The sequence below is a fragment of the Rhizobium sp. LEGMi-198b genome (assembly GCF_054114205.1).
Genome location: NZ_JBSYVH010000009.1, coordinates 1 through 113,378 on the forward strand (window position 1 = coordinate 1; position 113,378 = coordinate 113,378).

A 113,378-nucleotide genomic window follows, 5' to 3' on the forward strand; every position below is an offset into this window, starting at 1 on the left:
GATGGGCCGACCAACTTGGAATGCCCAGGCTCACCTAACCTCAATCTCTCGAACCGCCCGGTGCGGACCCGCATGCCGGGTGGTGTGGCAGGGGTGCGATCAGCTATGATCGCCCCCTATGCCGTTTGGCTTAAGGCGATGAAAATTGCGGAATTCAGGAGCAGATGCCGGCAGCCGTGGCGGTAGCGCTAATGGCGATATCGCGCCAGAAGCGGTCATAGCACTAAGCTCAATAGACATTCAGGATCTAGTTCTGTTGTGATCTTTGATTCATTTGGCGGTGCAGCAGCGAAAGACTGAGAAGCGCACAAAAGGCGAAGATCGAGATGACCAGGGCCAGCCACAGAGCGGCATGGGGACCGGCTGAGGTGAGAATGGCGGTAAATATCGGCGGTGCGGTGGCAAAGGCGAGATAGAGAGGTACGGCCAGTTGCGCCGATGCGCGGGCATAAGCGCTGGCGGGGAAAATTTGTAACGGCAGCGTGGCGCGGGTGACGGCGGTGACGCCGCTGGCAAGGCCATAGAGTGCGGCGAAAAACACAGCGCCGGTGGGATTGCTCGTCAGTAGAAGGACGATGAAGCTCGCCGGGAATAGGGCCGATGCGGCAAGACCGGTAACGAAGCCCGACCAGCGCTGACCGCCCAAAAAATCGACGACCCGCCCCGCCCATTGGGCTAGGCCGATAAAGGCCGCTGTCGCTAGTGCCTTGGCGTGATCGAGACCCGCAGCCTCGAATAGGATAATGATTGTGAGGGCAAAACCCCAGGTGACGAAGCCATTGGCAGCAAAGCTCATGGCTAGCAGCGCGAAGCGTCGCCGGTCGATGGCAATAGGCTCGGCCACCGCCTTCGCTGAGAACGTCTCCCTGGGTCGTCTGGCAAGCGCGGCCCAATGCAATGGCATGCAGACAAGCAGCATGAGAGCCGCATAGGTCAACGTCGTCGTGCGCCAGCCCCATCGAGCTTGTAAAAGTCCCGTCACTGGCCAAACGATGGTTGATGTCAGCCCGCCGGCCAGGATCAGCCCGCCGAGTGCTTGGCGCGCTTTCTCGCCGGCGATTTCGGTCACCGCGATCTGCGTCGGTGTCGTTAACATGCTGGCACCGGCGATGCCGAGAATGATCCACGAGAGGACATAGGACACCGGACCATCGGCCAAGCCCATAACCAGCAGGCCGGCCGCGCCCAAGGATGATCCCCAAACCATAATCGGGCGCGCGCCGTGGCGCTCGAAGAGGGTGCTCAGCGGCCAAGACACCATAGCCATGACGATGAGCATGACTGTCGGTCCCGCCATGATCATCGGCAGGGTCATTCCCAGTTCACCGGCCATGGCAGGGCCGGTCACCGCCGGCAAGTAGAAGGTTGCGCCCCAGCCAATGAGCTGAGTCAATGATAGCGCGACAACGGCACGAACTGTGGGCGAGCGGAGCGAAGTCCAGGCAAGCGGCGCGGAAAGCACGATCAAGTCGCGGTTGCGATGGGGAAGGCGAAGCATCAAAGACCTTTGGATATCAGTAGCTTTTGTTTCTGAGGAAATGAGGCGGCGGCGCCACCTGCGTCGGCGAGCGAACAATAAAGAAATTAATGCTGAGCCAGCAGCTACCATTGCTGCGGCTCTGGTTATGGTGTGATATTGGATGAGCACATTGCATGAACTGATGGGCTCTCGCGTTAGCTTGTGCTCGATTTTCGTATGATGCTCAAACGAGGAATTTGAGAGGAGCTTGAGCAAAATTCATGCAGGAAAAGCATCGTATCTCCCTCAACGCCATCAGGGTCTTCGCAATCGTGGACGCACCGAGAGCCTAACTGCCGCCGGTGCTGAACTTGGCGTTACCTCCAGCGCGGTGAGCCATCAGCTCAAAAAGCTCGAAGACGAGCTTGGGGTGAGTTTCTTCCGCCGAGGAAACAACACCGTTTCCCTGACCGAGGTGGGACGGCGGTTCTATCAGGAGGTTGCGCCGGCGATCGGGCTCATCGAGCGTTCGGCCGATGCCCTTTATCGCGACGAAAACGAAATCAGCGTCCATGCGACGACGTCGCTTGCGCTGCGTTGGCTCATACCGTCACTGGATCGTTTTCGGGCTCTCTGCCCACAGGTGCGCGTTCGGGTGGAAACAAGTTCCGCACGAGGTTTTCCAGCCTTCCCCGACTCCGATGTCAGTATCCGCTATTTCCGAGTAGGGAAAGCGGCCGAGGAATGGGAATACCTTGCTCACGACCTGCGCCGCCCGGTTGTTTCCCCAAATCTACTGGCAAGAGATACTGGCAGCCACGTAATTGCCGTTTCGGACGTGCCAGCTCTTCAATGCTGCGTGGACAACTGGGACTGGAAGCTCTGGTGCGATACGTTCAATATTTCGCTGACAGACCTTTCCTTCGGTCATGAATTCGACACGGACGATGCGGCTCTTCATGCTTGCGTTGCCGGTCTTGGAATGGTGCTGGCGCCGACGGTTCTCACGGGCAGGGAAACGAAGTCGGGTGCATTGGTGACCTTGCCCGGATATCAACCGGTCGAAACCGGTACATATCGTTACCAGCGCCGCTCGGAAGCGAGAGCGGTTCGGCAATTCTGTAGCTGGATGGATACCGAAATGCGCAACCTCGAATGAGGGCTTCCATCGCAGAAATCAGCGGCGCTGACTTCACGGGGATTTCCCGTCGCCTTCAAGCAGTCGTATCCGCTTCCGGCCAAAAGTGGCCATCAGCGGCATTGCTACGAGACACGGAAAACTGAGTCTCCTCCCACCGTTTCGACGGAGAGAGGGGGCCGTTCCGCAACCTACTCAAATCTCCGACTTGATATCGCCCATGCGGTTCCACGCATCCAGGCCGGCGATTTTGTAGGCTTCGGCGAGCGTCGGGTAGTTGAAGGTGTTTTCGACGAAATATTCCACCGTGCCTTTGAGGTTCAATACCGCCTGGCCGATATGGACGAGTTCGGTCGCGCCTTCGCCGACGATGTGGACGCCGAGAAGGCGGCGGGTCTTCAGCGAGAAGATCATCTTCAGGAGGCCGGTGTCGAGGCCCATGATATGGCCGCGCGACGTCTCGCGGAAACGGGCGATGCCGCACTCGTAGGGAATGTGGCGTTCCTTGACCTCTTCTTCGGAAAGACCGCAGGTGGAGATTTCCGGCACGGCATAGATGCCGTAGGGGAAGTATTTCGGTGGCTCCTTGGCGATGGCACCGACGGCGACGCGGGCGGCGATGCGGCCTTGTTCCATCGAGGTTGAAGCAAGGCTCGGAAAGCCGACGACGTCGCCAGCCGCAAAGATATGCGGGACGTTGGTGGCAAAGGTTTCGGGATTGACGCTGAGGCGGCCGCGATTGTCCGCCTCGAGGCCGGCAGCAGCCAGATTGAGCGTGTCGGTGGCACCCATGCGGCCGGCGGCAAACAGCACCATGTCGGTGATGATGCGGCGACCATTGTCCAGCAACAGTTCCACCTTGCCGTCCTGGCGGGTGACCTTTTCGGCCTTTTGCCCCAGCAGCAGCTTCATGTTGCGGTCGCGTAGCTGATAGATGAAATCCTCTACGATTTCCTTGTCGATGAAGTCGAGCATCGTCGATTTCGGATCGATCAGCGTCACCTGCGTGTCGAGCGCGCTGAAGATCGTCGCATATTCGATACCGATGACGCCGGCGCCGATGACGACCATCGAACGCGGCAAATCCTCGATCTCCAGCAATTCGTCGCTGTCGAGAACGGTCTTGCCATCGAAGGGCATATAGTCGGGACGGAAGGGCTTGGTGCCGACCGCGAGCAGAATGCTGGCGCCCGTGACATGGACGACTTCGCCGTCGTCCTTGACCACCTGCATGGTCTGCGGATCGACGAAGCTCGCCTTGCCGCGTATATGCTGTACCCGGTTGCGAGCGAATTGATGCTCCAGAACTTCGACTTCATGGTCGAGAGTGATCAACAGGCGGCGACGCAAATCCGCGGCGCTGATTTCCTGCTTCACACGATAGGCGCGGCCGTAGAAGCCGCGTTCGCGCCAGCCGGAGAGATTGAGCGCGGTCTCGCGCAGCGTCTTCGACGGAATGGTGCCGGTATGGACGGAGACACCCCCGACACGCTTGCCCTGTTCGATCACCAGCACCCTCTTGCCGAGCTTGGCGGCCTGAATGGCGCCTCTGCGGCCTGCGGGGCCGCTGCCCACGACTATGAGATCGAATTGGTCCATCGGAAGCCTCGGGTGATTGGATTTATGGAATCAATGTCGCAACGCAACATGCTGTCCGTCAACCGGTAGCGGCTCAATGTTACAGATTATCTAACAGGAAATGATCAGGAGCTGGAAAGGCCGAGCCAAGGCTCCAGCTTTTCGAAAGTCCGGTCCATGGCATAGGCATGGGTGAAGGAAAGCGGCAGATGTCCGTAGATGATCGACATCTGATCTTCCGCGGCCGCTTCGCCGGCTTTGGCGATAGCAGCGAGATAGAGGGCCGAGGCAAGCCCCGTGCGATCTGCGCCGGCCTGGCAATGGATCAACAACGGCTTCGGCGCATCGCGCATGATCTCAACAAGCCGCGCTGCCTGCTCCTGGGTCAGCTCGTGGCCGGAGGACATGCGAAAATCAATATGATTGATATTGAGTTCCTTCGCCTGGGCGACTTCGTTGTCGTACCAGGTGCGGCCGCTATTGTCGCCGCGCAAGTTGATGATGGTCTTGATACCATATTGCTTCTGCAGTTCCGCGATCGTCGCCGGCGATGGCTGAGAAGAGCGGTAGACCTCGCCTGCGATGACGGGATGGAAATTCGTCGTCCACAGCATATGGGCGTAGAAGCCGCCGGCAATCAGCGCAAAAGGAGAAAATGCAAGAAGGACACCACGACCGATGCGGCGCAGACGACCAGAAAGCAGCAATGACGTCTTCGGCATGTAGTCTCCGGGGTACGCCGCAGCTCGAGCGGATAAGGCGCAAACAAAACAATCGCTTCCGTGTGCAAGCGCACCGATCTGGAGGCGTTATCCTTGTGTCAGAACATCCTGACAAATACCTGAAAAGCGCAAGGGGAGGTGCTGAGGCAGGAAACTATCGATAGGTCAGAATTCAACGGTATTGCTTGTGTCGTAAAGTATAATAAAAACAAATTATTATGCGGGTATTCTGATGTTGCAATCTATCCAGAGGTATCGATTCAGATCAGCCGCAACGCCCTGAAGCTGACATGGCCGTTCTTGCCGATGATAATATGATCGTGAACGGTGATACCCAAAGGGCCGGCCGTGTCGATGATCGTCTTCGTCATGTCGATATCGGCGCGCGAGGGTGTAGGGTCGCCGGAAGGATGGTTATGGACGAGAATCACGGCGGTGGCCGAGAGTTCGAGCGCACGTCTGACCACCTCGCGCGGATAGACCGGCGTATGGTCGATCGTTCCCAAACCCTGCACCTCATCCGCGATCAGGGCATTGCGCTTGTCGAGAAACAGGATTCGAAACTGTTCGCGCGTCTCATGCGCCATGGCGGTGTGGCAATAGTCGATCAGAGCCTTCCAGGAGGAGAGCACCGGCTTGCCCGTCAGCTCGCTTTTCAGCATGCGCTGCGCCACGCTTGCCACCAGCTTCAGATCGAGAGCCACGGCTTCGCCGACGCCGCTGATTTCCTGCAGCAGATTGGCCGGCGCGCCGAAGACGCCGCCGAGCGTGCCGAAGCGAGCAAGCAGCGCCTTGGCGATCGGCTTGGTGTCGCGGCGCGGAATCAGCCGAAACAGCAGGAGTTCGAGGATTTCGTAATCGGCAAGCGCCGCATCGCCCCCATCGCGATAGCGATTGCGCAGGCGTTCCCGGTGACCGTGATAGTGAGCCTCGGCATTGGCCGGCACGCTCGGCGGCTTCGCCGGTTTGTCGCGCAGCGCGGTCTTGGTGGATTGATGGGCGAAAAACAGCCGCTCGTCGAAGAGAGGAGCTTCTTCAAGACTATCCGTCGCCCCGCTGCTATCGATGGGCATGTCGCCATGTCCGGAGGAAGAAGCGGGGCGCTTCGCCATGCATTACCCCTGCAGCGGTGGCAGGCCGGGACGGTCGAGGCCGCCGGGCGACAGGGTGAAGATCTCGCAGCCGGTGGCAGTGACACCGACGGTGTGTTCATACTGCGCCGACAGGGAGCGGTCGCGCGTGACCGCCGTCCAGCCGTCGCCAAGCACTTTCACATGCGGTCGTCCGAGATTGATCATCGGCTCGATGGTGAAGATCATGCCTTCACGCAGTTCCGGGCCCTCGCTGGCGCGGCCGTAATGCAGGATGTTCGGGGAATCATGGAAGAGGCTGCCGACGCCGTGGCCGCAGAAATCGCGCACGACGGAGCAGCGCTCCGCTTCGGCATAGGCCTGGATCGCTTCGCCGATTGCGCCGGTGCGGGCACCGGGACGCACGGCGGCGATGCCGCGCATTAGCGATTCGTAGGTCACTTCCAGCAGCCGCTCCGCCGAGCGCTTGATCTCGCCGACGGGATACATGCGGCTGGAATCGCCGTGCCAGCCGTCGAGCACATAGGTCACGTCGATATTGACGATATCGCCGTCGCGCAGCGGCTTGTCGTTGGGAATGCCGTGGCAGACAACGTGATTGATCGACGTGCAGGAGGATTTCATATAACCGCGATAGTTCAATGTCGCCGGGTAAGCGCCATGATCCATACCGAATTCGAAGACGAAGCGATCGATGACATCAGTCGGTACGCCAGGCCCGACGATGGCGGCCAGTTCGTCGAGGCAACGAGCGGTCAACTGGCATGCCTTGCGCATTCCTGCGAAAGCGTCGGGGCCGTAGAGGCGGATGGCGCCTGTGTTTTTCGACGGCGCCGTTGCCGCTTCGATGTAATTCACCATGATCAGCCTTCAGCAGAAATCTTTATACTGGTATTTAATGCAGCTATGCCGGGTTCGTCTATCGGGATCAACCCTGCAGGCGTTATTTCCGTCGGCGAGACCTTGCATTTGACAGCATAGACTTCGACGCCGCGCTTCAAAGCTCGCTCAAACGCCGCGGTGTAGACGGTATCGAGATCGCCACAAACACGAAAACGCCGGCAGTCGTGCCGCTGGATCACGAATAGCATGACGGCGCGGTATCCCGCTTGCGCCATATCGCCGAGTTCTTCGAGATGCTTGGCGCCGCGGGCTGTCACCGTATCGGGAAATTCGGCAAGGCCCGGCTGGCGCATGAAATGCACATTCTTGACTTCGACATAGGTGGTTGTCCTCAAGGGATCGGTCAAGAGCAGGTCGATGCGGGAATTGCGGCCGTAATTTTGCTCACGCCGAACGGTCGTGTAGTCGCCGAGATCGGAAATCTGCCTGAGCGCGATTGCCTCCGCCGCCAACCGGTTCGGCATGGCCGTGTTGACGCCGACCGTGGTGCCATCTGCTTCGATCAATTCGAAAACGTGCCGATATTTACGCTTCGGACTGTCGTGTTCTGAAAGCCAGATGCGCGAACCGGGTGTTGTCAGGCCCTGCATCGAGCCGGTGTTTGGGCAGGAGCCGGTGATGATCTCGCCGCTCTCCAGTTCGGCATCGAAAAGGAAGCGTTTATAGCGGGCGATCAGCCGTGCGGGGACGAGGGGCGGGTCGAACAGCATGAATGGTCGCCGCTTAGGCGCGTTCCATGACGAAGCTGCCGGGTGCTTCCTCAATGGCGTTCAGCGCCGCGCCACCTGGCTTGCGGGCGGGAACCATGCGGCTGTCGTTGCCTTTGATCCATTCAAGCCAATGCGGCCACCAGGAGCCTGGCGTCTCCCTGGCTTCGCCGAGCCATTGATCATAATCACCCTTGACCGCGCCGCCCGTCCAGAACTGGTATTTATGCTTGTCCGGCGGGTTGACGACACCGGCGATATGACCGGAGCCAGTCACCACGAATTCCACCGGCCCGCCGAAGAACTGGCTGCCAATGAAGACGGATTTGGCCGGTGCGATGTGATCCTCGCGTGTTGCCAGATTATAGACGGGTATCTTGACGTCCTTCAGCGACAGCTTTTTGCCGTCGAGCACCATCTTGCCCTGGCTCAAAGCATTGTCGAGATAGCAATTGCGCAGATAAAATGAATGGTTGGCGGCCGCCATTCGCGTGGAATCGGCGTTCCAGAACAGAAGATCGAAGGGTAGGGGTTCCTGGCCCTTCAGATAGCTGTTGACGAAATAGGGCCAGATCAGCTCCGAGGCGCGCAGCATGTTGAAGGCTGTCGCCATTTTCGAGCCCTCGAGATAGCCGACCGCCGTCATCTGCTCTTCCAGCGCCGAGATCTGCTCTTCATCGACGAAAACCTTGAGGTCGCCGGCAAAGGTGAAATCGACCTGAGTGGTCAGGAAGGTGACGGTGCGGATGCGTTTGTTCTTTTCCTTGGCGTGCAAAGCGAGTGTTGCCGCCAGCAGCGTACCGCCGACGCAATAGCCGACGGCGTTGACCTCTTTCTCGCCGGTTGCCTTCTCGATCATATCCAGCGCGAAATCGATGCCTTCGCGCGCATAGGACGTCCAGTCCTTGGCAGCGTGGCGCTTATCCGGGTTCACCCAGGAGATGACGAAGACGGTGTGCCCCTGTTCGACACACCATTTGATAAAGGATTTCTGCGGGTTGAGATCGAGAATGTAGAATTTGTTGATCCAGGGCGGGCAGATCAGCAGCGGCCGCTTCAACACTTTATCCGTTGCCGCTTCATATTGAATGACCTGGCAGACATCGCTCTGCGCGATCACCTTGCCAGGCGTCAGTGCCATGTCTCGGCCAACAGCGAATTTCGTCATGTCGGTCTGGCGCAACCGCAATTCGCCGCGGCCGGCGCTGATATCCTCGGCAAACATTTTCATGCCGCGCACGAGGTTTTCGGCGTTGGAAGCGACGGTCTCGCGATAGAGCTGCGGGTTGGTGGCGACGAAATTGGCCGGCGAAAGCGCCGCGGTGATCTGCTTGGTATAGAAGGAGGCCTTGTGGCGCGTGTGCTCGTCCAGTCCTTCGGCATCGGTGACCATCTTGTCCGCCCAACCGGCGGTCAACAGATAGGTTTGACGCAGGAAATCGAAGAAGGGATTTTTCTGCCAATCCTCGTCGGCGAAGCGCCTGTCTTTGACCGGCTCAGGCTCGGGTGCCGAATCACCGCTGAGGCGCTGCATGGTTTTCGTCCATAGGCCGAAATAACCGGATAGCAGATAGGTCTGTGCCTCCAATGTCCGGCGCGGATCGGAAAGCCAGTATTCGCTGACCTTGGAAAGCGTCTTGACGATATCGGTCATCGGATCGGCGACCGTGTCGACCTTCTCGCCGCGCTCGCGTGGCGCAAGCCATGCGGAAGCGGCCTTGCCGAGATTTTCCAACGCACGGGCAAAGTTGACGGCCATCGCCTCGGGATCCCTAACGATGTAAGGCTCGACTGACTTAGGGTCGAAGCCGGCAAAGGCGCCGTTGCCTTCACTATGGTCCCGCTTGCTGTCGGTCACGCATCATCCTCCCGGCGGCAGCTCTCTTTGTTTTCCATTTGTACATCTTGCGGGAAAAGGAATACAAGTCGAATGAAACGCAACCCTGCTCTTGCTTTGCTGCTGCGACAAATTTAACAGTCGCAACCCACGGCAAGGCAATAGAGCAGGACGGACAATATGGGCGGCGGCATGGTGGCAAGACTCAACCGGTATTCCGTACTCTGCGGTGCTTTGTGCGCCTGTCTCGCGCTGGCGCTTGCCGGCTGCTCGACGCCTGCGGAAAAGGCAGCCTTTGCCAAGAGCAAGCAGGCGCCGCAGGCTGTGGTCGTCAAGTCCGCTGAAGGCAAGCCGGTCGATGAAGGCAACACGCAGCAGCACTACAAGGACGGTTACCCCTCCTTCAACGCTCCTCCGACGGCGGCGAATGTGCAGATCAACGACCAGCAGGCGGCCGATATCGGCAAGCAATTGACGGCGCTCGGTGCGCAGCGCAAGGCCGGCACGATTTCGGAAGCGGAATATCAGAAACGTGTCGCCGAGATGCGCAAGCTCGCGGCCGAACACGGCCAGGATACGCTGTCGCAAATCCAGCAGCAGAGCGCCGAGCCCAGCCAGACGCCCGCGCCGACGCAGAATTAGCCTTGCGTTTCAGGCGATTTGGACGCAAAGCGTTCAGCTAGGCTGAATTTCGATGTTTCTTCCTGGGTTGATAGTGCATTGCGTCTATAACCGCCAAAGATTCACCGTATCCTTCGCGTCAGTATAGTTGCGGCGCCGCGATTCCGGAGTTCGTATCGCGGCTCACCGGGAGATTGACGAACTTCATTGCGGTTGTGAGGGCCGCTGTCCCATGGGGAAAGAAATGGAAGAGTTTCATAAAGTCCGGCGCTTGCCGCCCTACGTCTTCGAACAGGTCAACCGTTTGAAGGCCAGCGCGCGAGCGGGCGGGGCCGACATCATCGACCTCGGCATGGGCAATCCGGATCTTCCGACCCCCAAGGCGATCGTCGATAAGCTGTGCGAAGTGGTCCAGGACCCGCGCACGCACCGCTATTCCTCGTCCAAGGGCATTCCGGGACTGCGCCGTGCGCAGGCCGCCTATTATGCCCGCCGCTTCGGCGTCAAGCTCAATCCGGATACGCAGGTGGTCGCCACCCTCGGCTCCAAGGAAGGCTTCGCCAACATGGCGCAGGCGATTACGGCGCCGGGTGATGTAATCCTTTGCCCGAACCCGACCTATCCGATCCATGCCTTCGGCTTCCTGATGGCAGGCGGCGTCATCCGCTCGATGCAGGTCGAGCCGGACGACAGCTTCTTCCCGCCGCTGGAACGGGCCGTGCGCCACTCTATCCCGAAGCCGCTGGCCTTGATCCTCAACTATCCGTCGAACCCGACGGCCTATGTCGCGACGCTCGATTTCTACAAGGAAGTCATCGCTTTCGCCAAGAAGCACGACATCATCGTGCTCTCGGATCTGGCCTATTCGGAAATCTACTTCAACGACGATCCGCCGCCGTCCGTTCTGGAAATTCCGGGCGCGATGGATGTCACCGTCGAGTTCACCTCGATGTCTAAGACCTTCTCCATGCCCGGCTGGCGCATGGGCTTTGCCGTCGGCAATGAACGCCTGATCGCGGCGCTGACACGCGTGAAGTCCTACCTCGATTACGGTGCCTTCACGCCGATCCAGGTGGCGGCAACGCATGCGCTGAACGGTGACGGCTCTGATATTGCGGAAGTTCGCAACATCTACAAGCGCCGCCGCGACGTGCTGGTCGACAGCTTCGGCAAGGCCGGCTTCGACGTGCCGCCGCCGGCAGCGACGATGTTTGCCTGGGCGAAAATCCCGGAAAAATTCCGTCATCTCGGCTCGCTGGAGTTCTCGAAGCTTCTCGTCGAGAAGGCCGACATCGCGGTGGCGCCCGGCATCGGCTTCGGCGAGCAGGGCGACGACTACGTCCGCATCGCGCTGGTCGAGAACGAGCATCGCATCCGCCAGGCAGCGCGCAATCTGAAGCGCTTCCTCTCCACAGCGGATGAGACCATGCATAACGTGATTTCACTGAACGCTCACCGCTCTTAATTTCTCACGGCAGCCGTCTCCGCGGCTGCCGTGTCCCAAGACATTGATCAGGAATTGTTCATGGCAGATGCCCTCAAAATCGGCATTGCGGGCTTGGGCACCGTTGGTGCCTCGCTCGTCCGCATCATACAGAGCCGCGCCAACGAGCTTGCCGTTACCTGCGGCCGCCCCGTCAAGATCGTCGCCGTAACCGCCCGCGATCGCACCAAGGATCGTGGCATCGACCTCACCGGCATCGAATGGTTCGGCGGCCCGGTCGACCTGGCGCAGAAGGCCGACATCGACGTCTTTGTCGAGCTGATCGGCGGTGCCGAAGGCGCGGCCAACGCCGCCGTGCGTGCGGCTCTTGCCCGTGGTCTGCATGTCGTCACCGCCAATAAGGCGCTGCTCGCCTATCACGGCGTCGAACTTGCCGAGATTGCCGAGGAGAAAGGCGCACTGCTCAACTTCGAAGCGGCCGTCGCCGGTGGCATTCCCGTCATCAAGGCATTGCGTGAATCCCTGACCGGCAACACGATCTCGCGCGTCTACGGCATCATGAACGGCACCTGCAACTACATCCTGACCCGGATGGAGAAGGAGGGCCTGTCCTTTACCGATTGCCTGAAGGAAGCCCAGCGTCTCGGCTATGCCGAAGCTGATCCGGCCTTCGACATCGAGGGCAACGACACGGCACACAAGCTCGCCATCCTGACGACGCTTGCCTTCGGCAACCGCATCGCGGCCGATGATATCTATCTCGAGGGGATCACCAATATCTCCATCGAGGACATCCGCGCCGCAGCCGACCTTGGCTACCGCATCAAGCTGCTCGGCGTCGCCCAGCGCACCGAAACAGGCATCGAACAGCGCGTTCACCCGACCATGGTGCCGCTCGAATCGGTCATCGCCCAGGTCGATGGCGTCACCAATGCCGTCGCGATCGAATCGGACATTCTCGGCGAACTGCTGATGGTCGGCCCCGGCGCCGGCGGCAACGCGACGGCTTCCTCCGTACTCGGCGATATTGCCGACATCGCCAAGAGCCAGCCGGGTGCGCAGCGCGTGCCGGTGCTCGGTCACCCTGCCAAGGCGCTGGAACCCTATCGCAAGGCGCAGATGCAGAGCCACGAAGGCGGCTATTTCATCCGCCTGACCGTTCTCGACCGCACCGGCGTTTTCGCCAGCGTCGCGACCCGCATGGCGGAAAACCACATTTCGCTGGAATCGATCGTGCAGCGCGCGACGCAGCATCTGGCGCCGGCCCATCATCAGACGATCATCCTCGTCACCCATGCGACGACGGAGGATTCGGTGCGCAAGGCTGTCGCCGCGATCAAGACCGAGGGCTATCTTGTCGGCGAGCCGCAGGTCATCCGCATCGAGCGGCCGAAGGAATAATTCCGACGACTAAGGCCCGCTCCGGTAAATCGGAACGGGTCTTCCAATTCTGGGAGAGATGGTGGAACAGCCGGCAGATCCTGTACAGCGGGCATTTCTGGGCGTCGAACGCTCCGTCTCCGGCAATCGCTGGATTTCCCGGCTCGACCAGGCCGGCCAGAATCGGGCGCTGGCCATCGCGCAAACGCACGGGCTGCCGGATCTGATTGCCCGCGTTCTCGCCGGCCGCGGCGTCAGCCTCGAAGAGGCCATGGCCTTCCTCGACCCCACGATCCGCAGCCTGATGCCAGACCCCCATCTGCTGACCGACTGCGAGAAGGCAGCACAACGTCTCCTGCGCGCCGTCAAGGCGGGCGAGACGGTTGCGATCTTTGGTGACTACGACGTCGACGGCGCGGCATCCTCGGCGCTGCTCTACCGCTTTCTCGCCCATTTCGGCGTGCCGGCCAGCATCTATATCCCAGACCGCATCTTCGAAGGCTACGGCCCGAATCCCACTGCCATCAACCAGCTCATCGATAATGGCGCAACGCTGATCGTTACCGTCGATTGCGGTTCCACCAGCTTCGAATCGCTGGAAGCGGCGAAGGCCCGCAATATCGACGTCGTCGTCATCGATCATCACCAGGTTGCGCATGAGCTGCCGCCTTGCCATGCGCTGGTCAATCCGAATCGAGAGGACGATCTATCGGGGCAGGGACATCTCTGTGCTGCCGGCGTTGTCTTTATGGTTCTGGTCGCGGCCCTGCGGCAGTTGCGCGAGGCAGGCGACGCCCGTGTGCGCTCCATCGACCTGCTTGCCTGGCTCGATATCGTCGCGCTGGCAACTGTCTGCGATGTCGTGCCGCTGAAAGGGCTGAATCGTGCTTACGTCGTCAAGGGCCTGATCGCCGCGCGCCATCAGGGCAATCCCGGCCTGGCCGCCCTATTTCGAAAAGCTGGGCTCGGCGGCCCTGTGAGCCCGTATCACTTTGGTTTCATGATCGGCCCGCGCATCAACGCCGGCGGGCGTATCGGTGATGCCGCGCTTGGCGCCCGGCTGCTGACGCTCGACGTTGCCTCCGAGGCCGAGACGATCGCGGAGAGGCTGGACGAGCTCAACCGCGAACGCCAGGCGATGGAAGCCGCCATGTTGCAGGAGGCTGAAGCTGAAGCGCTGGCCGAATACGGCAACGGCGACGGAGCCTCCGTTATCGTCACGGCACGGGAAAGCTGGCATCCCGGCATCGTTGGCCTGATTGCCTCTCGGCTGAAGGATAAGTTCCGCCGCCCCGCCTTTGCCATTGCCTTTGATTCGATGGGGCGAGGCACTGGCTCCGGTCGCTCGATCAACGGTTTCGACATGGGCCGCATGGTGCGCGCTGCCGTCGATGCTGGCCTGCTCGTCAAGGGCGGCGGTCATGCCATGGCGGCGGGTCTGACGGTCGAACGCGCCAATCTCGGCAAACTCCGTGCCTTCTTCACGGAGAAGGCGGAGAGACAAGTCGCCGGCCTCGTCGCCAACGAAACGCTGAAGATAGACGGTGCGCTCGGCGCCGGCGGCGCGACGGTGGAGCTGGTCGACCAGCTTGAAACTGCCGGCCCCTACGGTTCCGGCCATCCGCAGCCGATCTTCGCTCTTCCGAGCCACCGCCTGCGCGATTCGCGCCTGGTCGGCCAATCCCATATCAAGATCACCCTGGAGGCCCAGGACGGTGGCCGCCTCGACGGCATCGCCTTCCGCGCCGTTGAAACGCCCCTTGGCGAGCTGCTGCTCTCCTCCCGCGGATCCCAGATCCACATCGCCGGCACCCTCGGCGCCGACCATTGGCAGGGCGCAAGACGTGTCCAGTTGCGTGTCATGGATGCCGCCAAGGCGCCGTGAGTAGTGTACGGGAAACGTCGCGTTAATGATGACGAATCAGAGCTTTAGGGAGGGGAAGCAGTGGCACGCCCTAGGGGAGTCGAACCCCTCTTTACAGAATGAAAATCTGTCGTCCTAACCGATAGACGAAGGGCGCGTGCTGTGGCGCCCTTATAGTCAGCACCTTTTGTTCCCGCAAGCGGAAAATCGAGAAAAATCTACGGGTAAGGGCGAATTTTTCGAGGTACTTGTGGAAAAGTTCGTGGTGGGTCCGATTGGTACGCCCTAGGGGAGTCGAACCCCTCTTTACAGAATGAGAATCTGTCGTCCTAACCGATAGACGAAGGGCGCAGGCTGCGCTTGCGACCATATAGGAATAGCGCAAAGCCACCGCAAGCGGAAGGTAGCTCATTGTTGTAGGAGAGGAGGAACAGTGGCACGCCCTAGGGGAGTCGAACCCCTCTTTACAGAATGAAAATCTGTCGTCCTAACCGATAGACGAAGGGCGCGTGCTGTTGTGTGGCGCGCTTATAGCGGGGTGATTTCATTCCCGCAAGCGTCTATTTCGCTTTTTCTTGGAAAAAATGACAGAAGCGTAACGGCGCATCGAAGCTTGAATAAGCTCGCCTTAACAGCATGTTGCGGGAGTTTGCAGATGGGACCGGTTTAGAACCCCGATCCGCTCTGCGGCTGGGTTATCAGCGGCTTGCCATCCTGGCCCTGGCCCTTCGACGCAACGATATGCGCCAGCATCAGTGCTTCCTTGCTGTCGATTCTGCGGGCACTGGAGCCGCGGGCGGGCAAAATTTTCGAGGGCGTGGCGTCCGCTGTCGGCCTCATCGGGCTTCCCGACGCGTTGGCGGCGTTGCGGATGACGGGCGGAGGGATGACCGCCTCGGATGTCTGGTCGACGGGCATGCCGCCATTGCCCTGTTGTGGCGTGACATTCTGCGTCGCACTGGGCGGCATACTGTAGACGCTGCGCATGATCGGACTAGGTCCCTGCGGCTGTCCGCCACCCGGCTGGGTGGCCAGCGTTCCATCCGGATTGACGGCAATCGGCGCGGGCGTCGAATAGATGCTGCTTCTATTGGCATTGACCGCGGTCGGCTGCGTCACCAGGCCGGCCATGCCGGCCGGCGCGTCTGTCGCCACAGGCGCTGCCCCGGCGGGTGCCGGCGGGAAAAAGGATTGATTGCCCGTGGCTTCAGCTACCATCTGCGGATGCGCGCCGTGAACGCTGTGTACCAGCGGATCGCGATAGGCGTCGCCCTTTTGCCGTTTCACGTCGGCTTTGGTGTTGAGAGCGTCGGCGAGCTCTTCGGCAGCATTGGGCTTCGGCTCGACCTCGGCTACCTGTTTCGGCTTGCTGCCTGTCGTCGCGCAGCCGGCGAGCATCAGAAATGACATGGCGATGGCAATAGTGCTTGCGAGCTTTTTATTGCCGGATAGAATCTGCCGATCGCACAAAGGACGTTCCCCGCTTAAAAGTTGGCACCGGAACGGCCTCTTGCGAGGGACGATGATGTCGAGCGGCTTCCTACTGGGAACGATGACCGCGCGAAATCCGATGCATGATGCTTCGAGTCGTCCAAGCATGCCGGAGAGCGGGTACGGCCGGCAAGCGCGAAACCGGTGGCTCCGCGCGCGCCGTAAGCCTCGCGAAAGCTAGCGCCTCACCAGGCGCCGGTATTGGGCATCGAAGCCCAGGGCTCGGCCGGAGCAAGGTCGGCACCCTTCTGCAGGATCTCGATGGAAATGCCGTCCGGAGACCGCACGAAAGCCATGTGACCATCGCGGGGCGGCCGGTTGATAGTAATGCCATTGTCCATAAGTTTCTGGCAGATTGCGTAGATGTCATCGACCTCATAGGCGAGGTGACCGAAGTTCCGTCCTCCGGTATACTCTTCAGGGTCCCAGTTGTAGGTGAGTTCCAGACTGGGCGCGCCGCTGCTTCGGGATGCGTCTACATCCTCGCTGGCAGCAAGGAAAACGAGAGTGAAACGGCCTTTCTCGTTTTCGTAGCGACGGGTTTCGGTGAGGCCGAAGAGAGTGCTATAAAAGTGCAGTGAGGCGTCGAGATCGGTAACGCGGACCATGGTGTGAAGATAACGCATTCTGTTTCCTCTCTAATGTTTGTGCTGAGACGATCTGAAACGAGACACCAGCTTCAGGCAAGACTCGGCGCGCTAATCTACGGATGGGAATAAACGAAAACTAGGACTTGCGCTTTTCCGTTACCAAGATGTTAATCTTGATTTCAAGGAATCAGTTAACTGTAACAGTGTGACGCGTAATCGAGGGTTGGCTAAGATGGGTGACAGAATTTCATCGAAGGGTATCGTCGACTTCGGAGAGATGTCGGGCGAAGCCGTCGAGCTCATCGAAATCTCCGGCGTCGTCAAATGGTTCGATGTCGCCAAGGGTTTTGGCTTCATCGTTCCGGATAACGGCATGCAGGACGTTTTGTTGCATGTGACATGCCTGCGCCGCGACGGTTATCAGACCATTCTCGAGGGCACGCGCATCGTCGCGCTGATTCAGCGCCGTGAACGTGGCTATCAGGCTTTCAAAATCCTCTCGATGGACCAGTCGACCGCCGTGCACCCGTCGCAGATGCCGCCGGTGCGCACCCATGTCCAGGTCACTGCGACAAGCGGCCTCGAGCGCGCCTTGGTCAAGTGGTTCAACCGCACCAAGGGCTTTGGTTTCCTGACGCGCGGTGAGGGCACAGAGGACATCTTCGTGCACATGGAAACGCTGCGTCGTTTCGGTCTGGCGGAGTTGCGGCCGGGACAGGTAGTCCTTGTCCGTTTCGGGCCGGGTGAGAAGGGCCTGATGGCGGCAGAGATCCATCCGGATGCGCCAAGCCCGGTGACGCGGCCGCATTGATATGACCACCAGAGTTATGTTTTCTGCTGTTTTGAAGAGCGCCATCGTGGCGCTTTTTCTTGTCGGGGCATCCGCTCCCGCCTTTGCCGCGCAAGCGGCCAGCGAAAAATCGATGGCGTTCGATTCGGAGCCGCTATCGATCAAAACGGCCAAGGGCGTAACGCACAAGTTCACCGTGGAATTGGCATTGACCGAGCCGCAGCTCGAGTTCGGCCTGATGTATCGCAAGAGCATGCCGGACGATCACGGCATGCTTTTCGATTTCGGTGCGCCGCGCCCGGTCATGATGTGGATGAAGAATACCGTGCTACCGCTCGATATGCTTTTCCTGGACAGGAGTGGCGTCGTCACGCACATTCAGGAAAACGCCGTACCCTATTCTGAAACGATCATCAGCTCCGGCGGGTCAGTGCTTTACGTCATCGAGCTGAACGGCGGCATCGCAAGAAAACTCGGCCTTGCCGTCGGCGACAAGGTGACGAGCGCTACGATTTCCGCAAAACTCGGCAAGTAGATTTTCCCCGGGGATCGGAGCTTCAACGCCATTTTAGCTGTTGCAGCACGAGGATGAACCGTGTATCTCCGCACTCGTTCTGCAAAGCGGGACGACGCGGTCTCCTCAAAGAGATTATGCGTGAGGGTACGGAGTGTAGCGCAGTCTGGTAGCGCATCTGGTTTGGGACCAGAGGGTCGGGAGTTCGAATCTCTCCACTCCGACCATCTAAATTCTCCCTGATATCGATGGATTGGGATGAGATTAGCCCGCCTTTTTGCTTGAAAACAAAGGGATTCGCGGCTAAGCAAATCCCACAATGCTCAGCCTTCATGGGGCCGGGCGAAGACGAGAGAAGCAAAGGCGGGACTGTCCCGCTTATCCGGAGGCGCTGCAGCGATGCCTGCCAAGATTTACCGTCCCGCAAAAACCGCCATGCAATCCGGCAAGGCCAAGACCCATTTGTGGGTTCTGGAATTCGACCAGGAAATCCCGCGCAAGATCGATCCGATTATGGGCTATACCTCGTCGGCCGATACGCGCCAGCAACTCAAGCTGACGTTCGAGACGCAGGAACAGGCCGAGGCCTATGCCCAGCGCAACGGCATCGAATATCGTGTTCTCGCTCCCAAGGACGCCAACCGCCAGGTGGTTTCCTATACCGATAACTTCCGTTTCAACCGCATCCAGCCCTGGACCCATTGATCCGGCACACGTCGAATTCGCTACCTATTGAGTTTGACGGAAGTTTCAGGCATGTGTTGCCAGCCGCGGGCAGTTCGCGGCGGCTTGGCTTTCAGGCCCCTTAGCTCAGCTGGATAGAGCACCTGCCTTCTAAGCAGGTGGTCGCAGGTTCGAATCCTGCAGGGGTCGCCAAAATCTATTTGATTACAATAGCTTACCAAGTTTTGCATCTGCGGCGTATCCATCCGCTGCAGCATCCTATCGCCGTAACTCAATGCTTCTCCATTGGCCAACCGCCAGCATCCGCCGGTCTGGTTGCATTCACTGCCATGTCGATGAGGTCATAACCGGCCACTGCACCGATCACTCTTACGACGATGATTGCCGCGCCGAGAAACGCCAGCGCAGCGATTATCCTGTCGCTTTTCTTCACGTCCCGTCTCGTCCCCCCCAATGCCTACAAACTGCATCCCCACGCAGCCGGCGGCAGTATATCGGGTTTATAGTGGGGCGCTACGGCTATATTCAGGTCGCCGACCTTTGCGTTAAGCGCGCTTGAGACAGGACGCCTTCGGGACGATGATTCGGTCAGGCGGCGTTCAGGTCGGCGATCTCGCCGTGCCGTGCCAGGAGGCGAGGGGACGTCATGTCGCCGGTCTCTTCGTCGACCATGACCGCATAGGCGGCAACGCCGACGAAACGCGCGGCCATGGAAAGGGCGATCTTTTCGGCACTGGCGGCGCTTGACGCCTGCCGCATTTCTCCCGGCACCAGATTTCCGCGGTTCTTCTTATAGGGAAGGATAATAAACTTTTCGCCGGATGCCATTGTGCTCGCCCTGATTTGTTCACACAATGTTCTGGTTTGCGTGGAGTGTCAATATGGTTAATCGTAACCGCCGTCGCAATTCCGACCTATATATTGAAAAACCCGCCGGCTGCGTCACAGCCGACGGGTTTTTGATCATCGCATGGTCCGCTTAGTGCAGGATCTGGCTCAGGAACAGCTTGGTACGTTCGTGCTGCGGGTTTTCGAAGAATTCTTTCGGTGAGTTCTGTTCGACGATCTGGCCCTGGTCCATGAAGATCACGCGGTTCGCAACCTGACGGGCGAAGCCCATTTCGTGGGTGACGCAGAGCATGGTCATGCCTTCTTCGGCCAGACCCACCATGGTATCCAGCACTTCCTTGATCATTTCCGGGTCGAGCGCCGAGGTCGGCTCGTCAAACAGCATGATCTTCGGGTTCATGCAGAGCGAACGGGCAATCGCGACACGCTGCTGCTGACCGCCGGAAAGCTGGCCAGGATATTTCTTTGCCTGTTCCGGGATCTTGACGCGGGTGAGGAAGTGCATCGCGATTTCTTCCGCCTGCTTCTTCGGCATCTTGCGCACCCAGATCGGCGCCAGCGTGCAGTTTTCCAGGATTGTCAGATGCGGGAAGAGGTTGAAGTGCTGGAACACCATGCCGACTTCGCGGCGCACTTCGTCGATCTTCTTCAGATCGTTGGTGAGTTCCACGCCATCGACGATGATCTGGCCCTTCTGATGCTCCTCAAGGCGGTTAATGCAACGTATCATCGTCGACTTGCCTGAACCGGAAGGCCCGGCGATAACGATGCGCTCGCCGCGCATGACCTTAAGGTTGATGTCGCGCAGTACGTGGAAATCGCCGTACCACTTATTCATGTTGATCATTTCAACCGCGACTTCCGTGTCGGAAATGGTCAGTTTTTTTGGTTGGGCGTCAGCCATATTTTTTCCCTCGGTTTTTATCGTTTGTGGCCAGTATCGAGATGGCGTTCCATGAAGCCTGAATAGCGCGACATGCTGAAGCAGAACAGCCAAAATATGAAACCGGCAAACACCAGTCCCGTAATCGGCGTCACGGCGCTTGCCCAGTTCGGGTCGGAAAAGTTCTGACGAACGATACCGAGCAGATCGAACATGCTGATGATCGACACCAGCGACGTGTCCTTGAACATGCCGATGTAGGTGTTGACGATCCCGGGTATCACCAGCTTGATCGCCTGCGGCAGAACAATCAAGCGCATCTTCTGCCAGTAGCCGAGACCAAGCGAATCGGCACCTTCGAATTGGCCCTTCGGCACAGCCTGAAGACCGCCGCGGATAACTTCGGCGATGTAGGCCGAGGTAAACATCGAGACACCGACCACGGCGCGCAGCAATTTATCCACCGTCCAGCCCTGCGGAAGGAAGAGCGGCAGCATGACGCTGGCCATGAACAATACCGTGATCAGCGGAATGCCACGGATGATTTCGATGTAGAGCACTGACAGCATGCGGATGACGGGCATTTTCGAACGCCGTCCGAGTGCAAGCATAATGCCGAGCGGAAAGGAGACCACGATCGCGACAAAGGAAAGGACCAGCGTCACCATGAGGCCGCCCCATTTCTGCGTTTCCACGACCTCCAGGCCAAAGCCACCGTAAAGCAGGAAAAATGCGACGATCGGCAGCACGATGAATGCCAGGATGGCATTCAATCCTTTTCTCGGCACCGACGGTATCAGCATCGGCACAAACAGGATGATGGTGATAATCGCAACGAGAGCCGGCCGCCAACGTTCTTCCGGCGGGTAAAGACCGACCATGAAGATGGTGAACTTCGCCCGGACGAACGCCCAGCAAGCGCCGCTCCAGCCATCCGGTTGTGTTCCGCCTTGCACGGTGGTCGCACAGAAGGTGCGATCGGCACCGCTCCAGGCGGCTTGGATGAACAGCCAGTTGACAATATGCGGAACGGCCCAAGCGAGGAAGGCTATCGCAAGGATGGTCAGAACCACGTCTTTCGGCGTCGCCAGCAGATTTTTTCTGAGCCAGTGAACGACGCCCTTTTCGCTCGATGGAGCCGGCAGTTGCGGAAGGATTGTTTTGCTTACAAAGCTTTGGCTTCCGTTGGACATCTTATCTCTCCACCAAAGCCATCTTGGCGTTGAACCAATTCATGAACAGGGAGGTCGCTATGCTCAGCGCAAGGTAGATGACCATCCAGATCACAAAGACTTCGATCGCGCGGCCGGACTGATTGAGAATGACGCCACCGACGGCGACCAGATCGGCATAGCCGATCGCGATCGCGAGCGAGGAGTTCTTCGTCAGGTTGAGATACTGGCTCGTCAACGGCGGAATGATGATGCGCATTGCCTGGGGAATGACGATGAGCCGGGTGATGGCTGGGGCGCGAAGCCCTAGCGCGCCGGCCGCTTCCGATTGCCCCTTGGCTACGGCGCGAATGCCGCCGCGAACGATTTCGGCGATGTAGGAGGCGGTGTAGAAGGAAAGCGCCAGGAACAGCGAGATGAATTCCGGCCCAATGACAGAGCCGCCGGTCAGATTGAACTTGCCGGCGACCGGATAGTCAAAGGAGAGCGGCATGCCGGCTGCGAAGAAGGTCAGGAGCGGCAAGGCGATGAATATGGCCACAGACACCCAGATGGTGTGAAACTGTTGACCGGTCGCCGCCTGGCGCTTGTGCGCCCAGCGGGCCATGAAGAATATGGCCACGATGGCGACCACAATCGCGATGCCGACAGCCCACATGCCGCTAGCGAAAATCGGGCTCGGAAAGGCAAGGCCGCGATTGCTGAGATAGCTGGAGAACGGCAGATGCACGGCCTCGCGCGCCTGTGGCAGCAGCACCAGAACGCCGCTATACCAGAAGAAGATGACGAGCAGCGGCGGGATATTGCGGAACAGCTCGACATAGGCCTGGCAAAGCTTCGCGATCAGCCAGTTGTGCGAAAGCCGGCCGATGCCGACGATGAAGCCGATGATCGTCGCCGCAATGATACCTGATACTGCGATGAGAACGGTATTGAGCAGGCCGACGATGAGCGCTTGGATGTTGGTGGAATCGCTCGAAAATGGAATCAGCGCTTGGCCGAGATTGAAACCGGCGCGTCCGCCGAGAAAAGCAAATCCAAAAGGCTGGTTCGACGCACGCAGATTTTCGACGGTGTTGTGAATAATGAATCCGACGAGCGCCAACAGAATGATGACGGTAAGAACCTGGTAAACCAGACCTCGGACTTTGGGATTATTGATCGCTGATCCGGACGAGCGTTCGCCTTCGGGCGAATTTATTGTAATTGCCATGCAGACTTTTTCCCCTCTATGCCCGTTTCGGGCTTGTTTTCTTAAGGGAGGAAAGGCGGCGAGCCGCCTTTCCCAATGTCATACGATCACGGTTCAGCGAATCGGCGGTGCGTACTGAATGCCACCCTTGTTCCAGAGGGCGTTCAGGCCACGCTGAATCTTCAGCGGGCTGCCGGCACCGATGTTGCGGTCGAAGACTTCGCCGTAGTTGCCGACGCCCTTGATGACGTTGTAGGCCCAGTCGTTGGTCAAGCCGAGGTCGGTGCCGATCGTCGAGCCCTGCTCGACGCCGAGGAAGCGCTTGATATCCGGATTGGCCGAGCTTTTCATCTCGTCGACGTTCTTCTGCGTAATGCCGAATTCTTCGGCATTGATCAGAGCATAAGCGGTCCAGCTTACGATATCGAACCACTGGTCGTCGCCCTGGCGAACGGCCGGTCCAAGCGGCTCCTTGGAAATGATTTCCGGCAGAACGACGTTATCGTCAGGGTTCTTCAGGGTCAGGCGCAGCGCGTAGAGGCCGGACTGGTCGGTGGTGTAAACGTCGCAACGGCCGGAGTCGTAAGCCGCGTTGACTTCTTCGAGCTTGTCGAAGACCACCGGATTGTACTGAAGATTGTTGGTCTTGAAGTAGTCGGCGAGGTTGAGCTCGGTCGTCGTACCGGACTGAACGCAAACGGCCGCGCCGGAGAGTTCCAGAGCCGACTTCACGTTAAGTTCCTTGCGAACCATGAAGCCCTGGCCGTCATAGTAGGTAACCGGACGGAAGTTGAGGCCGAGCGCGGTATCGCGGTTGATCGTCCAGGTCGTGTTGCGAGAAAGCAGGTCGATTTCACCGGACTGCAGTGCGGTGAAGCGGTCTTTCGCGCTAAGAGGGGTGTATTTTACCTTGGTTACGTCGCCAAAGACAGCCGCAGCGACGGCCTTGCAAAGATCGACGTCGAAACCGGCATAGTTGCCGGAGGCATCGGGCTGCGAGAAGCCAAGAAGGGCGCTATTTACGCCGCATTGAACAAAGCCCTTGGCCTTCACATCGCTGAGCGTCGAAGCCGACGCGCCAGAAGCGGTGTATGCCAAGGCTGCCGCTCCGAGGAATACGGACAGAGCAATCTTTTTCATCTTTCCCAACCTTTGTCTATTATAGTTAAAGCGTATCGCTCCCGAAGCAGGCTCTCGGAGAACCGTGTTCCTCACTCTCCCGGTGCGAGTGGTTCTATCACAGTCGCAAATGCATTTCCGGTCAAGACGCCGCCTAAATTATTGAGAAATAATTCGGAGTTTTCATCTGTTTCGGCTCGAAAGCGAGCGGTTGGCTTCTATTTGGGCAGCATTTTGCCAAAAAACTGCGCGGAAATGACGTATTTATTCCGCCATTCCGGTATTTTAGCTAATACCTAATATTAGGATTCGCTGGATCGCTCGGGGTTGACCCCGCCGGGCTTGGCAGCCACTAATCGAAGTCCCCACAGCGCCAAAGGCATACCCAGACATGAAAGACAAAGACACATTGCTGCAAAACGCCGGCATCAACACGCGTTTGTCCCACATCGGCAATTCGCCCTCCGATTTCCATGGTTTCGTCAATCCGCCGGTCGTGCATGCCTCGACGGTACTGTTTCCGAATGCGCGAACCATGGAGACGCGCGACCAGAAATATACCTATGGCACGCGCGGCACGCCGACGACCGATGCGCTTTGCGACGCTATCGATGCGCTGGAGGGATCGGCGGGAACGATCCTGGTGCCCTCCGGGCTTGCGGCGATCACCGTGCCTTTCCTTGGCTTTCTCTCCGCAGGCGACCACGCCCTGATCGTCGATTCGGTTTATGGGCCGACGCGTATCTTCTGCGATACCATGCTGAAGCGTCTCGGCGTCGAGGTCCAATATTACGACCCGTTGGTCGGCGCCGGCATCGAGCAACTGATTAAGCCGAACACCAGGCTGGTGCACACCGAAGCGCCGGGCTCCAATACCTTTGAAATGCAGGATATTCCCGCGATCTCGGCCGTCGCTCATCGCCATGGCTGCGTCGTCACCATGGACAATACCTGGGCAACGCCCCTTTATTTCAAGCCGCTGGATCATGGGGTCGATATCTCCATTCATGCGGCAACGAAATATCCGGCCGGTCACTCCGATATTCTGCTGGGAACGGTATCCGCCAATGCGGCCCATTGGGACCAGTTGAGGGAAGCCAATATCCAGCTCGGCATCTGCGGCGCGCCGGACGATGCCTATCAGGTGCTGCGGGGCCTGCGCACCATGGGCGTGCGCCTGGAACGGCATCAGGAAAGCGCGCTCGCCATCGCGCAGTGGCTCGAGAGCCGCGAGGACGTCGCGCGCGTGCTGCATCCGGCATTGCCAAGCTTCCCAAGTCACGAACTTTGGAAGCGCGACTTCAAGGGATCGAGCGGCATCTTCTCCTTTGTGTTGGCCGTCGACCGTCCGGAGAAATTCAGGACCAAGGCGCACGCCTTCCTCGACGCGCTGCGGATTTTCGGTCTGGGTTATTCCTGGGGCGGCTTCGAGAGCCTCGCACTGCACGTCAATCTCAACGACCGGCGCATCAGCAAGGCGCCGCCGGAAGGGCCGGTCCTGCGCCTGCAGATCGGTCTTGAGGACGTCGCCGATATCAAGGCCGATATCGAAAAGGGTCTCGCTGCAGCGAAAGAGGCCTGATCAGCCGATAGCGCGATAGCCGTAGATCCAATCCAGGTCCGCCGCGAGACTTTGCGGCGGACGCATGGAGAGAACAAAATCACGGGCCAGTCGCACTGGTCCGCGAGCATGATAGGCAAATTGGTTGAAGGCGGCGCGCTGGCGCAGGCGCGCAATGCGCGGCATACGGTGCTTTTCGAAAAGATCGAGCGCTTCGGCGAGGGGGCGTGAGGCCACCATGCCGGCAAGTTCGAAGGCATCCTCGATCGCCATGGCGGCACCTTGCGCCGCAAAGGGCATCATCGCATGCGCTGCATCGCCGATTAATATGACATCCTTGCCATTGTGCCAGCGACCGACGCTCGCTTCGTAGAGCGGCCAGAAGGTGGCTTGCTCCTGGCGTTCGAGCATTGCCGTGATGGCATCGTTCCAGCCTGAGAAGCGCTGCAGAAGATGCTCGCGTTGCGCCTTGGTGCCGGCGGCGCTCCAATCATGGCTCGAAGTGCTTCCGGAGATGTTCGCCACCATGTTGAAGGCGGCATGTTCCTTGATCGGATAGCAGACGAGGTGTGCCGAAGGACCGAGAAACGCCGTCACGCTCGATCTGTCGAGTACGCTTGGGGCGGATGCCTCGGGGATGATGAAACGCCAGGCGATATTACCGGAGAAATGCGGCGAGGGGCCATCGGGCACCAATGCGCGCACCTTCGACCAGACGCCATCGGCGCCGACGATCAGATCCGCATCCCCACCGGTGGCGGCGTCCACCGCTTGTCTGTCCGTTGCATCGATGGGGCGGCCGAGATGCAATGTGCAAAGCGGATTGGCTGTCACCGCGTCGAGAAGCGCCTTTTGCAGCGTGGCGCGGTGAACGGCGCCATAGGGAGAGCCCCAGCGTTTCCTGGCGAAGGTGCCGCAGGGTACGGATGCGATCAGCCGCAAGGATGAACCGGAGAGGAGCCGCACTTCCGTCGGTTCCAGCCAGACAGGCTGGAGAGCATCGAGCACGCCGAGCGTGTCGAGGATGAGGGATGCGTTGGGAGAAATTTGCAGGCCGGCGCCGACTTCGGCCAGCGCTTCGGCCTGTTCGAAAATCGCGGCGCGAATGCCGTGTCTCGCCAGCGCCAGCGCCGCGGTAAGGCCGGCTATTCCGGCACCGATGATCGCGGCGGTCTTGATCGGCATTCAGCTATGTCCGATCCGCTCTCGGGATATCAAGCGGCCTTGAAGTGGAAGACGCAGCCGGCCGGATTGGTTTCATCCGCTTTCAGCGACGGATTGTAGCGATAGAGCGTCGAGCAGTAGGAGCAGACCTTCTCGCTTTCATCGCCCATGTCGATGAAGATATGCGGATGGTCGTATGGGACCGAGGCGCCGGTGCACATGAATTCCTTCACGCCGATCTCGATAACGCGGTGTCCGCCGTCGTTCTGGAAATGGGGAATGTTGTGGCCGGCCATGATGATCTCCGAATGCGTCTTGCCTAGATGGCATGAATGTTGCGCCAGACTTGATTGCCCCTCTTTATAATCCTTCTCGCCGATTGTGTAGTGCGAAAGTCCGGCTCGGCGCACAGATTTTCGCAAGCGCGGGGTTCACCTGATATTGCCGATAAAATAAGGTCCGCAGCAAAGAGACGATGTTCACGAAGATCTTCCCATGAATTTGAATAGTCCTGCCTTTTCCTATTTCACTCATGACGGGCTCAAGCTGGCCTATTTCGACGAAGGCGATCCGAACGGCGCGCCGGTTCTGTTGATTCACGGTTTTGCCTCGACCGCGATTGCCAATTGGGTCAATCCGGGCTGGCTGAAATCGCTGGGCGAGGCCGGTTACCGCGTCATCGCCATCGATAACAGAGGTCACGGCTTGAGCGACAAAGCCTATGATGCCGAGGCCTATCGTCCTTGGGTCATGGCGGAAGACGCGGTTGCGCTGCTCGATCATCTCGGCATTCCGGCGGCCCATATCATGGGATATTCCATGGGCGCGCGCATCTCGGCTTTTCTGGCGATCGCCCATCCCGATCGTGTCCGCTCGCTCGTATTCGGCGGGTTGGGCATCGGCATGATCGATGGTGTCGGAGATTGGGATCCGATCGCCGATGCGCTATTGGCGCCATCGGTTGACGATGTCACGCATCTGCGCGGCCGCATGTTCCGCGCCTTCGCCGATCAGAACAAGAGCGATCGTGAGGCGCTCGCCGCCTGCATCAGAGGCTCGCGTGATCTGGTCGCCAAGGAAGATGCGGCAAAGATTAAGGCGCCGACCCTGATCGGCGTCGGCACCAAGGATGACATTGCCGGTTCGCCTCAGGAACTCGCGGCGCTGATGCCGCATGCCGAGGCGCTGGATATCCCGAACCGGGACCACATGCTCGCCGTCGGCGACAAGGTATTCAAACAGGCTGTCCTGGAATTCTACCAACGCCTCGCCAACTGATAGATTAAGTCACTTCCCGGTGAAATGCGGTTTTCGCCGCGCGGCAAAGGCTGCGCGGCCCTCGGCATAGTCGGCGCTGTCGAAGGTCTCGGCACCGATCACCTCCGCCTCGCGCAGCAGGTCGCTATCCTGTTCGAGCACGGCACGAACCGCGAGCTTCGAGGCATGCAGTGCGATCGGCGCATTGGCGGCAATCGCGCGGGCGAGAGCCGAAACTTCGCCGTCGAATGCGTCGACTGCGATCTCTTCCAACAGAAAGCCGGCCGCGACCATCTTGCCGGCCGACATCGGTGCGCCGGTGAAAAGCGTGACCTTGGCCATCTGCGGTCCGAGCGCGTTGACGATGTCTTGCACCGCGTCCGCAGGGTAGGCGATGCCGAGGCGCACGGCTGGCACCGAGAAACGCGCGCCTTCCTCGGCGACACGCAGATCGCAGGCGGCAGCAATGCCAAAGCCGCCGCCGTAACAGATGCCGCGGATCGCCGCGATCGTCGGTACTCGGCAATGGCGGATCGCGGTGAAGGCGGCGCTGTTCAGCGCCTCGTAGGCGACAGCAGTTTCGGCATCCTTGCGCAGGCTGTCGAATTCGCTGATATCGGCGCCGGTCGAAAAATCCTGCGCCGCGCCGCGGATGACGATCACATGCGCATGTGCCTTGTCGGTCAAAAGGCGAATGGCCTGGGGTATGGCGCGCCACATCGCCGCAGTGAGGGCGTTCTTGCGGTCGGGATTATCGATGGTGAGAGTGCCAATGGCGTCGCTGCACGTAGCGCGCAGGAAACCGCCAGCAAAATCATGCTCAAAACTCATGCGCGCCGAACCCATTTATGTTGCCGGAGTTTTACTCTATATAATGTTTCACCGACAGGAAATCAGGAGACCGTCAATGGTCGCAGCAACGGACATTCGCCAGGTTGAAGGCGTGGGGCCGGTAAAGGTCGTCGATCCCATCTGGGGCAGCGTGCGCGAGGAAGCACGCGCGGCCGCCGAGCGGGATCCGCTTCTGGCCGCCTTCCTCTATTCCACGATCATCAATCACCGGTCGCTTGAAGAATGCGTCATCTATCGCATCTGCGAACGTCTCGACCATCCGGACATGCAGGGCATCCTGCTGCGCCAGACCTTTGAGGAAATGCTGGCCGATTGGCCGGAATGGGGCTCGATCCTGCGCGTCGATATTCAGGCCGTCTACGACCGCGATCCGGCTTGCCTGCGCTTCATGGAGCCGGTCCTCTATTTCAAGGGCTTCCACGCCCTGCAGACGCATCGTCTGGCCCATTGGCTGCTCAATCGCGGTCGCCGGGATTTTGCGCTCTATCTGCAGAGCCGGTCCTCCAGCGTTTTCCAGACCGATATCAACCCGGCTGCGCGCATCGGCAAGGGCATCTTCCTTGATCATGCGACCGGCCTGGTGGTCGGCGAAACGGCCGTCATCGGCGACAACGTCTCGATCCTGCACGGCGTCACTCTCGGTGGCACCGGCAAGGAAGGCAGCGACCGTCATCCAAAGATCGCCCATGGCGTGCTGATCGGCGCCGGCGCCAAGATCCTCGGCAATATCCAGATCGGCCATTGCTCGCGCATCGCTGCCGGCTCGGTGGTGCTGAAGGAAGTGCCGCCGAAGACGACGGTGGCCGGTGTGCCGGCCAAGGTGGTCGGTGAAGCCGGCTGCTCGGAGCCATCCCGCTCTATGGATCAACTCCTAGCCGAGCAGGTCGACCAAATCATGGGTGCCGGAATCTAACGGAAATCCCGCCTGACTGTCAGGGTTTTGCGTCGGCGGCAAAGGCTGAAGGCGCGCTTCCGGTCTTTACACCGCCGCTTTTCCTATGCAAGAAGCGGCCAAGCTGAAAATCCTCACGGAGATGAATTGTGAAGCCTGACGAAATCAAGAAGCTCGACACCTACTTCAAACGCACGTTCAACCCGCAGATGGTGGTCAAAGCCCGCCCGCGCAAGAACGATTCCGCAGAAGTCTATCTTGGCGAAGAGTTCTTGGGCGTTGTCTACATCGACGACGAAGACGGCGACCGTTCCTACAATTTTTCCATGGCCATCCTGGACGTCGATCTCTAATCGACAGCGTGGCCGTTTGGCGCGCTCGACCTCTGGTCGATCCCGCGGTTTCCAACAAAGCTGGTATCAGAGAACCGCATTTCACTGAAATGCGGTTCTTTTTTTGAAAAATCACCCTGCAGTAGGCTAAACGCTATTCATTTGCGATCGAATTTAGTCGATTGCCTGCCGAAATTCTTTTTTTCATCGAAATCGAATATTTCTACCTAAGCCTTAAGTTGTAGCTCGTTTGATATATATTAGCAAAAACAGAAGGATGCCTTCCACGCGCTCCTACGGTCATTGCTTTGTCATTGGAAATGCAATCCTGGGTCGATATTGCGCCGCACAAGACTGCTTGACTATTTGTGCGTCGCATTTAGATTTTTTCCCGTAACCCGGCCGTCGGCCAAACCAACAAAGGGACGGAGAAGCATGTTCAATTTCGATGAAGCGAACAAGAAGGGCAAGGAAGCCATGGACACGGCGCTGAAGAGCTATTCCGATGTCACCAAGGGTTTCCAGGCGATTGCTGCTGAAGCCGCCGAATACTCCAAGAAGTCCTTCCAGGACGGCGTTGCGCATTTCGAAACGCTGGCCGGCGTCAAGAGCTTCGAGGCTGCTTTCGAACTGCAGACCGGCTTCGTAAAGTCTTCCTATGAAAACTTCGTTGCCGAAGCGACCAAGCTGGGCGAAATGTACGCCGATCTCGCCAAGACCGTGTACAAGCCGTACGAAGCTCCGGTTGCCGCCGCCACCAAGGCTGCCGGCAAAACCCCCGCTTCGGTTGCACCTGCTGCATAAGCACCTCGCTTAAGCACAGTGAATTTACGAAAGACCGGCTGCGCAACCCGCGGCCGGTCTTTTGCGTTGCCGATTTCCGATCTTGGCCCGATCGTCGCCGCGACTTTTTTGATCATGACCCACTTTGGCAACGAATTCTGATTGCAGTGTCCGGTAGGGGGCTTAAAATCGCACCAATATGAACTAAGTTAGGGGTTCGGATATCCGGCCCGACAGAGTCAGTTACCCAATCCAGTTTGCCAAGTCGGAATGCGATAGCTTCTGCCGGATGATTTGAGGAATGAATGAAATGATCGCTGAGCCGATCCGGATGCAAAACGACAGCGAAAGGAACGGGGACAACGGAAATCGCGGGACCTCGGTGATCACGCGCACCAAGCCCAAAACCAAGAAACCCAACCTGTACCGCGTGCTGCTTCTGAACGACGACTACACGCCCATGGAATTTGTGATCCATATCCTGGAGCGTTTCTTCCAAAAGGATCGAGAGAGTGCCACCCGCATCATGCTTCATGTCCACAATCACGGCGTCGGCGAATGCGGGATATATACATATGAAGTAGCTGAAACGAAGGTGAGCCAGGTGATGGATTTTGCCCGGCAGCACCAGCATCCGCTGCAATGTGTTATGGAAAAGAAGTGAGGATCTGAACGTGCCAACATTTTCGCCTAGTCTTGAGAAGGCGCTGCATCAGGCACTGACCTACGCGAACGAGCGGCATCACGAATATGCCACGCTGGAACATCTGCTTTTGGCTTTGGTGGACGACGCCGATGCCGCGGCTGTCATGGGCGCGTGCAATGTTGATCTCGACGCGCTCCGTAAGACGCTGACTGAATACGTCGATAATGAACTTTCAAATTTGATCACCGGTTATGACGAGGATTCGAAGCCGACGTCCGGTTTCCAGCGCGTCATCCAGCGCGCCGTCATCCATGTTCAATCCTCGGGCCGCGAGGAAGTAACGGGTGCCAACGTTCTCGTCGCGATCTTTGCGGAACGGGAAAGCCATGCGGCCTTCTTCCTGCAGGAGCAGGAAATGACCCGCTACGATGCGGTCAACTACATCTCCCACGGCATCGGCAAGCGGCCGGGGTCCTCCCAGACCCGGACACCGCGCGGCGCCGAGGATACCGAATCCGAAAGCAAGCCGACCTCCCGCGGCGAGCAGGAGGAAGGTAACAATAAGAAGCAGCAGGATGCTCTGAAGGCCTATTGCGTCAATCTCAATGAGAAGGCGAAAAGCGGCAAGATCGACCCGCTGATCGGCCGCAACTCCGAAGTCAGCCGCACCATCCAGGTGCTGTGCCGCCGTTCGAAGAACAACCCGCTCTACGTCGGCGACCCCGGCGTCGGCAAGACCGCGATCGCCGAAGGTCTTGCCAAGCGCATTGTCGAGGGCAAGGTGCCCGAAGCTTTGGCCGACGCGACCATCTTCTCGCTCGACATGGGCACGCTGCTTGCCGGGACCCGCTATCGCGGTGACTTCGAAGAGCGTCTGAAGCAGGTGGTCAAGGAGCTGGAAGAATATCCGGGCGCCGTGCTGTTCATCGATGAGATCCATACTGTCATCGGTGCTGGTGCCACCTCCGGCGGCGCGATGGATGCGTCGAACCTGCTGAAGCCGGCCCTGTCTTCCGGTGCGATCCGCTGCATCGGTTCGACCACCTATAAGGAATACCGTCAGTTCTTCGAAAAGGACCGGGCACTCGTCCGCCGCTTCCAGAAGATCGACGTCAACGAGCCGACCATTGAGGATGCTATCGAAATCATGAAGGGCCTGAAGCCCTATTTCGAAGAGTATCATCACCTTCGCTACTCGAACGACGCCATCAAGACGGCGGTCGAGCTGTCGGCTCGCTATATCTCCGACCGCAAGCTGCCGGATAAGGCGATCGACGTGATCGACGAAACAGGTGCTGCGCAAATGCTGCTGCCGCCGTCGAAGCGCCGCAAGCTGATCACCGAAAAGGAGATCGAAGCGACGATCGCGACCATGGCCCGCATTCCGCCGAAGACGGTTTCCAAGGATGACGAGATGGTTCTCGCCAACCTCGAGCAGGAACTGCGTTCGGTCGTCTACGGTCAGGATACTGCAATCGAAGCGCTTTCGACCTCGATCAAGCTCGCCCGTGCCGGCTTGCGCGAACCGAACAAGCCGATCGGCTGCTATGTCTTCTCTGGCCCGACCGGTGTCGGCAAGACGGAAGTCGCCAAGCAGCTTGCTTCCTCGCTCGGCGTCGAGCTGCTGCGCTTCGACATGTCGGAATATATGGAGCGTCACACGGTTTCCCGTCTGCTCGGCGCACCTCCCGGCTATGTCGGCTTCGATCAGGGTGGCTTGCTGACCGACGGCGTCGACCAGCATCCGCACAGCGTCGTCCTGCTCGACGAAATCGAGAAGGCGCATCCGGATATTTTCAATATCCTGCTGCAGGTCATGGACCATGGCGCACTGACCGACCACAATGGCAAGAAGATCGACTTCCGCAACGTCATCCTCATCATGACGACCAATGCTGGCGCCTCGGAAATGGCCAAGTCCGCCATCGGCTTCGGCTCGTCCAAGCGTACGGGCGAGGATGAAGAGGCTCTCAACCGGCTCTTCACCCCGGAGTTCCGCAACCGTCTGGATGCGACCATTCCGTTCGCAGCGCTGCCGACCACGGTCATCCACAAGGTCGTGCAGAAGTTCATCATGCAGCTCGAGGCTCAGCTTTCCGAACGGAACGTTACCTTCGATCTGCACGAGGACGCGATCGCCTGGCTTTCCGAGAAGGGTTACGACGACAAGATGGGTGCCCGCCCGCTGGCACGCGTCATCCAGGAACACATCAAGAAGCCGCTGGCGAACGAAATCCTCTTCGGCAAGCTGAAGAAGGGCGGCGTCGTCAAGGTCACCGTCGGTAAGAAGGAAGACGGTACGACCGGCATCCTGCTCGACTCCATCGCAGATACCGCGCCGATCCGGCCGAAGCCGGAAGCCGAAGTGGTCGACTCCGTGGTCGATGTGGAAGAGGATGACGGAGACACCGTCAAGACCAGAAGCCGCGTCGGCAAGGCTGGCAGCGCTTCCGACGCTCGCCGCTCGCCGAAGACGCCGTCCTCTGCCAGCGATGGCGAGTCGGATAACAAGTCGTTGCGCAAGGGCAGCACGGTGCCGAAGGTGCCGCGCAAGTAACCGGCGATTAATTGACTGAAAAAATAGAATGGCTGCATTGGCGACAATGCAGCCATTTTCATATGTTTATAAACTATATCTCATAAAAAGATTTAGGAGGATCGGCGCCTTTCGATCAGCGCAGGAGTTCGATGATCTTCTTGGCATTCTCCGCCAGAACCGCACTATCTTCCATCTTGCCGGAATGCGGCTTCAGGGCGATGCCCTCGTGGCGCGGGATGATGTGGAAATGCAGGTGGAACACCGTTTGACCGGCGGCCGGCTCGTTGAACTGGGCGATATAGACGCCATCCGCATCGAAAGCCTCCTGAATCGCGACCGCGACTTTCTGAACCGTGGTAATCAGATGCGGCAAAGTGCTGGGATCGGCGTCGAGAAGGTTCCGCGAAGGGGACTTCGGCAGCACCAGCGTATGGCCGGGCGCCTGTGGCATGACATCCATGAAGGCGACCGTGTGTTCATCTTCGTAGACACGATAGGACGGGATCTCGTCTTTCAGGATCTTCGCGAAAATATTGTTGGCGTCATAGGCGGGGCTGGTCATCCAGGGTCTCCTCGTCTTCCGATTACAATTGTCCAGAGCAGCTAGATATCTTGCCGCTCGCCTTTGCGGAAGGGGCTGTGCTCGGCCAGAATTTCACTCATCTCCTCCACTTGCTCGCGCTCATGTTTGAGATAGTCGGCAACCGCGCGGCGCAAGCCTTGATGGCCGATATAATGCGCCGAATGCGTGATCACCGGCAGATAGCCGCGGGCGAGCTTGTGTTCGCCCTGCGCGCCGGCTTCGACGCGCTTCAGCCCCTTGGCCAGCGCGAAATCGATGGCCTGATGATAGCAGACTTCAAAGTGCAGGAAGGGATGATCTTCGATGCAGCCCCAATGCCGCCCATAGAGCGTTTCGCCGCCGATGAAGTTGATCGCCCCTGCGATATAGCGGCCCTCGCGTTTGGCCATCACCAGCAGGATGTCGTCGGCCATCCGCTCGCCGATCAGCGAGTAGAACTTGCGGGTGAGATAGGGACGGCCCCATTTGCGGCTGCCGGTATCCATATAGAAGGTGAAGAACTGGTCCCAGATCCGCTCGGTGAGATCGCTGCCGGTCAGCCAGTCGATGCTGATGCCGCCTTCAAGGGCGGTGCGACGCTCCTTTTTCAGCGCCTTGCGCTTGCGCGACGCCAGCGTTTCCAGGAAGGCATCATGATTGGCATAACCATCGTTGATGAAGTGGAACTGCTGGTCGGTACGATGCAGATAGCCATCGCCTTCGAAGACGGAAATCTCTTCTTCCGGCAGGAAGGTAATGTGGGCTGAGGAGACGCCGAGCTGCCGGGTCACCTCCTTCAGGCTTTCGGCTAGCGCCGGCTGGATCACAGTGCGATCCTGCCCCTCGGCAACAAGCAGGCGCGGGCCGGTTGCCGGCGTGAAGGGAATGGAGCACTGCAGCTTCGGATAATAACGGCCGCCCGCGCGCTCGAAGGCATCGGCCCAGCCGTGATCGAAGACATATTCACCCTGGCTGTGATTCTTGAGATAGCCGGGCACGGCGCCGATCAACTGGCCGCTATCGGTTTCGAGCAGCAGGTGATTGCCGAGCCAGCCGGTTTTATCAGTGGCGGAGCCTGACTCCTCCAGCGAGGACAGAAAAGCATGCGAGACAAACGGATTATACGGCAACACCGTACCCGCTCTCGATGCCCCGGCGAGCTTGGACCAGCCCTCCGGAGCGATGTTTTTGAAGGAACGTTCGACTCGAATGGATAATTCGTCTGTCATCAAATTCGTCTGTTACGAAGAAAGGGCAGGGCTCTCCCTTGGGTCGAACCCTTCGAAGGTCATTTGGTCTGCGTTGGCGAATGTGTGTTTACGGGCCGCTTCGTCGCGCACGGTCCAGGTGATGACCGGGATGCCGCGCTGGCGCTGCGCCGTGATGAAGGGGTTGGGCAGGTGGCCATAGAAATACGAGATGAAGTCTAGCCCAAGCTGCATGGCTTCGTCATGCTTAAAAAATGTCTCGGGCTCGTTTCCATCCGCCGTTAGGCCGACAGGGTAGGGCGCGTTAAGCGCCTTCAGATCCTTGAGCAGCCAATGGTCGAAGCTCATCAGCGCGACAGGGCCTTTATAGCCTTCAAGCACTTCCAGCACGGATTCTGCAAAGCCCTCGTCGTCGCCTTCGCGGCCCTTGAGCTCCAGCACCAGCGGTACCTTGCCATCGCAGAGCTTGAGGAGCTGTTTCAGCGTCGGGATCTTGTCGTTGGTGCCGCCGACAGAAAGCAGGCCGAGTTCGGCCGAGGTACGGTCACGAAGCTGGCCGGGGAGATTGCAGACGCGCTGGAGGTCGTCGTCATGAAAGACGACCGGAACGCCGTCGGCTGCATAATGCAGATCGCATTCAATGGAAAAACCCGCCTCGATTGCCCGGCCAAAGGCCGACAGCGTGTTTTCCCAAACCTGCTTGTTCATGTCGTGATAGCCGCGATGGGCGACAGGACGTTCGGTAAGCCAGGCAATCTTGCTCATTATGCGATTTCCATGATGGCATCGATCTCGACGGCGGCGTTCAGCGGCAGCGCCGCCATGCCGACCGCGGCGCGCGCATGCTTGCCAGCGTCGCCAAGTACATTTGCCAGAAGATTGGAGGCGCCGTTGATCACAAGATGTTGTTCGACGAATTCGGGTACCGAAGCGACGAAACCGTTCAGCTTGATGATGCGCTTGATGCGGCCGAGATCGCCATCCAAGGCCGCCTTCGCCTGGGCGAGGATATTGATGGCGCAAAGCTCGGCAGCGCGTTGGCCGCCGGCAACGTCGACATCCTTGCCGAGAAGGCCGGTGACGCCGAGCTTGCCGTTTTCCATCGGCAACTGCCCGGACAAATAAAGAAGATTGCCGCTGATGACATAGGGTACATAGTTTGCGGCCGGCGCAGCGGCCTGAGGCAGGACGATGCCAAGCTCCTTCAGACGGCTCTCGATAGCGTCGGACATTTTCATCTCCCGTTTTGTTGTAAAATCTTCAAAAATCCGGCATCAAGCTTAGATTCCCTTTGCCGGGCGCGAGGCGATCTTGGACGAGATAACGCCAAATCAAAAGGCAGAGCGAGATGACGAATTGATGACGGGCCGCCTCACTCTAGCCGAAGCGTTCTTATAGCATCGCGTGCGAGTCCAACAGGAGATAATGAATGTTCCGCTCGAGTCTTGCCGCCGTTATCGTTTCGAGTTTAGGCGTCGCGTCTCTGGGCGCCTCCGCCGCCGCGGCGGGTCCGACTGGGTTGATCGCGCATCGCGCCGTCTACGATCTCGAACTGAAGGACGCCTCAGACCGATCGGGCATCGCCGGCATGTTTGGCCGTATGGTCTATGAGTTCGACGGCTCCGACTGCACCGGTTTCACCACCAATTTCCGTTTCGTCACACAGATCGACACGGGTGATTCAACGCGCGTCAGCGACCAGCAGACGACCACATTCGAGGATCTCGTCAAGCGCACTTTCCGCTTCGAGACCAAATCCTATACGGACGATCAACTCGACAAGGACGTGCGCGGCGCGGCGGCCGACGATCAGAAGGGCATTAAGGTCGATCTGACCCAGCCAAAAGCGAAGCAGATCGAACTCATCCAGAGCCGCTTTCCGACAGAGCATATGCTCGACATCATCCATAATGCCAAGCTGGGCAGGAATTTCTTCGAGGCCGAGGTTTTCGACGGCTCCGATGATGGGGATAAGTCGTTGATCGCAACAACCGTCGTCGGTAAGCAGTCGACGCCCGCAACCGATGACCCCGATGCCGAAAAGGCCGGCATCTTCGCCAAGACACCGTTCTGGCCGGTGACCGTCGCCTATTTCAACGACAAGTCCAAGGGTGACGCCATCCCGGTCTACCGTATGTCGTTCAAGCTCTACGAAAACGGCATCACCCGCGACCTCACCATGGACTATGGTGATTTCGTTCTGACCGGCAAGCTCTCCAAGCTTGAAGTACTCGACACCAAGGCCTGCCAATAGGCTTTGGGAGGGCCCAGCCACAACGCAAAATCTTCGTCATAAAACTGTGTCCGAAGCTTCACTATTCTGGGAAGCATTCGGCACGCCCGTGAGTGAGTCTCAGTTCCGCAGTGCCGATCTGAAATTGTAGCGGGCCATGCGGGCCGCGCCGGTTATTGAAGAATGATCGGCAGATGTTCCGCAGTCCAGGTCCGTGTTGATAGACGAGAAAGCACGAGCTATGGCCAATACTGATCTCGCCCCGACCGCAAGCACCACTTTGCCGGTCGTTGCCGCTGATCCGGCGGAAATCGCCCGCATCGGCGACACCATCGATCTGACCGACCGCGCCGGCATTTCCGTTTACGGCGACCGCGCCCAGCAGTCCGTCTCCGACTATTCCGACCGGATTCTCCGCGAGGTCCGCAATCGGGATCTCGGCGAAGTCGGCAAGTTGCTGACCGATATCATCATCAAGTCGAAGAAGCTCGACCCGGCATCGCTGAAGGATGAGGGCTTTCTTTCCAAGATTTTCTCGTCGTTCAAGGCCCGCCTGGAGCGCTTCAAGGAGGAATTCGAGGATGTGGCCGGCCAGATCGACCGCATTGGCCTCGAGCTCGACCGGCATAAGGATACGCTGCGCCGCGACATCGCACTTCTCGACGATCTTCACGAGGAGACGAAGCAGTCCATCCTGCAGCTCGACGCCTATGTGCAGGCTGGCAAGACTTTCGCAGAGCGTTTTCGCAGTGTCGAACTGCCGAAGTTGAAAAGTGCCGCCGAGGCCGCGGCTGCCAATCCCGGCGGCGGTATGCTGGAGGCTCAGACCTATCAGGACAGCTTGCAGGCCCTCGACCGATTGGAGAAGCGGGTGTTCTACCTGCAGCAGGCGCGCCAGCTCGGCATTCAGCAATTGCCGCAGATCCGCATCGTGCAGGCCGGTGACGAGACGCTGATCGAGAACCTGCAGGCGACGTCGGCGCTGACGGTGCCGGCCTGGAGGCAGAAGATGGTGATCCTGCTTGGGCTGTCGAGGCAGAAATCAGCGCTTGAGCTGCAGAAGACCGTGACCGACGCCACCAACGACATGATCCGACAGGCGTCCGAGATGATGAAGGACCAGGCGATTGCCATCGAACAGCAGTCGCAGCGCGGTATCGTCGATATCGATACGCTCGCTGCCGCCAACCGTGACCTGATCGATACGATCAACGGTGTCCTGAAGGTGCAGGAAGAAGGCCGCAGGAAGCGCGCTCAGGCTGAGCAGCAGATGGAGAAAATGACCATCGATCTCAAGAAAGCGATGATCGAGGCGCGATGAGCGGCATGATGATCCGCACACTCCTCACCGGCCTGGCGCTGACGGCAGCTCTAGCCCTGACGGGCTGCAATTCCGGCGCAGGACCGAAGTTCTCGATCGTCTCCGGCTCGGAAAACACCGTTATCCAGCCGATCGTCGAAGAATTCTGCAAGCAGAAGAGCGCGACCTGCAGCTTCACCTACGAAGGCACGCTGGATATCGGCCTTGCGCTGCAAAGCAATGAGGGTGTCGAGCAGGACGCGGTCTGGCCGGCATCGAGCGTCTGGGTTGACATGTTCGACACCAAACGCCGGGTGAAGTCCCTGACCTCGGTGGCACAGACACCGGTCATCCTCGGCGTGCGCAAATCCAAGGCGCAGGCGCTCGGCTGGATCGGCAAGCCGGTCTTTATGAAGGACATATTGGCGGCAGTGAAGAGCGGCTCGCTGAAGTTTCTCATGACCTCGGCAACCCAGTCCAATTCAGGCGCGAGCGCCTATTTGGCTATGCTCTCCAGCGCGCTTGGCAATAAACCCGTTATCGAGCCGGGCGATCTCGACAAGCCCGACCTCCAAGGCACCGTCAGGGCGTTGCTTGCTGGGGTCGAACGCTCGTCCGGGTCCTCCGGCTGGCTCGCGGACCTCTACACGGACTCCGCTGGCAAGGGCGTGCTCTACGATGCCATGTGGAATTACGAAGCGGTGCTGAAGGAGACCAACGACAAGCTTGTCGGCATGGGCAAGGAGCCGCTCTATGCGATCTATCCGGCCGACGGTGTGGCGATTGCGGATTCACCGATCGGCTTTATCGATCATGGACGCGGTCCTGAGGTCGAGACCTTCTTCAACGAACTCGTTGCCTATCTGCGTTCCGCGCCTGTGCAGAAGCGTATTGCCGATACCGGCCGCCGCATTCCGTTGGGAGACGTCGCCGCCAAAGCGGACCCGAATTGGAATTTCGATCCGACCCGGCTCGTAACGGCGATCCGCATGCCGGAGCCGGCTGTGATTCGCCAGGCGCTCGATCTCTATCAGGGCGCTTTGCGTAAGCCTTCGCTAACAGCTCTTTGTCTCGACTTCTCCGGTTCGATGGGAGGCAAGGGCGAACAGCAATTGCAGGCGGCCATGCAGTTTCTGTTCAATCCAAATGAAACTGGCAAGGTGCTGGCGCAATGGACGCCGGCGGATCGCATCATGGTCATTCCTTTCGACAGCCGCGTGCGGACGACCCTTTTGGCGACGGGCGACCCGGCGCAACAGAAGAGCCTTGTCGAGAAGGTGTCGCTGCAGCATGCCGATGGCGGTACCGATATGTACGCCTGCGCAAGCCGAGCGCTTGATCGCATGAAGGATACCCCAAATCTGTCGTCCTATCTGCCGGCGATCGTCATCATGACCGATGGAAAGTCCGAGGATGCAAGCCGCGATTTTCTGAGCGAGTGGACGGCAACCAACCCGCATGTGCCGGTCTTCGGCATCACCTTTGGCGACGCCGACAAGTCGCAGCTTGATGCCTTGACCAAGGCGACATCGGGGCGTGTATTCGATGGCCGCGGCGATCTCGTCAGCGCGTTCCGCGCTGTGCGTGGTTACAACTAGGACAGCAATGCGTAACTGGTTCGGCAATGACTGGAATTGGATCGTGGCGGGGCTTGCCGCTGCGATCGTCGTTCCCGTCTTGAGCTTCTTTGCGAAGATGCCATTGTGGATCGCGGCCGTCATCGGTCTGCTCGTCTTTGCAGGTCTTGTCTTCACCCTGTCGCCGCGCCGGCTTTTCGAAGGTCTGGATGCCAAAGCCATCGGCAGGGGACGTCTCGATTTCGCGCGTGATCTCTTGAATGCGGCTGCACCGGCGGCGCAAAGGCTGGAAGCCTCGGCGGACCACATTACCAACAAGGTGACGGCAAAGCGCGTGCGGCATCTGGCCGAAATCGCCGCAGATGTCTTTGCCAAGGTGGAGGCGAGCCCGGAAAGCGCCGGCACCGTACGGCGGTTCCTCAGTTACTATCTGCCGCGCGCGGCTGAAGTCGCCGAGGGTTTCGCCACCCTCGAGGCCAAACGCGTGCCCGACCAGAAGCGATTGCAGGATGTGGAGCTGGTGCTCACCAAGCTTGAGGACGCCTTCGTGCATTATTCGGATAGCCTCGTCGACGACAGGCTCGACACGTTGGACACGGAACTGCGCCTCATACAGGCTTCGCTCAAAGAGGATATCGGACGCTGATGGTCATTTCTCGCCGCGCCTTTGGAGTGGGACTTCTTGCTGCCAGCGTCGCCGGCACCGGCGGCTATTTCGCCGCGAAGGACAGGCCGGAGTTCCAGGGGCTACTCGGCAACCGCACGAAACTCTTCGGTTTCATCGGCGGGGAGAAAGAATCCTTTCTGGCTGACGAGGATGTCGTCGGCGCCCTGCGGGGCTACGGACTGGATATAGATACGCGTGTGGCCGGCTCCGTCGAGATGGTGCGCGAGCAGGCGCTTCTGCAGCAGAACCCCGCTTTCCTCTGGCCATCCTCCTCGATCATGGTCGATATCGCCCGGCAGAACGGCATCAAGATCCGCAACGACCGTGTCGTGCTGAATACGCCGGTGGTTGTCTACACCTGGCAGCCGGTGGTCGACGGATTGATAAAATCCGGGCTGGTTACTGTGACACCCACGGGACAGCATCAGCTTGATCTGAAGGCATTGCTCGATGCCGTCCTTGCAGGAACGAACTGGTCCAAGCTCGGGGTCGCCTCGCTCTACGGGCAGGCGCGCATCGTATCGACCGATCCGAATCGCTCCAATTCCGGCTTCATGTTTGCCGGATTGGTGCTGAGCCTATTTGCCGGCAACGTCGCGACTGCCGCCGATCTCACACAGTCCGGCGACAAGGCGCAGACGATCTTCCGCAACATGGGTTTCAAGTCGCCGTCATCCGGCAAGCTTTTCGATCAATATCTGGCCGGCGGTCTTGGTGGCGAACCGATGATCGTCGGCTACGAGAATCAGTTGGTCGAATGGATCATCGCCGATCCCGAACGCTGGAAGCGCGTTCAAGCGAGCTCGACGGCAAAGCCCGTCGTCCTCTACCCGCATCCGACCGTCTATTCCTCGCATCCTCTGATCGTCGTCGACGAGACCGCCAACCGACTGATGGATGCGCTGACAAGCCCGAAGCTGCAGGAACTTGCCTGGACCAAGCACGGTTTCCGTGGACCATTGGGCACGGCGACCGGAAATGCACATGAGGCCATTGCGGGCCTGCTGCCGGATGAAATCGACGCGGTCTTGCCCATGCCGGACGCCAACGTCATGCTGGCGCTGCTCAATAAGGTCGCGAGCTGAGGGCAGGGGTCTGTCGCATTTTTTCTGCGTAAGCCTTGCATTCTCGGTAAATCGAATGTATGGGCAGCCGCATTCCACACGTAAGGCATGGGATTGTCCGGGAGAAATCCGGATCGTTCCGCCCGGTGGCTTCCTCGAAGAGGAGGCTGTTCGCCTTGCGGAGGTTCAACCGGAAAAGGAGTCAAAGGCATGGCATTGCCTGATTTTTCTATGCGTCAGCTTCTGGAAGCTGGTGTTCACTTCGGCCACCAGACGCATCGCTGGAACCCGAAGATGAAGCCGTACATCTTCGGCGATCGTAACAACATCCACATCATCGACCTCGCCCAGACGGTTCCGTTGCTGAGCCGCGCTCTGCAGGTTGTCAGCGACACCGTTGCCCGTGGCGGCCGCGTCCTGTTCGTCGGCACCAAGCGCCAGGCGTCCGAACTGATCGCCGACAGCGCCAAGCGCTCGGCTCAGTACTACGTCAACGCCCGCTGGCTCGGCGGCATGATGACCAACTGGAAGACGATTTCGAATTCCATTCAGCGTCTGCGCAAGCTCGACGAAATCCTCAACGGCGAAGCCCAGGGCTTCACCAAGAAGGAACGTCTGAACCTTGAGCGCGAGCGCGAAAAGCTGGACAAGGCTCTCGGCGGTATCCGCGATATGGGCGGCACTCCGGACCTGATGTTCATCATCGACACCAACAAAGAAAAGATCGCGATCGACGAAGCCAAGCGCCTCGGCATTCCGGTCGTCGCCATCATCGACTCGAACTGCGATCCGGACCTGATCGACTATCCGATCCCGGGCAACGACGACGCCTCGCGCGCCATCGCTCTCTACTGCGACCTGATCTCGCGCGCTGCCATCGACGGCATCGCCCGCCAGCAGAGCGCATCCGGCCGCGACCTCGGCGCTTCCGTCGAAGCTCCTGTCGAGCCGACCCTGGCGGACGGCACCGAAGCCTGATCGCGTCTTGTGGCGGACAAAAGCTTGTCCGCCCGAGCGTATTGATATCCGGGATAAGGCCGTTTGCGACTTCAAGGAGTTCGAGCGGCCTTATCGCGTTTTTGGTAACGCCTCGCCTGGGCGGAAAATCCAGGCATGTTCCAAACAGAATTCCACAGTATGACGCTGCTTCATAACGCTGTCATACTTACGGGTACATTTCGTCCCTCAAATCGGTGCCGCTTCGGCTTAAAGCCGTTTGCCGCACCGTATGAACCGACAAGAGGAAGCTTATGACCGAGATTACGGCTGCACTGGTGAAAGAACTGCGCGAAAAGTCTGGCGCAGGCATGATGGACTGCAAGAAGGCGCTGACCGAGACGAACGGGGATATCGAAGCCGCGATCGACTGGCTGCGCGCCAAGGGCATCTCCAAGGCCGACAAGAAGTCCGGCCGCACCGCCGCTGAAGGCTTGGTCGCCATTGCCGGCGCCGGCCACAAGGCCGTCGTGGTCGAGCTCAACTCTGAAACCGACTTCGTTGCCCGTAACGATGCCTTCCAGGATCTTGCTCGTGGCATTGCCGAAGTTGCGCTGTCCACCAACGGTACTGTCGAAGCCGTTTCGGCTGCGACCTATCCCGCGTCCGGCAAGCCGGTCGCCGACACCATCAAGGACGCGATTGCAACCATCGGCGAAAACATGGCGCTTCGTCGTGCGGTCAAGTTGGAAGTTGAGCACGGCGTCGTGGCGACCTACATTCACAACGCTGCTGGCGACGGTATCGGCAAGCTGGGCGTTCTGGTTGCCCTGAAGTCGGTCGGTGACAAAGCCGTTCTGACGTCGATCGGCCGCCAGGTTGCCATGCACATTGCTGCTACGAACCCACTCGCCATCCGTCCGGAAGAAGTTGACGCTGCCGTCGCCGAGCGCGAACGCAACGTCTTCATCGAGCAGTCCCGCGCCTCCGGCAAGCCGGACAACATCATCGAAAAGATGGTCGAAGGCCGCATGCGCAAGTTCTTCGAAGAAGTCGCTCTTCTGTCGCAGGCTTTCGTCATTAATCCGGACCTGACCGTCGCCGCTGCCCTCAAGGAAGCTGAAAAGACCGCCGGCGCGCCGATCGAAATCACTGGCATGGCCCGTCTTCTTCTCGGCGAAGGCGTCGAGAAGGAAGAGACCGACTTCGCTGCCGAAGTCGCCGCTGCCGCCAAGGGCTGATCAACGAATTCATTTCGTCTGTTGACGAAACGAAACCATATCCCAGATAGGTGAAACCATATCAGGGGAAACCCGTGGGCATCGCGTGACAACGCGGTGCCCTTCGTGTATCCGGCATTCACAATTATTACCCCGCGATCACTTCAAGGAGCCAAGATGTCCCAGCCGATCTACAAGCGCGTATTGCTCAAGGCCTCCGGCGAAGCTCTGATGGGCAGCCAGGGGTTCGGTATCGACGTTACCGTCGCTGACCGCATTGCATCCGATATTGCCGCAGCGCGCGAAATGGGTGTCGAGGTCGGCGTCGTCGTCGGCGGCGGCAATATCTTCCGTGGCGTTGCCGTGGCCTCCAAGGGCGGAGACCGCGTGACCGGCGACCACATGGGCATGCTCGGCACCGTCATCAACGCTCTGGCGCTGGCCACCTCGCTGCGCAAGCTGGACATCGATACGGTGGTGCTCTCAGCCATTTCCATGCCGGAGATCTGCGAGAGTTTCTCGCAGCGTGCGACGCTCTATCATCTGTCGCTCGGCCGCGTGGTGATCTTTGCTGGCGGCACCGGCAATCCCTTCTTCACCACCGATTCCGCCGCAGCGCTGCGCGCCGCCGAAATGGGTGCCGAAGCAATCTTCAAGGGAACGCAGGTCGATGGCATCTATTCCGCCGATCCGAAGAAGTTCCCGGACGCCGAGCGTTTCGAACATTTGACCCACAGCCAGGTGCTGGAAAAGGGGCTCGCCGTCATGGATGTGGCCGCCGTGGCGCTTGCGCGGGAAAATTCAATTCCGATCATCGTCTTTTCCATTCATGAGAAGGGCGGTTTCGCAGAAATCTTGACCGGCGGCGGTCGTAAGACCATCGTATCCGACAATTGACGTTCCTGTGGCACCGGGCCTGCCGGCGCCGCCTATTAAACGGGAGTATAAAAACATGAGTGAAGGCACCGACCTCAAGGAACTGAAGCGCCGCATGGACGGCGCCATCGCGGCATTCAAGAGCGATATCGCCTCGCTGCGCACCGGGCGCGCGTCCGCCAACATTCTCGATCCGGTCACAGTTGAAGCCTATGGTTCGCGCATGCCGCTGAACCAAGTTGCCAACATCACCGTGCCCGAGCCGCGCATGCTGACCGTCTCCGTTTGGGACAAGTCGATGGTTGGCGCCGTCGAGCGCTCGATCCGCGAATCCAATCTCGGCCTCAACCCGATCGTCGATGGCCAAAATCTGCGTATTCCGTTGCCGGAACTCAACGAGGAGCGCCGCCGTTCTCTGGTCAAGGTCGCCCATGAATATGCCGAGAAGGCGAAGGTGGCGATTCGCCATGTCCGCCGCGATGGCATGGACGGTCTCAAAAAGGCCGAAAAGGACGGTGTAATCGGTCAGGATGAAAGCCGTGCCCAGTCCGAGCGTGTACAGAAGATGACGGACGATACGATTTCCGACATCGACCGCTTGCTAGCCGACAAAGAAAAGGAAATCATGCAGGTCTGATTGCGCGCTAGAGCATCCCGCTTTCAATGGGGAAATATTGAAAGCGGCGAGGGTGCGCTAGATTTGAAGCCCTAGAGCATTTTCCTGCCTAACGAAACCGGATCCATATGACAGTTCCCACGTTCTCTGCCATACCTGATCACGTGGCCATTATTATGGATGGCAACGGGCGTTGGGCCAACGCGCGCAGTCTGCCGCGCACCATGGGCCACCGCAAGGGCGTGGAGGCTGTGCGCGAAACCGTACGGGCGGCGGGCGATGTCGGTATAAAATATCTGACGCTCTTTGCCTTTTCCTCGGAGAATTGGCGTCGTCCGGAAACCGAGGTGAGCGATCTCCTCGGTCTGCTCAAGGCGTTCATTCGCCGGGATCTTGCAGAACTGCATCGCCAGAATGTCCGCATCCGCGTGATCGGCGACCGCTACAATCTGCGCAGCGATATCCTGCCGTTGTTGATCGAAGCTGAAGAGACCACCAAGGACAACACGGCGCTGACGCTGGTAATCGCCTTCAATTACGGCTCCCGCGATGAGATCACCCGTGCTTTCGTCAGCCTCGCCAAGGATGTCGAGACCGGGCGCCTGCGCCCGCAGGACATCCGTCCCGAATTGATCGATGCACGGCTGGATACCGCCGGAATTCCCGATCCCGATCTCATCATCCGCACCAGCGGCGAAGAACGGCTGTCGAATTTCCTGCTCTGGCAGGCCGCCTATTCGGAATTCATGTTCATGCCGGAATATTGGCCGGACTTCAGCCGCGACCTGTTCTTCTCCGCGCTGGAAAAATACGCTGCGCGTGATCGACGCTTTGGCGGTCTTTCCGCCAAACAAGCGGCGGCCGTGGGGTCCTGATGAGCCGCGAACTCAGGCTGCGCATCATTTCCGGCATCATTCTTGCCGCGGTCGTTCTGGCTGCCACCTGGTATGGCGGTCTGAGCTTTCGTATCCTGGCGGCGGCGATCGGCCTGCTCGTCTATTATGAGTGGTCGACGATAACGGACCTGCATGGCCGTGATCCGCAGGGCAATGCGCTTGGCTGGCTGGGCCTGGTGCTCATAGCCGGCGCGACGCTGATGGCGGAATCCGTCTATTCTCTCGAGGTGTTGGTCATCTTTGTGGCGGTGACGGCGATCATGGTTGCCGTGCGCCATAAAAGCTGGTGGTTGCCCGGTGGAATATTCTATGCGGGACTGACGGCGATCGCCCTTGCCGAGATTCGGGATGACGATCTGCGCGGCTTCGTGCTGATGCTGTTCATTTTCGCCACCGTTTGGGCAACGGATATCTTTGCCTATTTCGTCGGTCGCGCCATCGGCGGCGCCAAGCTTGCGCCGCGCATATCGCCTGGCAAGACCTGGTCGGGCGCCATCGGCGGCGCCATCGCCGCGGTGGTGGCCGGAACAGCGGTCGTCTGGAGCTTTTTCTCGGCAGATGGTTTATGGATTCCTGCGCTTACGCTGGTTTTGTCAATCTGCAGTCAAATTGGCGATTTATTCGAGTCTTTCATCAAGCGCCGCTTCGGCGTCAAGGACTCCAGCCATCTGATTCCCGGCCATGGCGGCGTCATGGACAGGGTCGATGGACTAATTTTTGCTTGTTTTGCGGCGTTTTTGTTGGCTATCGTAATATCACTGACAATGAGCGGCGAGACTATGTCATTGGGCGGCGTTCTGCTCGGTGTCTGAAATCAACGCGAACAGGATCGTTGCATGGGTAGCGTGGCAGGCATCATCGGCTTCTTGACGAACAACGTCATCACGTTTGTTTTCGTTCTGTCATTGCTCGTCTTCGTGCACGAAATGGGCCACTATCTGGTCGGGCGCTGGTCCGGCATCCGCATCATGGCCTTTTCGATCGGCTTTGGTCCGGAAGTCGCCGGCTTCACCGACCGCCACGGTACCCGCTGGAAACTATCGATCATTCCGCTCGGCGGCTATGTCCGCTTCTTCGGCGACGAGGATGCCTCCAGCAAGACCGATGTCGATCAGCTCTCGGCCATGACGGAAGAGGAGCGCGCGCGGTCCTTCGCCGGCGCCAAGCTCTGGAAGCGGGCCGCAACCGTTGCCGCAGGCCCGATCGCCAACTTCATTCTCGCCATCGCAATCTTCGCCGTCCTCTTCGGCGTCTATGGTCGTACCGTCGCCGATCCGGTCGTGGCCGTGGTAATGCGCGGCGGTGCCGCCGCTGAAGCGGGGATCGAACGCGGCGACCGTCTCGTCGCGATCGACGGCACCAAGGTGACGACGTTCGACGAGGTGCAGCGTTATGTCGGCCTGCGACCCGGTCGCAATATCGTTCTGACCGTCGAACGCGACGGTCAGAAGCGTGACTTCCGCATCGTGCCGAAACTCGTGGAAGACACCGATCAGTTCGGCAACAAGATGGAAATGGGGCGCATCGGCATCGCGCTCGTCGATCCGCTGGTAACGGCGGTCGAGCCGGGCGGACCGGCAGCGAAGGCGGGCGTGCAGGCGGGCGATCGCCTGATCGCCGTCGACGGCAACAATGTCGCGACCTACTATGATATCGCCCGCTATGTCACCGATCACGCCGGAAAAAACCTCGTTTTGACGGTCGAACGCAACGGCCAGACGCGCGATTTTCCGATGGTGCCGGAAACATTGAACGCAACAGACGCTTCCGGAAAGAAGAAGGACGTCGGCAGCATCGGCATTTCGCCGATCGACCCGCTCGTCGCTTCAATCGCACCGGATAGCCCAGCGCAAGAGGCTGGCATCGCGCTTGGCGACCGTATCCTCTCCGTGGATGGGCGTGTGATCGATTCCATCGGCGAAGTGCAGCGTTATGTGGCGTCCCGTCAGGACAAGCCCGTGACGTTGTCCGTCAAGCGTAGCGGCGGGACACTTGACGTCCAGGTCACTCCGAAGAAGACCGAAGAGCCGGATGCCTTCGGCAACGAGATGGAGATCAACAGCATCGGGATTACCGACGGCCAGAAGCCCTTCAAGCTCCGTTATGAGGCATATGGCCCGTTTCAGGCGCTGGGCGAAGGCGTCAGGCAGACCGGCAGCATCGTGTCCGGCACCTTCGAATATCTCGGCAATGTCATCGGCGGTTACATGAAGGCGGATCAGCTCGGCGGCCCCATTCGGGTGGCTCAGCTTTCCGGCCAAATGGCAACCCTGGGCTTTTCGGCGGTGCTCCAATTCGCCGCCATACTTTCTGTTTCCATTGGGTTATTAAATTTGATGCCGGTGCCGGTACTTGATGGCGGGCACTTGATGTTCTATGCGATTGAAGCCGTGAGGGGAAAACCATTGGGTGCTCGGGCACAAGACATCGCTTTCCGAATTGGTTTTGCGATGGTGCTGTCACTCATGGTGTTTGCGACATGGAATGACATCAGCTCCAGGATAGGCTGATGGGGCATTTAGAGAGGAAATTACGATTTATTTACGATGTTTCAAAGCTGTAGTGGCGAATGAGCCACGGTTTGAAATGAAGTAAACAGAAATTAACTTGCTCCCTTGCTTGTATGTCAAAAGCGGGTAAAACGACACACGTGGCCGGAATCGGGTTCGCTCGGGGCTGGGGACGACTGATAAAAAGGTAAGAAGTGAAAATGAAGGCTGGTTCAAGATTATTGAACGCAGTGTCGGCGGTAGCGCTGTCTGCAGGTGTTGTTGCGTCGGGCGCTGGTGTTATCACCCTTGCTTCTGCCTCAGTCGCAGAAGCCGCTGTCATACAGCGGGTCGATGTCAGGGGAGCTGGACGCGTTGGTGCAGAGGCTGTTCGCGACAATATCACGATCAAGCCCGGCAAGAGCTTTTCGCCAGCCGACATCGACAATTCGGTAAAGCAACTTTATGCCACCGGATACTTCTCCGATGTAAACATGACTGTCTCTGGCAGCACTCTGGTCATTGCCGTCAAGGAAAACCAGTTGATCAATGCCGTGGTTTTCAACGGCAACCATAAGATCAAGGACGACAAGCTCCAGGGCATCGTTCAGACCCATGCCGCCGGTCCTTACAGCGAAACCCAGGTCCAGGCCGACATCAAGACTATCAAGGACGCTTACGCCGCAATCGGCCGTAATGAAGTCCAGGTGACGACGCAGACCGTTCCGGTCGCTGAGGGCCGCATCAACGTGGCCTTCGTCATCAACGAAGGTGACCGCACCAAGATCGACAAGATCAATTTTTCGGGCAACCAGGCTTATAGCAGCGGCCGTCTTGCTTCGGTGATCAGCACCAAGAAGTCGAACTTCCTGTCGTTCCTGACCCGCAAGGACGTCTATAGCGCCGAGCGCCAGCAGGCGGACCAGGATGCGCTGCGTCAGTTCTACTACAATCACGGTTATGCCGACTTCCGCATCGTCAGTGCCGATGCGACGCTGAACGAGCAGAACAACGAATACACGCTGAACTTCAACGTCGATGAAGGTCCGCGCTACACCTATGGCGACATCAACGTGGTGTCGACGGTCGAGGGCATCAATGCGGACGACCTGAAGAGCCTGGTCATCACCCACAAGGGCGATGTATATAGCGCCAAGGACATCCAGACCTCGATCGAGAACATTTCCAAGCGCGTTGCTGCGGCCGGCTATCCGTTCGCCCGCATCACGCCGCGCGGCAATCGTGACCTCACCGGCCACACGATCGGTATTGAATATCTGGTCGATCAGGGCGAACGCGCCTATGTCGAGCGCATCGAAATCCGCGGCAACACCCGCACGCGCGATTACGTCATTCGCCGTGAGTTCGATCTCAATGAAGGCGATGCCTTCAACCAGGAAATGATCACCCGCGCCAAGCGTCGTCTCGACGCCCTCGGCTACTTCACCAAGGTTGACATTAGCACGGCCCAGGGCAGCGCTCCGGATCGCGTCGTCGTGATCGTCAACGTCGAAGACCAGCCGACCGGTTCGTTTGGTATCGGTGCTGGTTACGCCGTCGGCAACAACGGCGGTCTGCTGCTCGAAGCTTCGGTCGAAGAAAAGAACTTCCTCGGTCGGGGCCAGTACATCCGTATCGCCGCAGGTGCCGGCACGGAAGGCAACCGTACCTATAACATCTCGTTCACCGAGCCCTATTTCCTCGGCTATCGTCTGGCTGCCGGCTTTGACATCTTCAGGAACCAGACCTCGAGCGACGATTTCTACGATTATTCGGAAGAAGGCTTCTCCCTGCGCGTCACCGCGCCGATCACCGAGAACCTGGCGACGACCCTACGCTACAACTACAAGCGTCTTCAGTATGACGGCACCGACGATTGGGAGAACAATCTGTCGGCTCCGTATCTGAATCTCGTGAACAACAGCCCGTGGGTGCAGTCGACGATTTCGCAGACCTTTACCTACAACACGCTCGACGATCAGAATCTGCCGCGCGAAGGTATCATCGCCAAGTTCACGCATGAATATGCGGGTCTGGGCGGCGACTCCGACTTCTACAAGCTGAGCGGCAAGGCGCGTTACTACAAGATGATCAGCGACGAAGCCGACATCATCGGCTCGCTGACGGTTGGCGCCGGTTATGTCATGCCGACAGGCGATCACCTGAACGTCTTCGATCAGTTCACGCTCGGTGGCCGTGAAATCCGCGGCTTCGAGAATGCCGGTATCGGTCCGCGTTCGTCGCATGGCGATGCGCTGGGCGGCACGACGTACTTCACGGCTTCGGCTGAAGCAAGCATGCCTATGCCGGGCGTTCCGCAGGATATCGGTCTGCGCGTCGCAGCCTTTGCCGATGCGGGTACGCTCTACGGCAACAAGGCTGACCTCTTCGGTGACGTACTGCACAACGACAGCTCGATCCGTGCTTCGTTGGGTGCGGGCCTGATCTGGTCGTCGCCCTTCGGCGTCATCCGAGTTGACTATGCCGTGCCGGTTCTCAAGGAAGACTACGACAAGACTGAGAATTTCCGGTTTGGCATCGCCAACCAGTTCTGATATCGGCAGCCCAGAACTGCGGGCTTAACACCGTTCTGGAGCTGGTGCTTATGGAACATATCGATTTTTTCCCGTCCCATGATGGCGTCAGCCTCCGTGCGCTGGCCGAGCATCTTGGGGCGGAACTTGCTGACGAGGCCTTTGCCGGCGTCGTCATCAAGTCCATCGCTCCCGTCTATCGGGCGGGCGAAGGCGACGTTTGCTACATTCTCTCCCGGAAGAATCGTGCGGAACTGGAGACCTGTCGGGCTTCGGCGATCATTTGCTTGCCGGCGCTGAAGTCTTTCGTTCCCGCGCATATCCCGGTCCTCCTTTCCAGAAAGCCGCACACGGATTTCGCGCTGGCGGGCGCTCTGCTGCATCCGCAAGCCATGCGTCCGGTTGCACTGACCTCTGCGCCAACGCTGATTTCGCCGGCGACCTTCATCGATCCGACCGCCAAGCTTGAGGCTGACGTCGGCGTTGAGCCGTGCGCGGTTATCGGACCGGGTGCTGAGATCGGGGAGGGTACGCGCATCGGAGCCGGCGCGATGATCGGGCCGGGTGTCAAGATCGGGCGCAATTGCACGATCGGCGGCGGCGCCAGCGTGCTTTGCTCCTACCTCGGCAATGGCGTCATCATTCACAATGGCGCGCGTATCGGCCAGGATGGTTTTGGATATGCGCCGAGCCCGCGTGGTATGGTGAAGATCGTGCAGATCGGCCGTGTCATCATTCAGGACAATGTCGAGATCGGCGCCAATACCACGATCGATCGCGGCACCATGGATGACACTGTCATCGGCGAGGGCACCAAGATCGACAATCAGGTGCAGATCGGACATAACGTCCGCATCGGCCGCCACTGCGCGATCGTCAGCCAGGTCGGCATTGCCGGCAGCACGGTGATCGGCGACGGTGTGCAGATCGGTGGTCAGGCGGGCTTGAACGGCCATATTCATATCGGCGACGGTGTTCAGATCGGTGCCAAAAGCGGCGTGATGAACAGCATTCCGGCGGGCGAGCGCTATGCGGGCCTTCCGGCACGGCCATTGTGGGATTTTCTAAGAGAGTCGGCGGAGATCGCAAAACGGTCAGGAGCCAGAGAAAAGAAGGACGGGAGTGCGGAGCATGACTGAAGAAGCCAAGACGTCGCTGTCGTCGGCAGACGTCATCGAGATCATGAAGCTTTTGCCGCATCGCTATCCCTTCCTGATGGTCGACAAGATCATCGAGATCGATAGCGATAATTCCGCGATCGGCATCAAGAACGTCACCGCAAACGAACCGCAGTTTACCGGCCACTTCCCGGGATCGCCAATCATGCCGGGCGTTCTGCTCATCGAAGGTATGGCGCAGACGGCCGGCGCGATCTGCGCCCGCAAGGACGGAATCGGCGGCAATCTTGTCTACTTCATGACGATCGACAATGCCCGCTTCCGCAAGCCGGTCGTACCTGGCGATCGTGTTGAATTCCACGTTGTCAAGCTGAAGCAGCGCGGTACGATCTGGAAGTTCCATTGCGACGCCAAGGTCGATGGCTCGCTGGTTGCCGAGGCCGATATCGGCGCGATGATCGTACGGAAGGACCAAGAGCAGGCATGAGCAGTATTGCAAAAAGCGCGCGCATTCATAAGCTCGCGGTCGTTGAGGATGGAGCGGTCATCGGCGAGAATGTCGTCGTCGGCCCGTTCTGCCATGTCGGCCCCAAGGTCGTGTTGCATGATGCTGTTCAGCTCTTGACGCATGTGGTTGTGACCGGCCGGACGACGATCGGCAAGGGCACGAAGATATTCCCGATGGCGGTCGTCGGTGGCGATCCGCAGAGCGTGCATCACGGCGGCGAAGAGACGACGCTGGACGTCGGCGAGAATTGCACGATTCGCGAAGGCGTGACGATCAATACCGGTACCGCCGACTACGGCGGCAAGACCATCATCGGCAACAACAACCTGTTCCTTGCCAATTCCCACGTCGCCCATGATTGCCGCGTCGGCAACAACGTCATCATGTCGAACAATGTCATGCTGGCCGGGCATGTCACCGTCGAAGACCGCGCCATCCTCGGCGGCGGCTGCGCGGTGCATCAATTCACCCGCATCGGCCGTCAAGCCTTCATCGGCGGTCTTTCGGCCGCCAGCTATGACGTCATTCCATATGGCATGCTGAACGGAAATCCAGGCGTACTCTCGGGTCTCAATATTGTCGGCATGACGCGCGCCGGAATTGAGCGTTCGGTCATCCATACGGTTCGCCGCGCCTATAAGAGCATTTTCGAAGGCGAGGGCTCGATCCGCGACAATGCGGCGGCGATCCGCGAAGAATATGCCGATTGTAAGGAAGTGATCGAGATCCTCGATTTCATCGCCGCCGAAAGCGATCGCGCATTGTCGTCGCCCAATCGCGGTAAGGGCTGAGGTGGCCGCGAGCGGTCAAAACCATGCGGGCAGGCTGGCGATCATCGCAGGCAGCGGCTTTTTGCCGGCCTATGTTGCCGATGCCGCCCGGCAGGCAGGCGAAAATCCCGTTATCATTGCGCTGACGGATGAGGCGGATCGCGACTGGTCCGCTTTCGATCATGCCAATCTCGGCGTCGGCAATTTTGCCGGCCTGGAGGCCATGTTTCGCCGCTATGGAGTCGACCGGGTCGTCATGTCCGGCGCTGTCGCGCGTCGTCCGCCCTGGCGCGATGTGCGTCCGACCTGGCGCGTGATCAAGGAATTGCCGTCGACCATCCGCACCCTTCTTTCCGGTGGCGACAATGCTGTGCTGCAGATGGTTATCCGTTTGATCGAGGCCGGCGGTGTCCGCGTCGTCGGCGCGCATGAGATCGCGCCGGATCTGCTGGCGACCACCGGGCCGCTCGGCCGTTTCTCGCCATCGGAAGAGGATCTGCGCGATATCGCGCAGGGAGCGAAGGCAGCCATTGCCCTGGGATTGCTGGATGTCGGGCAGGGTGCCGTCAGCGTCGGCGGCCGTGTCGTGGCGCTGGAGGGCGCCGAGGGCACAGACAAGATGATCGAGCGCGTCTCCGGTTTGCGAGCCGAAGGGCGCATATCGGCGCGTCGCCGGGGCGTATTGGTGAAGCTCTGCAAGCCGCAGCAGGACGTGCGCGCCGACCTTCCGTCGATCGGGGTTTCGACCGTGTTCAACGCAAAGAAGGCCGGCCTTGCCGGCGTCGCCGTCGAGGCGGGCAGGGCGCTGGTGCTGGAGCGCGAAGCGGTCATTGCGGCTGCCGACGAAGCCGGGCTGTTCGTCTGCGGCATCGATCGCGGCCTTAGCGCGGAGGGCTTTATGTGAGCGGTGTGCCGTTAAAGCTTGCCGTCGTAGCCGGCGAGGTCTCCGGCGATCTGCTCGGCGGCGATCTCGTCGCGGCATTGAAGCAACGTTACGATGGCGCCGTCGAACTGATCGGCGTTGGTGGCGATGCCCTGGAAGCACAGGGTCTGCGTTCGCTTTTTGATTATTCCGAACTGTCGATCATGGGTTTTGCGCAGGTCATCAAGCGACTGCCGAAACTGCTTGCCCGCATCCGCCAGACGACGGACGCCATTATCGCAGCCAAGCCGGACGTGCTCCTGATCATCGATAGCCCGGATTTCACCCATCGCGTTGCCAAGAAGGTGCGCGCGGCGCTGCCGGACTTGCCGGTCGTCGACTATGTCTGCCCGAGCGTGTGGGCGTGGAAAGAATATCGCGCGCAGAAAATGCTCGCCTATGTCGATCATGTCCTCGCCATCCTGCCGTTCGAGCCGGCAGCGATGCAGCGCTTGGCGGGGCCGGCCACGACCTATGTCGGCCATCGGCTGACGGTGGATTCGAGCTTGGTCGAAACCCGCCGCCGGCGTGCGCTTCGCCCTTTCGGCGCGCCTGACGGAGAAAAGACGATCCTGTTGCTTCCCGGTTCGCGTTCCTCGGAAATCCGTCAGCTTCTGCCGGTTTTCGAGCAGGCGGTAACGGAGCTTAGCCGGCGAAACGATCGCGTTCGTTACGTGTTGCCGACCGTTCCGCGACAGGAGGCATTGGTGCGCTCCCTCCTTGAAAACTGGCGCGTCAAGCCAGATGTCTTCGTCGGCCAGGATGCCAAATGGAACGCTTTCGCGGAAGCGGATGCGGCGATGGCGGCTTCCGGCACCGTGGTGCTGGAATTGGGCCTTGCGGGCGTTCCCGTCGTCTCGGCCTACAAGACGGAATGGCTTGCCCGATTCGTACTCTCGCGCATCAAGACCTGGACGGCAGCTCTGCCGAATTTGATTGCCGACTATGCCGTCGTGCCCGAACTGATCAACGATGTGCTGCGCCCCGGTCTGCTGGCGCGCTATATGGAGCGGCTGTCGAGCGATACGCCCGAGCGTGCAGCCATGCTTCAGGGTTACGATCTGGTCTGGCAGCGGATGCAGACCGAGGAGCCGCCCGGCGAAAAGGCCGCGGCGATCGTTCTCGATGTCCTGTCCAAGAAAAAACCCGGCCATTTCTGACCGGGTTTTTTGTTGTCTCGCTTCTTCGGCTTAACGCTTGGAAACCGGAACGTATTCGCGCTGCGGTTCGCCGGTATAGAGCTGGCGCGGGCGGCCGATACGCTGTTCCGGATCTTCGATCATCTCGTTCCACTGGGCGATCCAGCCGACGGTGCGGGCAAGCGCAAACAGCACCGTGAACATGGTCGTGGGGAAGCCGAGAGCTTTCAGCGTGATGCCGGAGTAGAAGTCGACATTCGGGTAAAGCTTCTTCTCGATGAAATAGTCATCGGTCAGCGCGATACGCTCCAGTTCGATCGCGATGTCGAGCAGCGGATCGTCCTTAATGCCGAGTTCGCCGAGAACCTCGTGCGCCGTCTTCTGCATGATCTTGGCGCGCGGATCGTAGTTCTTGTAGACGCGATGACCGAAGCCCATCAGCCGGAACGGATCGTTCTTGTCCTTGGCGCGGGCGATATATTCCGGAATGCGGTCAACCGTGCCGATTTCCGTCAGCATGTTGAGCGCAGCTTCGTTGGCGCCGCCGTGAGCGGGACCCCAGAGGCAGGCGATGCCGGCGGCGACGCAAGCGAAGGGATTGGCGCCGGAAGAGCCCGCGAGGCGAACCGTCGATGTCGACGCATTCTGCTCGTGATCGGCGTGCAGGATGAAGATGCGGTCCATGGCGCGGGCAAGCACCGGGTTGACCACATATTCCTCGCAGGGCACGGCAAAGCACATGCGCAGGAAGTTCGACGCATAATCGAGGTCGTTCTTCGGGTAAACGAAGGGCTGGCCGATATGGTACTTGTAAGCCATGGCGGCAAGCGTCGGCATCTTGGCGATCATGCGCAGGCTTGCGACCATGCGCTGGTGCGGATCGGTGATGTCGGTGGAGTCGTGATAGAAGGCCGACAGAGCGCCGACGCAGCCGCACATGACGGCCATCGGATGCGCATCGCGACGGAAGCCGGTGAAGAAGCGAGACATCTGTTCATGCACCATGGTGTGGTGCACGACCCGGTAATCGAAGTCCTTCTTCTGGGCTGCGGTCGGCAATTCGCCGTAGAGCAGCAGGTAACAGACTTCGAGGAAGTCGCCGTGTTCGGCAAGCTGTTCGATCGGATAACCGCGATGCAGCAGAACGCCTTCGTCGCCATCAATAAAGGTGATGCTGGATTCGCACGACGCAGTCGAAGTGAAGCCAGGATCGTAGGTGAAAGTGGAGGTGTTCTTATAAAGGGCACCAATATCAATGACACTTGGGCCGATGGTTCCGGACTTAACCGGCAAATCCACCGTCTTTTCACCCCAAGTTAGTTTCGCGCTTTGTTCCGTCATGCTGATCCTCCAAGATTTGGCGGGATTGGCGCCTTAAAAAGCGCCAAAGGGTTAAGCGACTAACGATTAGCTATATGATCCAGAGCCTAATGCCAAGTTATCCTTACGCCTATTTGTGCATTGCAGTATCAACTTTTGGGCACTGCGGTAGAAGGGACCGTTTTGCGCAAGCGTGAATTAGCGTCTTTTGTCGGCGATGATGCCGATTTCAGTTGAAATCACTGGCCGGTGACGGCAAAACTCCCGCTATAGCTGTAGTTTTGCGTGGGCGCTGGAATATATGCCTAATTTAGAGGCACCGGATCCGCAGGTGGATGGTCGGGAATTGGCTGCGGTTGCCGTGCGCGAGCAGAGCGTGGGCGCGGTTATTTCTCGTGCCAAAGCGTCGCGGCCAGAGCGGACACAGGACCACGCCGCGCTTATTGCCCGCCTTCGCCTCGCGGCAGGCAGCATCCGACTCAGCATTTACCATTTAGCCGAAGAAGAGGCGGCGCACGGTCGCGCGATGCTATTTGCGCCGGTCTACATCGGCGCCGGCGCGATCGTCTGGTTCTCGGTCGGAGCCGATCCGCCGCCGCAAGCTGTTTTTACGGCCCTCCTTATCTTCGCTGTCGCATTTTTCCGCCAGCAGCAGGCGGGGCGAGTGCTACGGCACATATTGTTTGCCGGCATGCTGGTGTGCTCCGGCATGGCTCTGGCGCAATGCGAAACCTGGCGCGCATCGACGGTGATGCTCGACTCTGCGGTGACGACCACCATCACCGGGCGGATCGAACGGCGTGAAGCCGACGACAAGGGCCGTTGGCGCTATGTCGTCGCCCTGGAGGCAACGGAAAAACCGACCATTCGCCGGCCGCCGGCGCAGATCACCATTTTCGTGCGCAAACAGCTCCAGCCCTTCGAACTCGGCGACCGCATTCAGGGTAGAGCGCGGTTGACGCCGCCGGCCGGACCTGCCTTGCCCGGCCTCAACGATTTCGCCTTCAGCGCCTATTTCGATGGCACCGGCGCGAATGGTTTTGCCTATGGAACGCCGACATTATTGTCGCCGACTAGTGATGTAGTTCAGGGGTCGGTCCTCGACAAGGCGGATATCTGGCTTGCCGGTTTGCGCAGCCATATCGGCGATAGAATCAGGACGCTTTTGCCCGGAGACACCGGCGCCTTTGCGGCTTCGCTTGTCACCGATGAGAGACGAGCGATCTCAGACGATACGACGGAAGCGCTGCGGACCTCGGGTCTTGCGCATATCATCGCCATCTCCGGCCTGAACATGGCGCTCTCCGCGGGCATCTTTTATGTCGGTTTACGCTACGCCCTCAGTCTGTTTTTCGGCGTGGCACAGGCTTGGCCAACAAAGAAGATTGCGGCCTTCGGCGCGCTAGTTACAGTGACGGCTTATTATCTCATTTCCGGCTTCGGGGTATCCGCGGAGCGTGCCTTCATCATGATGGCTATCATGCTGATCGCCGTGCTCTTCGACCGACCATCCATTAGCCTGCGCAACGTGGCGCTATCGGCGATAGTCATTCTCATACTGTCGCCTTCGCAGGCGCTCGGACCAAGTTTTCAGATGTCTTACGCCGCGACCCTGGCGTTGGTGTCCGGCTATTCGCTCTGGGCGAGGAGGCCGCATCGGGAGAGCGTTCTCTCCCGGTTCCGGGTCATGCGTCCGCTGCTCTTCGTTTCCCGTTTCTTCGGAAGCATATTGTCGACCTCTTTTATAGGCGGCGCATCGACGGCAATCTTCTCGATAGAGCATTTTCACCGATTGGCGACATATGGTCTCATCGCCAATCTGGCGGCTATGCCGGTCGTCTCCTTTGTCGTCATGCCGTTTGGCATGGCGGCGACGCTACTGATGCCATTTGGCGTTGATGCCCCTTTCTGGCAGATAACCGGCTGGGGACTTGATGTCGTCATCGTCATTGCCAAAACGGTTGCCGCCTGGGGCGGCAATATTCCCTTCGGTCGGCTGCCGGTCTGGCTGTTCCCGACGGTCATAGCCGGCTTCTTGTTGATGACCTTGCTGAGAACATGGCTGCGACATGCAGGTGCGCTCTTGATCATCGGTTCGGTTGCAGTCGTGGCGCTCGGCCCCGGTGTCCTCAAGCCTGATCTCATGATCTCCGAGGACGGCACGCTGGTCGCCTTGTTGCGCAACGGTGCGCTGACGACAAACCGCGAAAAACCGCCGGATTTCATCTTCGAGCAGTGGCAAAGAGCATTGGCGATCACCGAGCAGCAACCGCCAACGATGCTTCCGCCGGATAGTCAGCTCCCCAAAATCAGCAAATCAGACAAGCATCGTCGCCTGAATTCCGAAGAACAGAGCACCGTTCGAAAGGCGATGGATGCGGCATTAGACGCGGCCGGGCCGGGCGGTTTCGCCTGCCAAAAAGGTGCATGGTGCGTGGCAATGCTGGATAATGGCGACATGCTTGTCACCATTGAAGATGCCGCCTATCTCGCTCCGGCCTGCGACACGGCCAATATCGTCATCACCTCCGTACGGCTGCGTCTTGATCGCTGCCGCTCTGGCGCGATGCTTTTTACGGGCGCAACACTGCGCCGCACGGGATCTATTGAAATGAACCTCAGCACCAATAAACCGGTCGCAACGGCGGCGTTTGAAAACCTTTCGCGGCCATGGAGCCTGCATCGCTCCTACGACTGGCGAACAGACACTTTTGGCGCGCCGCTCAAGCCGGCGTCACCGGTCAGTGATAGCGGCGAATGAGACCGACGAGCTTGCCTTGTACCTTCACTCGATCCGGCCCAAAGATGCGGGTTTCGTAAGCAGGGTTTGCCGCTTCAAGCGCGATCGAGGCTCCCTTGCGGCGGAAGCGCTTCAATGTCGCCTCTTCATCATCGACGAGAGCGACGACGATGTCGCCGGGATTGGCGGTCGTGGCGTTGCGGATGATGACGGTATCGCCGTCAAAGATGCCGGCATCGATCATCGAGTCACCCTTGACCTCCAGCGCATAATGCTCGCCGGAGCCGAGCATGTCGGCGGGAACGGTGATGTCGTGAGTATTGTTCTGGATAGCCGAGATCGGAACGCCGGCGGCAATGCGGCCCATGACGGGTACCGAAACCGAACTGTTGTTGTCCTCACTCACCGGCTTGGCGGGTGCGGGCGGCGGCACAAGTTGCGGCTTGCCAAGGCTACCCTCGATGACGCTTGGCGAAAAGCCGCGGCGAGGCTGCAGGCTCGGGCTATAGGCCTCAGGCAGCTTGATGACCTCCAGCGCTCGGGCTCGGTTCGGCAGGCGACGGATGAAGCCGCGCTCTTCCAAAGCCGTGATGAGACGGTGAATACCGGATTTGGACGCAAGGTCCAGCGCATCCTTCATCTCGTCGAAAGATGGCGGAACACCGGACTCCTTCATTCGTTCGTGAATGAAGAGAAGCAGTTCCTGCTGCTTGCGCGTCAACATCGTTTTGAACCTCGGGACTGAGAAGGTGTCGTGAAACAAATCCAGAACGGACACTATATGTTCCATATGTGTTCCGCAAGCCCTTAAATTTCGGTGAACATTTTGTAGGTGCATCAAATAAATGGGAACATAACAGGTCCCGGGCAGATGACTTTTTTCCCGGCACCTTCAAACTAAATAGCAGAAATATATGCGGAATCGGGCGAAGCAAAATTTCGGACGATCCCAAAACGGATTATCTCCAAGGCGGCGAAAAGCCATGTTCTTCGTTCTATAAGCTCTTTGGAGGACGACACTCTCCGAACCATGGAGAGCAAGCTATGGATCTGACTGGGAATCCGGATTTCTGAGGGGCCGGGATTGGTGCCATCCGTAGTAATATTCGATGGGATATCAATAGGTTGAACTTTTCCTCGAACTCCCGTGCCGGTGCTCGAGCAAGGTACGGTCGTTGGCGATCTGCCTTAGCATGCTGCGCCCGGCCAGAATCATCTCGACGAGAAAGGCCACAAAGGCGCCCATGAGTGCGAAGACGGCAAGGCCAAAGAGCCAGAGCAGCAATTGCTCGCGAAATTGCTGTCGAATTGCACCGCCCATGAGGCCGAGCGTCGCAAGGCATGTGAACACGCCCGATGCCGTGCCGAGCAGAACTGCGATCTCCAGCGCCAATGTTCGCCGTCGCAGATAATAGAGCTGCAGCAACCGCGTTTCATCCGGGTCCTCAGAGGTCACCCGTTCGAAAAGGCTGTTGACCCGGTCGGAGACGCGGGCGAGCCTGGCCGAGAAGACATTGAGGCACCCGGCGGTGCCCGCCAGCAGAAAGACCGGTGTCAGCGCTATTTGAATAACGTGCGCGGCAATAGACGTCAGATGGTCATTCAGCACATTGGATCTCCTTTCTGTCCAACGTCATCCGGTATCGGCTCCAGGGTTGTCGCCTTGCCAAAGAGGGCGCGGAGATGAGGCTGGTGACTGATCTCGCGCGAACGGTCAGGTCGGCGGCGCTGCCGATTGCGTCATTTGCTCAGCGATCTTCTTTCTCTGCAGTGTCATGGCTGCGATCGCGGCATCGGATTTTTCCTCGCCACCCACCTGCACTGTCGGCTGAGCGAAGTCGATGCCGTTTTCCATGAAGGCGTCGCGGATCATGGTATAGGCCTGGCGCCGTATGTAGGTTTGCCGACCGGGGAGGGCGGTAAAAGCAAAGCTCAGTTCGATACCGAAGTCGCCAATTTGCTCCACCCCCTTCATTTTCAGGGTCTCAAGAATCTGCGGTCCGATTTCCGGATCTTCTTTCAACTGCTCTCCGATTTGCTTGACGATCCTTTTCGCCTTGGCGACGTCGGTATTGAACGGAACCCGTAGCAGGAATTTATCGATCGCCCAGTCGCGGCTCATGTTCTGAACGGCGCCGAGTTCGCCGAAGGGAACTGTGAACACCGGACCATGATGATGTCGAAGCCTGACGGAACGCAGGCTGAAAGATTCCACGGTTCCCTTGTAGCTGCCGCTTTGAACGTATTCGCCGACGCGGAAGGCATCGTCCATCAGGTAGAAAATGCCGCTGACGATATCCTTGACGAGCGTTTGCGAGCCGAAGCCGATCGCCACGCCGAATATGCCGGCCCCCGCAATCAACGGCCCGATCTGCACGCCCATTTCGGACAGCACGGTGAGGACGGCGGCTGCGATAACGATGGCTGCCAGCGCGTTGCGGAAGATCGGCAACAGGGTGCGAAGGCGGCCCGCGCGCGCGGCTTCCGCCGATGGCGAGGAGGCACTGCTATCGGCGGCGCTCAATTTCTCGTCAATGAATGCCCTCGACAATTGCCAGCAGAGATCGGCCAAAATCAGAACGACGACGCTCTTCAGCGCACCGCGAACAGCGGCGTCGATCGCCGGATTTTCTCGTGCGAGGATGTTGGGATCATAGTGCCAGACGACGGTAATCCAGGCGACCGCGGCTACGATGACGAGCGCCCGCGCACCGCGGATGGCCAGCACCATGCGCGCACTGTTCTTGTTGTCACCAGGCCAGCGTCCCTTTGCAAATGCTTCGGCCGTCCGTCCGACGGCAGTCAATAGCCCCGGAAGAACAACGACATAGATGCCAAGCCAGAAGAGGCCGACGAAGTTGGCCACCCAAAGAAGCCAGAGGCAGGCAACGTAGAGTGAATAAAGGATGTTCATAAGCGTTAACTGTCGGGCAGCGGTTTCCTTGGCCGGTCGCCGCCACACGGCTTCGAGCGTAATCAGCAATAGGAGAATGGAGAACCCGTGGGAGACGACGGTGCCGACATCTCCGTCGATGGAGAGCGGTCTGGTCAGCGACGTCGTGGCGCCGGCTATCGCCAAAACGGCAATGAAGAGACAAGCCCTGCGATAGCCGAAGGCCGACAGAGAGCCCGCGTCCATCGATAGTCTGCAGACGGCAAATGCGAGGCGAGCGGCAATGAATGCCGTCAGATAAAACAGGATCACCACATGCAGTAGCGGCGGCCAGTCTATGGCTAGGAAAATGGCGGAGCTGACGAGGGTGAAAGTGATCCACGGTCCTAATTCTCCGATCGTATGTGCGACAAGAGGATTTGGAAACTGGGCTTTCAGGACGGTTTTCTTGAAAAACCATTCCGCAGCGAGACCGACGCAGACCAATGCGGCGAACATGACGACGGCAGGCGCAAAGCCGTTGTTCCTTGCCTGCTCACGCACCCTACTCGCTGCAGCGGCGAGCTGCCCCGGTACATTGGGAATCGCCGACCGCAGCGCCTTATATCGGGCGCGAGCGCGGGCCTCTCCGGTTTCGACCAGCGTCGCCGTCGCCGAAGGTGCCGGCTGTTGCTCGGCTGCTTGCCGCTTTTCCAGCCATTGGCGCAGCTCCGGATCATTCATCAGACGCAGCAATTCCGATAGCTTTGCAGGCGGTGCTGTGGGGGCCGTTTCGGGGGTCTGCGCGTGGCACAGTTGCGGCGCAATAGCCGTGAAAACAAGGATAAGTGCAACGGCGACCAAGCCGCTGGGCATAAGGGAAATCAAGCGGGCGACAGAATTCGTGAACCTTCGGACGTGCCCCACCAAGGCCAGACAAAGAGAAGCCGTCAAATGTAAGACCGGGCGTATGGGCGCCCCCTCGACGAGCATCAAGCGCATGTCTCCCCCAAGCACCCGACAATCAGATTGAGTACTGCTGCAAAGATAGAAGTAACGACGGGCCGCTCTTCTGCCTTTCCGAGATCGGATGGTGAATTGCGTTGCCGTTGGACAATCCGAACTGAAGAATGCGCGTCTTTGTCTTGCTGCCGGGAAACGGACTTTTCGGCGCTATCCTCACCCGTATCACTTACCTGTTGCCGCGCTACAGATCATTTATTGCAGTATGATGCGGATATTGCTCGAATTATTGCCCTCTCACAAGGGAGAGTTTGGTGCCAGCACATATATAATTCGGCTAGTTCGCGTGCGGATTTTTGCGGGAGCGCTCTTCTGTCGTCTGCTCCGACGCTTTGATCTTGAATTGAGCCGCAGATGGGCGCAAACCTGCCGACGAATGAAGGGGGAGACCATGACCTCATCGCCGCATCCGCTGGATCATCTCGTTCTGCCGACGGTCAATATCGCCTTGGCGCGAGAGCGGTTGGGCAAGCTTGGTTTCACCGTGGCGTCCGATGCCCGACATCCCTTCGGCACGGAGAATGCCTGCGTTTTCTTTGCTGACAAGACCTATCTGGAGCCCTTGGGTGTAGCATCGCAGGAGCAGTGCGAGGCGAGCGTGGGGGAGGGCAATGTTTTCGTCGCCCGCGACCAGGCCTACCGTTTTCGCATCGGCGATGAGGGATTTTCGGCCATCGTTTTCGGCACGGACGATGCGGTCGCCGATGACGAACGATTCCGGGTCAACACCATGTCAGCCGGAAACATGCTGGATTTTGCCCGGCCGATGCGCATGCCGGACGGTTCGGAGGTGACGGCAGGTTTCCGTCTTGCTTTCGCAGCCGATTTGCGTTCGCCGGATTTCTTCACCTTCTGCTGCCAGCGCATCAATCCATTGCCGGCCGATCGCGGCGCCCTGGAGCGGCATGCCAATGGCGTAACCGGCATTGCAAGGGTTGCCGTCTCGGCGCCGAATCCGGCTGCGTTCCGTGGCTTTTTCGAGCAGGTCGTCGATAGGCCAAAGATATCGGATCATTCCTTCGGCCTGACGATCCACGCGGCCAATACGGGGATCGAGGTTCTGACCCTAGAAGGCATGGAAGCCTTCTACGATCTATCCTTGTCGGGGGACGATCCCGGCCTTCGCGCACGGGCAATCCTTTTCAAGACGCGCGATCTTTCCGTGACATCGTCGCATTTGGCTGCTAACGGCGTCACATATACGCGTAAGAACAATCGTATTTTGGCAAAGCCCGCCCCCGGACAGGGCGCGCTGTTCGCCTTCGAGGAGATAGCATGAGCACCAATTCCGAAGTCATCGTCGGCGAGGGCGCATCCAAGGTTCTGTTTTCCAATGCCGCGAAGCTGTCGCTGATCGCCGGCCCCTGCCAGATGGAAAGCCGCGATCATGCCTTCATGATCGCCGGCGTGTTGAAGGAACTCTGCGACAAGCTCGGTATCGGCCTTGTCTACAAGTCGTCCTTCGACAAGGCGAACCGCACGTCGCTCTCCGGCAAGCGCGGCATCGGGCTGGAAAAGGCATTGGAGGTCTTTGCCGATCTCAAGAAGGAATATGGCTTTCCAGTCTTGACCGACATCCATACGGAAGAACAGTGCGCCGTTGTCGCCAAGACGGTCGATATTCTGCAAATCCCGGCCTTTCTGTCGCGCCAGACCGATCTTCTTGTCGCAGCCGCCAAGACCGGCCGTGTCGTCAACGTCAAGAAGGGTCAGTTCCTCGCGCCCTGGGACATGAAGAACGTGCTCGCCAAACTGAATGAGAGTGGCAATCCCAATGTGCTTCTGTGCGAGCGCGGCGCGTCTTTCGGTTACAATACGCTCGTTTCCGACATGCGCTCGCTGCCGATCATGGCGGCGATGGGCGCGCCGGTGATTTTCGATGCGACGCATTCGGTGCAGCAGCCGGGCGGACAGGGTGGTTCGACGGGCGGCGACCGCCGATTCGTCGAAACCCTGGCGCGTGCAGCGGTCGCTGTCGGCGTCGCCGGCCTCTTCGTCGAGACGCATGAGGATCCGGACAATGCCCCTTCGGACGGTCCGAACATGGTGTATCTGAAGGACATGCCGCGGCTTCTGGAAAAGCTGCTTGCCTTCGACGCGATCGCCAAGGCCTGAGAAATGGGAGGCGTTCAACAGGCTGACATGAATTTGCGCTACGCGGCCTGTAGGCGCTTCAATCGAGGATGCGGGGCGGCATTGTAATTTCCGCACCTTCGACTTAGACAGATTTCAATCGATTATAACCCAGCGAGCAGGAAGCTATCATGACCGCAATCACCGACATTATCGCCCGCGAGATTCTCGACAGCCGTGGCAATCCCACCGTCGAAGTCGATGTGTACCTGGAAGACGGCAGCATGGGCCGCGCTGCGGTTCCGTCGGGCGCTTCGACCGGCGCGCATGAAGCCGTCGAAGTTCGCGACGGCGGCAAGCGTTATCATGGCAAGGGTGTCGAGAAGGCCGTCGAAGCCGTCAACACCGAGATCTTCGACGCGATCGGCGGCATTGACGCGGAAAACCAGATCCAGATCGACAACATCATGATCGAGCTCGACGGCACGCCGAATAAGTCGCGCCTCGGTGCCAACGCCATCCTCGGCGTATCGCTCGCAACTGCCAAGGCTGCCGCCCAGAGCGCCAACCTGCCGCTCTACCGTTACGTCGGCGGCGCTCACGCCCGCCTGCTGCCGGTTCCGATGATGAACATCATCAACGGCGGCGCTCATGCCGATAACCCGATCGACTTCCAGGAATTCATGATCCTGCCGGTCGGCGCAGATACCCTTCGCGACGCCGTCCGCATGGGCTCGGAAATCTTCCACGTCCTCAAGAAGGAACTGGCATCGCAGGGCCACAACACCAATGTCGGCGACGAAGGCGGTTTCGCGCCTGGCCTTTCCAGCGCGCCGGCTGCGCTCGACTTCATCATGAAGTCCATCGAAAAGGCCGGCTACAAGCCCGGCGAAGAAATCGCTCTCGGCCTCGACTGCGCTTCGACAGAATTCTTCAAGGACGGCAAGTACGTTCTGGAAGGTGAAGGCCGCACGCTGGAATCCGGCGCCATGGCCGAGTACCTCGCCGAACTCGCCGCCAAATATCCGATCATCTCGATCGAAGACGGCATGGCCGAAGACGATTGGGAAGGCTGGAAGATCCTGACCGAACTGACCGGCAAGAAGACGCAGCTCGTCGGCGACGACCTGTTCGTCACCAACTCGGCTCGTCTGCGCGATGGTATCCGCATGGGTGTCGCCAACTCGATCCTCGTCAAGGTCAACCAGATTGGCTCGCTGACCGAGACCCTCGACGCCGTCGAAACCGCGCACAAGGCCAACTACACGGCCGTCATGTCGCACCGTTCCGGCGAAACCGAAGATTCGACCATTGCCGATCTCGCTGTTGCCACCAACTGCGGTCAGATCAAGACCGGCTCGCTGTCGCGCTCGGATCGTCTTGCCAAGTACAACCAGCTCATCCGCATCGAAGAAGCGCTCGGCCCGCAGGCTCAATATGCCGGCCGTTCCATCCTTCGCGGCTGATAATGCATACCCCTGAAAATCCAAGGGATTTTCGCAAAGGCCTATTCTGCGTCGGGTAACAATCCGAGTCGCCTTATAAGCCAATAATTTCCAGCTCTTGAACCGCGCCTTCGGGCGCGGTTTTTTGCTGGAAAAATGGCAGAGTCAACGGATGGTTAATCTCTGGCGGCTAGTGTTGTCGTAGATGTTTGATTTAGCATGATCTTATCCGGAAACCCGTTGTGCGGAGCTGAGGTCGGGATCATTCTCGGTAGAGCCTTTTGAGCAAGCGAGTATGTGGACAAAATATCATAAGAAGAGAAAGTTCGGCCGTTTCGTTCTCCCCGCTATCACGGTCGCCTTCGTGAGCTATTTCGGCTACCACTGCGTTCACGGCGACTACGGTCTGAAGGCAACCGAGGTTTTCGAGAAGCAGCGCATCGACCGCGGCAAGGAGCTTGCCGATCTCGTCGCCAGGCGCGAACACCTTGAAAAGGAAGTAGCTTTGCTCAGCGATGGCTCGCTGGATAAGGATATGCTCGACCAATATGCGCGCTATCAACTGACCTATTCCAAAGCCGACGAGATCGTTATTTTCAACAAATAGCCGCAATTAACCGAATTTCGGTTAATTGCCTTTTTTGTAAGCATATCAATCGCTTGCAAAGAATATGAGCCATGCAATTATAGCATTGCTGTGGCGAGCAATCTTCCCTATGTTACGCGGCACTACAAAACGAGGCTACTCACATAGGGAGGGTTGAATGGCGCCGCGAAAAACCGCGTCCGTTTCCAGCCGTAAGACAACATCCAAGCCTGTCAAAGACACCAATGGTGGTGCGATCGCGGATTTCGACCGCGATGAGGAGCTCAAGGCCTATCGTGAGATGCTCCTGATCCGCCGCTTCGAAGAGAAGGCCGGCCAGCTCTACGGCATGGGCTTCATCGGCGGTTTCTGTCACCTTTACATTGGCCAGGAAGCAGTCGTCGTCGGCATGCAACTGGCGCTGAAGGAAGGCGATCAGGTCATCACCGGCTATCGCGACCACGGTCACATGCTGGCAACCGGCATGAGCGCCCGCGGCGTCATGGCCGAGCTCACCGGACGCCGGGGCGGCTATTCCCGAGGGAAGGGTGGCTCCATGCACATGTTCTCCAAGGAAAAGAACTTCTACGGCGGCCACGGCATCGTCGGCGCGCAGGTCGCGCTCGGCACGGGCCTCGGCTTCGCCAACTGGTACCGCGGCAATGACAATGTCAGCGTCGCCTATTTCGGCGATGGCGCCGCCAACCAGGGCCAGGTCTCCGAAAGCTTCAACATGGCGCAGCTCTGGAAGCTGCCGGTGATCTACGTGATCGAGAACAACCGTTACGCCATGGGCACGTCGACTGCGCGCGCCACCGCGCAGGCGGACTTCTCCAAGCGCGGCTCCTCCTTCGGCATTCCCGGCATTCAGATCGACGGCATGGATGTCCGCGCCGTCAAGGCCGCTGCCGACGAAGCTGTCGAATATTGCCGGTCCGGCAAGGGCCCGATCATTCTGGAAATGCTGACCTATCGCTATCGCGGCCATTCCATGTCGGACCCGGCCAAGTATCGGTCCAAGGACGAAGTGCAGAAGATGCGCTCCGAGCATGACCCGATCGAGCAGGTTCGCGCGCGCCTTCTGGAAAAGGGCTGGGCGTCGGAAGACGATCTGAAGGCGATCGACAAGGATGTCCGCGATATCGTCGCCGACAGTGCCGATTTCGCCCAGAACGACCCGGAGCCGGATGCTTCCGAGCTCTACACCGACATTCTGCTCTAAATCGGGGAGGGACGATCCATGCCCATCGATATTCTCATGCCTGCCCTTTCTCCGACGATGGAAGAGGGCACCCTTTCCAAGTGGCTCAAGCAGGAAGGTGACAAGGTCACCTCCGGCGACGTCATTGCCGAAATCGAGACCGACAAGGCCACGATGGAAGTGGAAGCCGTCGACGAAGGCACGATCGGCAAGCTGCTGATCGAAGCCGGCACCGAAGGCGTCAAGGTCAACACCAAGATCGCGATCCTGTTGCAGGACGGCGAATCCGCTTCGGACATCTCGACGGCGAAGGCCGCTCCGGCCGCCGAACCGGTCAAGACCGAAGCGCCCGCCGCCGCTGCCCCGGCGCCCGTTCCGGCACAGCCGAAAGCCGCCCCTGCCGATCCGGAAATTCCGGCCGGCACGGAAATGGTGTCGATGACAGTGCGTGAAGCGCTGCGCGATGCCATGGCCGAAGAAATGCGCGCCGATCCGGACGTCTTCGTCATGGGCGAAGAAGTTGCCGAATACCAGGGCGCCTACAAGGTTACCCAGGGCCTGCTGCAGGAATTCGGCCCGCGCCGCGTTGTCGATACCCCGATCACCGAACACGGCTTTGCCGGTGTCGGCGTCGGTGCTGCCATGGCCGGCCTTCGCCCGATCGTCGAGTTCATGACCTTCAACTTCGCCATGCAGGCGATTGACCACATCATCAATTCCGCTGCCAAGACGCTCTACATGTCCGGCGGCCAGATGGGCGCTCCGATCGTCTTCCGCGGCCCGAACGGCGCGGCAGCCCGCGTCGCCGCTCAACACAGCCAGGACTATGCGGCCTGGTACAGCCAAATTCCGGGCCTCAAGGTCGTCATGCCCTATACGGCAGCCGACGCCAAGGGCCTGCTGAAGGCCGCGATCCGCGATCCGAACCCGGTCATCTTCCTTGAAAACGAAATTCTCTACGGTCAGCACTTCGATGTGCCGAAGCTCGACAATTTCGTTGTGCCGATCGGCAAGGCCCGCATCCATCGCTCCGGCAAGGACGCAACGGTCGTCTCCTTCGGCATCGGCATGACCTATGCCACCAAGGCGGTTGCCGAGCTCGAAGCCCAGGGCATCGATGTCGAGCTAATCGACCTTCGCACCATCCGCCCGATGGACCTGCCGACCGTCATCGAATCGGTCAAGAAGACCGGTCGCCTGGTGACTGTCGAGGAAGGCTATCCGCAGTCCTCCGTCGGCACGGAAATCGCAACCCGCGTCATGCAGCAGGCCTTCGACTATCTCGATGCGCCGATCCTGACGATCGCTGGCAAGGATGTGCCCATGCCCTACGCCGCCAACCTCGAGAAGCTGGCGCTTCCGAATGTCGGTGAAGTGGTCGATGCGGTGAAAGCCGTTTGCTACAAATAAGGGGAGGGCTCTTCGATGCCTATCAACATCACCATGCCTGCCCTCTCGCCGACCATGGAAGAGGGCAACCTCGCCAAGTGGCTGGTCAAGGAAGGCGATAAGATCAAGTCCGGTGACGTCATCGCCGAGATCGAGACCGATAAGGCGACGATGGAAGTCGAGGCCGTCGATGAAGGCACCGTTGCCAAGATCGTCGTTCCCGCCGGCACCGAAGGCGTCAAGGTCAATGCGCTGATCGCGGTTCTGGCTGGCGAAGGCGAGGATGTCTCTGCCGCTGCCTCGGGCGCCGCTGCTCCGGCTGCTGCGCCGGCCGCCGCGGCACCTGCACCTGCGCCGAAGGCAGACACGGCTCCAGCCCAGTCCGCACCGGCCGCTCAGCCGGCGCCGGCCGCGCCTGCGGCTCTCTCGACGGATGGTCATCGCACCTTCGCATCGCCGCTCGCTCGGCGTCTTGCCAAGGAATCCGGCATCGATCTGACTGCGCTCGTCGGCTCCGGCCCGCATGGCCGTGTGGTCAAGAAGGACATCGAAGCCGCCGTCTCCGGCGGTGTCGGCAAGGCCGCTCCGGCGGCTGCTCCCGCCGCCCAGCCGGCCGCTGCTGCACAGGCTCCGGCCGCAGCCGCGCCGAAGGGCATGTCGGACGATGCCGTCCTCAAGCTGTTCGAGCCCGGTTCCTACGAGCTCGTGCCGCATGACGGCATGCGCAAGACGATCGCCAAGCGCCTGCAGGAATCCAAGCAGACGATCCCGCACTTCTACGTCTCGGTCGATTGCGAACTCGACGCGCTGCTGGCGCTCCGCACGCAGCTCAATGATTCGGCTCCGAAGTCGAAGGACGGTGCGCCGGCCTACAAGCTCTCGGTCAACGACATGGTCATCAAGGCCTTGGCGCTGGCGCTGCGCGACGTTCCGGATGCCAATGTGTCCTGGACCGACAGCAGCATGGTCAAGCACAAGCATGCCGATGTCGGCGTTGCCGTGTCCATTCCGGGCGGCCTGATCACGCCGATCATCCGCAGCGCCGAACTGAAGACCCTCTCGGCCATCTCCAACGAGATGAAGGACTACGGCAAGCGCGCCAAGGAACGCAAGCTGAAGCCCGAGGAGTATCAGGGCGGCACGACAGCCGTGTCCAACATGGGCATGATGGGCGTCAAGAACTTCGCCGCCGTCGTCAACCCGCCGCATGCGACCATTCTGGCCGTTGGCGCGGGCGAGCAGCGTGTGATCGTCAAGAAGGGCGAGATGGCCATCGCCACCATGATGACCGTCACGCTGTCGACCGACCATCGCGCCGTCGACGGTGCGCTTGGTGCGGAACTGCTGGCGGCCTTCAAGGGCTACATCGAAAATCCGATGGGGATGCTCGTCTGAGCCTTGTCGTCAAACGGAGGCATGCATGACCAAGACCGTTCTGTGTTATGGCGACTCGCTGACATGGGGCTATAGCGCCGAAACGATCGGTCGTCATGCTTTCGAAGATCGGTGGCCGAGCGTGCTGCAAAAGGCGCTCGGCGATCAGGTCCGGATGATTCCGGAAGGGCTGAACGGCCGCACCACGGCTTTCGATGACCATCTCGCCGATTGCGACCGTAACGGCGCGAAGGTATTGCCGACGATCCTGCAGACGCATGCGCCGCTCGATCTCGTCATCATCATGCTGGGCACCAACGACATGAAGCCGGTGATCGCCGGTTCGGCCTTTGCTGCCTTGCAGGGCATCAGCCGGTTGATTCAGCTCATACGCAATCATACATGGGCGTTCGAATATGATGTCCCCGACATTCTGATCGTCGCGCCTCCCGTCATCACCGAGACCGCCAATCCGGCTTTCGCCGCTCATTACCTCGGCGCGATCAAGGAGTCGGCGAAGCTTGCGACGCTCTACCGCGATCTGGCTGACGAGCTTGGCTGCGGTTTTTTCGATGCAGGCACGGTTGCCGTGACGACGCCGCTCGACGGGGTGCATCTCGATGCGGAAAACACCCGGGCGCTCGGTCGTGGCCTCGAGCCGATCGTGCGAATGATGCTTGGACTTTAACTATTTGATTGAGCACGATCTTGCTCGCCGCTTCGGTTCGGCATCGTGCTTCGGGAAAATTAAGGCAGGCTGCGCTTCGATCGGCCGCCAACCAAAGGCAGGAAACATATGGCTGAGAATTACGACGTCATCATCATCGGCTCTGGCCCTGGCGGCTATGTCGCCGCCGTGCGCGCCGGCCAGCTTGGCCTGAAGACGGCGATCGTCGAACGCGAGCACCTGGGCGGCATCTGCCTGAACTGGGGCTGCATTCCGACCAAGGCGCTGCTGCGTTCGGCCGAAATCCTCGATCATTCCAATCATCTGAAGGACTACGGTCTTGTCCTCGAAGGCAAGGTAACGCCGGATGTCAAGGCGGTCGTCGCCCGTTCGCGCGGTGTTTCCGCCCGCCTCAACACGGGTGTTGGCTTCCTGATGAAGAAGAACAAGGTCGATGTGATCTGGGGCGAAGCCAAAATCACCAAGCCCGGCGAAATCGTCGTCGGCAAGTCGACCAAGCCGGTTGTCGAGCCGCAGCATCCGCTGCCGAAGAACGTCAAGGGCGAGGGCACCTATACCGCCAAGCACATCATCGTCGCCACGGGCGCCCGCCCGCGCGCGCTGCCCGGCATCGAGCCGGATGGCAAGCTGATCTGGACCTATTTCGAGGCGCTGAAGCCGGATTTTCTGCCGAAGTCGCTGGTGGTCATGGGCTCCGGCGCGATCGGCATCGAATTTGCGAGCTTCTATCGCTCTATGGGTGTCGACGTCACCGTCGTCGAAATCATGCCGACCATCATGCCAGTCGAAGACGCCGAAGTCTCCGGCATCGCCCGCAAGCAGTTGGAAAAGCGCGGCCTGAAGATCTTCACCAAGACGAAGGTCACCAAGGTCGACAAGGCTGCGAACAGCATCACCGCGCATATCGAGACCGAGGACGGCAAGGTACAGCAGATCACCGCTGACCGCATGATCTCCGCCGTCGGCGTGCAGGGCAACATCGAAAATCTTGGCCTGGAAGCGCTCGGCGTGAAGACCGATCGCGGTTGCGTCGTCATCGACGGCTACGGCAAGACCAATGTGCCGGGCATCTATGCGATCGGCGACGTCGCCGGTCCGCCGATGCTGGCGCACAAGGCCGAGCATGAGGGCGTGGTCTGCATCGAGAAGATCGCCGGCCTGCCGAACGTGCATCCGACCGACAAGAGCAAGGTGCCGGGCTGCACCTATTGCCAGCCGCAGGTCGCCTCTGTCGGCCTGACGGAAGCCAAGGCAAAAGAACTCGGCCGCGACATTCGCGTCGGCCGCTTCCCGTTCACGGCCAACGGCAAGGCGATCGCGCTTGGCGAGGACCAGGGCCTCTGCAAGGTCATCTTCGACAAGAAGACCGGCGAACTGCTCGGCGCGCATATGGTCGGCGCCGAAGTCACCGAACTGATCCAGGGCTTCGTCGTCGCCATGAACCTGGAGACGACGGAAGAGGAACTGATGCACACGATCTTCCCGCATCCGACCGTTTCGGAAACGATGAAGGAAGCCGTGCTGGACGCTTACGGACGCGTGCTCAACGCTTGATAATCTCCTGGCTCGCCCTTTATCCGAAGGGTGGAAAACAGGAAAGGAAATCAATATGTCTATCACTACGGAAGGTTGGGTCGTCTTTCTTCTTATCGGTCTGGTCGCGGGCTTTCTCGCGAGCCTGGTCGTCGGTGGAGGCGGGCTCATCAGTTGCCTGGTGAGCGGCGTGATTGGTGCTTTCGTGGGCGGTTTCCTGTTCCATTATTTTGGGATTTCGCTCGGCATTGAAAATGCACTGGTGGTGGAAATCATCCATGCCACCGTCGGTGCGATCATCGTGGTGCTATTGGCGAGATTAATCGCCTGAGATCGGGGATGTGATGGAAAGTGTCGGCTGGCTGGGTCTGGTCATCATCGGCGGTCTCGCGGGCTGGCTTGCGGGAAAGCTGATGGAGGTGCGCTACGGCATCATCCTCAACATCGTGCTTGGCATTGCCGGCTCGGTCGTTGCCGCTGCCATTTTGGTGCAATTGCATGTCGGCGTGCCCGGCGGCCGGATCGGCTATTTCGTCACCGGTTTCATTGGTGCGTGCATTCTGATATTTCTCGCCAAACTCGTCCGGCGATGAGTGGGCCGCGACTGAGCGGCGGAAAGTAGACGTTTCATGGTCACGATTCTCGACACGATCAATCCAGACGCAAAGCGCGTCAGGCATCCGGAAAAGGCGCATCGGCCGGATACGGAAGTTCTGCGCAAACCGGATTGGATCCGCGTCAAGGCGCCGACATCGAAGGGCTATGCCGAGACCCGCTCGATCGTGAAGGAACACAAGCTCGTCACGGTTTGCGAAGAGGCCGGGTGCCCGAACATCGGCGAATGTTGGGACAAGAAGCACGCCACCTTCATGATCATGGGCGAGATCTGTACCCGCGCTTGTGCCTTCTGCAACGTCTCTACCGGCAAGCCGAACGCGCTCGATATGGCCGAGCCTGAAAACGTCGCCAAGGCCGTCAAGGAAATGGGCCTCAGCCACGTCGTCATCACCTCCGTCGATCGCGACGATCTGGAAGACGGCGGCGCCGAGCACTTCGAAAAGGTGATCTGGGCGATCCGCGCCGCTTCGCCGACAACGACAATCGAAATCTTGACGCCGGACTTCCTGAAGAAGCCGGGCGCATTGGAGCGCGTCGTCGCCGCCAAGCCGGACGTCTTCAATCACAATATGGAAACCGTCGCCGGCAACTATCTGACCGTACGTCCCGGCGCCCGCTATTTCCACTCGATCCGCCTGCTGCAGCAGGTCAAGGAACTCGATCCGACCATGTTCACCAAGTCGGGCATCATGGTCGGCCTCGGCGAAGAGCGCAATGAAGTGCTGCAGTTGATGGATGACCTCAGGACGGCCGATGTCGACTTCCTGACCATCGGCCAGTATCTGCAGCCGACACGCAAGCATCATCAGGTCATGAGCTTCGTCACGCCGGATGAATTCAAGTCCTACGAGACGGTTGCCTATACCAAGGGCTTCCTCATGGTCGCCTCCAGCCCGCTTACCCGCTCCTCCCACCACGCCGGCGGCGATTTCGCCCGGCTGCGGGCCGCCCGCGAGAAGAAGATTCTGCTGGCCGCCGAGTAAAATACAAGTCTCTTGCCTTTTGAACGAACCGCGGCGATTGTGCCGCGGTTTTTCGTTCGCGCCGTCACCTGTTCGTCATCAGAGCGGCCCAAGTGACACGCCGCCGTTTGTTACCCGTTTCGGCGCTTTCGAACCGACTATGGAGCTGGACCGTGGAGCAGATCGTCGCGCCGCAGGCGCTCCCTTATGCCGTCGATATAGAGACGGCAGTGTCTATTCTCAGAAGTGCCAACCGGATTCTCGTCATCGGCTGTTCCGGTGGAGGCAAGTCGACGCTGGCGCAGAAGATCGTTGTTTGCCTGGACTTACCTTACCTCTCAATGGATCGGGAGTTTTTCTGGCTGCCAGGCTGGGTGAAGAGAGACAAAGCGGAAGAGCGCAATCTAATTGCGGGGAAAGTCGCAGAGGATCGCTGGCTGATTGATGGGACAGGGCCGTCAAGCTTCGATCTGAGATTACCGCGGACCGAACTTGTTCTTTGGGTGCGTATGCCGCGCTGGCTATGTATGTGGGGGGCTCTATCGAGAGCGTTGCGATGGCTGGGACGGTCGCGCCCTGATATGGCGTCGGGTTGTCCTGAGCGCATCGATTGGGAGTTCCTGCGTTACATATGGGATTGGGAGCGGAAATTTGCGCCGAAAGTGCTCGCGGGCCTCATCGAACACGGCCCCGATGTGCCTGTTCTGCAGCTAAAATCCCGCGGCGAAATGCGTCAGCTTCTTGATCTTCTGAACCGTCCTGCTTAATTGCCGCTCATGCCTCAGTTCGAAACGCACCGCCCCGTCCCACACTCGCCTGAACAGATGTTCGACCTCGTCGCCGATGTCGAGCGCTATCCGGAATTCCTGCCGCTTTGCGAGGCGCTGATTGTCCGCAATCGCAAGGAGCGCGACGGCAAGATCCTGCTGATTGCCGATATGACTGTCGGCTACAAGGCGATCCGCGAGACCTTTACGACGCAGGTGCTGCTCAACAAGCCGGAACGGGCGATCGACGTGAAATATATCGACGGGCCGTTCAAATATCTCGACAATCGCTGGCGCTTCACGCCATCGGAAAACGGCGGCTGCAGCATTGATTTCTTCATCGACTATGAGTTCAAGAGCCGCATCCTCGGCGCCCTGATGGGATCGATGTTCGATCGCGCTTTCCGTATGTTCACGGATGCCTTCGAGACACGCGCGAAGAAGATCTACGCCTGAGGCGGGAGTTAGGCATTACTTGCCGAGAGTGATCAGCATTTCCAATGCGGTCTTCAAGGTGGCGAGCCGAACCTTGTCGCGGCCGATATCGCCATAGCGCATTTCATGATGGATGAGTGCGCCGTTACGCGCCTTGGCGGCGAGGTGGACCAGCCCCACGGGCTTTTCCGCAGAGCCGCCAGCGGGTCCGGCAACACCGGTGACTGCGACGGCAAAGTCAGCCCGGGAGCGGAAAAGGGCGCCATGCACCATCTGCAGCGCCGTCTCCCTGGAAACAGCACCGAACCGCACGAGCGTCTGCTCCTGCACGCCGAGCATGTCCATCTTCGCCGTATTCGTATAGGTCACGAAGCCGCGGTCGACGACCGCTGAGGAACCGGGAATTTCCGTCAAAGCGCCCGCGATCAGCCCGCCGGTGCAGGATTCCGCCGTGGCGACCATCCAGCCTTTGGCGGTGAAATCGGTTATGATGCCCTGGGCGAGCGCGAGAATATCGTCGGGAAAATGCGTCATGCCTTGCCTCCGCGATAAACCACCGTTGCCGTCGCGATAGCCGCGATGCCCTCGCGGCGGCCAACGAAGCCGATCTTTTCGTTTGTGGTCGCCTTCACCGAGCAGCGCTCCAGGCTGATTCCCAGGAACTCGGCGAGTTTCGCGCGCATCGCCTCACGGTGCGGTCCGACCTTCGGCGCTTCGGCAATCAACGAGATATCGGCATTCATGATGGTGCCGCCGTGATCGCGCACGATCTTTGCCGCATGTTCGATGAAGATGCGGGAAGGGGCGCCCTTCCATTGCGGATCGGAGGGCGGAAAGTGGTCGCCTATATCGCCGGCGCCGCAGGTGGCGAGCAAGGCGTCCGTCAGCGCGTGCAGGGCGACATCGGCGTCGGAATGACCCTTCAGCTTCTGATCATGCGGAATGAAGACTCCGCAGAGTGTTACGCCGTCGCCCGGCTCGAGCTGGTGGACATCGTAGCCGTTGCCGGTGCGCACATCCGGCAGCAGGCCGGCGGAAAGTTTTTCATCGGCCATGGCGATATCCCTTTTGATCGTCAATTTCACATTGTCCGAACTGCCGGCAACGAGCGTCACCGGCAGGCCGTTCCATTCGGCGATCGCGGCATCGTCGGTGAAATCCGTCTTATTCTCGGCGGCGGCTTTTTCATGCGCCGCTAGAATATCTGCGTATCGGAAAGACTGCGGTGTCTGCGCGGCGTAAAGGCCCGAGCGGGGTACGGTTTCGGTTACTAGTCCAGCCGCATCGGCCCGTTTCAGCGTATCCGTCACGGGCATGGCAGGCAGCACGGCAGGTGCACCGGCAGCCAGCGCGGCGGCGCCGCGATCGAGCAGATCATGTTCGAAGAAGGGGCGTACGGCATCATGAATCATGACATGCGTGACGCCGGCATTTTCCAACTGCCGCAGCCCCGCAAGCACCGATTGCTGACGGGACGCGCCGCCAAAGGTAATCTCGACCTCGGACGAATCGGCAACCTGTTGCAGCGCGGCTTGGAGCAATGTCTCGTCGTCGCGATGAATGACAACCACGATCTTTGCCGCCTGCGGCCATGTCACGAATTTTTCAAGCGTATGCGCAATAACCGACCGGCCGCCGATCGGGCGATATTGTTTCGGACCTTCCTCGGGCGATCCCGCCCGCTCGCCACGCCCGGCAGCAACGATCACGATTCCGATCGACATCGGTTGCATTGAGTGCATTTGCGTCATAAACCCCCAGGGATGAAAGGCTTTCGCTCCGGCATGATCCCCATAAGTGTGAAGCGGTTCTTGGGTAGGATCATGATAAGCAGATCGCCAAAGCGGGATCCCGCTCCAGCAGGGTCTATCGCCTTGAATGGGTATTTTCCAGCATTTGCCCAAAAAATATCGGCGTTCTCCGAAACCTCTTGGCAAGCTTCGCAAGACTGTCTAAAAATAGTGCAAATATATGGTGTGCCTGAAAGATAATCATTTGTTTCCGTCCGAGCTTGCAGCCCCATTTTCCATCGGCCCAGTGCCCATCCGCAATCGCGTGATCCTCGCGCCGATGTCGGGGGTCACCGATTTGCCTTTCCGGCAGCTCGCCTTGCGCTATGGGGCCGGCCTGGTCGTGACGGAAATGGTCGCCAGCCGTGAATTGGTGCAGGACACGGCGGAATCCTGGGCGCGCCTGAGAAGTGCCGGCCTGAAGCCGCATATGGTGCAACTGGCCGGCCGCGAGGCGCATTGGATGGCCGAGGCGGCGAAAATTGCCGCCGACAATGGCGCTGACATCATCGACATCAATATGGGATGCCCGGCCAAGAAGGTCATCGGCGGCTATTCCGGCTCGGCGCTGATGCGCGATCCGGATCACGCGCTGAGCCTGGTCGAGGCGACGGTTAAGGCGGTCGATATTCCTGTGACGCTGAAGATGCGGCTCGGCTGGGACGAAAATACCATCAACGCGCCGCATATCGCCCGCCGAGCCGAGGAAGCTGGAATCCAGCTCGTGACCATCCACGGTCGCACGCGCATGCAGTTCTACGAGGGCAGGGCGGATTGGGATGCGATCCGCGCCGTTCGCGATGTCGTCTCCATTCCACTGGTCGCCAACGGCGATGTCGACACGTCTGAGGATGCGCTTGAGATACTTCGCCGCTCCGGCGCTGATGCGGTCATGGTCGGTCGCGGCTGTCAGGGGCGGCCGTGGCACGCGGGCGTGCTTGCCGGCCATCGCCACCCGGACCGCAGCGAGATCGCCGATATCGCCTTGGAGCATTATCAGATGATGCTCGCGTTCTATGGCGAAGCCGTTGGTATTCGTCATGCCCGTAAACATCTCGGCTGGTATCTGGACCGTTACGCTCCCACCATAGCAGGCGCTGAAAAGGCAGGGATCATGACTTCGAAAGACAGCCGGGAAGTGGCGGCATTGTTCCATGCGGCTCTGCGGACCGCGTCCGATCTCGCCCAAGGCGTCCAGGAGGCCGCATGAGTTCCAAATCCGATTCCGGAGCCGCGGATCACATGGGCAGCGTGGCCATGGCCGTTCTCAACGCGATCCAGAACCCGGTCGTGATGGTCAACGAGGCCGGCCTGATCGCCTTTGCTAACTGGGAGGCCGAAGCCTTTTTCGGCGCCAGCGCCTCTCATCTGTCGCGCTATGAGATTTCCACCTTCATTCCCTTCGGCAGTCCGTTGTTGGCGCTGATCGATCAGGTGCGCGAACGCCGCGGCCCGGTCAACGAATATCGCGTCGATCTCAGCTCGCCGCGTCTCGGCCAGGACAAGCTCGTGGACATTTATGTCGCGCCGGTTTCGAGCGAACCCGGCTCTGTGGTGATCGTCTTTCAGGAACGGTCGATGGCCGACAAGATCGACCGGCAATTGACCCACCGGGCTGCCGCCCGTTCGGTGACCGGCCTTGCGTCGATGCTGGCGCACGAGATCAAGAACCCGCTCTCCGGCATCCGTGGTGCGGCTCAATTGCTAGAACAATCGGTGGAGGATGACGATCGCGGGTTGACGCGCCTCATCTGCGACGAGACCGATCGCATCGTCTCGCTGGTCGACCGCATGGAGGTCTTTTCCGATGAGCGTCCGATCGACCGTGTGCCGGTCAACATCCATTCCGTCCTCGATCACGTGAAGGCGGTCGCCAAGGCCGGTTTTGCGCGCAATATCAAGGTCACCGAGAATTATGACCCGTCATTGCCGGCTGTTTATGCCAATAGAGACCAGCTCGTGCAGGTCTTTCTCAATCTGGTGAAGAATGCTGCCGAAGCCATCGGCGATCGGCCGGATGGCGAGATCATGCTGACGACGGCCTATCGCCCGGGTATCCGCCTTTCCGTGGCCGGCACGCGCGAAAAGATCTCGCTGCCGCTGGAATTCTGCGTGATCGACAACGGCCCGGGCGTGCCCTCCGATCTTCTGCCGCATCTCTTCGATCCGTTCATCACGACGAAGACGAACGGGACCGGTCTCGGCCTCGCGCTGGTCGCCAAGATCATCGGCGATCATGGTGGCATCGTCGAATGCGACAGCCAGAATCACCGCACCACTTTCCGCGTCCTGATGCCGGCCTCCAAAGGCATCACGCTTGAAGACGCTCCTCTTCCGAACTCCACAGGGACTACTCGATGACAGCTACGATCCTTGTCGCCGATGACGATGCGGCCATCCGCACCGTGCTCAATCAAGCCTTGAGCCGCGCGGGTTATGATGTGCGCATCACATCCAATGCCGCCACGCTCTGGCGTTGGGTTTCCGCCGGCGAAGGCGACCTCGTTGTAACCGATGTCGTGATGCCTGACGAAAACGCCTTCGACCTGCTGCCGCGTATCAAGAAGGCGAGGCCGGAGCTGCCCGTTCTGGTCATGAGTGCGCAGAATACCTTCATGACGGCGATCAAGGCCTCTGAAAAGGGCGCTTATGATTATCTGCCGAAGCCCTTCGACCTGACGGAGCTGATCGCCATTATCGGCCGCGCTTTGTCCGAACCGAAGCGCAAGCCCGCCAAGCTCGACGACGACATACAGGACGGAATGCCGCTGGTCGGCCGCTCTGCCGCCATGCAGGAAATCTACCGTGTGCTGGCGCGTCTGATGCAGACCGATCTGACGCTGATGATCACCGGCGAATCCGGCACCGGCAAGGAGCTCGTCGCCCGCGCGCTGCATGATTACGGCAAGCGCCGCAATGGCCCCTTCGTCGCCATCAACATGGCGGCAATCCCGCGCGACCTGATCGAATCGGAATTGTTCGGTCATGAGAAAGGAGCCTTCACCGGCGCGCAGACGCGCTCGACCGGTCGCTTCGAGCAGGCCGAGGGCGGCACGCTGTTTCTCGACGAAATCGGCGATATGCCGATGGACGCTCAGACCCGTCTGCTGCGCGTCCTGCAGCAGGGCGAATATACGACCGTCGGCGGCCGTACGCCGATCCGCACCGACGTCCGTATCGTTGCCGCCACCAACAAGGATTTGAAGCAGGCGATCAATCAGGGCCTCTTCCGCGAGGACCTCTATTACCGCCTCAACGTCGTGCCGCTGCGCCTGCCGCCGCTGCGCGATCGTGCCGAGGATATTCCCGATCTCGTCCGCCATTTCGTGCAGCAGGCTGAGAAAGAGGGGCTGGGCTCCAAGCGTTTCGACCAGGAAGCTCTGGAACTAATGAAGGCCTATCCTTGGCCTGGCAACGTGCGTGAGCTGGAAAATCTTATCCGTCGGCTGATGGCGCTCTATCCGCAGGATGTCATCACCAAGGAGATCATCGATGCCGAACTGCGGGCTGATGTGCCCGACAGTCCGATCGAAAAAGGCCCGGTCCGCACGGGGAATATGACCATCGCCCAGGCGGTCGAGGAGAATATGCGCACCTATTTCGCGAGCTTCGGCGACAATCTGCCGCCGCCCGGGCTCTATGATCGCATCCTCACCGAAATGGAATATCCGCTGATCCTTGCGGCATTGACCGCAACCCGCGGCAATCAGATCAAAGCCGCCGATCTGCTCGGTCTCAACCGCAATACACTGCGCAAAAAGATCAGAGAACTGGGTGTTTCCGTCTATCGAAGCTCCCGGACGGCTTGACAATGTGATCGGATGCGTTGCATTTTCGCCACAATGCGTTGCTTAAAGGTCACGCAGCCGGTTCACTGTTTTTATGGTAATGATTCGTCGGGTGTGTTCCCACGCAAGGGGAAATTGTTCAGCAGTTTCAGTTCATTGTTCCAATGATTTGAAGCGGAGGTTTTGCGTCGAGCGCGAGGCCGGATGACGGTTCCCACCTTTGCCTGTCACTCCTGCTGCTGCCAAAACGGTGCTGATGCAATTTTGGCCAAGGCGCCGACCGCCGCCTGGGCCCGGAGACGATGGGAATGAAGCAGGACGCGGTGTCGCCGCAAGCGAGCGACGAGGCGGTCGTCAAAGTGACGGACCGTCGAGCATCCTTCGCCCTCCCTGGCCTGATCTTGGCCGGCGGCGCGCTTTTGTGCGCGATTGCGACGCTTCTGATGCTTCTGGGGCTGACACCGATTGCCCCTACATCCTCTGTCGTCTTCACCTCCGTTGTGATCAACGGCCTGTTCGTTCTGGGGCTGATCGCCCTGATCGCACGCGAAGTTGCGCGCCTTGTGAAAGCGCGCAGTCGCGGCCGCGCGGCGGCGCGTCTGCATATCCGCATCGTCGTTCTCTTTTCCATCGTTGCGATCACCCCGGCGATCCTCGTGGCCATTGTCGCCAGCTTGACGCTGAATGTCGGCCTAGACCGCTGGTTTGCGCTGCGCACGCAGCAGATCATCAGTTCCTCGCAGAATGTCGCCCAAGCCTACCTGATGGAGAACGCCAGCTACCTGCAGGGCCAGACCGTTTCCATGGCGAACGATCTGGAGCGCAATCGCACGCTCTACAGCCTCGACCGCACCGGTTTTGCGGATCTGATGACCCGCCAGGCCAAGGGCCGCGGTTTGCTGGGCGCGTTTCTGGTGCGCCGTGACGGCAGCGCGATCGTTCAGGCCGACATCAAGACTGAGCGTCCGCTGCCGGCCATTCCGAAGGATGCGCTCGACGCCTCCGCGGACGGCCAGCCGACGCTCATACCGCCCGGAGTGACCAACCTCGTCGGCGCCATCCTCAAACTGGACGAGATTCCCGGCTCCTTCCTCTATACCGTCCGGGCCGTCGATCCGCGCGTCATGAACGCGATGCGCATGGTCGAAGACAACACGGCCGAATACAAGGCGATGGAAGCAGGACGCATGTCCCTGCAGATCGCCTTTGCCGTGCTCTATATCGGCTTTGCGCTGATCGTGCTTCTGGCGGCGATCTGGACCGCGATCGCGGTTGCCGACCGCATCGTTCGGCCGATCCGGCTTTTGATCAGTGCAGCCGACAATGTCGCCTCCGGCAACATGAATGTGCTGGTGCCGGTGCGCGCGGCCGATGGCGACGTCGGCAGCCTGTCGCGCACCTTCAACAAGATGATCGCGGAGATACGCACCCAACGCGACGAGATCCTTGAAGCCAAGGACGAGGTGGATGACCGCCGCCGCTTCATCGAAGCAGTGCTCTCCGGCGTCACTGCGGCCGTGATCGGCGTCGAACACGACCGGCGCATCACCATTGCCAACACATCTGCCGAAGAGCTGCTGACCCTGAAGAGCGATGAGCTTGTCGGCAAGAACCTGGCGGAGATAGCCCCTGAGGTCGAGCAGGTGGTGACGGAAGCGACGACCCGGCATCGCAATGATTTCCGCAAGCAGATCAGCCTGGTGCGCGGCGGCACGGTGCGGACGCTGAGCGTTCAGGTGACGCGCGAGGAATCGCGCGACGCGAACGAATCCTATGTCATCACGCTCGACGACATCACCGATCTGGTCATCGCCCAGCGCTCGACCGCCTGGGCCGACGTTGCCCGCCGTATCGCGCATGAGATCAAGAATCCGCTGACGCCGATCCAGCTTTCCGCCGAGCGCATCCGCCGCCGCTTCGGCAAGAATATCGCCGAGGCCGATCGTCCGGTCTTCGATCAATGCACAGACACGATCATCCGCCAGGTGGGCGATATCGGTCGCATGGTTGACGAATTCTCGTCATTTGCCCGCATGCCGAAACCGACGATGGAACCGAGCGATCTGCGCGACATCCTGCGCGACGCGGTGTTCCTACGCGAAATGGGCAACAATCACGTCAAGTTCGAGCGCGAACTCGGGGACGAGCGACTGGAAGGCATGTTTGACACGCGCATGCTGGGTCAGGCTTTCGGCAATCTCATAAAGAACGCCGTCGAGGCGATCGAGGGCGTGCCGAGCGGCGAGACCCGCGAGGAGCCTAAGGTCCTTGTACGTTCATCCCTGGATGCTGAGCGCGATCGCTTTACGGTCGACGTCATCGACAATGGCCGCGGCCTGCCGGTCGAGAATCGGCACAGCATTCTCGAACCTTACATGACGATGCGCGAGAAGGGGACGGGCCTCGGTCTCGCGATCGTCAAGAAGATCATTGAAGACCATGGCGGGCAGCTCGAATTGCATGATGCTCCCGCCGATTTCGACCAGGGCAGGGGTGCCATGATCCGCGTGCATTTGCCGCGTCGTGAGCAGGCCGCCGTCGCCCAGACAGCAAGTGACAAGGAAAGCGTATATGGCATCTGATATTCTCGTGGTGGATGATGAGGAAGATATCCGCGAAATCGTTTCGGGAATTCTTTCGGATGAGGGGCATGAGACTCGCACCGCGTTTGATAGCGACAGCGCTTTGGCGGCGATCTCCGACCGCGCGCCGCGGCTGATCTTCCTCGATATCTGGATGCAGGGCAGCAAGCTCGACGGCCTGTCGCTGCTGGATGAGATCAAGACACGGCATCCGGAGCTGCCTGTCGTGATGATCTCCGGCCACGGCAACATCGAAACCGCCGTCTCCGCCATCAAGCGCGGCGCCTTCGATTTCATCGAGAAGCCGTTCAAGGCAGACCGGCTGATCCTGATCGCCGAACGGGCGCTGGAAAATTCCAAGCTGAAGCGCGAGGTCTCGGAGCTCAAGCGCCGCACCGGTGATGCCGTCGAGCTGATCGGCACGTCGGTTGCCGTTTCGCAGCTTCGCCAGACCATCGACAAGGTCTCTCCCACCAATAGCCGCGTGATGATCTTCGGCCCCTCCGGTTCCGGCAAGGAGCTGGTGGCCCGTATGATTCACAAGAAGTCGTCGCGCGCCAATGGTCCTTTCGTCGCCTTGAATGCCGCAACGATCACGCCCGAACGCATGGAGATCGCCCTGTTCGGGACCGAGGGTTCGCCCGGCCAGCCACGCAAGATCGGCGCGCTGGAAGAGGCGCATCGGGGCATCCTCTATCTCGACGAAGTCGGCGAGATGCCGCGCGAGACGCAGAACAAGATCCTGCGCGTGCTGGTCGATCAGCAATTCGAGCGCGTCGGCGGCTCGAAGCGGGTGAAGGTCGATGTGCGCATCATATCGTCGACGGCCTACAATCTGGAAAGCCGGATTGCCGAAAGCCTGTTCCGCGAAGATCTCTACCATCGCCTGGCCGTGGTGCCGGTGCGGGTGCCTGCTCTCGCCGAGCGGCGCGAGGATATTCCATTCCTCGTCGATCAGTTGATGCGGCAGATTTCCGAGCAGGCCGGCATCCGCTCGCGCCGGATCGGCGACGACGCCATGGCGGTGCTGCAGGCGCATGATTGGCCGGGCAATATTCGCCAGCTTCGCAACAATATCGAACGCCTGATGATCCTGGCGCGCACCGATGGCCCGGATACGCCGATTACGGCGGAGATGTTGCCGACCGATCTTGGCGACATGCTGCCGAAGGTCTCCGCCAAGAACGACTATCACATCATGACGTTGCCGCTGCGTGAAGCGCGTGAAATGTTCGAGCGCGACTATCTGATTGCCCAGATCAACCGCTTCGGCGGCAATATTTCGCGCACGGCCGAATTCGTCGGCATGGAGCGTTCCGCGCTGCATCGCAAGCTGAAGTCGCTCGGCGTCTGAAATCATTTGCGCGGCGGTGACGATCTGCCACGCAAATCCTTCATATCCTCACAAAATTCTGCTCAGGGTCCGTCATGCCGAGAATAGCTTATGTGAACGGCCGTTACGTCAAGCACAGCGACGCGATGGTCCATGTGGAGGATCGCGGTTATCAATTCGCCGACGGCGTCTACGAGGTCTGTGAGGTCCGTCACGGCTTGATCGTCGATCTGACCCGGCATCTCGACCGTCTCAACCGCTCCCTCGGCGAGCTGCGCATCGCCTGGCCGATGAGCCGCGCGGCATTGATCCATGTGATTCGCGAGACTCTGCGCCGCAATCATGTCCGCAACGGCCTTTTCTATCTGCAGATCACGCGCGGTGTTGCCCGGCGTGATCATGTTTTCCCGGCCCCAGAGACGCCGTCCTCGATCGTCGTCACCGCAAAGAGCACCGATCCGTCCATCATCGCCAAGAAAAATGCCAATGGCATCAAGGCGATTACCGTGCGCGACAACCGTTGGGATCGGGTCGACATCAAGTCGGTCGGGCTTCTGTCGAACGCGCTGGCTCGCCAGCAGGCCAAGGAAGCCGGCGCGCAGGAAGCCATCTATATCGATCACAACGGCATGGTGAAGGAGGGGGCTGCGACCAACGTCTGGATCGTCGATTCCGATGGCAACCTGGTCACGCGTCCGGCCGAGCACGGCATTCTGCGCGGCATCACGCGCACGACGCTGATCGACGTTGCCGCGAAATTGGAGCTTCCCATCGTCGAGCGGTTTTTCTCCGTCGAGGAGATGATGGCGGCGCGCGAAGTGTTCATCACGGCGGCCACAAGCATTTGTTTTCCCGTGGTTGCCATCGATGGCGAGACGATCGCCAACGGTCATCCGGGAAGCGTTTCGCAGAAAATTCGCGAAGCCTTTTTCGACGTTGCGGAAAAGACTGCGATTTGATACCAACATTCGCTGGAGAGGGGAGAATGAGGGTATCTCCTGTCCGGGGTCTCAGTATACCTTGATATTTCACCGGCTTAGGCCGGCAAAAAAGAAAGAAGCGGCGCGATGGCGGAACGTTCTCAGAACTTGCAGGACCTATTTCTCAATACTGTTCGCAAGCAAAAGATTTCACTCACAATCTTTTTGATCAATGGCGTAAAGCTCACGGGCGTTGTTACGTCTTTTGACAATTTCTGCGTCCTGCTGCGCCGAGACGGCCATTCTCAGCTCGTCTACAAGCATGCGATCTCGACGATCATGCCTGGCCAACCGATGCAGATGTTCGAGAGCGAAGAAGTCGCATCCTAACTAGGATTTGCCGTTATCACGACACGCGATACGAAAAACGATTCCATCATCCCGGAAACAGCAAAGCATCGGGATGATACGCATGCTGTCGTCATTGTGCCTGTCCTGAAGCAGGCGCGCGCATCGCGCACCGCGCAGGCAGATGGTGCGGCGACGACTACACGTTCCCCCGAAAGCCGGCTCGAAGAAGCCAAGGGTCTGGCGCTTGCCATCGACCTGGACGTCGTCAATGGCTCGATCGTGCCGATCAGCGATCCGCGTCCAGCGACGCTTCTCGGCACAGGCAAGATCGAGGAAATCCGCGCGCTGCTCGATGAATTTAACGCCGGCCTGGTGATCGTCGATCATCCGCTGACGCCGGTACAGCAGCGCAACCTCGAGAAGGAATGGAACGCCAAGGTCATCGACCGCACGGGTCTCATTCTCGAAATCTTCGGCCGCCGCGCCTCCACCAAGGAAGGCACGCTGCAGGTCGATCTCGCGCATTTGAATTACCAAAAAGGCCGGCTGGTTCGAAGCTGGACCCACCTTGAGCGCCAGCGCGGCGGTGCGGGCTTCATGGGCGGCCCCGGTGAAACCCAGATCGAGGCCGACCGGCGCATGCTGCAGGAGCGGATCATCCGGCTCGAGCGCGAGCTGGAACAAGTGGTGCGCACCCGTCAGCTTCACCGTGCCAAGCGCAAGAAGGTGCCGCACCCGATCGTGGCATTGGTGGGCTATACCAATGCCGGCAAATCGACGCTGTTCAACCGAATTACCGGCGCCGGCGTCCTGGCCGAGGACATGCTGTTTGCGACGCTCGATCCGACGCTTCGGCGCATGAAGCTGCCGCATGGCCGCACCGTGATCCTCTCCGATACCGTCGGCTTCATTTCCGACCTGCCGACCCATCTGGTGGCCGCTTTTCGCGCTACGCTGGAAGAAGTCCTGGAAGCCGACCTGATCCTGCATGTGCGCGATCTTTCGGATGACGACAACCCAGCGCAGAGCGCCGATGTCATGCGCATCCTCGGCGATCTCGGCATTGGCGAGGCGGAAGGGGCGGAGCGCATCCTCGAGGTCTGGAACAAGATCGATCGACTGGAGCCGGAGGCGCACGATGCCATCGTCCAGAAGGCATCAACCGCCGAAAACGTGATCGCGGTCTCGGCAAGGAGCGGTGAGGGCGTCGATCGCCTGATGAACGAAATCAGCCGCCGGCTTTCCGGTGTCCTGACCGAGACGGCGATCACGCTGCCCGTCGACAAGCTGGCATTGTTGCCCTGGCTCTACAATCACGCCATCGTCGATAACCGGGAAGACAACGAGGATGGCACGATCACGTTGGATCTGCGCTTGACTGAGACGGAAGCCGCGGAGTTGGAGCGGCGCATGGGCAACGGCCCGAAGCCGCAGCGCGAGGATTGGGAATAGGCAGCCTCGAGCGGTTCAGCTTTTCGCAGAGCCGCTCTATCCCTTTGTCTTTTCTGTAATTCCGGACGGAAACTGCTTCGCACTTTTCCTGGATTTGCTCTATTCAGCGAGCTGACGCTCGATCGCCTTCGCCGCCTGCCAGATATCTTCCATCCGTTCCAGAGAAGCGCCGTCCAGGGTTTCCCCTTCGGCGGCAAGTGTCGTTTCGATGTGATTGAAACGGCGGCGGAACTTCGTGTTGGTGCCGCGCAATGACTGCTCCGGGTCTGCCTTCACATGCCGCCCGATGTTGACGACGGCGAAGATCAGGTCGCCCAGTTCGTCGCTGACCTTGGCCTTGTCGCCGCTCGCAAGCGCCACCCGCAATTCATCGATCTCCTCCTCGATCTTGTCGAGGATCGGCTCGGGTGCTGACCAGTCGAATCCGACTTTGGCGGCGCGTTCCTGCAATTTCAGGGCCTCGGTCAAAGCGGGGAATGTGCGCTGCACCGAGCCGAGGAAACCGGTTTTGAAATCTTCGGCAATACCCCGCCGCGCCCGCCGCTCGGCGCGCTCGCGCTTCTCTTCCGCCTTGATCTCCTCCCATTGCAGCTTCACAGCGTCGGGCGTGTCGGCGCCGGAGACGGCAAAGACATGCGGGTGCCGGCGGATCATCTTGCGGGTAATGGCTTCCACCACATCGCCAAAGGAGAACTCGCCCGCTTCCTCGGCCATGCGAGCGTGGAAAACGACCTGCAGCAGGAGATCGCCGAGCTCCTCGCAAAGATCGTCCATATCCCTGCGTTCGATCGCATCGGAAACCTCGTAGGCTTCCTCGATCGTATAGGGCTTGATGGTCTCGAAGGTCTGGACAATGTCCCAGGGGCAACCGGTCTCGGGATTGCGCAGCGCCGCCATGATTTCGATCAGGCGGGATATGTCTCTCGATGCTTCCATCGGGGCCTCTATAGTCTTGTCTATCTCAGTTCAGTGGAATGTCGTTGTCGCTCTTGGTCGCCTGATAGCTATCAGAGAGCGCGTTATAGGCGGCCTTGATGCGCGCCGTCTGTTCCTTGAGTGCCGCCTTCAGCGGGTCCGCCTCGGTTTCGACGAGATCGGCGACGGCAAAGCTGTTCCAGAAGGCGTTCTGCCGGCGATAGCCGCCCGGTTCCAGTCCGAAGACTTCTTTCAGGATCTTCAGGTCATGCGGGATCGCGAAGGCGTCGCGGGAATCCTCATGGCTGAAGAAGTAATAGAAATTATCGAAACCGGCCCAGGTGATTGCCGACATGCACATGCTGCAAGGTTCGTGCGTGGAGAGGAAGATCAGCTCCTTGGTCGCAGGCTTCTCGCCGAGTTCGTAGAAGCACTTCAACGCATGCACTTCGCCATGCCAAAGCGGATTTTCGAGTTCGTTGTTCGTTTCGGCTATGACCAGCGACAGGTCGGATTTGCGCAGGATCGCAGCGCCGAACACCTTGTTTCCGGCAGCAACGCCCCTTTGCGTCAATGGCAGGATATCGTGTTCCATCACATCGAGGAGGCGAGGGGCGATCGTACTGGCGGACAAGCAGCATACTCCGAAACTTTTTCCCTATCTTAACGGCATCGTCGGCCCTGCGGAATGCGCAAATGACGTATGGACTCCATTTGCCACAGGCAATAGGAATATCCGTGATAGCAAGAAGTCCTAAAAGTCTATGGATTTCCTGTATTTATGCTATTCTGACTGACTGGTGAGTTTTGCTCAAATCGGACAGATGTCGAGCAAAAGAATACGGACTCGGCGGAGCATTAGAATTTCTGTTTCTTCAATCTCCTGGCCGGTAAGGTGATATTCGGGCAATCTCGAAGTGGAATGATAATGCCTCCCAGGACTCAACAGCTTTCGGTGTTTCCCGCCTTCTTTCGCGTGGAAGGAAGGATCGCGGCTGTCTTCGGCAATGGTGATGAAGCCTTTGCCAAGACGCGGTTGCTGATGAACACGCAGGCGAAGATCGTCGCCTATACGCAGACGCCGGAGGCCGATTATCACTCCTTCCTGATTGCCAACCGCATCGAGACGGTGCGTGCAGCCTTTTCGCCGGATCAGGTCCAGGGCGCTGCCCTCGTGTTCGCCGCCACTGGCGATGCCGAAGCCGATCGCGCTATTGTTGATGCCGCCCGCGCCGAAAGAATTCCGGCGAACGCCGTCGATCAGCCGGACTATTGCGATTTTTACACCCCGGCGCTGGTCAATCGTGCCCCTGTGGCCGTTGCGATCGGTACCGAAGGCGCCGGCCCCGTGCTGGCGCAGATGATCCGCGCGCAGATCGATCAGATACTCTCGCCCTCGCTCGGCAAGCTCGCGGAACTGGCGACGAGCTATCGCAAATCCGTCGATTGTCTCGTGCCACGCGGCGTCGCTCGCCGCGTCTTCTGGCGCCGCTTCTTTTCCGGTCCGGTTGCCGACGCCGTCAGTGCGGGCCATTTGCTGCAGGCGGAACGCGCTGCAGACAGCTTGCTGTGCTCGATGCATAAGGTCGAGGGCCATGTGTGGCTGGTCGGCGCCGGTCCTGGCGCGGAAGATCTGCTGACCCTGCGCGCCCAGCGCGTGATGATGGAAGCCGATGTCATCGTCTATGACGCGCTCGTCCCGCAGGCGATTGTCGATATGGGCCGCCGTGACGCTGAGCGTCTTTCCGTCGGCAAGCGCAAGGGCTGCCATACCAAATCCCAGGAAGAGATCAACGATCTGCTGGTGCAGCTTGGCCGCGACGGCAAGCGCGTTGTGCGGCTGAAATCCGGCGATCCGCTGGTCTATGGCCGGGCGGGCGAAGAGATGGCTGCCCTGCGTGCCGCTGGCGTTACCTATGAGATCGTTCCGGGCATCACCTCGGCCTTTGCTGCGGCTGCCGATTTCGAGCTGCCGTTGACACTGCGCGGCGTCGCTTCATCGCTGGTCTTCACCACTGGTCACGACCTGACCGGCGACGTTCTGCCGGATTGGGCAAGCCTCGCCGTATCCGGCGCGACCATCGCCGTCTATATGGGCCGTACGGTCGCCGCATCCGTTGCTGGCCGCCTGATGGACGCCGGGCTTCCGCCTGAGACCACTGTTGCCGTCATCGAGAACGCCAGCCGCCGCGACCGGCGCCTGATGCACGGCACATTGAAAGATCTGCCGGACCTGGAGCATCGCGATGAGCTGAGCGGTCCGGTCATGGTTATCATCGGCGATGCCGTCGCCGGCGCCAATTTCGAACAGTCCGAGCCGCTGGTCCGTCAGGAGACCGCTGCTCAAGAATTTGCAAGGAGCTGATCCATGGTCGACAAGGTTCTGACCGCAAACCGGCTGACCGATGGCATTGCCGTCTGGTGGAATGCCAATGGTGAGTGGGCAACCTCGCTGCAAGGAGCGCTGGTCGCTCGTCATGCCGAGGCGGAAGCCGCGCTCGAGGCGATCGGCAAGCAGGCCTATGCCGACAACAAGGTTGTCGATGTCGCTCTGATCGAGATCCAGGAAACCGGCGGCAAGCTCTGGCCGCTGCGCCTGCGCGAGCGCATCCGCGCCGAAGGTCCCACTATGGAATACGCGCCGGGCTATGCCGCGGCCGATCCGGAATTTATTGCAGTCTGAGGAAATCATGTATCGTTACGACGAATTTGACCACGCCTTTGTTGCGGAACGGGTTGCGCAGTTCCGCGATCAGGTGCAGCGGCGCCTTTCGGGTGAACTCTCGGAAGATGCGTTCAAGCCGCTGCGCCTGATGAATGGCGTCTATCTGCAGCTCCATGCCTACATGCTGCGCATCGCCGTTCCCTATGGCACGCTGAGCTCACGCCAGATGCGGATGCTCGCCCATATCGGGCGCACCTATGACCGCGGTTATGGCCATTTCACCACCCGCCAGAATCTGCAGTTCAACTGGCCGAAGCTGTCCGATATACCCGATGTGCTTGCTGACCTCGCTTCCGTCGAGATGCACGCCATCCAGACGTCGGGCAATTGCATTCGCAATGTCACGGCCGACCATTTTGCCGGTGCTGCCGCTGACGAAGTCGCCGACCCGCGTCCCTATGCGGAAATCCTGCGGCAGTGGTCCTCGGTCCACCCGGAGTTCTCCTTCCTGCCGCGCAAGTTCAAGATTGCCGTCACCGGCGCCGAGCGCGACCGCGCCGCGATCCAGGTGCACGACATCGGCCTGCATCTGAAGAAGAACGACAAGGGCGAAATCGGCTTTGCCGTCTACGTCGGTGGCGGGCAGGGCCGTACGCCGATGGTCGCCAAGCTGATCCGCGACTTCCTGCCGGAAGAAGACCTGCTGTCCTACACGACCGCCATCGTGCGCGTGTACAATCTGCACGGCCGCCGCGACAACAAATACAAGGCCCGCATCAAGATCCTCGTGCACGAAACCGGGGCTGAGGAATTGACCCGCCAGGTTGAGGCCGAGTTCGCGAAGCTGAAGGACACGGAACTGAAGCTTCCCGAAGCGGACGTTCAGGCGATCACTACCTATTTCGCGCCGCCGGCTCTGCCCGAGCGTGCCGAAGGCTGGGAAAACCTTGCCCGCTGGAAAAAAGCCGATCCGGACTTTGCCCGCTGGGTGCAGCAGAATGTGCAGCCGCACAAGAACCCCGATTATGGCATGGTGACGATCTCGCTGAAGCCGATCGGCGGTATTCCGGGCGATGCTTCGGATGCGCAGATGGACGTGGTCGCCGACATCGCCGAAGAATATGCTTTCGACGAAATCCGCGTCAGCCATGAGCAGAATCTGATCCTGCCGCATGTGGCGCTGGCCGATCTCGAGGCCGTCTATCGCGGTCTGGTCGCCGCCGGTCTCGAAACGGCTAATGCCGGTCTGATCACGGATATTATCGCCTGTCCGGGGCTGGACTATTGCGCTCTCGCCAATGCCCGTTCGATCCCGGTCGCGCAGGAAATCTCCAAGCGCTTCGGTTCGCCCGAGCGTCAGGCCGAAATCGGTGAGCTGAAGATCAAGATTTCTGGCTGCATCAACGCCTGTGGTCACCACCATGTCGGCCATATCGGCCTGCTCGGCGTCGAGAAGAAGGGTGCGGAACTCTATCAGATCACGCTTGGCGGTTCCGGCGACGAGCATACCTCGATCGGTGAGATCATCGGCCGCGGCTTTGAGCCGGACAAGGTGACCGACGCGATCGAGACGATCGTTGATACTTATCTCGGCCTGCGCCTGGAACCCTCTGAAACCTTCCTCGCCGCCTATCGCCGCGTCGGACCGCAGCCTTTCAAGGACGCGCTCTACGGCTCGGCTGCGGCTGAAGCGGCGTAAGGAGATGGCCATGACGAAGATTTGGCGGGAAACCGGTTTTGTCGCAAACGATCTCTGGATCATCGAGACCGATGAGCTGAAGGCGACCGAAGAGCAGAAGCCTCTGCTTGGCCTCGATGCCTTGATTGCCAAGGCCGAGGAAAGCAACGATGTCGGCCTTGGCGTATTGATCAAGCCGGCTGACGATGTGACGCGGCTGGAGCCCTATCTCTCCCGCCTGGAGATCGTCGCCGTAGCGTTTCCGGCTTTCAACGATGGCCGCGCCTTCAGCCATGCTTCGCTGCTGCGTCAGCGCCTTGGTTATGCCAATGAGCTGCGTGCGGTCGGCGATGTGCTGATCGACCAGATTCCGTTGATGCTGCGTGTCGGTATCGACAGTTTTGCGGTTACCAACGAGACGGCGCTGAAGAGGCTTTCGGAGCAGCGCCTTCCGGGCATTCCGCATCACTATCAGCCGACCGCCCGGCAAGCCGAAGATGGCCAAGCCTTTAGTTGGCGCCGTAAGGCGGCTAAAACGGCCTAATTCGGCTTCTAGCCCAGGGATGCCGGCAATGCGAAATACATCGGATTGCCGCATTCTTGGTATATACGGCTCACATGATGCGTGAATCCTGACCGGAACACGCATATTTTATGCCGGCGCCGTGGGATGGAATAGAATGCCTTTAAATCGGGGCTATATTATAATATCAGCCTCGCAAAACGCAGCCTGCCAAGAATGACGTGTACGACGAATACGGGATCCGATACCGAATGAACGCCCCTGCCAAGACCGAAGAGTTTGTTTCCGCAGTGCCCGCCGGCGTCTTTGCCGAGAAGGTACTGAGCGTGACACATTATACCGACCGGCTCTTTCGCTTTACGATGACCCGGCCGCAGGGCTTCCGCTTCCGCTCGGGCGAATTTGCGATGATTGGCCTCATGGTCGACGGCAAGCCGCTTTACCGCGCCTATTCGATCGCGAGCCCCGCCTGGGCCGACGAGCTTGAATTCTTCTCGATCAAGGTTCCGGACGGTCCGCTGACCTCGCATCTGCAGAACATCAAGCCGGGCGACGAGGTGCTGATGCGCAAGAAGCCGACGGGTACGCTGGTGCTCGACGCGCTGACGCCTGGCAGAAGGCTCTATATGTTCTCGACCGGCACCGGTATCGCCCCCTTCGCCAGCCTGATCCGCGACCCTGAGACCTACGAGAAGTTCGAGGAAGTGATCCTCACCCATACGACCCGCGATGTGGCCGAGCTGAAATACGGCTTCGACCTCGTCGAGGAAATTCGCAACGATGAAATCCTGAGTGAAGTCGTCGGCGACAAGCTGCGCCATTATGCGACCGTCACCCGCGAAGAGTTTCCCTTCAAGGGCCGCATTACCGATCTCATCGAAAACGGCAAGCTTTTCACCGATCTCGGCGTTCCCGCATTGGATCCCGCGATCGACCGCGGCATGATCTGCGGCTCTTCCGCCATGCTGAAGGATACCAAGGATCTGCTTGAGAAGGCAGGTCTTAGCGAGGGCGCCAACAGCAAGCCGGCCGAATTCGTCATCGAACGCGCCTTCGTCGGCTAAGGCCGTTTTCCATCCGGGATTGCAAAAAAGATAAAGCGGTTCTGCGTTCCCATGAAAGGCTGAACCACTCTCTGAACCTTCGGATATCGGAATAGGCAAGGCGGTCTCGACAGCGAGGCCGCCTTTTTCATCTGTCGCTGAGATAATCGATCAGAGCCGCCATCGTCTTGCGGGCATCTTCGCTGTTGCCCCCATGGATCGCCCTGATGACGCTGACATGCAATGCGATCGAGCGGTCCATGCCGTCAGGCGTCGCGGTCGAATACCAGAGCCGACGTGAATGGGTCTGCACTGGCCCAAGTGCGGCCGTGATGAAGCCGTTCGGACAGGCATCCTCGAGAATTTCATCAAACGTCTTGTCGGCGGCAAAGAAGCCCGGCAGATCGCGCGTTGCGGCGCACTCGGTCATCAGCCGGGCGCATTCGAGCAGTTGTTCCCGCTGTTCCTCAGTGGCATGGCTGGCGACCAGCGACGCGGCGATCGGTTCGAGTTCGCGCCTGACCTGCATGACATGCATATGGTCTGCCAGCCGAATCTCCGCGATCTGCAATCCCACGCGCGGCCGTACATGGATCAGCCCTTGCCATGCCAGCTTCTGGATTGCCTCGCGCACCGGCGTGCGCCCATGGCCGGCCAATTCGATCAGTTGCTTTTCCGTGACCAGTGCACCCGGTTTCAGCGCCAGCGTAACGATCCGATGCTCGAGGGCGAGATAGGCGCGGTGGCTTTGCGAATTCTGCATTCCCGGATGATTCCATTGATACATCAAAAGTTGGCATGTCGTTGCCGCGATGGCAAGCGACTGTGATATATCAGGCAAGGGCGATGCAGGCGTAGCCTATTTGCACTCCGGTCGAACGATCGTGCTCACGTGGAATGCCTGCTGCAGTCGGGCGAACTCGCAGCAAAGTCTTTCCCGTATCGGGAAGGTGCTGGCGAGCGGACCTGTCGAAGTTCTGATTTGGTGGAGTCAACCGGTCAAAGGGCCGGGCGAGAGAGCCCGGCATTCTCTAGCCGTGATAGGGGATCAATAGCCGATTGCGGAAGAAAGGCTGGGCGGCTTCCGCTTGGCAGCCATCAGCAAATCCAGTTCCGTAGCAGATGGTCCGAACTTGTCGAAGAGCCGCTTGGCTTCCTTGTCATCGAGGCGATACTTTCGTGCGAATTCGGCGATGCTGTAGGGGCGACCGCGTATTACCTTCCGGCCCGGCGTCTGATTGGCGCTTTGGGTCATGCTTCCAACCTCCTCTTCCGTCTACCAACAAAAGCTAGGGCTGCGGGCGAGGTTGAAAAGGGTTGTGAAAGCCAAAATGTCACATAAATACAATAAAAAAGGGAAGGCGAGATATCCCCGTCTTCCCCTTGACTATCTCTGTCCTGACGGATTTTGCTCGCTGAGCGGGCGCCTATCGTCTGATCAACCGACCGACGAAAATCAGGATGCAGGCGCCGATGAAGCCGGTGATCAGATAGTTGATCCATGCGTTGAACGGCAATGCGATGTGCAGGATTCCCAGGAGCCAGCTAGCAACAATCGCCCCGACAATGCCGAGGATGATGTTCATGATAAGGCCCATGTTGCTTTCCATGAGCTTTTCGGCGAGCCAGCCTGCGAAGCCGCCAATGATGATTGCTGCGATCCAACCGACGTGTGCGTCTTCCATAGAAATCCTCCTGAGGGAATCGGCGGGTTGCCAATAAATTTCGATATACACCAAAAGCGATTCGGGCCGCAAACAATTGCGTCTGGGTTGCGATCAGAGTCGCTGGCGTGCAGATCCCGGTTATTAAGGAAGAATGTTACCGTTGTTCCGACGTGGCGAAGCAAGCCCTGAGATCGGCAAGCTGTTTTCTCAGCTCCTCGGCGACTTCATCGGTCGTGTCGATGAACCGGTTGTTTTCGACGGCGTGTACGCGAATGCGGCCCTGCTTCAAACAGTGCAGATGGAAACGCAGAAATTGCTCCTGTGCCTTGCACCATTTATCGAGTTCGGATTTCTGCTTCATTGGCGTCCCCGACCCAGTGCCGGCCTCAACCTGATTCAGAACTGATGTCTCAAGAATTCAGGCGTCAAGCATTCAAAAAATCATCCTATCATACCGTGGTAACATTCTGAGGCAGTGATTGCCGAGTCAGTCATTTGAATGAGAAAAGCGTAGTTGCCACTCTAAAGGTGTGCGGCAAATCTCCCGAAAAGGCAGGTATAACCTATAAGATAATCCTTAAATTGAGGAATTCTGCGGTTTCTTATCATCAAAACGACCAATCCTTGCTTTTTTCGCGAAGAAAGACGCGGCGTCCAATGCTGATCTTTCCGATTTGCGCATCGAGACAGGCAGCTCTCACCACTTCGACATGCGGAAAAGCGTTGTACGTCGTCGTAACCGCTATTTTATGGGTTGACCGCAATAGGGCGTCTGCATATGTTCCGCGCACTTCCAGCCGGGGTGCAATCATCCGCGGACGGGGAGAGCGTAGCTCAGCCGGTAGAGCAACTGACTTTTAATCAGTAGGTCATGGGTTCGAATCCCATCGCTCTCACCAAAAACACAGTAAAATTAGCAGCTTAAGGTGTGGGCACGGCAGGACATATGATTCGCTGCGCCGAAGAATCGCAACTTGGTCCGTGGCCGGCTTATTATCCGGCGGATGCGCGCTCCACATAACGCATGATTCTGGTCACGGTCGATCGACTGACGCCGGCCTCGCGGGCGATGCAGTCCATCGACTTTCCTTCGGCTTTTAGCCGCAACACGCACTCGGCTTTATGCCTCATCGCACCGGCCGACGAATCGTGTACCGGAATCATGCCAAGGGAACCGCTATTTTCGATCCCTAAGGCTTCGAAATGCTGCATATCAACAGACGCCATAACACGCTCCTCGCAATCGTGGGACGATTAGGAACAATGGTGCCCATGTCGAGCGAGGTAAATTCGGATATTAGCAGTATGTGAAAAAGGCACTAATTGGTGAACTGCTTCCGCCATCCGTATATGCCGCTGTACAGTGCCATGGTTCAGGCGGGATCCTCCTGGCCGATTTTTCATCCGAGGATCAATGAAATGGCATCGCTCGCGCGCCCCTCGAAAAGGTGATTGGCCTTCCGGCTCCAGCAACGCTAGTAAGACGGCTGAATGACATAGCCGGAGTCTATCGTGTCGCTTGCCGATATCTCGCTTCTGAGCGCCTTGCTCGCCGGAGCGCTTTCGTTTCTTTCGCCCTGCGTGCTGCCGCTGGTGCCGCCTTATCTCTGCTATATGGCCGGCATTTCCGTCGAGCAATTTCGCGGTGGCGGAGCGGCCGTCGCGGCCGGGCCAAGCGTTCGCGGCAATGTCCTGTTTTCGGCGCTGTTCTTCACGCTCGGCTTTGCGACCGTGTTCATTGCGCTTGGCGCCGGCGCGTCCTCGATCGGCATTCTGCTGCGCCAGCATCTCGATATCCTAGCGAAAATAGGCGGCCTGATCATCGTCGTCATGGGCCTGAATTTCCTCGGCGTTTTCCGGCTCGGCATTCTCGCCCGCGAGGCGCGTTTCCAGGGCGGCGGCAAACCGGCGACGCTGACAGGCGCCTATATCATGGGTCTTGCCTTCGCCTTCGGCTGGACGCCCTGCATCGGTCCGGTGCTGGGCGCGATTCTCGGCGTTGCGGCTTCGCGTGAGACGATCGGCGCGGGCGCCGGGCTGCTCGCCATCTATTCGCTCGGCCTTGCCATCCCCTTCTGGATCGCTGCCGGTTTTTCCGGTGCCTTCATGAGCTTTCTTGTCCGCTTCCGTCGCCATCTCGGCACGGTGGAGAAGGTCATGGGCGGGCTTCTGGTGCTCACCGGTCTGGCGTTTATATTCGGTTATGTCAGCGACATGGCGATCTGGTTTCAGCAGACCTTTCCAATCCTGACGCAAATCGGCTAAGCAACACCGGTCCCTTTCCAATCACCCAAAATGGGATATGCCCGATGGCTGACATTGTCGGTCTGTTGCTGCCATTCTTCGGCCTGATCGTGGTCGGTTACATTGCCGCGCGTATCACGAAACAGTCGGCCGAGGCGCTTGGCTGGCTTAATACCTTCATCATCTATGCGGCGCTGCCAGCCTTGTTTTTCAAGCTCGTCTCGCAAACGCCGATCGAACAATTGACGCGCGCCGATTTCATCGTCACAGATATTGCGGCGACCTATCTGATCTTTTTGCTAGTGTTCCTGGTCGGATGCTTTCTGCGCCGCAATTCGCTGGCCGATAGCACGATCCAGGCTTTCGCCGGCGCTTACGGCAACATCGGCTATATGGGGCCGGGTTTGGCGCTGCTGGCGCTCGGCGAAAAGGCCGCGGTTCCTGTCGCCCTGATTGTCTGCTTTGAAAATGCCCTGCATTTCATCGTCGCGCCGGCGCTGATGGCGATCGAGGGCGGCGACAAGCGATCGTCCGGACGGCTTGTCGCCGACATTGCCAGAAGAGTGCTGCTGCACCCCTTCATTGTGTCGACCGCGCTCGGCTTCGTCGCCGCTGCTTTTTCGGTGCAGCAGCCGGTCGCCTTCCAACACTTTGTCGACTATCTGGCGCAAGCTGCCGCACCCTGCGCATTGTTCGCCATGGGCGTGACGTTGGCGCTGCGGCCGCTGAAGCGTGTCCCGACCGAGATCGGCTACATCGTTCCGGCCAAGCTCATTCTGCATCCGCTGGTCGTTTATGTCGTGCTGCAGGCAGTCGGCGGCTTCGATCCGATTTGGATCGAATCAGCGGTATTGCTCGCCGCCCTGCCAACGGCGACGAATGTCTTCGTCATCGGCCAACAATATGGCGTCTGGCAGGAGCGGGCCTCCGCGACGATCCTAATCACCACCGCTTGTTCAGTCGTGACGGTCTCGCTGGTGCTTTATTTGATCAAGTCCGGTGCCTTACCGGCGCAGCTTTTCCCGTAACATCGATGGAAAACCGCGTAAGCCGCCGCCTGGCTCGATGCCTTCGCGCATGACGATGTTGCGCAGTGGCGGAATGGCCGAAAGGACGTGCAGCCCCGCGGCTCGCAACATTTGTACGGGGAGGAAATCTGAAAGCAGGGAGCGGTTCAAGAGATCGACGCTCGCCGTACGGCTGATGATATCGACGCGGCGGCGGCGGTCGAAACTGTCGCCGGCGGATGCCGAAATCGGCTGTCCGGTGGGGCTTGCCAGAATTTCGACGAGCGTCAGGATATCGCGCAGGCTGAGGTTCAGCCCCTGGGCGCCGATCGGCGGGAAAACATGCGCGGCTTCGCCGATCAGCGCGGTGCGGCCCTTGCCGAAGCGATAGGCCGTCATGCCGGAGAGCGGCCAAACCTGCACGCTGTCCTCGACCGTAACCTTGCCGAGCATCGATTGCATGCGGTCCTCGATCAGGCGGCCGAGATCTTCCAGCGATTTTTCGGCATTGGCAGCGGCTTCCGCCGGCTTTTGTACCCAGACGAGGCTGGAGCGATTGCCGGGCAGGGGGACCTGGGTGAACGGCCCGCTTTCCGTGTGGAACTCCGTCGAGATGTTCTGATGCGGCAGCGAATGCGCAAAGTTCAGCACCATGGCCGATTGCGGGTAGGACCAGGTCTTGACCTTGATCCCGACCGTTTCCCGCACCATCGAATTGCGCCCATCCGCACCGACGACAAAGGCAGTGTCGAGCGTTTCGCCGTCTTCGAGGGTGACGGTGACGCCATCATCGCGGACAGTCACCTCGGAGGCCGCCGTCTCGATAAGCGTGATGTTGCCCTCCGCTTTTACGGCGTCGCTGAGCGCACTGAGCAGCGCGGCGTTCGGTATATTATAACCGAAGGCGTCGAGGCCGATTTCGGAGGCGCGAAAGGCGACGGTCGGCGCACGCAGCAATCGCGTCGTGCCGTCGATGATCTGCATGGTGGTCAGGGGTGCGGTCGAAGGCGCAATCCTGTCCCACAGCGCCAGCCGCTCCAGGAAGCGAATCGATTGATCCATCAGCGCCGTAGTCCGCCGGTCGGCCTTATTATGCGGCTGGGCCACGAGAGCAACGGCCCGCCCGCCGCGCGCCAAGGCGATCGCCGCGATCATGCCCGCCAGACCGCCGCCGATGACGGCCACTTCAACCTGCTTCATATCGATGCCTCAATTATCTTTCTTTCTGAAAATAGACGCTTAGCCTGTTGAAATCCATGGGATGAAACATCGCAGCGGGTGAAAATGACAAGAACTCGCGCTAGCCTGTGGTACATGGACGCTTTTGCGCTGGCAGCGCCGCGTAAAGGGTGCATATTAGCAAGAAAAATCGCCTGCCGGGGCAGGTAGATAAGCAGGCGAGTAACGGGGCGGATGAAAATCTTCAATTATAAGCGGGTGCCTTACGCGGAAATCCGTGCCTTTTCCGTACATATATTGACGGCATCCGGCTCGTTCCTTGCCTTTCTCGGCGTTGTCGCGGCGGCGGAACATCGCTTTGTCGATATGTTCTGGTGGCTCGGCCTGGCTCTGCTTGTCGATGGCATCGATGGACCGATCGCCCGCAAGGTCAGCGTCAAGGAAGTGTTGCCGAATTGGTCCGGCGATACGCTGGATAACATCATCGACTACGTGACCTATGTGCTTCTGCCCGCTTTCGCGCTTTACGAAAAAGGCATGATCGGCGAGCCCTGGTCCTTCGTCGCTGCGGGGATGATCGTCGTCTCCAGCGCCATTTATTATGCCGATATGGGCATGAAGACGGAGGAATATTTCTTCTCCGGTTTCCCGGTCGTCTGGAACATGGTGGTCTTCACGCTCTTCGTCATCGACGCCAGTGCAACGACCGCGATGGTCCTCGTCGGCGTCTCCGTCGTCCTGACCTTCCTGCCGATCAATTTCTTGCATCCGGTGCGCGTCAGGCGGCTGCGGCCGCTCAATCTTGGCATATTCCTGCTTTGGTCCGCCCTCGGCATTTACTCTTTGCTGATGCATTTCGTCATGCCGCAATGGGCTGTTGTCTTGTTTATCGTCAGCGGCATCTATCTCTATTGCATCGGCGCCGTGCTGCAGTTTTTCCCGTCCCTCGGGCGTCAATGAGGATTGCGCATCATGAAGAAGACTAAGGCCATTCGCATCCACGAAAATGGCGGTCCTGATGTCATGAAGTTCGAGGAGGTCGATCTGCCGTCTCCGGGCGCCGGCGAGGTGCAGATCCGTCACGCTGCGATCGGCCTTAATTTCATAGACGTCTATTTCCGTTCGGGCCTTTACAAGGCACCCTATTTTCCTCTGCCGCTCGGCAAGGAAGCCGCGGGCACGATCACGGAAGTCGGGCCGGGCGTGACCGATTTCGCCGTCGGCGATCGTGTCGCCTATGTCGGCAGCGACGGCGCCTATAGCATCGAGCGCAACATAGAAACCCGCCATCTGGTCAAGGTGCCTGACGATATCCCACTCGAAACCGCGGCATCGATGATGCTGAAGGGGATGACAGCCGAATACCTCTTGAACCGCACCTTCAAGGTCGGCCCCGGAACGACGCTGCTGTTTCATGCCGCAGCAGGTGGCGTCGGCTTGATCGCCGGCCAATGGGCCAAGGCGCTCGGAGCCGGCACCGTCATCGGCACCGCTGGTTCTGCAGAAAAGGTCGAACTGGCATTGGCGCATGGCTACGACCACGTCATCGATTACAGTAAGGAGAGCTTTGCCGATCGTGTCCGCGAGATTACCGGCGGCAAGGGCGTCGACGTCGTTTACGACTCGGTCGGCAAGGACACGTTCCCACATTCGCTCGATTGCCTGAAGCCGCGCGGCATGTGGGTGACCTTCGGTCAATCGTCCGGCCCGATCGAGAACTTCAATCTCGCCATCCTCAATCAGAAGGGTTCGCTTTTCGCCACGCGGCCAAGCCTTTTCGCCTATGTCGCAACGCCTGAGGAGCTGAGAGCCAGCGCGAAAGCATTATTTGCTGTTGTGCAAAGCAGCAAAGTGCGTATCAATGTGAACCAGACCTATCCGTTGAGCGATGCGGGGCGCGCGCACACGGATCTGGAAACAAGAAAAACGAGTGGAACTACGCTGCTGATCCCATAGATCCGAAAGGGCAGGACAGTGGGAAGGAAATGAGGGGAACGTGTCGTCATTCGATGTGCCGGCAACCGGTGCGTTATTGTCGGTTCGCAAACTGACTAAGCTGTTCGGTAGCTTTGCTGCCTGCAATGGAATTGATCTGGAAATTCAGCCCGGCGAGATTCACGCTCTGCTCGGTGAGAACGGCGCGGGCAAATCCACTCTGGTGAAGATGCTGTTCGGCGTTTTGGAGCCGACCGAGGGCGAAATCGCCTGGCAAAACCAACTCGTCTCGATTGGCTCGCCGGGCGAAGCGCGCAAGCTCGGCATCGGCATGGTGTTTCAGCATTTCTCCTTGTTTGAGGCGCTGACGGTCGCTGAGAATGTCGCCCTTTCCCTTGATGACAGCATCCCGATCGGCAAGATCGCCGAGGAGGCTGCGAGCCTGTCGCAAGCCTATGGCCTGCCGCTCGATCCCCATGCTCACGTCGCCGACCTTTCCGTCGGCGAGCGCCAGCGCATCGAAATCGTTCGTGCGCTGCTGCAGAATCCGAAGCTGATCATCCTCGATGAGCCGACCTCGGTGCTGACGCCGCAGGAAGCCGACCGCCTGTTCGAAACGCTCTTCCGGCTCCGGGACGAGGGGCGTTCGGTGCTTTATATCAGCCACCGCCTGGAGGAGGTGCAACGCATCTGCTCCCGCGCTACGGTGCTGCGCCATGGCAAGGTAACCGGTGCCTGTGACCCACGGCAGGAAACGCCCGGCTCGCTCGCCCGCATGATGGTCGGCAGCGATGTTGCCAGCGTGCGGCATGAAGGCCTTGGCAAGAAGGGCGATATCCAGCTCGAGGTCGCCGGTCTCTCCGTGCCCGCACGCACGCCTTTTGCCATGTCGTTGAAGAATGTTTCGCTGCGCGTACGCGCAGGCGAGATCCTGGCGATCGCCGGCGTTGCCGGCAACGGGCAGGGGGAGTTGTTCGATGTCGTTTCCGGCGAACATACCGTGCCTTCAGACGATTTGATCCTGGTGCGTGGCCAGGCGGTCGGCACCAAGGGTATCAATACGCGCCGCCTGCTGGGTGCCGGTTTCGTGCCGGAAGAGCGGCATGGCCATGCGGCGGTGTCGGGGCTGAAGCTTTCAGACAATCTTGTGCTGGCCCGCAGCAAATCGGACCGCCGGGCCTTCCTCGGCGGTGGTTTCCTGAAGGTGATCCGTCGGGGCGCGGTCAAACAGGCGACCAAGCGCATTTCCGAAGCCATGGACGTGCGCAAAAGCGGCGAGGACCCGACTGCGGGCTCGCTCTCCGGCGGTAACCTGCAAAAGTTCATCGTCGGTCGTGAGCTGGACCGGCAGCCGACGGTGCTGGTCGTCAACCAGCCGACCTGGGGTGTCGATGCGGGTGCCGCAAGCCATATCCGTCAGGCGCTGGTCGATCTTGCCCGTAACGGCTCGGCCGTGCTGGTCATCAGTCAGGATCTCGACGAAATATTCGAGGTGGCCACCGATATTGCCGTCATTTCGGAAGGACGGCTGTCGCCGGCTTATCCGGCGGGCGAGCTGACACGGGAAAAGATCGGTCTCCTGATGGGCGGCCTGCATGAATCAAAGACGCATCCGGAGCCCATGCATGCGCATTGAACTTGAAAGGCGCCCGCAGGCTTCGAAACTGTTCGGCTTCCTGTCGCCGCTGCTCGCCCTCGCGCTCGCGCTGATTGCCGGTACCATTATGTTCGCCGTACTCGGCAAGGACCCTGTGGAAGCGCTGGATGCTTTCTTCGTTGAGCCTCTGCTGGAAGTCTGGTCGCTGCACGAACTGGCGATCAAGGCGGGGCCGCTGATCCTGATCGCGGTCGGCCTTTGCGTCTGCTATCGGTCCAACAACTGGAACATCGGCGCCGAAGGCCAATTCACCATCGGTGCGGTCGCCGGCTCCTACATTCCGATTGTCTTCACCGATTGGCATTCGCCGATGGTCCTGCCGCTGATGCTGATCGCCGGCGCCGTCGGCGGGGCGCTCTATGCCGCCATTCCGGCGTTGTTGAAGGCGCATTTCAACACCAATGAGATCCTGACGAGCTTGATGCTCGTTTATATCGGGCAGCTCTATCTGGATTGGCTCTCACGCGGCCCTTGGCGCGATCCGCAGGGCCATAATTTCCCGCAGAGCATCGATTTTCCGCCGGAGGCGGTGCTGCCAGCGATCTGGGCGGACTCCGGTCGGGCGCATTGGGGGATCATCTTTGCCATCGTCGCGGCGATCCTTGCCTGGTTCATGATGAAATATACGCTGAAGGGCTTCGAGATAACCGTTCTCGGCCAATCAGAACGGGCAGGGCGCTTCGCCGGATTCTCTTCGCGAAAAATGGTCTGGTTCGGCTTTCTCTTCTCCGGCGCGCTAGCAGGTCTTGCTGGCATTTCCGAAGTTGCGGGTTCGATCGGCCATCTGCAGCCGGCAATATCGCCGGGCTACGGCTTTACCGCCATCATCGTTGCTTTCCTGGCGCGTCTCAATCCGCTCGGCGCGATCCTCTCGGGCTTCGTGCTGGCGCTGACCTATCTCGGCGGCGAGGCGGCGCAATTATCCCCCGGCATCTCCGCCAAGGCGGCGAGCGTCTTCCAGGGGTTGTTGCTTTTCTTCGTGCTCTCCTGCGATACGCTGATCAATTATAAGATCCGGCTGGTCTGGTCGCGGGTTCGGGGAGGTGCGGCATGAGTATGAGTGTCTTTGAAGCGATCCTCCTCACCATCATCACGGCCTCGACGCCGCTTGTTATCGCCGGCCTCGGCGAACTTGTGGTGGAACGCTCCGGTGTGCTCAATCTTGGCGTCGAAGGCATGATGATCATCGGTGCTGTCGCCGCCTTTGTCGGCGCACAGATGAGCGGATCACCCTATGTGGGTCTCATCGCCGGCATTGCCGGCGGCACGCTATTTTCGCTGTTGTTCGGCTTCCTGACGCTGACGCTGGTGACCAATCAGGTGGCGACGGGTCTGGCGCTGACCATCCTTGGCCTCGGTCTCTCCGGCATGATCGGGGAAGGTTATGTCAGTGTGCCCGGAGTGCAGTTGCGGGAAATCGTCTTCCCGCTCTTGTCCGACATTCCGCTCGTCGGGCCGGTGCTGTTCAAGCAGGATCTGACTTTCTATCTGTCGATCGCGCTGCTCATCGGGGTCAACTGGTTCCTCTTCCGCAGCCGCAGTGGCCTGAAGCTGCGCGCCATCGGCGACAGTCATGGCTCGGCACATGCCCTCGGCATCGACGTCATCCGCACGCGCTATCTCGCCGTCATGTTCGGCGGCGCCTGCGCCGGGCTCGCTGGTGCACAGTTGTCGCTGGTCTACACGCCGCAATGGGTCGAGAACATGTCGGCCGGCCGCGGCTGGGTGACGCTGGCCCTTGTTGTCTTCGCGTCGTGGCGGCCGATGCGCGTCCTGGCCGGCGGCTATCTCTTCGGCGCAGTGACGATCCTGCAGTTTCATGCGCAGGGCTTCGGCGTCGGCATCCCCTCACAGTTTCTGTCGATGCTTCCCTACGCATCGACTATTGTGGTTCTCATCATCATCTCTCAAAATCGTCGGGCGACATTGATCAATACGCCAGCGTCGCTCGGCAAGGCCTTCGTTCCGGAGCGCTAAGAACAACAACCGGACGGATTTCGTAAATATCAAACCAGCAGGGGTAACCATGAAAAAACTAGCACTCGCACTCGCCACCACGGCCGCTGCCATTGTCGGCTTCGGCGCTGCGGCCGAAGCGGCTCCGACCAAGGTCTGCTTTGTCTATGTCGGCTCGCATACGGACGGCGGTTATTCGCAGGCGCACGATCTCGGCCGTCAGCAGGTCCAGAAGGAGTTTGGCAACAAGATCGATACGCCTTATCTCGAAAACGTACCGGAAGGCCCGGACGCCGAACGCGCCATCGAGCGACTCGCCCGCTCCGGCTGCTCGCTGATCTTCTCCACGTCGTTCGGCTTCATGGACGCGACCGTCAAGGTCGCCGCGAAGTTCCCGAAGGTAAAGTTCGAGCATGCGACCGGCTTCAAGAGCGGCCCGAATCTCGCCACCTACAACTCGCGCTTCTATGAAGGCCGCTACATCCTGGGTCAGATCGCTGCCAAGATGTCGAAGAATCACGGTGCCGCCTACATCGCTTCCTTCCCGATCCCGGAAGTGGTGATGGGCATCAACTCCTTCGAGCAGGGCGCGCGCTCGGTCGATCCGAGCTTCAAGCTCAAGGTCGTCTGGGTCAACACCTGGTTCGATCCCGGCAAGGAAGCCGACGCTGCCAAGGCCATGGTGGACCAGGGCGTCGATATCCTGACGCAGCACACCGATACGACGGCACCGATGCAGGTGGCTGAAGAGCGCGGCATCCATGCCTTCGGTCAGGCGTCCGACATGATCGCCTCCGGCCCGAAGGCGCAGTTGACGGCCGTCGTCGACACCTGGGGCAACTACTACTCCAAACGCGTCCATGCGCTGCTTGACGGCACCTGGAAGGCCGAACAGAGCTGGGATGGCCTGAAGGACGGCATTCTGAAGATGGCGCCGTACACCAACATGCCCGACGACGTGAAGAAGATGGCTGAAGAGACCGAAGCCAAGATCAAGTCCGGCGAACTCGCGCCCTTCACCGGCCCGATCAACAAGCAGGACGGCACGCCCTGGCTGAAGGCGGGCGAGAAAGCTGATGACGGTACGCTGCTCGGCATGAACTTCTATATCGAAGGCGTCGACGACAAGCTGCCGGCTTCAAAATAAGAAAATCAGGCGGAAAACGCTTGAGTTGAAAAGGGCGTCCAAGGGACGCCCTTTTTTGTTGCAGTGCGTCATAGAATCCCGATTTACAAAAGTATTACTATATGATTTTTTGCCTTCGGCCGTAGGAGTTGGCCAATTGGGAGGACATCATGAAATTTAAGACTGCACTGGTGAGTGCCACGATTCTTGCTGCTTGCATGTTTACGACCGCATCGGCAAAGAATTTGGTCGTCGGCTTTTCGCAAATCGGTTCGGAATCCGGCTGGCGTGCGGCGGAAACGACGGTTACGAAACAGCAGGCTGAAAAGCGCGGCATCGACCTCAAATTCGCCGATGCCCAACAGAAGCAGGAAAACCAGATCAAGGCGATTCGCTCCTTCATCGCGCAGGGTGTCGACGCGATTCTCCTGGCGCCCGTCGTGGAAACGGGATGGGACTCTGTTCTGAAGGAAGCCAAGGAAGCCAAGATCCCCGTCATCCTGCTTGACCGCACGATCAACGCCCCGAAGGATCTCTATCTGACCGCCGTTACCTCGGACCAGATTCACGAAGGCAAGGTTGCCGGCGACTGGCTTGTGAAGACTGTCGGCGACAAGAAGTGCAATATCGTCGAGCTTCAGGGCACCACCGGTTCCTCGCCGGCCATCGCCCGCAAGAAGGGCTTCGAAGAAGCCATCAAGGGCCATGACAACCTGAAGATCGTCCGCAGCCAGACCGGCGATTTCACCCGCGCCAAGGGCAAGGAAGTCATGGAAAGCTTCCTGAAGGCCGAAAATGGCGGCAAGGACATCTGCGCGCTCTACGCTCATAACGACGACATGGCCGTCGGCGCCATCCAGGCGATCAAGGAAGCCGGCCTGAAGCCGGGCAAGGATATCCTGACCGTATCCATCGATTCGGTTCCGGACCTCTTCAAGGCCATGGCTGCCGGCGAAGCAAACGCGACGGTGGAACTGACGCCGAACATGGCCGGCCCCGCCTTCGATGCCCTCGACGCGTACCTCAAGACCAAGAAGGAGCCGCCGAAGTGGATCCAGACCGAGTCGAAGCTGTACACACAGTCTGACGACCCGCAGAAGGTCTACGAGGAGAAGAAGAACCAGGGCTATTGATGTAAAAAAAGCGAACCGCATCGGCTGGCAAACGGCCGATGCGGGCTTTTCTACGCGGCATTGCGGGCGGGGAAGCTTCCGCATTTAGGTGAACTACCCGAATGCGAGTAAGATGTACGCACGGCGCTTTAGCGAGCGGCGTATTTCGCACTTTTGCATACCGGCTCAATTCAAGGAAATTCTTGCTCCATGGCTCACGATGTCGAGCGTCTTCTGACGGCTACCGGCTTCTGCAAATATTTTCCCGGCTCCACCGCTCTGGATCATGTCGATTTCACGTTGCGGCGGGGCGAGGTTCATGCGCTTCTCGGCGAAAATGGTGCTGGGAAATCGACGCTGATCAAGTGCATGACCGGCGCCTATCGCCGCGACGCAGGCAGCCTTGTTCTCGATGGCGCCGAAATCGACCCGCACGATACGCTGGCGGCGCAGAAGCTTGGTATCGGAACGGTCTATCAGGAGGTGAACCTCCTTGCGAATTTGAGTGTAGCGGAAAATCTGTTTCTCGGCCGGCAGCCAAGACGGCTCGGCATGATCAGCAGCCGTGCGATGAACAGCATGGCGAAAGACCTGTTGTCGCAATACGGCATAGACATTGATGTCAGTCGTCAGCTCGACCGTTTCTCCGTCGCAATTCAGCAAGTCATCGCGATCGCACGTGCCGTGGATCTCTCTGGCAAGGTTCTGATCCTCGACGAGCCGACGGCCAGCCTCGATACGCACGAAGTTGCCATGCTTTTCGGTATTATCCAGAATCTGAAGCAGCGCGGATTAGGAATTGTTTTCATTACGCATTTTCTTGAGCAGGTCTATCAGATCTGCGACCGCATAACCGTTCTGCGCAACGGCCGCCTTGTGGGCACGCGCGATGCGGAGGGCCTTTCCCGGCAAACCCTGATCGCCATGATGCTAGGCCGCGAACTCGCGCAGGTCGAAGCGACCGCGAAGCAGGCGGTCGGCGAAAGCGGGCCGGTCAGATATCGCTTCACCAATTTCGGCAAACGCGGCAAAATTAAACCCTTCGACTTGGAGGTTCGTGTCGGAGAAGTGGTGGGGATTGCCGGTCTGCTGGGCTCAGGACGCACGGAAACCGCGGAAGTGCTTTTCGGCGTCGAGCGCGCCGACAGCGGCGAGGCAAAGATCGAGGACAGGAATGTGACCCTTTCGGGCCCTCGCGCTGCCATCAAGAGCGGCTTCGGCTTTTGCCCCGAAGACCGCAAGACGGATGGCATCATCGGCGACCTTTCCATCCGCGAAAACATAGTCATGGCGCTCCAAGCCCGCCGCGGCTGGGCGCGCCCATTACCGCGTAGCGAGCAGAACGCGATCGCCGATCGCTATATCAAGGCGCTGGACATCCGCACCACCGACCGCGAAAAGCCGATAAGGCTGCTGTCCGGCGGCAATCAGCAGAAGGCCATTCTGGCGCGCTGGCTGGCGACCAATCCCAATTTCCTGATCCTGGACGAGCCGACGCGCGGCATCGATGTCGGCGCGCACGCGGAGATCATCCGACTGATCGAAGATCTTTGCCAGCAGGGAATGTCGCTAGTCGTGATCTCGTCCGAGCTGGAGGAACTCGTGGCCTATAGTTCCCGCGTCATCGTGCTGCGTGACCGCGAACATATTGCCGAACTGACAGGCGACAAGATTACCGCCAGCCATATCGTCGACTCGATCGCGACGGGCGAGAGCAAGCGGGAGGAAGCATGAGTTCCCAGATCAAGGCCCTGTTGCTTCGATTGGCCCCGCAGCTCATTGCGCTGTCAGCGATTCTTCTATTGAATTTCATTATGTTCCCACAGTTCTTTCATCTGGAACTGCAAAATGGCAGATTGTATGGCAGCATCATCGATGTTCTTAATCGCGGTGCGCCCGTAGCGCTTCTGTCCATCGGCATGACGCTCGTCATCGCCACCAAGGGCATCGATCTCTCGGTCGGCGCGGTGATTGCAATTTGCGGCGCCGTTGCGGCATCCGCCATCGTCTCCGGACATTCTCTCGCCTATACGCTGCTACTGACCATCGGCGTCGGGCTTGCATGCGGGCTTTGGAACGGATTCCTCGTCGCGGTTCTCGATATTCAGCCGATCATCGCCACGCTGGTGCTGATGGTCGCCGGCCGTGGGATAGCCCAATTGATCACCGAAGGCGTCATCATGACCTTCAATGACGATGGGCTCATCTTCTTGGGAAGCGGATCCTTCGGCTCCCTGCCGATGCCTGTCGTCATCTGGCTGTTAGTGGCATTGGCGGTTATTCTTCTGGTGAGACGCACAGCTCTCGGCATGCTCGTCGAGGCGATCGGCATCAACCGGCGGGCCAGCACGCTCTCGGGCATTCAGACGCCGGTGCTGCTGATCGCCGTCTATGCGCTGAGCGGCCTGTGCGCTTCGATCGCCGGCATCATCGTTTCCGCCGATATCAAGGGCGCCGATGCGAACAATGCCGGTCTTTGGCTTGAACTTGACGCGATCCTCGCCGTCGTCGTCGGTGGCAATTCTCTTCTTGGCGGTCGTTTCAGCATCGTCGGCTCGCTGATCGGCGCGATGATCATCCAGTCTGTCAATACGGGCATTCTGCTGTCCGGCTTCCCGCCGGAGTTCAATCTGGTGATCAAGGCCGTCATCGTCATCATCATTCTGGTCATCCAGTCTCCAGCTCTCCAATCCGTCTCGTCGTTTTTCTGGCGTCGGCGGGGCGCGGCGCAGATGATCCA

General features: G+C 59.4%; 108 protein-coding genes and 6 tRNA genes (1 of these 114 running past the window's edge). 75 read left to right on the forward strand and 39 right to left on the reverse strand.

Annotated elements, in window-relative coordinates; all coding sequences use genetic code 11:
- Window positions 1-247 precede the first annotated feature (247 nt).
- Entirely contained in the window at window positions 248-1,498 is a 1,251-nt protein-coding gene (locus tag ACXHXG_RS27615; RefSeq protein WP_457901408.1) for an MFS transporter, read from the reverse strand.
- Between the two features lie 229 nt (window positions 1,499-1,727).
- Here ACXHXG_RS27615 and ACXHXG_RS27620 point away from each other — a divergent pair, with 229 nt between their 5' ends.
- The gene (locus ACXHXG_RS27620) at window positions 1,728-2,618 is read left to right on the forward strand and encodes a LysR substrate-binding domain-containing protein (protein WP_457901409.1); all 891 of its coding nucleotides are present in this window, start codon (window positions 1,728-1,730) and stop codon (window positions 2,616-2,618) included.
- A gap of 174 nt (window positions 2,619-2,792) precedes the next feature.
- On the opposite strand, the gene sthA is transcribed toward ACXHXG_RS27620, so the two are convergent.
- The 6 genes from sthA to phaC all read right to left on the reverse strand — a co-directional run bounded on the left by sthA (window position 2,793) and on the right by phaC (window position 9,456).
- Window positions 2,793-4,196 (reverse strand): Si-specific NAD(P)(+) transhydrogenase, encoded by a 1,404-nt coding sequence (gene sthA, locus ACXHXG_RS27625; protein WP_457901410.1) that lies wholly within the window; start codon window positions 4,194-4,196, stop codon window positions 2,793-2,795.
- Between the two features lie 104 nt (window positions 4,197-4,300).
- Window positions 4,301-4,897: a dual specificity protein phosphatase family protein gene (locus ACXHXG_RS27630; RefSeq protein ID WP_104822943.1), complete on the reverse strand. Its 597-nt coding sequence runs from the start codon at window positions 4,895-4,897 to the stop codon at window positions 4,301-4,303.
- A gap of 260 nt (window positions 4,898-5,157) precedes the next feature.
- Window positions 5,158-6,009, reverse strand: a complete 852-nt coding sequence (radC, locus tag ACXHXG_RS27635; RefSeq protein WP_457901411.1) for a RadC family protein — start codon at window positions 6,007-6,009, stop codon at window positions 5,158-5,160.
- 3 nt (window positions 6,010-6,012) lie between these two features.
- Complete coding sequence (map, locus tag ACXHXG_RS27640) at window positions 6,013-6,849, reverse strand: type I methionyl aminopeptidase (protein WP_104822945.1); 837 nt, start codon at window positions 6,847-6,849, stop codon at window positions 6,013-6,015.
- A gap of 2 nt (window positions 6,850-6,851) precedes the next feature.
- The gene (sfsA, locus tag ACXHXG_RS27645) at window positions 6,852-7,601 is read right to left on the reverse strand and encodes a DNA/RNA nuclease SfsA (RefSeq protein ID WP_283050218.1); all 750 of its coding nucleotides are present in this window, start codon (window positions 7,599-7,601) and stop codon (window positions 6,852-6,854) included.
- 13 nt (window positions 7,602-7,614) lie between these two features.
- Complete coding sequence (gene phaC / locus ACXHXG_RS27650; protein WP_457901412.1) at window positions 7,615-9,456, reverse strand: class I poly(R)-hydroxyalkanoic acid synthase; 1,842 nt, start codon at window positions 9,454-9,456, stop codon at window positions 7,615-7,617.
- A 159-nt stretch (window positions 9,457-9,615) separates the two neighbouring features.
- Between phaC and ACXHXG_RS27655 the strand changes: the two genes are divergently transcribed.
- The 4 genes from ACXHXG_RS27655 to recJ all read left to right on the forward strand — a co-directional run bounded on the left by ACXHXG_RS27655 (window position 9,616) and on the right by recJ (window position 14,765).
- Window positions 9,616-10,077 carry a hypothetical protein gene (locus ACXHXG_RS27655; protein ID WP_104822948.1) on the forward strand — a complete coding sequence of 154 codons (462 nt, stop codon included), beginning with the start codon at window positions 9,616-9,618 and terminating at the stop codon, window positions 10,075-10,077.
- A 223-nt stretch (window positions 10,078-10,300) separates the two neighbouring features.
- Window positions 10,301-11,521, forward strand: a complete 1,221-nt coding sequence (locus ACXHXG_RS27660) for an LL-diaminopimelate aminotransferase (protein WP_133706294.1) — start codon at window positions 10,301-10,303, stop codon at window positions 11,519-11,521.
- 60 nt (window positions 11,522-11,581) lie between these two features.
- Window positions 11,582-12,901 (forward strand): homoserine dehydrogenase, encoded by a 1,320-nt coding sequence (locus ACXHXG_RS27665; RefSeq protein WP_104822949.1) that lies wholly within the window; start codon window positions 11,582-11,584, stop codon window positions 12,899-12,901.
- 58 nt (window positions 12,902-12,959) lie between these two features.
- The gene (gene recJ, locus ACXHXG_RS27670) at window positions 12,960-14,765 is read left to right on the forward strand and encodes a single-stranded-DNA-specific exonuclease RecJ (RefSeq protein WP_457901413.1); all 1,806 of its coding nucleotides are present in this window, start codon (window positions 12,960-12,962) and stop codon (window positions 14,763-14,765) included.
- Window positions 14,766-14,826: 61 nt separating this feature from the next.
- Here the strand turns inward: recJ and ACXHXG_RS27675 are convergent.
- From ACXHXG_RS27675 to ACXHXG_RS27695, 5 genes are all read right to left on the reverse strand, one after another.
- Window positions 14,827-14,901: transfer RNA gene (locus tag ACXHXG_RS27675), tRNA-Glu, on the reverse strand.
- Window positions 14,902-15,020: 119 nt separating this feature from the next.
- Window positions 15,021-15,095: transfer RNA gene (locus ACXHXG_RS27680), tRNA-Glu, on the reverse strand.
- A gap of 83 nt (window positions 15,096-15,178) precedes the next feature.
- Window positions 15,179-15,253 (reverse strand) — tRNA-Glu (locus tag ACXHXG_RS27685).
- Between the two features lie 157 nt (window positions 15,254-15,410).
- Window positions 15,411-16,154: a hypothetical protein gene (locus ACXHXG_RS27690; protein ID WP_457901414.1), complete on the reverse strand. Its 744-nt coding sequence runs from the start codon at window positions 16,152-16,154 to the stop codon at window positions 15,411-15,413.
- Between the two features lie 266 nt (window positions 16,155-16,420).
- Window positions 16,421-16,861, reverse strand: coding sequence for a VOC family protein (locus tag ACXHXG_RS27695; RefSeq protein WP_457901415.1), 441 nt, complete (start codon window positions 16,859-16,861; stop codon window positions 16,421-16,423).
- A gap of 196 nt (window positions 16,862-17,057) precedes the next feature.
- Here ACXHXG_RS27695 and ACXHXG_RS27700 point away from each other — a divergent pair, with 196 nt between their 5' ends.
- From ACXHXG_RS27700 to ACXHXG_RS27720, 5 genes are all read left to right on the forward strand, one after another.
- Window positions 17,058-17,636 carry a cold-shock protein gene (locus tag ACXHXG_RS27700; RefSeq protein WP_028753855.1) on the forward strand — a complete coding sequence of 193 codons (579 nt, stop codon included), beginning with the start codon at window positions 17,058-17,060 and terminating at the stop codon, window positions 17,634-17,636.
- Between the two features lies 1 nt (window position 17,637).
- Entirely contained in the window at window positions 17,638-18,150 is a 513-nt protein-coding gene (locus ACXHXG_RS27705) for a DUF192 domain-containing protein (RefSeq protein WP_104822953.1), read from the forward strand.
- Window positions 18,151-18,279: 129 nt separating this feature from the next.
- Window positions 18,280-18,356 (forward strand) — tRNA-Pro (locus tag ACXHXG_RS27710).
- 172 nt (window positions 18,357-18,528) lie between these two features.
- Window positions 18,529-18,834 carry an ETC complex I subunit gene (locus tag ACXHXG_RS27715; RefSeq protein ID WP_283050236.1) on the forward strand — a complete coding sequence of 102 codons (306 nt, stop codon included), beginning with the start codon at window positions 18,529-18,531 and terminating at the stop codon, window positions 18,832-18,834.
- A gap of 94 nt (window positions 18,835-18,928) precedes the next feature.
- A tRNA-Arg gene (locus ACXHXG_RS27720) sits at window positions 18,929-19,005 on the forward strand.
- 79 nt (window positions 19,006-19,084) lie between these two features.
- Here the strand turns inward: ACXHXG_RS27720 and ACXHXG_RS27725 are convergent.
- From ACXHXG_RS27725 to ACXHXG_RS27750, 6 genes are all read right to left on the reverse strand, one after another.
- Entirely contained in the window at window positions 19,085-19,246 is a 162-nt protein-coding gene (locus ACXHXG_RS27725; protein WP_457901416.1) for a hypothetical protein, read from the reverse strand.
- 155 nt (window positions 19,247-19,401) lie between these two features.
- Complete coding sequence (locus ACXHXG_RS27730; protein WP_104822958.1) at window positions 19,402-19,641, reverse strand: hypothetical protein; 240 nt, start codon at window positions 19,639-19,641, stop codon at window positions 19,402-19,404.
- A gap of 151 nt (window positions 19,642-19,792) precedes the next feature.
- Window positions 19,793-20,566 (reverse strand): amino acid ABC transporter ATP-binding protein, encoded by a 774-nt coding sequence (locus ACXHXG_RS27735; RefSeq protein ID WP_104822959.1) that lies wholly within the window; start codon window positions 20,564-20,566, stop codon window positions 19,793-19,795.
- A 17-nt stretch (window positions 20,567-20,583) separates the two neighbouring features.
- Complete coding sequence (locus ACXHXG_RS27740; RefSeq protein ID WP_104822960.1) at window positions 20,584-21,738, reverse strand: amino acid ABC transporter permease; 1,155 nt, start codon at window positions 21,736-21,738, stop codon at window positions 20,584-20,586.
- Window position 21,739: 1 nt separating this feature from the next.
- A complete protein-coding gene (locus ACXHXG_RS27745; protein WP_104822961.1) occupies window positions 21,740-22,930 on the reverse strand; it encodes an amino acid ABC transporter permease in 1,191 nt (396 codons plus the stop codon).
- Window positions 22,931-23,023: 93 nt separating this feature from the next.
- Window positions 23,024-24,049: an amino acid ABC transporter substrate-binding protein gene (locus ACXHXG_RS27750; RefSeq protein ID WP_104822962.1), complete on the reverse strand. Its 1,026-nt coding sequence runs from the start codon at window positions 24,047-24,049 to the stop codon at window positions 23,024-23,026.
- Window positions 24,050-24,419: 370 nt separating this feature from the next.
- On the opposite strand from ACXHXG_RS27750, the gene ACXHXG_RS27755 reads away from it, so the two are divergent.
- Window positions 24,420-25,610 carry a cystathionine beta-lyase gene (locus tag ACXHXG_RS27755; RefSeq protein WP_457901417.1) on the forward strand — a complete coding sequence of 397 codons (1,191 nt, stop codon included), beginning with the start codon at window positions 24,420-24,422 and terminating at the stop codon, window positions 25,608-25,610.
- Here the strand turns inward: ACXHXG_RS27755 and ACXHXG_RS27760 are convergent, their stop codons facing one another.
- Window positions 25,611-26,774: an FAD-dependent monooxygenase gene (locus tag ACXHXG_RS27760; protein ID WP_457901418.1), complete on the reverse strand. Its 1,164-nt coding sequence runs from the start codon at window positions 26,772-26,774 to the stop codon at window positions 25,611-25,613. It abuts the gene before it with no gap.
- Window positions 26,775-26,803: 29 nt separating this feature from the next.
- Window positions 26,804-27,049, reverse strand: a complete 246-nt coding sequence (locus tag ACXHXG_RS27765; protein WP_028755005.1) for a zinc-finger domain-containing protein — start codon at window positions 27,047-27,049, stop codon at window positions 26,804-26,806.
- Between the two features lie 199 nt (window positions 27,050-27,248).
- Between ACXHXG_RS27765 and ACXHXG_RS27770 the strand changes: the two genes are divergently transcribed.
- Window positions 27,249-28,031 (forward strand): alpha/beta fold hydrolase, encoded by a 783-nt coding sequence (locus ACXHXG_RS27770; RefSeq protein WP_283050249.1) that lies wholly within the window; start codon window positions 27,249-27,251, stop codon window positions 28,029-28,031.
- 9 nt (window positions 28,032-28,040) lie between these two features.
- Here the strand turns inward: ACXHXG_RS27770 and ACXHXG_RS27775 are convergent, their stop codons facing one another.
- Window positions 28,041-28,841, reverse strand: coding sequence for an enoyl-CoA hydratase-related protein (locus ACXHXG_RS27775; protein ID WP_104825084.1), 801 nt, complete (start codon window positions 28,839-28,841; stop codon window positions 28,041-28,043).
- A gap of 76 nt (window positions 28,842-28,917) precedes the next feature.
- On the opposite strand from ACXHXG_RS27775, the gene cysE reads away from it, so the two are divergent.
- From cysE to clpA, 5 genes are all read left to right on the forward strand, one after another.
- Window positions 28,918-29,775, forward strand: coding sequence for a serine O-acetyltransferase (gene cysE / locus ACXHXG_RS27780; RefSeq protein ID WP_104822966.1), 858 nt, complete (start codon window positions 28,918-28,920; stop codon window positions 29,773-29,775).
- Window positions 29,776-29,903: 128 nt separating this feature from the next.
- Complete coding sequence (locus ACXHXG_RS27785) at window positions 29,904-30,107, forward strand: DUF3126 family protein (protein WP_104822967.1); 204 nt, start codon at window positions 29,904-29,906, stop codon at window positions 30,105-30,107.
- 414 nt (window positions 30,108-30,521) lie between these two features.
- Window positions 30,522-30,890, forward strand: coding sequence for a phasin family protein (locus ACXHXG_RS27790; RefSeq protein ID WP_104822968.1), 369 nt, complete (start codon window positions 30,522-30,524; stop codon window positions 30,888-30,890).
- A gap of 289 nt (window positions 30,891-31,179) precedes the next feature.
- Window positions 31,180-31,533, forward strand: a complete 354-nt coding sequence (gene clpS / locus ACXHXG_RS27795; RefSeq protein WP_028755011.1) for an ATP-dependent Clp protease adapter ClpS — start codon at window positions 31,180-31,182, stop codon at window positions 31,531-31,533.
- A 10-nt stretch (window positions 31,534-31,543) separates the two neighbouring features.
- A complete protein-coding gene (gene clpA, locus ACXHXG_RS27800; RefSeq protein WP_104822969.1) occupies window positions 31,544-34,072 on the forward strand; it encodes an ATP-dependent Clp protease ATP-binding subunit ClpA in 2,529 nt (842 codons plus the stop codon).
- 115 nt (window positions 34,073-34,187) lie between these two features.
- Here clpA and ACXHXG_RS27805 read toward each other — a convergent pair whose 3' ends face one another.
- The 4 genes from ACXHXG_RS27805 to ACXHXG_RS27820 are packed head-to-tail and all read right to left on the reverse strand — an operon-like array spanning window position 34,188 to window position 37,056.
- The gene (locus ACXHXG_RS27805) at window positions 34,188-34,616 is read right to left on the reverse strand and encodes an HIT family protein (RefSeq protein ID WP_457901419.1); all 429 of its coding nucleotides are present in this window, start codon (window positions 34,614-34,616) and stop codon (window positions 34,188-34,190) included.
- 41 nt (window positions 34,617-34,657) lie between these two features.
- Window positions 34,658-35,845, reverse strand: a complete 1,188-nt coding sequence (locus ACXHXG_RS27810) for a GNAT family N-acetyltransferase (RefSeq protein WP_457901420.1) — start codon at window positions 35,843-35,845, stop codon at window positions 34,658-34,660.
- 12 nt (window positions 35,846-35,857) lie between these two features.
- Window positions 35,858-36,589, reverse strand: a complete 732-nt coding sequence (locus ACXHXG_RS27815) for a glycerophosphodiester phosphodiesterase (protein ID WP_457901421.1) — start codon at window positions 36,587-36,589, stop codon at window positions 35,858-35,860.
- Window positions 36,589-37,056 carry a RidA family protein gene (locus ACXHXG_RS27820; protein WP_104822973.1) on the reverse strand — a complete coding sequence of 156 codons (468 nt, stop codon included), beginning with the start codon at window positions 37,054-37,056 and terminating at the stop codon, window positions 36,589-36,591. The genes ACXHXG_RS27815 and ACXHXG_RS27820 overlap by 1 nt, the downstream gene beginning before the upstream one ends.
- 197 nt (window positions 37,057-37,253) lie before the next feature.
- On the opposite strand from ACXHXG_RS27820, the gene ACXHXG_RS27825 reads away from it, so the two are divergent.
- The 18 genes from ACXHXG_RS27825 (at window position 37,254) to lpxB (ending at window position 56,710) form a co-directional block, all read left to right on the forward strand.
- Window positions 37,254-38,078 carry a cell envelope integrity EipB family protein gene (locus ACXHXG_RS27825; RefSeq protein ID WP_457901422.1) on the forward strand — a complete coding sequence of 275 codons (825 nt, stop codon included), beginning with the start codon at window positions 37,254-37,256 and terminating at the stop codon, window positions 38,076-38,078.
- A 220-nt stretch (window positions 38,079-38,298) separates the two neighbouring features.
- Window positions 38,299-39,378 (forward strand): toxic anion resistance protein, encoded by a 1,080-nt coding sequence (locus ACXHXG_RS27830; protein ID WP_457901423.1) that lies wholly within the window; start codon window positions 38,299-38,301, stop codon window positions 39,376-39,378.
- A gap of 5 nt (window positions 39,379-39,383) precedes the next feature.
- Window positions 39,384-40,955, forward strand: a complete 1,572-nt coding sequence (locus tag ACXHXG_RS27835; RefSeq protein ID WP_457901503.1) for a substrate-binding domain-containing protein — start codon at window positions 39,384-39,386, stop codon at window positions 40,953-40,955.
- 7 nt (window positions 40,956-40,962) lie between these two features.
- The gene (locus ACXHXG_RS27840; protein WP_104822976.1) at window positions 40,963-41,580 is read left to right on the forward strand and encodes a 5-bromo-4-chloroindolyl phosphate hydrolysis family protein; all 618 of its coding nucleotides are present in this window, start codon (window positions 40,963-40,965) and stop codon (window positions 41,578-41,580) included.
- Complete coding sequence (locus tag ACXHXG_RS27845) at window positions 41,580-42,686, forward strand: hypothetical protein (RefSeq protein WP_457901424.1); 1,107 nt, start codon at window positions 41,580-41,582, stop codon at window positions 42,684-42,686. Before ACXHXG_RS27840 ends, ACXHXG_RS27845 begins: the two co-directional genes overlap by 1 nt.
- 189 nt (window positions 42,687-42,875) lie before the next feature.
- Entirely contained in the window at window positions 42,876-43,643 is a 768-nt protein-coding gene (rpsB, locus tag ACXHXG_RS27850) for a 30S ribosomal protein S2 (protein ID WP_028755022.1), read from the forward strand.
- Window positions 43,644-43,915: 272 nt separating this feature from the next.
- Window positions 43,916-44,842, forward strand: coding sequence for a translation elongation factor Ts (gene tsf / locus ACXHXG_RS27855; RefSeq protein ID WP_104822979.1), 927 nt, complete (start codon window positions 43,916-43,918; stop codon window positions 44,840-44,842).
- Between the two features lie 156 nt (window positions 44,843-44,998).
- Complete coding sequence (pyrH, locus tag ACXHXG_RS27860) at window positions 44,999-45,718, forward strand: UMP kinase (RefSeq protein ID WP_104822980.1); 720 nt, start codon at window positions 44,999-45,001, stop codon at window positions 45,716-45,718.
- A 55-nt stretch (window positions 45,719-45,773) separates the two neighbouring features.
- Window positions 45,774-46,334: a ribosome recycling factor gene (frr, locus tag ACXHXG_RS27865; RefSeq protein ID WP_028755025.1), complete on the forward strand. Its 561-nt coding sequence runs from the start codon at window positions 45,774-45,776 to the stop codon at window positions 46,332-46,334.
- Window positions 46,335-46,441: 107 nt separating this feature from the next.
- On the forward strand, window positions 46,442-47,188 hold the full coding sequence (locus ACXHXG_RS27870; RefSeq protein ID WP_104822981.1) for an isoprenyl transferase: 747 nt from the start codon (window positions 46,442-46,444) through the stop codon (window positions 47,186-47,188).
- A complete protein-coding gene (locus ACXHXG_RS27875; protein ID WP_457901425.1) occupies window positions 47,188-48,021 on the forward strand; it encodes a phosphatidate cytidylyltransferase in 834 nt (277 codons plus the stop codon). The genes ACXHXG_RS27870 and ACXHXG_RS27875 overlap by 1 nt, the downstream gene beginning before the upstream one ends.
- A 24-nt stretch (window positions 48,022-48,045) precedes the next feature.
- A complete protein-coding gene (gene rseP / locus ACXHXG_RS27880; RefSeq protein WP_457901426.1) occupies window positions 48,046-49,719 on the forward strand; it encodes an RIP metalloprotease RseP in 1,674 nt (557 codons plus the stop codon).
- Between the two features lie 200 nt (window positions 49,720-49,919).
- Window positions 49,920-52,253, forward strand: a complete 2,334-nt coding sequence (bamA, locus tag ACXHXG_RS27885; RefSeq protein ID WP_104822984.1) for an outer membrane protein assembly factor BamA — start codon at window positions 49,920-49,922, stop codon at window positions 52,251-52,253.
- A 50-nt stretch (window positions 52,254-52,303) separates the two neighbouring features.
- Window positions 52,304-53,371 carry a UDP-3-O-(3-hydroxymyristoyl)glucosamine N-acyltransferase gene (gene lpxD, locus ACXHXG_RS27890; RefSeq protein ID WP_457901427.1) on the forward strand — a complete coding sequence of 356 codons (1,068 nt, stop codon included), beginning with the start codon at window positions 52,304-52,306 and terminating at the stop codon, window positions 53,369-53,371.
- Window positions 53,364-53,837: a 3-hydroxyacyl-ACP dehydratase FabZ gene (gene fabZ / locus ACXHXG_RS27895; protein ID WP_028755031.1), complete on the forward strand. Its 474-nt coding sequence runs from the start codon at window positions 53,364-53,366 to the stop codon at window positions 53,835-53,837. Before lpxD ends, fabZ begins: the two co-directional genes overlap by 8 nt.
- Window positions 53,834-54,649, forward strand: a complete 816-nt coding sequence (gene lpxA, locus ACXHXG_RS27900; protein WP_104822986.1) for an acyl-ACP--UDP-N-acetylglucosamine O-acyltransferase — start codon at window positions 53,834-53,836, stop codon at window positions 54,647-54,649. The genes fabZ and lpxA overlap by 4 nt, the downstream gene beginning before the upstream one ends.
- A gap of 1 nt (window position 54,650) precedes the next feature.
- Window positions 54,651-55,532, forward strand: a complete 882-nt coding sequence (locus ACXHXG_RS27905) for an LpxI family protein (protein WP_104822987.1) — start codon at window positions 54,651-54,653, stop codon at window positions 55,530-55,532.
- Window positions 55,529-56,710 carry a lipid-A-disaccharide synthase gene (gene lpxB, locus ACXHXG_RS27910; RefSeq protein WP_104822988.1) on the forward strand — a complete coding sequence of 394 codons (1,182 nt, stop codon included), beginning with the start codon at window positions 55,529-55,531 and terminating at the stop codon, window positions 56,708-56,710. The genes ACXHXG_RS27905 and lpxB overlap by 4 nt, the downstream gene beginning before the upstream one ends.
- Before the next feature lie 30 nt (window positions 56,711-56,740).
- Here lpxB and gltA read toward each other — a convergent pair whose 3' ends face one another.
- Entirely contained in the window at window positions 56,741-58,030 is a 1,290-nt protein-coding gene (gene gltA / locus ACXHXG_RS27915) for a citrate synthase (protein ID WP_104822989.1), read from the reverse strand.
- A 280-nt stretch (window positions 58,031-58,310) separates the two neighbouring features.
- Between gltA and ACXHXG_RS27920 the strand changes: the two genes are divergently transcribed.
- Window positions 58,311-60,770: a ComEC/Rec2 family competence protein gene (locus tag ACXHXG_RS27920; protein ID WP_457901428.1), complete on the forward strand. Its 2,460-nt coding sequence runs from the start codon at window positions 58,311-58,313 to the stop codon at window positions 60,768-60,770.
- Here the strand turns inward: ACXHXG_RS27920 and lexA are convergent.
- From lexA to ACXHXG_RS27935, 3 genes are all read right to left on the reverse strand, one after another.
- Window positions 60,751-61,473: a transcriptional repressor LexA gene (gene lexA / locus ACXHXG_RS27925; RefSeq protein ID WP_285167262.1), complete on the reverse strand. Its 723-nt coding sequence runs from the start codon at window positions 61,471-61,473 to the stop codon at window positions 60,751-60,753. The two genes, ACXHXG_RS27920 and lexA, sit on opposite strands and share 20 nt — an antisense overlap.
- Window positions 61,474-61,866: 393 nt before the next feature.
- Window positions 61,867-62,358 carry a DUF2721 domain-containing protein gene (locus ACXHXG_RS27930; RefSeq protein ID WP_104822991.1) on the reverse strand — a complete coding sequence of 164 codons (492 nt, stop codon included), beginning with the start codon at window positions 62,356-62,358 and terminating at the stop codon, window positions 61,867-61,869.
- Between the two features lie 105 nt (window positions 62,359-62,463).
- A complete protein-coding gene (locus tag ACXHXG_RS27935) occupies window positions 62,464-64,497 on the reverse strand; it encodes a mechanosensitive ion channel family protein (RefSeq protein WP_283050282.1) in 2,034 nt (677 codons plus the stop codon).
- A 538-nt stretch (window positions 64,498-65,035) separates the two neighbouring features.
- Here ACXHXG_RS27935 and ACXHXG_RS27940 point away from each other — a divergent pair.
- From ACXHXG_RS27940 to ACXHXG_RS28005, 14 genes are all read left to right on the forward strand, one after another.
- Window positions 65,036-65,923, forward strand: coding sequence for a VOC family protein (locus ACXHXG_RS27940; protein ID WP_457901429.1), 888 nt, complete (start codon window positions 65,036-65,038; stop codon window positions 65,921-65,923).
- Window positions 65,920-66,759, forward strand: a complete 840-nt coding sequence (gene kdsA / locus ACXHXG_RS27945; RefSeq protein WP_457901430.1) for a 3-deoxy-8-phosphooctulonate synthase — start codon at window positions 65,920-65,922, stop codon at window positions 66,757-66,759. Before ACXHXG_RS27940 ends, kdsA begins: the two co-directional genes overlap by 4 nt.
- A 149-nt stretch (window positions 66,760-66,908) precedes the next feature.
- Window positions 66,909-68,183 (forward strand): phosphopyruvate hydratase, encoded by a 1,275-nt coding sequence (gene eno / locus ACXHXG_RS27950; RefSeq protein ID WP_104822995.1) that lies wholly within the window; start codon window positions 66,909-66,911, stop codon window positions 68,181-68,183.
- Window positions 68,184-68,457: 274 nt separating this feature from the next.
- Entirely contained in the window at window positions 68,458-68,769 is a 312-nt protein-coding gene (locus ACXHXG_RS27955) for an FtsB family cell division protein (protein ID WP_104822996.1), read from the forward strand.
- Window positions 68,770-68,926: 157 nt separating this feature from the next.
- Window positions 68,927-69,970, forward strand: a complete 1,044-nt coding sequence (gene pdhA, locus ACXHXG_RS27960) for a pyruvate dehydrogenase (acetyl-transferring) E1 component subunit alpha (RefSeq protein ID WP_457901431.1) — start codon at window positions 68,927-68,929, stop codon at window positions 69,968-69,970.
- 18 nt (window positions 69,971-69,988) lie between these two features.
- Entirely contained in the window at window positions 69,989-71,359 is a 1,371-nt protein-coding gene (locus ACXHXG_RS27965; protein ID WP_104822998.1) for a pyruvate dehydrogenase complex E1 component subunit beta, read from the forward strand.
- 15 nt (window positions 71,360-71,374) lie between these two features.
- Window positions 71,375-72,733, forward strand: a complete 1,359-nt coding sequence (locus ACXHXG_RS27970) for a pyruvate dehydrogenase complex dihydrolipoamide acetyltransferase (RefSeq protein ID WP_457901432.1) — start codon at window positions 71,375-71,377, stop codon at window positions 72,731-72,733.
- Window positions 72,734-72,758: 25 nt separating this feature from the next.
- Entirely contained in the window at window positions 72,759-73,400 is a 642-nt protein-coding gene (locus ACXHXG_RS27975) for an SGNH/GDSL hydrolase family protein (protein ID WP_104823000.1), read from the forward strand.
- Between the two features lie 108 nt (window positions 73,401-73,508).
- Entirely contained in the window at window positions 73,509-74,954 is a 1,446-nt protein-coding gene (gene lpdA, locus ACXHXG_RS27980; RefSeq protein WP_260303856.1) for a dihydrolipoyl dehydrogenase, read from the forward strand.
- A 55-nt stretch (window positions 74,955-75,009) separates the two neighbouring features.
- Window positions 75,010-75,264 carry a GlsB/YeaQ/YmgE family stress response membrane protein gene (locus tag ACXHXG_RS27985; RefSeq protein ID WP_104823002.1) on the forward strand — a complete coding sequence of 85 codons (255 nt, stop codon included), beginning with the start codon at window positions 75,010-75,012 and terminating at the stop codon, window positions 75,262-75,264.
- A 13-nt stretch (window positions 75,265-75,277) separates the two neighbouring features.
- On the forward strand, window positions 75,278-75,526 hold the full coding sequence (locus ACXHXG_RS27990; RefSeq protein WP_104823003.1) for a GlsB/YeaQ/YmgE family stress response membrane protein: 249 nt from the start codon (window positions 75,278-75,280) through the stop codon (window positions 75,524-75,526).
- Between the two features lie 36 nt (window positions 75,527-75,562).
- Window positions 75,563-76,534 carry a lipoyl synthase gene (gene lipA / locus ACXHXG_RS27995; protein WP_457901433.1) on the forward strand — a complete coding sequence of 324 codons (972 nt, stop codon included), beginning with the start codon at window positions 75,563-75,565 and terminating at the stop codon, window positions 76,532-76,534.
- Window positions 76,535-76,686: 152 nt separating this feature from the next.
- On the forward strand, window positions 76,687-77,280 hold the full coding sequence (locus ACXHXG_RS28000; RefSeq protein ID WP_457901434.1) for a P-loop NTPase family protein: 594 nt from the start codon (window positions 76,687-76,689) through the stop codon (window positions 77,278-77,280).
- A gap of 9 nt (window positions 77,281-77,289) precedes the next feature.
- Window positions 77,290-77,736: a type II toxin-antitoxin system RatA family toxin gene (locus ACXHXG_RS28005; RefSeq protein ID WP_104825088.1), complete on the forward strand. Its 447-nt coding sequence runs from the start codon at window positions 77,290-77,292 to the stop codon at window positions 77,734-77,736.
- A 15-nt stretch (window positions 77,737-77,751) separates the two neighbouring features.
- On the opposite strand, the gene ACXHXG_RS28010 is transcribed toward ACXHXG_RS28005, so the two are convergent.
- Window positions 77,752-78,249: a CinA family protein gene (locus ACXHXG_RS28010; RefSeq protein WP_457901435.1), complete on the reverse strand. Its 498-nt coding sequence runs from the start codon at window positions 78,247-78,249 to the stop codon at window positions 77,752-77,754.
- Entirely contained in the window at window positions 78,246-79,466 is a 1,221-nt protein-coding gene (locus tag ACXHXG_RS28015; protein ID WP_457901436.1) for a bifunctional 2-C-methyl-D-erythritol 4-phosphate cytidylyltransferase/2-C-methyl-D-erythritol 2,4-cyclodiphosphate synthase, read from the reverse strand. The genes ACXHXG_RS28010 and ACXHXG_RS28015 overlap by 4 nt, the downstream gene beginning before the upstream one ends.
- A 220-nt stretch (window positions 79,467-79,686) precedes the next feature.
- Here ACXHXG_RS28015 and dusB point away from each other — a divergent pair, with 220 nt between their 5' ends.
- From dusB to hflX, 8 genes are all read left to right on the forward strand, one after another.
- A complete protein-coding gene (gene dusB, locus ACXHXG_RS28020; RefSeq protein ID WP_457901437.1) occupies window positions 79,687-80,715 on the forward strand; it encodes a tRNA dihydrouridine synthase DusB in 1,029 nt (342 codons plus the stop codon).
- The gene (locus ACXHXG_RS28025; RefSeq protein WP_104823008.1) at window positions 80,712-81,866 is read left to right on the forward strand and encodes a two-component system sensor histidine kinase NtrB; all 1,155 of its coding nucleotides are present in this window, start codon (window positions 80,712-80,714) and stop codon (window positions 81,864-81,866) included. The genes dusB and ACXHXG_RS28025 overlap by 4 nt, the downstream gene beginning before the upstream one ends.
- Entirely contained in the window at window positions 81,863-83,314 is a 1,452-nt protein-coding gene (gene ntrC, locus ACXHXG_RS28030; RefSeq protein ID WP_104823009.1) for a nitrogen regulation protein NR(I), read from the forward strand. Before ACXHXG_RS28025 ends, ntrC begins: the two co-directional genes overlap by 4 nt.
- A gap of 287 nt (window positions 83,315-83,601) precedes the next feature.
- On the forward strand, window positions 83,602-85,875 hold the full coding sequence (locus tag ACXHXG_RS28035) for a sensor histidine kinase NtrY-like (RefSeq protein ID WP_104823010.1): 2,274 nt from the start codon (window positions 83,602-83,604) through the stop codon (window positions 85,873-85,875).
- Window positions 85,865-87,229 (forward strand): nitrogen assimilation response regulator NtrX, encoded by a 1,365-nt coding sequence (gene ntrX / locus ACXHXG_RS28040; protein WP_104823011.1) that lies wholly within the window; start codon window positions 85,865-85,867, stop codon window positions 87,227-87,229. The genes ACXHXG_RS28035 and ntrX overlap by 11 nt, the downstream gene beginning before the upstream one ends.
- Before the next feature lie 74 nt (window positions 87,230-87,303).
- The gene (locus ACXHXG_RS28045; RefSeq protein WP_457901438.1) at window positions 87,304-88,167 is read left to right on the forward strand and encodes a D-amino-acid transaminase; all 864 of its coding nucleotides are present in this window, start codon (window positions 87,304-87,306) and stop codon (window positions 88,165-88,167) included.
- A 108-nt stretch (window positions 88,168-88,275) separates the two neighbouring features.
- A complete protein-coding gene (gene hfq, locus ACXHXG_RS28050; protein ID WP_007693481.1) occupies window positions 88,276-88,518 on the forward strand; it encodes an RNA chaperone Hfq in 243 nt (80 codons plus the stop codon).
- 48 nt (window positions 88,519-88,566) lie between these two features.
- On the forward strand, window positions 88,567-89,931 hold the full coding sequence (gene hflX / locus ACXHXG_RS28055; protein WP_457901504.1) for a GTPase HflX: 1,365 nt from the start codon (window positions 88,567-88,569) through the stop codon (window positions 89,929-89,931).
- Window positions 89,932-90,030: 99 nt separating this feature from the next.
- Here hflX and mazG read toward each other — a convergent pair whose 3' ends face one another.
- Together mazG and ACXHXG_RS28065 are read right to left on the reverse strand one after the other, a co-directional pair.
- The gene (gene mazG / locus ACXHXG_RS28060) at window positions 90,031-90,867 is read right to left on the reverse strand and encodes a nucleoside triphosphate pyrophosphohydrolase (RefSeq protein WP_457901439.1); all 837 of its coding nucleotides are present in this window, start codon (window positions 90,865-90,867) and stop codon (window positions 90,031-90,033) included.
- 25 nt (window positions 90,868-90,892) lie between these two features.
- The gene (locus ACXHXG_RS28065; RefSeq protein WP_457901440.1) at window positions 90,893-91,480 is read right to left on the reverse strand and encodes a nucleoside deaminase; all 588 of its coding nucleotides are present in this window, start codon (window positions 91,478-91,480) and stop codon (window positions 90,893-90,895) included.
- Window positions 91,481-91,774: 294 nt separating this feature from the next.
- Between ACXHXG_RS28065 and cysG the strand changes: the two genes are divergently transcribed.
- From cysG to ACXHXG_RS28090, 5 genes are all read left to right on the forward strand, one after another.
- Complete coding sequence (cysG, locus tag ACXHXG_RS28070) at window positions 91,775-93,211, forward strand: siroheme synthase CysG (RefSeq protein WP_457901441.1); 1,437 nt, start codon at window positions 91,775-91,777, stop codon at window positions 93,209-93,211.
- Window positions 93,212-93,214: 3 nt separating this feature from the next.
- The gene (locus ACXHXG_RS28075; RefSeq protein ID WP_104823017.1) at window positions 93,215-93,529 is read left to right on the forward strand and encodes a DUF2849 domain-containing protein; all 315 of its coding nucleotides are present in this window, start codon (window positions 93,215-93,217) and stop codon (window positions 93,527-93,529) included.
- A gap of 7 nt (window positions 93,530-93,536) precedes the next feature.
- The gene (locus ACXHXG_RS28080; RefSeq protein ID WP_283050317.1) at window positions 93,537-95,210 is read left to right on the forward strand and encodes a nitrite/sulfite reductase; all 1,674 of its coding nucleotides are present in this window, start codon (window positions 93,537-93,539) and stop codon (window positions 95,208-95,210) included.
- A gap of 10 nt (window positions 95,211-95,220) precedes the next feature.
- Entirely contained in the window at window positions 95,221-95,733 is a 513-nt protein-coding gene (locus tag ACXHXG_RS28085) for a DUF934 domain-containing protein (protein WP_457901442.1), read from the forward strand.
- Window positions 95,734-95,963: 230 nt separating this feature from the next.
- Complete coding sequence (locus ACXHXG_RS28090) at window positions 95,964-96,776, forward strand: ferredoxin--NADP reductase (protein ID WP_104823020.1); 813 nt, start codon at window positions 95,964-95,966, stop codon at window positions 96,774-96,776.
- A gap of 127 nt (window positions 96,777-96,903) precedes the next feature.
- On the opposite strand, the gene ACXHXG_RS28095 is transcribed toward ACXHXG_RS28090, so the two are convergent.
- The 4 genes from ACXHXG_RS28095 to ACXHXG_RS28110 all read right to left on the reverse strand — a co-directional run bounded on the left by ACXHXG_RS28095 (window position 96,904) and on the right by ACXHXG_RS28110 (window position 98,783).
- Complete coding sequence (locus tag ACXHXG_RS28095) at window positions 96,904-97,518, reverse strand: GntR family transcriptional regulator (protein ID WP_104823021.1); 615 nt, start codon at window positions 97,516-97,518, stop codon at window positions 96,904-96,906.
- Between the two features lie 285 nt (window positions 97,519-97,803).
- A complete protein-coding gene (locus ACXHXG_RS28100; protein ID WP_104823022.1) occupies window positions 97,804-98,010 on the reverse strand; it encodes a hypothetical protein in 207 nt (68 codons plus the stop codon).
- Window positions 98,011-98,182: 172 nt separating this feature from the next.
- Window positions 98,183-98,440 (reverse strand): GlsB/YeaQ/YmgE family stress response membrane protein, encoded by a 258-nt coding sequence (locus tag ACXHXG_RS28105; protein ID WP_104823023.1) that lies wholly within the window; start codon window positions 98,438-98,440, stop codon window positions 98,183-98,185.
- A 136-nt stretch (window positions 98,441-98,576) separates the two neighbouring features.
- Window positions 98,577-98,783, reverse strand: coding sequence for a hypothetical protein (locus ACXHXG_RS28110; RefSeq protein ID WP_283050324.1), 207 nt, complete (start codon window positions 98,781-98,783; stop codon window positions 98,577-98,579).
- A gap of 462 nt (window positions 98,784-99,245) precedes the next feature.
- Between ACXHXG_RS28110 and ACXHXG_RS28115 the strand changes: the two genes are divergently transcribed.
- Window positions 99,246-99,321, forward strand: a tRNA-Lys gene (locus ACXHXG_RS28115).
- A 94-nt stretch (window positions 99,322-99,415) separates the two neighbouring features.
- Here ACXHXG_RS28115 and ACXHXG_RS28120 read toward each other — a convergent pair.
- Window positions 99,416-99,649, reverse strand: coding sequence for a helix-turn-helix domain-containing protein (locus ACXHXG_RS28120; RefSeq protein WP_104823026.1), 234 nt, complete (start codon window positions 99,647-99,649; stop codon window positions 99,416-99,418).
- Between the two features lie 285 nt (window positions 99,650-99,934).
- Between ACXHXG_RS28120 and ACXHXG_RS28125 the strand changes: the two genes are divergently transcribed.
- Together ACXHXG_RS28125 and ACXHXG_RS28130 are read left to right on the forward strand one after the other, a co-directional pair.
- Complete coding sequence (locus ACXHXG_RS28125) at window positions 99,935-100,687, forward strand: cytochrome c biogenesis CcdA family protein (RefSeq protein WP_457901443.1); 753 nt, start codon at window positions 99,935-99,937, stop codon at window positions 100,685-100,687.
- 44 nt (window positions 100,688-100,731) lie between these two features.
- Entirely contained in the window at window positions 100,732-101,694 is a 963-nt protein-coding gene (locus tag ACXHXG_RS28130) for an AEC family transporter (protein ID WP_457901444.1), read from the forward strand.
- Here the strand turns inward: ACXHXG_RS28130 and ACXHXG_RS28135 are convergent.
- On the reverse strand, window positions 101,671-102,873 hold the full coding sequence (locus ACXHXG_RS28135; protein WP_457901445.1) for a UbiH/UbiF family hydroxylase: 1,203 nt from the start codon (window positions 102,871-102,873) through the stop codon (window positions 101,671-101,673). The two genes, ACXHXG_RS28130 and ACXHXG_RS28135, sit on opposite strands and share 24 nt — an antisense overlap.
- Before the next feature lie 213 nt (window positions 102,874-103,086).
- Between ACXHXG_RS28135 and pcsA the strand changes: the two genes are divergently transcribed.
- The 9 genes from pcsA to ACXHXG_RS28180 all read left to right on the forward strand — a co-directional run.
- Window positions 103,087-103,812, forward strand: a complete 726-nt coding sequence (gene pcsA / locus ACXHXG_RS28140; RefSeq protein WP_104823030.1) for a phosphatidylcholine synthase — start codon at window positions 103,087-103,089, stop codon at window positions 103,810-103,812.
- Window positions 103,813-103,824: 12 nt separating this feature from the next.
- Window positions 103,825-104,808 (forward strand): quinone oxidoreductase family protein, encoded by a 984-nt coding sequence (locus tag ACXHXG_RS28145; protein WP_104823031.1) that lies wholly within the window; start codon window positions 103,825-103,827, stop codon window positions 104,806-104,808.
- Between the two features lie 40 nt (window positions 104,809-104,848).
- Window positions 104,849-106,423 carry an ABC transporter ATP-binding protein gene (locus tag ACXHXG_RS28150; RefSeq protein ID WP_457901446.1) on the forward strand — a complete coding sequence of 525 codons (1,575 nt, stop codon included), beginning with the start codon at window positions 104,849-104,851 and terminating at the stop codon, window positions 106,421-106,423.
- A complete protein-coding gene (locus ACXHXG_RS28155; RefSeq protein WP_457901447.1) occupies window positions 106,413-107,498 on the forward strand; it encodes an ABC transporter permease in 1,086 nt (361 codons plus the stop codon). The genes ACXHXG_RS28150 and ACXHXG_RS28155 overlap by 11 nt, the downstream gene beginning before the upstream one ends.
- Window positions 107,499-107,500: 2 nt before the next feature.
- Window positions 107,501-108,421 carry an ABC transporter permease gene (locus ACXHXG_RS28160; RefSeq protein ID WP_457901505.1) on the forward strand — a complete coding sequence of 307 codons (921 nt, stop codon included), beginning with the start codon at window positions 107,501-107,503 and terminating at the stop codon, window positions 108,419-108,421.
- Window positions 108,422-108,470: 49 nt separating this feature from the next.
- Window positions 108,471-109,547: a BMP family ABC transporter substrate-binding protein gene (locus ACXHXG_RS28165; protein WP_283050337.1), complete on the forward strand. Its 1,077-nt coding sequence runs from the start codon at window positions 108,471-108,473 to the stop codon at window positions 109,545-109,547.
- A 149-nt stretch (window positions 109,548-109,696) separates the two neighbouring features.
- Window positions 109,697-110,659: a galactofuranose ABC transporter, galactofuranose-binding protein YtfQ gene (gene ytfQ, locus ACXHXG_RS28170; protein WP_104823036.1), complete on the forward strand. Its 963-nt coding sequence runs from the start codon at window positions 109,697-109,699 to the stop codon at window positions 110,657-110,659.
- Window positions 110,660-110,848: 189 nt separating this feature from the next.
- Complete coding sequence (gene ytfR / locus ACXHXG_RS28175; RefSeq protein WP_260303858.1) at window positions 110,849-112,372, forward strand: galactofuranose ABC transporter, ATP-binding protein YtfR; 1,524 nt, start codon at window positions 110,849-110,851, stop codon at window positions 112,370-112,372.
- Window positions 112,369-113,378: the 5' portion of an ABC transporter permease gene (locus ACXHXG_RS28180; protein WP_457901448.1), read on the forward strand. The gene runs 19 nt beyond the window's last position; only the first 1,010 of its 1,029 coding nucleotides appear in the window; the start codon lies at window positions 112,369-112,371; its stop codon lies off the right edge, out of view. The genes ytfR and ACXHXG_RS28180 overlap by 4 nt, the downstream gene beginning before the upstream one ends.

Coding starts and splice junctions, on each gene's coding strand:
- ACXHXG_RS27615 (WP_457901408.1), bottom strand. CDS start 1,498: ATGCTTCGCCTTCCCCATCGCAACCGCGACTTGATCGTGCTTTCCGCG.
- sthA (WP_457901410.1), bottom strand. CDS start 4,196: ATGGACCAATTCGATCTCATAGTCGTGGGCAGCGGCCCCGCAGGCCGC.
- ACXHXG_RS27630 (WP_104822943.1), bottom strand. CDS start 4,897: ATGCCGAAGACGTCATTGCTGCTTTCTGGTCGTCTGCGCCGCATCGGT.
- radC (WP_457901411.1), bottom strand. CDS start 6,009: ATGGCGAAGCGCCCCGCTTCTTCCTCCGGACATGGCGACATGCCCATC.
- map (WP_104822945.1), bottom strand. CDS start 6,849: ATGGTGAATTACATCGAAGCGGCAACGGCGCCGTCGAAAAACACAGGC.
- sfsA (WP_283050218.1), bottom strand. CDS start 7,601: ATGCTGTTCGACCCGCCCCTCGTCCCCGCACGGCTGATCGCCCGCTAT.
- ACXHXG_RS27655 (WP_104822948.1), top strand. CDS start 9,616: ATGGGCGGCGGCATGGTGGCAAGACTCAACCGGTATTCCGTACTCTGC.
- ACXHXG_RS27660 (WP_133706294.1), top strand. CDS start 10,301: ATGGAAGAGTTTCATAAAGTCCGGCGCTTGCCGCCCTACGTCTTCGAA.
- ACXHXG_RS27665 (WP_104822949.1), top strand. CDS start 11,582: ATGGCAGATGCCCTCAAAATCGGCATTGCGGGCTTGGGCACCGTTGGT.
- recJ (WP_457901413.1), top strand. CDS start 12,960: ATGGTGGAACAGCCGGCAGATCCTGTACAGCGGGCATTTCTGGGCGTC.
- ACXHXG_RS27690 (WP_457901414.1), bottom strand. CDS start 16,154: ATGTCATTTCTGATGCTCGCCGGCTGCGCGACGACAGGCAGCAAGCCG.
- ACXHXG_RS27695 (WP_457901415.1), bottom strand. CDS start 16,861: ATGCGTTATCTTCACACCATGGTCCGCGTTACCGATCTCGACGCCTCA.
- ACXHXG_RS27700 (WP_028753855.1), top strand. CDS start 17,058: ATGGGTGACAGAATTTCATCGAAGGGTATCGTCGACTTCGGAGAGATG.
- ACXHXG_RS27705 (WP_104822953.1), top strand. CDS start 17,638: ATGACCACCAGAGTTATGTTTTCTGCTGTTTTGAAGAGCGCCATCGTG.
- ACXHXG_RS27715 (WP_283050236.1), top strand. CDS start 18,529: ATGCCTGCCAAGATTTACCGTCCCGCAAAAACCGCCATGCAATCCGGC.
- ACXHXG_RS27730 (WP_104822958.1), bottom strand. CDS start 19,641: ATGGCATCCGGCGAAAAGTTTATTATCCTTCCCTATAAGAAGAACCGC.
- ACXHXG_RS27735 (WP_104822959.1), bottom strand. CDS start 20,566: ATGGCTGACGCCCAACCAAAAAAACTGACCATTTCCGACACGGAAGTC.
- ACXHXG_RS27740 (WP_104822960.1), bottom strand. CDS start 21,738: ATGTCCAACGGAAGCCAAAGCTTTGTAAGCAAAACAATCCTTCCGCAA.
- ACXHXG_RS27745 (WP_104822961.1), bottom strand. CDS start 22,930: ATGGCAATTACAATAAATTCGCCCGAAGGCGAACGCTCGTCCGGATCA.
- ACXHXG_RS27750 (WP_104822962.1), bottom strand. CDS start 24,049: ATGAAAAAGATTGCTCTGTCCGTATTCCTCGGAGCGGCAGCCTTGGCA.
- ACXHXG_RS27755 (WP_457901417.1), top strand. CDS start 24,420: ATGAAAGACAAAGACACATTGCTGCAAAACGCCGGCATCAACACGCGT.
- ACXHXG_RS27760 (WP_457901418.1), bottom strand. CDS start 26,774: ATGCCGATCAAGACCGCCGCGATCATCGGTGCCGGAATAGCCGGCCTT.
- ACXHXG_RS27765 (WP_028755005.1), bottom strand. CDS start 27,049: ATGGCCGGCCACAACATTCCCCATTTCCAGAACGACGGCGGACACCGC.
- ACXHXG_RS27770 (WP_283050249.1), top strand. CDS start 27,249: ATGAATTTGAATAGTCCTGCCTTTTCCTATTTCACTCATGACGGGCTC.
- ACXHXG_RS27775 (WP_104825084.1), bottom strand. CDS start 28,841: ATGAGTTTTGAGCATGATTTTGCTGGCGGTTTCCTGCGCGCTACGTGC.
- cysE (WP_104822966.1), top strand. CDS start 28,918: ATGGTCGCAGCAACGGACATTCGCCAGGTTGAAGGCGTGGGGCCGGTA.
- ACXHXG_RS27790 (WP_104822968.1), top strand. CDS start 30,522: ATGTTCAATTTCGATGAAGCGAACAAGAAGGGCAAGGAAGCCATGGAC.
- clpS (WP_028755011.1), top strand. CDS start 31,180: ATGATCGCTGAGCCGATCCGGATGCAAAACGACAGCGAAAGGAACGGG.
- ACXHXG_RS27805 (WP_457901419.1), bottom strand. CDS start 34,616: ATGACCAGCCCCGCCTATGACGCCAACAATATTTTCGCGAAGATCCTG.
- ACXHXG_RS27810 (WP_457901420.1), bottom strand. CDS start 35,845: ATGACAGACGAATTATCCATTCGAGTCGAACGTTCCTTCAAAAACATC.
- ACXHXG_RS27815 (WP_457901421.1), bottom strand. CDS start 36,589: ATGAGCAAGATTGCCTGGCTTACCGAACGTCCTGTCGCCCATCGCGGC.
- ACXHXG_RS27820 (WP_104822973.1), bottom strand. CDS start 37,056: ATGTCCGACGCTATCGAGAGCCGTCTGAAGGAGCTTGGCATCGTCCTG.
- ACXHXG_RS27825 (WP_457901422.1), top strand. CDS start 37,254: ATGTTCCGCTCGAGTCTTGCCGCCGTTATCGTTTCGAGTTTAGGCGTC.
- ACXHXG_RS27830 (WP_457901423.1), top strand. CDS start 38,299: ATGGCCAATACTGATCTCGCCCCGACCGCAAGCACCACTTTGCCGGTC.
- ACXHXG_RS27835 (WP_457901503.1), top strand. CDS start 39,384: ATGATGATCCGCACACTCCTCACCGGCCTGGCGCTGACGGCAGCTCTA.
- ACXHXG_RS27840 (WP_104822976.1), top strand. CDS start 40,963: ATGCGTAACTGGTTCGGCAATGACTGGAATTGGATCGTGGCGGGGCTT.
- ACXHXG_RS27845 (WP_457901424.1), top strand. CDS start 41,580: ATGGTCATTTCTCGCCGCGCCTTTGGAGTGGGACTTCTTGCTGCCAGC.
- rpsB (WP_028755022.1), top strand. CDS start 42,876: ATGGCATTGCCTGATTTTTCTATGCGTCAGCTTCTGGAAGCTGGTGTT.
- tsf (WP_104822979.1), top strand. CDS start 43,916: ATGACCGAGATTACGGCTGCACTGGTGAAAGAACTGCGCGAAAAGTCT.
- pyrH (WP_104822980.1), top strand. CDS start 44,999: ATGTCCCAGCCGATCTACAAGCGCGTATTGCTCAAGGCCTCCGGCGAA.
- frr (WP_028755025.1), top strand. CDS start 45,774: ATGAGTGAAGGCACCGACCTCAAGGAACTGAAGCGCCGCATGGACGGC.
- ACXHXG_RS27870 (WP_104822981.1), top strand. CDS start 46,442: ATGACAGTTCCCACGTTCTCTGCCATACCTGATCACGTGGCCATTATT.
- ACXHXG_RS27875 (WP_457901425.1), top strand. CDS start 47,188: ATGAGCCGCGAACTCAGGCTGCGCATCATTTCCGGCATCATTCTTGCC.
- rseP (WP_457901426.1), top strand. CDS start 48,046: ATGGGTAGCGTGGCAGGCATCATCGGCTTCTTGACGAACAACGTCATC.
- bamA (WP_104822984.1), top strand. CDS start 49,920: ATGAAGGCTGGTTCAAGATTATTGAACGCAGTGTCGGCGGTAGCGCTG.
- lpxD (WP_457901427.1), top strand. CDS start 52,304: ATGGAACATATCGATTTTTTCCCGTCCCATGATGGCGTCAGCCTCCGT.
- fabZ (WP_028755031.1), top strand. CDS start 53,364: ATGACTGAAGAAGCCAAGACGTCGCTGTCGTCGGCAGACGTCATCGAG.
- lpxA (WP_104822986.1), top strand. CDS start 53,834: ATGAGCAGTATTGCAAAAAGCGCGCGCATTCATAAGCTCGCGGTCGTT.
- gltA (WP_104822989.1), bottom strand. CDS start 58,030: ATGACGGAACAAAGCGCGAAACTAACTTGGGGTGAAAAGACGGTGGAT.
- ACXHXG_RS27920 (WP_457901428.1), top strand. CDS start 58,311: ATGCCTAATTTAGAGGCACCGGATCCGCAGGTGGATGGTCGGGAATTG.
- lexA (WP_285167262.1), bottom strand. CDS start 61,473: ATGTTGACGCGCAAGCAGCAGGAACTGCTTCTCTTCATTCACGAACGA.
- ACXHXG_RS27935 (WP_283050282.1), bottom strand. CDS start 64,497: ATGCCCAGCGGCTTGGTCGCCGTTGCACTTATCCTTGTTTTCACGGCT.
- ACXHXG_RS27940 (WP_457901429.1), top strand. CDS start 65,036: ATGACCTCATCGCCGCATCCGCTGGATCATCTCGTTCTGCCGACGGTC.
- kdsA (WP_457901430.1), top strand. CDS start 65,920: ATGAGCACCAATTCCGAAGTCATCGTCGGCGAGGGCGCATCCAAGGTT.
- eno (WP_104822995.1), top strand. CDS start 66,909: ATGACCGCAATCACCGACATTATCGCCCGCGAGATTCTCGACAGCCGT.
- ACXHXG_RS27955 (WP_104822996.1), top strand. CDS start 68,458: ATGTGGACAAAATATCATAAGAAGAGAAAGTTCGGCCGTTTCGTTCTC.
- pdhA (WP_457901431.1), top strand. CDS start 68,927: ATGGCGCCGCGAAAAACCGCGTCCGTTTCCAGCCGTAAGACAACATCC.
- ACXHXG_RS27965 (WP_104822998.1), top strand. CDS start 69,989: ATGCCCATCGATATTCTCATGCCTGCCCTTTCTCCGACGATGGAAGAG.
- ACXHXG_RS27970 (WP_457901432.1), top strand. CDS start 71,375: ATGCCTATCAACATCACCATGCCTGCCCTCTCGCCGACCATGGAAGAG.
- ACXHXG_RS27975 (WP_104823000.1), top strand. CDS start 72,759: ATGACCAAGACCGTTCTGTGTTATGGCGACTCGCTGACATGGGGCTAT.
- lpdA (WP_260303856.1), top strand. CDS start 73,509: ATGGCTGAGAATTACGACGTCATCATCATCGGCTCTGGCCCTGGCGGC.
- ACXHXG_RS27985 (WP_104823002.1), top strand. CDS start 75,010: ATGTCTATCACTACGGAAGGTTGGGTCGTCTTTCTTCTTATCGGTCTG.
- ACXHXG_RS27990 (WP_104823003.1), top strand. CDS start 75,278: ATGGAAAGTGTCGGCTGGCTGGGTCTGGTCATCATCGGCGGTCTCGCG.
- lipA (WP_457901433.1), top strand. CDS start 75,563: ATGGTCACGATTCTCGACACGATCAATCCAGACGCAAAGCGCGTCAGG.
- ACXHXG_RS28005 (WP_104825088.1), top strand. CDS start 77,290: ATGCCTCAGTTCGAAACGCACCGCCCCGTCCCACACTCGCCTGAACAG.
- ACXHXG_RS28010 (WP_457901435.1), bottom strand. CDS start 78,249: ATGACGCATTTTCCCGACGATATTCTCGCGCTCGCCCAGGGCATCATA.
- ACXHXG_RS28015 (WP_457901436.1), bottom strand. CDS start 79,466: ATGACGCAAATGCACTCAATGCAACCGATGTCGATCGGAATCGTGATC.
- dusB (WP_457901437.1), top strand. CDS start 79,687: ATGGTGTGCCTGAAAGATAATCATTTGTTTCCGTCCGAGCTTGCAGCC.
- ACXHXG_RS28025 (WP_104823008.1), top strand. CDS start 80,712: ATGAGTTCCAAATCCGATTCCGGAGCCGCGGATCACATGGGCAGCGTG.
- ntrC (WP_104823009.1), top strand. CDS start 81,863: ATGACAGCTACGATCCTTGTCGCCGATGACGATGCGGCCATCCGCACC.
- ACXHXG_RS28035 (WP_104823010.1), top strand. CDS start 83,602: ATGAAGCAGGACGCGGTGTCGCCGCAAGCGAGCGACGAGGCGGTCGTC.
- ntrX (WP_104823011.1), top strand. CDS start 85,865: ATGGCATCTGATATTCTCGTGGTGGATGATGAGGAAGATATCCGCGAA.
- ACXHXG_RS28045 (WP_457901438.1), top strand. CDS start 87,304: ATGCCGAGAATAGCTTATGTGAACGGCCGTTACGTCAAGCACAGCGAC.
- hfq (WP_007693481.1), top strand. CDS start 88,276: ATGGCGGAACGTTCTCAGAACTTGCAGGACCTATTTCTCAATACTGTT.
- mazG (WP_457901439.1), bottom strand. CDS start 90,867: ATGGAAGCATCGAGAGACATATCCCGCCTGATCGAAATCATGGCGGCG.
- cysG (WP_457901441.1), top strand. CDS start 91,775: ATGCCTCCCAGGACTCAACAGCTTTCGGTGTTTCCCGCCTTCTTTCGC.
- ACXHXG_RS28075 (WP_104823017.1), top strand. CDS start 93,215: ATGGTCGACAAGGTTCTGACCGCAAACCGGCTGACCGATGGCATTGCC.
- ACXHXG_RS28080 (WP_283050317.1), top strand. CDS start 93,537: ATGTATCGTTACGACGAATTTGACCACGCCTTTGTTGCGGAACGGGTT.
- ACXHXG_RS28085 (WP_457901442.1), top strand. CDS start 95,221: ATGACGAAGATTTGGCGGGAAACCGGTTTTGTCGCAAACGATCTCTGG.
- ACXHXG_RS28090 (WP_104823020.1), top strand. CDS start 95,964: ATGAACGCCCCTGCCAAGACCGAAGAGTTTGTTTCCGCAGTGCCCGCC.
- ACXHXG_RS28095 (WP_104823021.1), bottom strand. CDS start 97,518: ATGCAGAATTCGCAAAGCCACCGCGCCTATCTCGCCCTCGAGCATCGG.
- ACXHXG_RS28100 (WP_104823022.1), bottom strand. CDS start 98,010: ATGACCCAAAGCGCCAATCAGACGCCGGGCCGGAAGGTAATACGCGGT.
- ACXHXG_RS28105 (WP_104823023.1), bottom strand. CDS start 98,440: ATGGAAGACGCACACGTCGGTTGGATCGCAGCAATCATCATTGGCGGC.
- ACXHXG_RS28110 (WP_283050324.1), bottom strand. CDS start 98,783: ATGAAGCAGAAATCCGAACTCGATAAATGGTGCAAGGCACAGGAGCAA.
- ACXHXG_RS28120 (WP_104823026.1), bottom strand. CDS start 99,649: ATGGCGTCTGTTGATATGCAGCATTTCGAAGCCTTAGGGATCGAAAAT.
- ACXHXG_RS28130 (WP_457901444.1), top strand. CDS start 100,732: ATGGCTGACATTGTCGGTCTGTTGCTGCCATTCTTCGGCCTGATCGTG.
- ACXHXG_RS28135 (WP_457901445.1), bottom strand. CDS start 102,873: ATGAAGCAGGTTGAAGTGGCCGTCATCGGCGGCGGTCTGGCGGGCATG.
- pcsA (WP_104823030.1), top strand. CDS start 103,087: ATGAAAATCTTCAATTATAAGCGGGTGCCTTACGCGGAAATCCGTGCC.
- ACXHXG_RS28145 (WP_104823031.1), top strand. CDS start 103,825: ATGAAGAAGACTAAGGCCATTCGCATCCACGAAAATGGCGGTCCTGAT.
- ACXHXG_RS28155 (WP_457901447.1), top strand. CDS start 106,413: ATGCGCATTGAACTTGAAAGGCGCCCGCAGGCTTCGAAACTGTTCGGC.
- ACXHXG_RS28160 (WP_457901505.1), top strand. CDS start 107,501: ATGAGTGTCTTTGAAGCGATCCTCCTCACCATCATCACGGCCTCGACG.
- ACXHXG_RS28165 (WP_283050337.1), top strand. CDS start 108,471: ATGAAAAAACTAGCACTCGCACTCGCCACCACGGCCGCTGCCATTGTC.
- ytfQ (WP_104823036.1), top strand. CDS start 109,697: ATGAAATTTAAGACTGCACTGGTGAGTGCCACGATTCTTGCTGCTTGC.
- ytfR (WP_260303858.1), top strand. CDS start 110,849: ATGGCTCACGATGTCGAGCGTCTTCTGACGGCTACCGGCTTCTGCAAA.